Source organism: Xenorhabdus beddingii (genome assembly GCF_002127545.1).
GTDB classification, from domain to species: domain Bacteria; phylum Pseudomonadota; class Gammaproteobacteria; order Enterobacterales; family Enterobacteriaceae; genus Xenorhabdus; species Xenorhabdus beddingii.
In genome coordinates this window covers 1-115,343 of record NZ_MUBK01000004.1, presented here as the reverse complement: position 1 = coordinate 115,343, position 115,343 = coordinate 1, and the positions used below count along the sequence as shown (strand labels likewise).

Genomic DNA, 115,343 nt, shown 5'->3' with positions numbered 1-115,343 from the left:
ATAAATATTGCCCTTAATTTTACTGCGCCCATATTCTGGCGGATTGTCCGTACTGCACCCCAACATCAAAATCAGGACGAAATAGCCAAAGCCATTGATAAATTAGGTAATATGTTAAATATTGCTGAAACACAGTTACAACAACATAATTTCATTGCTGGTGACTATTTTACTCTCGCAGACATACAGTTTGGTCATATACTTTATCGGTATTTTGATATAAAAATGAGTCGTCCATATCATCCTGAACTTCTCAATTATTATGATAGATTAAAAGAAAGACCCGCATTTAGAGAGCATGTGATGATCTCTTATGAAGAATTGCATGTTAATTAAATATATCACCAATGGATTTCAAGATGCAGCTAACAAAGCTGCATCTTGAAAGACGACGGATATACTTTTGCTTTCAGGTTACGGATTTTCAATGTATAGAGTAAGCCAAATAAATACTCAGTTTACTTATTTGTTTGAGTGATGATTTATTTGGAATTTATAATGATGGATTATGAAATATAAAATTCCACCCGGCTGTCGATGTTTTATTGTTAATTTTATTTTTAGGATATATCCTAAAATAAGGGAATCAACTTCTGGTATCTAATTATTTGATAAATATATCTATTTATCGAGTAAATGTCTTGATTGATAGGATTTAACCCATTGGCCCCTTTAAGTGGATTTTACTTAATACACTGAATTTAAAGTGAATTTATCGTCATGTGATTTTGGGCCTATCATTGATGCTTTTTTATTTATAGTTGAATTCTCAATATTAGAATTGTATATTCCGAAAGCGCTTCCTGATGGAAAGAATACACCAAAATTAAATGACAGAGAATTTCTACTTATGAAAAAAATATTATTAACAGCTTCTGTGGCTGTGGGATTATCTATACTTACTTTTAATGCCAGCGCCAGCAATAGTGGTAAAAATACTATTTCTCTGGGATATGCCCAGAGTAAGGCATCATCAGATAATGGTCTAAAAATCGAACATAATAATATGGAATTAGATACAAAACAGTATGGATTGAATCTGAAATATCGTTATGAATTTAATGAAAAAATGGGGATTATTAGTTCATTAACTTATACTCAATATACCCATGAATATAACTATTTTGGTTCAATTTCAAAGTTTAGATGGCAAAATACATCTCTGATGGCTGGTCCATCCTACCGTTTTAACGATTATATTAGTGCATATGGGCTGATTGGTGGGACTCGTTCTGAAGTGAGCTTTTCCGGGGACGAATATAAAGAAAATAAAAAAGAAACCTCACTATCTTACGGCGCAGGTTTACAATTTAACCCAACGCCAAGTTGGGCTGTTGATGCCTCATATTCATACACGCGTTTCAAAGACGTCAAACTTGGGACTTGGGTGCTGGGTGTAGGTTACCGTTTCTAAACTTCGTTCACTTATTTGTTGTTTTTCTTTATATAGCGTTTCTTTTTTGAGTTAATTTGTCTATTAGTCAACATTTTTGCCCGAACTCTTAGTTTCATAAGGTTCGGGCTTTTTGTTATATGCAGTTTATGCATTAACAATTCTTTATGAATATGGTCTATTCAGAAACTATTCGTGTATGGTTAATGCAGGACATTGTGATTTTGTAAAGATACACAAAGTATAAAAGACCCAGTGTAATAAAAGAGAGAATCGCCCAGATGATGACGTAACCCATTATTTGAACTAAATTTATATCACAAGTTAACCTACCGATAGTTCTCCCGCTATTCCGGTCGATAACCTGTGTTCTGTTAATGATAAAACGGGTCATATAGTAGGGAAATACAAAGGCACCTAGCCCAAATGTAAATAATATAATCAGAAGCCAGACGATAAGATGTAAAATAATCTCAAGTATTCCTAATTCTGATTTTAACTTAAAACTACGAAAATCCATTGAATTCATACAGTTTTCTCGGTATTCAGATGTGTTCTGAAAGCTGATGGCGATAGAAATGATGATTATGCTATCTGTAAGACAGATTTTCGAAATAATCGTTCAACTAAAAGAAAATGAATAATGGTATGGGATAGAAAACATGACATTAGATTTGTATCGATGATAAAAAAGCCAGTTTTATACCCAATGGAACCCAAGATGTAGCGCAGCTAACAAAGCGGCAACTTGAAAGACGAAGGGGATAGTGAACTGGCTTATCTCTGGGCTGTACAATGCTTACATAAAGCGAGTTGCGGATAACCGAATAACAACGCCATGTACATTTGAGAGGAAAGATTTTACAGATTTCATGATGATTTCCTTTGAGGGTTATAAATTGTGATTTACTTCACGAAAATCTAAATTCTGAGGAGGATTTTATGCTCAAAACAAAAAGAGTCAAGATTTTTATTAAATAATTTTTTTAAAATTTAAAAAAAATTTGCAAAATTAATTATCTTTTTGAAATTGAATGGTTTTTTTGTGCCATGGTCTTTATGGAGATTCTGTAGCTTGGCTACTATAACCGCTTTACTGATTTTTTATTCGTCTATACTTTATGTTTAGCTTGTTTTTCGAACAGGATTGAGTCTGGATTCAATACTGTCAGTGGAGAAAATGGATGGAAATCAGTGAAAGTGGTATTGACAAAATTAAAAGTTATGAAGCATTGAGATTGAAAGCGTATCCTGACCCTGCCACTGGAGCAGAGCCGTGGACAATCGGATATGGTCATACAAAGGGGGTAAAACCTGGGCAAGTGATTACAGCACAACAGGCAGAAGCCTTTTTGCGTCAAGATCTTGTTCCCATTTATGGTGCCCTTTATCGATTAGTTAAAGTACCTCTGACACAAGGTCAATTTGATGCTTTATGTTCGTTTATTTTCAATCTGGGAATCGGTAATTTTACCCATTCCACCCTGTTAAAAAAGTTAAATGCAGGAGATTATCAAGGAGCAGCAGGAGAATTTTTGAAATGGGATCGTGCTGATGGGCATGAGCTACCGGGCTTACGTATCAGAAGAGCATCAGAGCAACAAACATTTTTATCATAAGTACATATACAGGATCTTTAGTGATAACTGTTTTCAGGAAAACCTGAGCAGCGATGCGGATTTACTCAGCGGTTACCTGATGAGTCGCATGAACGTATTGAATTTTAGGCTATTAGAGATAAACAATAAAAAACCGTTTAACCCAATATCACTAATAGCCTAACAAAATATATTTTTTACTTTACATCTATTGGATATCAATACCCATGACTGAGAAATTAACTATAAAAAAATTATATCGCTGATGGGCCATATTGTAATACAACACGGTAACCATCAATATCTTCAAAGGTTTTTCCACTCTTATCCCAATAAGGATTATAAGAAGGGACGGGAATAAATCCGGCATTTTGCATTGATTTTATTTGCTCTTGCCACTCAAATTCATCTTCAATATAAAAGACCAATAGATTATCTTTTGTTGGGGCTTTTCCAACATGAGTATTGTGATGATGAGTAAATTCGAGGTGCCAAGAATGATCGGGATGTCCTAGCATAATACCATCAAAACCATCGTGATCTTTGAATTCACCCAACATGATCAAATTTAAGCCTTTATAATACATATCTGCAATTTCGATCAGGTTATCTGTGGGTCTGGCAATTCTGAGTGTCGTCGATTTTTTCATATTTTTTTAATGTCTAGGGTTGAGTTAACAACAGATATTACCTGAATTTTTTTTGGTTTTTTTAGAAAAAAGTGCTGATTAGGTCACCAGCACTCTATTAGGTTTCCTATTTTTTATAGGAACTAAGCTGTTATAGATAATAAAGAAATTTTCATAATAGTGATACACTGAAATTTAGAATATTCCTTACTCTCCGCAGTGCGGAGAGTAAGGAAGTACCCTATGATATTTGAAATATCATGTATGCCAATATAATTAAAAAATATTATTTAATGTCAACATCAATAACTTGATAGAAAGCATTGTTAGTGTCTGCAATCGTCCATACACCAAGAATGACATGATATCCTGACCGCTCTGGAACATCACATTTTAGCGCGACTTTTTGGGTAGGTATTTTCCCACCATCAAAACGCTCGCAGAAGGGTTTTAAATCAAATTGTGCACGAGTAAGCGGCTGATTTGGATTCCAGTCAGGTTTAGTCATGAAAAATTGCCATGAAGCAGTACTATGCCGGGCTGTTAGCGTCCATGTAAACTCATTCATCCCCTTATTGATGTTGACATGATGCCAGCGATCAGCACTTTGTTCGTTGAGTTGCTTGAACTGACCAACACCACCACTTGCAATTTGTCCGTCTGGTGGCCCTCCTTGAGGGAAGCCTTTGGGTCCTTCAACCGATTGTGGCTCATACATGACAGGCCCACAGTTCTTGTTGATATTCTTAGAACATAACAGTGCCCTGCTGGGGGGGGAATCGATATAACCATGACGAGAACCTGATTCAGCAGAACTAAAGAATGGGATTGTACTGAAGGCTGTCAATCCCACTAAAAGTAATGATTTTTTAATGTTCATGATGAAATTCCTATTTTTTCCATACTTGACTGTAAAATAAGTAATTTTACTTATTGTTGTAATATTAATAAGTTTCTATGAGATAAAAATCACTTTAATGAAAAGGCATAGGAAGGTTTATAACAAAGTGAGTCAATGATAAATGCTTAATTTATGATAGGGGTATGCTAGAAATATATTTTTGAGAGATATCAGGTTGTTGGGTGATGGGATGGTGCGGATAGGATTTATCCTATTTTTGTTGCTGGTCTGGAAAAGAAAACCCCTCCCTATATTAGGGAGGGAAAGAGCGAAATAAGAAGCAAATGAGGGTGTACTAAACAAGTAGGAGATTTGGTACACATAAATAAAGTAGACCAAAATAGCAAAATATGCAATAAACCAACCTTAAACAAAGGCTGAAGATGAAGTGCTTTGGGTTAGTTGTCCGGATACACCGTTTACGAACTAAATCAGATGATAAAGTTAAGGTTATTTTAACTGTTTAGGGCTGGATGAATTTTTTGACTTAACAATATTTTACTTTATTGATGTAACAGCCATTTTTTATCATCTAAATTTCACTTATTGCGAGATTGGTGAGTTTTGATTTCATTGTGAAATAATTTCCTCTGTTTAATAACAGAAAAAAGAGGTAGAATAATTTTTTATATTATCTGATTAAATAATAAATGTTTTTAAAAGCATGATGTTCCAAATCGCTGCCTATTATATTTCATCAGTATCCTGTGCGACTAAAGCTAAATTATAACGATTCAGTTGGATTGAAGATAAGGGATTTTATTATGATAAACCGGGATTTTGAGCACTTAAATGTATTGCTTGATAACTTTTTCTCTAGTGATGAAATTTGCAACAGATTTCATCTTATTGAACAAGGTAATATCACTGGCTGGGAGATTTGGCTACAAGTTGAATTCTCTTATATGCTTTCTCAAACTGAACATGAATGGTGGAGAGAGTTTGCATTTAAATACGATAATAGGAAAATAAAGGGTAAAAAATATTTAAGACCTGATTTTTTATTAAGAAAAAAAGGTTGGGCCTTAGATACATATATGATTGTTGAATTTAAGCAACATGCTAACCCAAAATCATGTATAAAAAAATGACTTCTGATTTGAATAAAATTAGCAAAATCAGAAAATCCGAAGTTAACTTAAGGAGTGTTTGGTCGGTCGGTGTGACTAAAGATATAGACGCTATTAAGTTGGATGAGCTTGTGGAAAAATATTTGGGGGATGATATTTACCAGACTAAAAGTAAAAATAAACATATTCAATTAAAGAAAATAGGTGAAACACCTTTCCACTATATTATAATGTAATTGTGCATTTCTAATGTTATATAATATAACCAAGTTTCTTTATCGCTTTGATTGAGTAAACAGGAAATGAATTAACCTTCCCCAGAAACATAACTCGCTATATTTTTGGGGATGTGAACATAGCCAACAAAGCCGTAACTTGAAAGACGACGGGGATATATTGTTACTCAAGGCAGTTTCCTAACTTTTGCCTCTACAACCACGCCGATAATCTGCACATGATTGCCAAGGGGGATCATGTTGTATTGGGCGTTCAGTGGTTTTAAAAATGTATCATACCCCTCAGTGATCAGTTGCCTGAACGTGGGTTCTTTTTCGCCATCAAGTTTTGCGACGACCAGCTTATTGGCTGTGGGCCTGACTTCCGGGTCAACTAAAATAATCATACCTTGCGGTATACTTAATCCATTGGCTGACACCATCGAATCCCCCTTGACTTCCAGCCAAAAAGCACGTTGCGAGCACTCGACAGGGGCTTCATATCGCTTTTCTATACCGCCTGTATCATATTTTGATGTGAGATCTTCACACCAGTGACCTGCATCCACCCATTTGAGTAGTGGATATTGTTTTTGAGGATTTGGATTATCTGAAAACATCGTATGACGACCATCGAGAACCGCGACCAGCTCCCTGGCCTGTTGATCCAGTGACGGGCTGAAATCGGCAATCTGAACGCCCAATTTTTTGGCAAAGTAAACTGCCATCTCCAAATTAAGGGCATTGATGCCATTGAGATAGTGTGAAATTGCACTTTGTGTCTTGCCCTTGTCTTCTGCAAGCGTTTCTTGAGAAATGCCGAGCTGTTTTTTCTTGGCTTCAAATAGTGCTTTTAAGCGTGCGGCATCGGCAAGCTGTTCTGCTGTGAGTTTCTTTTTCATGCACTCATTTTAATACCAATGCTATTAAAATGATAAATACTAAAAGTATTGAAATATTTAGTACTTTAGATATTATTTTGAGCAGACAGGAGGAAACGTATGGAAAAAATTCCGTTATCAGAATATGTAAAGTTAAATGGTCAAGCCAAAGCCGCGCTTTTGGTTGGTGTTCATCAAACTGCGATCAGTAAGGCATTGCGATCTGGTCGTAAAATCTTTTTGATTCGTCAGGAAGATGGAACTTATAAAGCGGAGGAATGCCGCCCATTTCCAAGTCAAAACCCAGTTGCATTACGGGGAAAGAAAATAGCAGAAGTGTAATTAATTCATGTAAATTATAGGTTGAACTTAGTTATTCTACTGATTTTATTAAGATGTTTTTTGTGTATATTACTCAGGAGAGAACATGAATTCTAACATTCGTCATTATTTCAGAGTGATAGGGAGTATTCTTGACATCATGCCCGCAACCGATTATCGCAATACTTTAAATATTGACTCGGCAAGTGGAGATTTAATTGAAAATCAGGTGGTTACTTGTTGCTCAGATTCCTTTCCATCTCCAGAGGCATTAAAAAGCTATGAATCAATTTTACCGGGTTGTGCAGAAAGAATATTCTCTTTTAGAGAAAAAGAGCAGGTTTTTCAACATGAAAAACAGAAAAGAGCATTGGATGGTTTGATAAACAGAGACAAAAGAGGGCAATGGATGGGATTTTCCATCGCGATGTTTATCCTGATTATTGCGACTGTTTTTGCCCTGAAAGGAGAAGTGTTGTTTGCTGGTACGTTAATCACTGTTGATTTAGTTGGGTTGGTCGCCGTTTTTGTCATCGGACGTAGGGCAAACATTAAGTGATTCACAAAATAATATGATGAGTTATTTAACAAGCATGTGATTATTTTTATTGTAGCCTATGTTTGTGGTTCTTATTCACTATCAATAAAGCGGCTTTGATAATTATCGACAAATATAAGAAAAATTGTATGATGGGAGTGCATTTATGTATTTAAGCTAAATTCGTGAGTTATAGAGAGTTAATATGGATATTAAAACATTATGTGATTTATACCAATCGGGGAAAAAACTGAAATATCTTTTTTTCTGGGGTCATAAAACTAATTATAACAACCACATAACTAAATCTTGTTTAAGCCAGTGGTATCCAGTTCAATTTACTGTTGATGATATAAAATACGCGAGTGCAGAACACTATATGATGGCAGGGAAGGCTCGCTTGTTTAATGATCTCGAAGTACTGGAAAAAATTATCAATGCTAAAAATCCAGGTGCTGCAAAAGCATATGGCAGAGAGATACGTGACTTTGACCAATCGGTTTGGGATGAACATCGATTGAAAATCGTGATTGAAGGTAACTTGGCTAAATTTTCTCAGAATAAACCCTTGGCAGAGTTCTTATTAAATACTGGGGAAAAAATATTAGTTGAGGCTAGTCCCGTTGACCGTATCTGGGGGATCGGTCTGGCAGAAGATTTCCCTAAAATTCAGAACCCGTTGATGTGGGATGGTTTGAATTTGTTAGGTTTTGCGTTGATGATTGTACGTGAGAAACTAAAGGCATAAACTAAATGATAGAGTCAGAGCCTGATTGGATAGGTTCTGGCTCCTGTATCTAATTAATAACTATAAACTAATCAACTTTTTCTGTTATAGAAAAATAAATCAATAGTTATTACTCTATGTGTAATGAATATCTTCCATTTTATTTTCTCTTTGGAAAGCAATACCGTCAGGGAATAGATACCTGTTGATCAACACCATCCATTTCCTATTAACACAAAAACGCCCATTTATACGACCAAAGGAACTTGATTTTGTCTAATTCAGTTTTATTTCCGGTGATTGAAAGACCTGAAGCCAAGGTGCAGTTGGTGTTTTTACATCATGCCGGAGGTTCTTGTCTTTCTTATATGGCATTGGCCAACAAATTGTCGGCGTTTATGGAAGTCTACTGTCTCGAACTTGCAGGTAGGGGGACACGTATGTCTGCCCCTTTTCAAACAGAGGCGGAAACTGTACTGGCTGATATCCTGGTTTCGATAAAGCGTTTGAGATTAGGTGAGGATAAACCATTACTGTTATTTGGACACAGTATGGGGGCTGAGCTTGCCTATCAGGTTGCTCAACGGCTTGAATATGAAGCGCCGGAAAAGAAGTTGACCCTGATTATTTCAGCCCGTGGTTTCGTTGATCCCGAAGATCTGAAAAGTAAGCCGCATGAGGAATATTCTGATAATGACGTATTGAACATTCTTGAACAATGTGAAGGAACGCCTGCGAATGTTTTAATTAACGCCGAATTACGTAACTACGTGATTGAAATAATGAGAAATGATCTGATTTTACTGGATGCTTTGTCCCGATTACCGAAAGTAAAGCTAAATGCGCAAATTTACGTGATAGGAGGTGATCAGGATAAGCGAGTGCCTGTTGCTCGATTAGCCGAATGGCGAAAGGAACTGCCTGCACCCGTGAAGCAGCAAATTTTCACGGGTGGACACTTTTATTTGTTCAATAATGATTCAGTGATCCCGTGGCTTGAGAAACAAGCCGGAGCGTTGGTTGGATGAATTTTTGAGTAGGATAACGTCAATGACATTAGCAACGACAAGTAGTCCCGGCCTGTTTTCTGGCAAAAAAATTATTATTGTTCATGGGTATACTGCCTCACCTTCATCAAATTGGTTTCCTTGGTTAAAAGATACCCTGACTGAACAGGGAGCAGAGGTGATCGTACCTGCAATGCCTGAATCATCAGCGCCTGAACCGGAAGTATGGACGAATATGCTGATGGACATCACACCAAGGGCAGACAAAGATACGATTTTTATTGGTCACAGTCTGGGTTGTATCACGGTGTTGCGGCATCTGGAGGCAATAAGCTCTACATCCCTTCATATTGGCGGCTACATATTGGTTTCGGGATATGGCTCTCCTCAAGCCACCTTACCTGAGTTAGATGCTTTTGCTGTCGAACCGTTGGATTATGCTTTCTTGCGTGGGGTGACAGAACATCGTATTTCGATTATTTCATCTAATGATGAAATTGTTCCTCCACACTCTTCCGATGCTTTGGCTCATTCGTTGCAGTCTAAAGTGATTAATGTTGATAATGGCGGACATTTTCTTGATAAGGACGGTTTTACTCGCCTGTTACCTGTTTATCATGCTCTGAAAATGATGGTATCAGAAGAAGTAGACATAAATTATGTTATCTACCCATGAATATGCAAACGATTTGATCTTGTTTGCCTTGATTGTTGACTGTGGGTCTTTCAGTAAAGCGGCAGAGAGCGCAGGCATCACCAGTTCAGTCATTAGTAAGCGGATTGGGCGTTTGGAAAAATACCTCGGTGCCCGGCTGTTATATCGTACTACACGCAGTCTCACCTTAACTGAAAATGGGCGCGGACTGTATCAACATGCCAAGGAAATCAGTACCCGAATTCAAGATGCGTTACATGTCGTCAGTGAAAAAAGTGATGAATTAACGGGAGTGATCCGGATGTCAGTGCCAACTATCTCAGGTGAACTACTCTTGAGTGAGAAAGTCGCTGAGTTCTGTAGCCGACATCCGAAATTAAAGGTGGAAATGCGGTTAGAGAATCATTTTGTTGACTTGGTTAATGAAGGCATTGATTTGGCAATTCGTACTGGCACGATGCCGGATTCCAGTTTGATTGCCAGACCTATCTTGAATTCGCGTTGGGTTATTGTCTGTTCTCCTGCTTATCTGGAAAAACATCCCCAACCACAATCAGCGCAGGATCTTCTTGATCACAATTGCCTGACTTACACCCACCAAGAAAGTGGGACTGCCAACTGGTTGATGAAACACCCTGCCAGCCGTGATATTTATGAATTACAGGTGAATGGAAATTTTTCTTCAAATAATGCCCTGGCAATTCGTAAGGTGGTACTGGGGGGATTTGGCATTGCGATGGTTCCGCGTGTCATGGTGTATGAAGATTTACAGGCCGGAAAATTGGTGGAAATACTGAAAGGGCATAGTGGGAAAGTATTGGGTGTTTATGCTGTTTATCCTTATACCCGAAATTTACCCCTGAAAATCCGAATGTTGATTGAACACATCACAGTCTCTTATAAAAATATTCAGCATTATTTTTAAGGTTTTTCTCTGCTGGGGGGTTAATGACCAGCAGAGATTATGTCATTTTTAGATATAGTCTATTGAAAATTTATACCTAATTAGTGTGATCCCTTCGCGGTTTTTATCTTAAATTATTTTATATCTAACTGATTTTTATTGGTTTAATTTTTTATCTTCCATGTCATCAAGGCATTGATAATGTGTATTAATTCTAATTGTTAAAAAATCACAGCGTAGGAGCTTGGGAAGGGTTGTGATTATAATGGCATTGTTATGAAGATTTAACCTTTCAGCTACATTTCTTCTCTTATAAAAACAGTTACCTGAGGACCCTATGCCCTTATTTTTCAGCATTGCTCCGATTGTCCTGCTGATTTGGATGATGACCAAACGTAAAGGTATTCCATCCTATATTGCTTTACCATTGACCGCGATCCTTGTTTACTTCATACAATTATTCTGGTTAGAAGCCCAGCCTATATTATTACACGCCAATATTATTACGGCCCTGATTTCTGTTTTTACTCCCATTACGATTATCTTAGGCGCAATATTGCTGAATAAATTGATGCAGATCAGTGGCGCTGAAGAGGTTGTGCGCAATTGGCTGGAAAATATCAGTGCTAACCCCGTAGCTCAGTTAATGATTATTGGCTGGGCTTTTGCTTTTATGATTGAGGGAGCCAGCGGTTTTGGCACTCCGGCGGCGATTGCTGCCCCCATATTGGTCGGTTTGGGGTTTAATCCATTGCGGGTTGCCTTGCTGGCCTTGGTGATGAACTCTGTCCCGGTTTCTTTCGGGGCAGTAGGAACGCCGACTTGGTTTGGGTTTGCCAATCTTGGGTTGTCTGAAGAAAATTTATTTGAAATCGGTAAATTGAGCGCGTTAATCCACTTTGTTGCAGGTTTTATCATCCCGTTATTGGCTCTGAGATTTATTGTATCGTGGCAAGAAATTCGCCAAAACCTCCTGTTTATCTTTTTGAGTATCCTAAGTTGTACCCTGCCTTATCTGTTATTGGCTCAGATTAATTATGAATTTCCAGCCCTGATAGGCGGAGCTATTGGGTTGGCTTTGTCGGTATTACTGGCTCGCATGGGTATCGGCATGAAACGCTATGAAAGAAAAAATTCTGGGCAAGCAGTGCCTTTCAGCACAGTCATCAAAGCCATGATACCGACTTTGTTATTGATTGTGATCCTGATTATTACCCGTATTCACCAATTGGGTATTAAGGCGCTGCTGAATAATGCTGAGATCCATTGGCAATTGAATTTAGGATGGCTGGGGGATTTGAGTATCAGTAAGTCTCTTATTATCAGCCTGCAACAGGTATTGGGAACCTCTGCTGCCGCCAGCTATAAGACGTTATATGTCCCGGCGATAATTCCTTTTTTGTTAGTGGTGTTGATCTGTATCCCACTGTTTCGACTGAACCGCCATCAGGTCAAGCAAATGTTCAGTGAAACAGGTTCACGTATTCTTAAGCCATTTATCGCGTTGTTTGGTGCGTTAGTGATGGTCAACATGATGATGTTAGGAGGTGAAAATGCGCCTGTCATCATTATTGGTAAGGCACTGGCTACCATGACGGGGGATAGTTGGTTGCTGTTTTCTTCATTCCTGGGAGCATTGGGTTCATTTTTCTCTGGCTCTAATACGGTTTCTAACCTGACATTCGGCGGGATCCAGCATGCTATCGCCTTGAGCAATGGAATGAATGTCAATTTGATGTTGGCGCTGCAATCTGTGGGTGGTGCTATGGGCAACATGGTTTGTTTAAACAACATCATTGCGGTTTGCTCTATTTTGGGGATCGCTAATGCAGAAGGCCAGATTATGAAGAAAACGATTTTACCCATGCTGGTCTATGGAGGAATTGCGGCTGTCATGGCGGTGATTCTGGCATCTTAAAAAATGTGCGAATAACTTTTCAACCTTAAGGTACATATTATGATTATTTCCGCTTCAACGGACTATCGGGCCGCAGCACAGGCTAAATTACCGCCTTTTCTGTTCCATTATATTGATGGCGGAGCCTATGCAGAGCATACCCTTAAACGTAATACCGCAGATTTATCCGATATTGAATTACGTCAGCGCGTATTGAAAGACATGTCTGAATTAAGTCTGGAAACCTGCTTATTCGGAGAAAAAATGTCAATGCCGGTGGCACTGGGTCCCGTAGGGTTAACGGGAATGTATGCCCGCCGTGGTGAAGTACAGGCGGCGCGTGCTGCGGCAAAAAAAGGCATTCCATTTACCTTATCAACGGTATCAGTATGTCCCATTGAAGAAGTTGCTCCTGCGATTGATCGTCCAATGTGGTTTCAGCTTTATGTTCTGAAAGATCGTGGTTTTATGCGCAATGTGTTGGAAAGGGCGCAGGCTGCGGGCGTCAAGAATTTGGTGTTTACTGTGGATATGCCTGTTCCTGGCGCACGTTATCGTGATGCCCATTCCGGGATGAGTGGCACAAATGCCGCCATGCGACGTGTCTTTCAGGCAATGACCCATCCTCAGTGGGCATGGGATGTAGGGCTATGGGGTAAGCCACATGATCTTGGTAATATCACCGTGTATCGCGGCAAGCCGACGAAATTAGAGGATTACATTGGTTGGTTGGGAAGTAATTTTGATCCGTCAATTTCGTGGAAAGATTTGGAATGGATCCGTGATTTCTGGCAGGGGCCAATGATTATTAAAGGCATTCTCGATCCAGAAGATGCTAAAGACGCCGTGCGTTTTGGTGCAGATGGTATTGTGGTTTCCAACCACGGGGGACGTCAGCTTGACGGTGTTTTGTCAACGTCGCGTGCTTTGCCTGCGATTGCGGATGCAGTCAAAAATGACCTCACAATTCTTGCTGATTCCGGTATCCGAACTGGCTTGGATGTAGTGAGAATGATTGCTCTGGGGGCTGATAGTGTTCTGTTGGGGCGCGCTTTTGCTTATGCGTTGGCAGCGGCAGGTGAAGCCGGTGTTTCCAATTTGTTGGATCTGATTGATAAAGAAATGCGAGTGGCGATGACTTTGACAGGGGCGAAATCAATCTCTGAGATTAATGCAGATTTATTGGTTCCTCATCAAGATTAGATTAATGGCAAATGGCGGCCATTATTGGTCAGCAGAGGTGATCCTGCTGACCGCATAGCGTAACTCAATAAAAAATTATAGGGTGTCGAGTAATATTTCCCCACGGGAAAAAAGTTTCGCTTTACCCGTTAAATAAACGCGATCGCCATCTATCCTGCATAATATCTCACCGCCTCGTTCAGACAATTGACGGGCACGCAGTTCACTTTTATTGATGCGTTTCCCCCAGAAGGGAGCGAGCACACAATGACTGGAACCGGTGACAGGATCTTCATTGACGCCTTTGGCCGGCGCAAAAAAACGTGAAACAAAATCTGTGTGTGACTCACCAAGGGCAGTGATAGCAAGACCAGGTAAAGGAAGAGCTGCAATTTTGTCAAAATCAGGCTGAGCATTAATGATTTGCTCGACGGAGCTCAAAACACAGATATAGCGATCACGCGAAACGAACACTTCGGAAACATTCTGCCCCAGAGCATCTTGCATGATAGGAATGAGGGCTTTTTCTTCATGACAATCGGCGGCAGGGAAATCCAGGGTAAAAACCCCATCTTGATGAAAAACACGCAGCTCACCGGAAAGGCTCTTGAAAGTGAGCGAGTTATCTTGACTGTTGCGATATTTGATGAGCACAAATGCGGTTGCCAATGTTGCATGTCCACATAAATTTACTTCAACTTTAGGTGTAAACCAGCGTAGATGGTTTTCGACCAGAAAAGCCGTTTCTGGCAGGCCAATTTCAGCGGCAATGGAAACCAAAGTTTCATCTGATGGCCACTTATCCAACAAAACAACAGCGGCAGGATTGCCAGAAAACGCAGTTTCCGTGAAAGCATCAACATGGTAAATAGGGTATGAATACATCAGGAACTCACTTATTTTTTATAATGAAAAATCGAATACAGGATGTTGAAAAGACGCTATTTTGTAAAGAGTTATCTAAGTTGATTGCGAAATATACAAAAATTGTAGTATTGACCTTAGGAGACAATGGTTATTAAATAATGCTCTTTGTTATAGTTTCACCAAGGGAAGATATGAAAATCAAAGGATCTTATTGCCTATTTTTTGTTTTGTCAGTGTGTTTTTCTCAGGCTCTGGCATTGGATCTAAGCTACAAAAGCGATATACCCGCTGATAACAAACCTTCAGAAGAGTATCTGAAAAAAAGAAATGAGTTGGAAAGCGGAAATTGGAATACGAAAAAATTAGCTGAGGACAATACCCTGGCCGAGAAACGTGAAGATGAACGTAGGGAGTACAATAATAAATACCAACAAAAAAACAGCCTGGGGCTTGCTTATGACTGGGACAATAAGGCATTTAAACCTTTTGCCTATGACGCTATGAAGCATCTCAATAGATCTCTTAACCGTAAATGTTATCGAGAAACCAGGCAGAAACTAGAAAAAGAGCAAGGGAATGGGTATTCCAATGCCGATATTGCCGATGCCTGTGGTCATTATTAGGCATCAATGAGAACAGGGCTAAATTTGTCCCTGAAAGTACACACAGAAACAATACCGTAGTCTGCAAGGATGCTGGAGAAGAGCGAAAGGATTCGCTCCTTTGCCGTCTCGTTGTATCTTGAAACCGATTGGATTGTATGATGCACTCCGCTTTAAAACTGGCTGATAAGTAGGTTTATCGCTAATGCGATAAATATTAAGCTCGTAATTTTATTTAAAATTATTTGTATTGATGGTTTGTTAGATATCGCATTATTTAAAAAACCGGATAAATAGGCGATGAGAGAAAATAAAATAAAAGCGATAACAATAAATATTAATCCAAGCAAGTAAATGACATGTAGAAGGTCGGAAACCTACTGATGGGTATGAATTAAATTCATGCCATGTTCGATAGTCCTTGCTTATGGAGGTTGTCTTTGTGCCACAACTTATATTCAATGCTCACATGAGGCGCTTCTCGCTCAATATTATAAAATATAGACGGTAAGACAGCTTGGGCGACATAATCGCTGGAAGCTAAGGTGAATTTCCTGTTGCAGCGGCTGGGTTCCATTAATTCTGGTGCATATAGATTATTGAGTTGCTGCATTAATACTGGAAGTTGTTCTTTCAGCCTTTCCCCTTTTGGGGTAAGGATGAATTGATTCGCTTCTCTCACAATAATTTTGTCATGAAAATCTTCACGAAGCTGATTTAATGTTTTACTCATTGCAGACTGTGTAACACCTAACTGTTTTGAGGATTCAGTTAGATTAAGCGTTTGCAGTATTGATACTAAAGCTGGCAGTAATTTGTAATTATTCAAAATGCACTTTCCGTCTGTAAAGCATCTAATGATTTTTGTTACCGCCACGGCATATCCCCGACTCAGAACTGGAGAAGCCGTGACGGCTTAACGATTTTACCTTAACTCCGTTTAAATTCACTGTTGGCATCGCTTATTGGTATCATTGCCACCGTCAGGATTTTACTTCTGTTTCATGCAGGCTGCTCATTAAACGACGGATTGGGATGATTAAAGCCAGCAAGATAACAGAGCAAATGACCAACGACAGTGAAACGTTGGAGAATAGTTGAGGCAGGCTATCCAGCTTATCCGCCCGCACATTACCCCCAATGAGACCCGCAGCCAGATTACCGAGAGCACTGGCACAGAACCATAATCCCATAACTTGCCCACGCATGCGGGAAGGCGCTAATACCGTCATCGTTGCCAGCCCGATTGGGCTGAGGCAAAGTTCCCCAAGAGTGAGAAAGAGAACGCTGAAAACGATCCATAGCGGTGAAACTGTACCACCCGTCACCAACACATTTTGGGCAGCGAACATCATGATGGCAAAGCCACCGGCAGCAAACAGCATACCAATCACAAACTTACCGATACTGTTAGGGTTCATATTGCGTTTTGCCAGTGCAGGCCATAGCCAGCTAAAGAGTGGAGCCAACAGAATAATATACAGTGGATTGATTGACTGGAACCAAACCGCCGGGATCTCATACCCCAGCACCACCCGGTCAGTATAGTCATTGGCAAATAAGTTAAATGATGTCGGTTTTTGCTCGAATGCTGACCAGAATAAAGCGGCTGAAACCAGCAGAATAAAACAGACGAACAAGCGTATTTTCTCATTGCGGTCTAACCCGGCAAACAGGAATAAATAGGCAAAATAGAGAATAACACTGGAAGAAATTACATAGACCAAAACGTTGGCCACTTTAACTGGATTAAATGGAATAACGCCCATAGTCACTAATGCAACAACCATACAGGTTATCATGGCGATTGCGCTGACCCATTTGCCAACATTTTTGCGTTCTATCATTGGACGATCCCAGCTGGAATCTAATCCCGCCTCTTTATCGTAGCTACGCATCAGAGGAACAGTATAAAAGCGAAAAATCAGCAGGGCGACCAACATACCCAATCCACCGACCCCAAAACCCCAGTGCCAGCCATAATTTTTCACCAGCCAGCCAGTGATTAATGCTGCGATCAGGGAACCTAAATTAATCCCCATGTAAAATAGGGAAAATCCACCATCACGACGGGGATCGTTTTTCTTATATAAGGTGCCGACCATGACCGTGACACAGGTCTTGAACAGGCCAGTGCCGAGTGTAATGAGCAGCAATCCAATAAAGAATAGGTGACTCCAAATTGCGGATAAGGCGATTGATAGGTGCCCTAAGGCGATAATAATTGAACCATACCAAACAGCAAGGCGTTGACCCAGCCAGTTGTCGGCAAGCCACCCACCGGGCAGGGATGTCAGGTAAATACTGCCAGCAAAGATCCCGACAATCGCTGATGCCTGTTCACGGGGAATGCCCATACCACCGTCAAAGATAGCGGCAGACATAAACAAAATCAGAAGGGGACGAATACCATAGAACGAAAATCGTTCCCACATTTCTGTCATGAAAAGGGAACTAAGTGGATAAGGATGCCCAAAAAAGGTCCTGTTTTTTCCGTTGTTGATTGAAGATTGCATCTAATAATTCTTCCTAAAAAACCATCTTCATGATGGGGGTGTTTTACAAGCCAAAATGAAAAAGTTGCCTTATAACCATATTGGTCAAAACCATTAACATATCGTTATAAAACTCTTTACTTAATTATTGGTGTATTTTTAACATGTTCTTCGTTCTTTTCATCTGCGAGAAGCACGTTTTCTACTTTATACTCCATTTTTTAGAATGAAAGTCGATGAGAATCTCATTTTCAGAATTTAATAGTGGGTATGTGACGGGAGATATTGACTTAAATATTTTTTTATTCTGTAAAATATTTTCTGTCAAATATGTTATAAAACAAGAGATTAATTTTTAAAATAATACATATCTTGATATTTTGTTACGTTACCATACAAATATGGATTTTAAGTGGGTAGAGATTACATAAAGGCAGTGACGTAAAGGGGATGTGGATACTCAGATATTGGCTGCTATATAGCAGCCAACTATTTGCTAATTATGAATATTATCATTATCACCATACAAAGATGGCATGCCTTTGGGACGGGTTTTGAAACGGCGGTGTAGCCACATGTATTGATCCGGTGCCTGCATAATCTCTTTTTCAATCACCTTATTCATGAATGTCGCGGCTTCCAGTTCATCCTTTAGAGGAAAATTTTCCACAGCGGGTTGAATCATTAATTCATAACCTTTTCCATCCGGTAACCGGCGGGGAGTAAAAGGGATCAATGCTGGTCTGGACAGACGAACGAGAATTGAGGTTCCAGTTGTAGTTGCCGCGTGTTCAACGGCAAACAGTGGGGCAAATACGCTATTACGCGGGCCATAATCATGATCAGGTGCATACCAGACAATCTCACCGTTTTTCAGGCAGCGGATCATACCCTTCACATCTTTTCTATCCAGCATAGATTTATTGGAACGGAGCCGGCCCCATGTTTGCAGCCAATCCATCACCGGATTGTCATTTGGGCGATAAACACCGATCCCCGGATTCAATATCCCAAAGATCCGGGCACCTAATTCCAATGTCAGGAAGTGAACCCCAATAACGATAATCCCTTGGCCTTTGGATTGCACCGTTTGAATATTCTCCCGGCCAGTGACTTTGAACCAGCGCCGGACTCTCCAATCGGGCCAGAACCAGGCCATGCCAGTTTCAAACAAACCCATGCCAACAGATTCAAAATTTTTAACCAGCCATTCGTGTCGTTTCTCTGGTGACATGTCAGGGAAACAGAGCGTCAGGTTGCGTTCAGCCACTTTAGCCCGCTTTTTCAAAAAACGTTGTGATAGCCGACCGAGCCGGGTTCCCATCCAATAAATCGCGGGATAAGGGAGTAAAACCAATAAATACAGTATGCCGATACCTAGCCAGGTCAGCCAGTAACGGGGATGTAATAATGAACGACAAAAAGGAGGTGCTTGTATCATGTGTTTTCAGTGTGTTATTTGAGTAGACCCTAAGCGTAATTTTGGTGCATTGTGACATTTTTTAATGGAATATCGAAATATTGGGGCACTAAATACTTAATTGGGCGATAAATTATTCGATCAGCCGATTCTGCCTGATGGTATTTTACTACGTTATGGCGCGTTATGGTCATCCTTTACAAGGTAGTGGCATGATTATGATATTCCCGTGCATAACATTCAAATGCTTGCTTTACATTGATTGAACACGGGAACATAAATCACTATCCGCTAAAGAGCATTTTCGCTATGATATCCGGCTCTCAATGGGGTAACCATTGAAATTTTCATTCTTTTGTCATCGAAATTCAGGAAAGTACACCATGCCAGTGTTACATAACCGTATTTCTAATAAAGAGCTGAAAGAGCGTATGTTGGCTGAAACTGAACCGCGCACTACCATCTCTTTTTATAAATATTTTACCATTTCCGAACCACAGGCTTTTCGCGATAGCCTGTATCAAAAATTTACTGAGCTCTCTGTCTTTGGGCGGGTTTATATCGCCAAAGAAGGTATCAATGCGCAAATCAGTGTGCCTTCTGGTCATGTTGATGCTTTGAAAGCATTATTGGATGAAACTGACCCTGCTTTACGTAATCTGCGCCTTAATATTGCCCTGGAAGATGACGGTAAGTCCTTTTGGGTATTGCGCATGAAAGTGCGTGAACTCATTGTTGCTGATGGTATTGAAGATCAAACTTTTGATCCAGCAAAAACAGGTGAATATCTCAAAGCGGAACAGGTTAACCAAATGCTGGATGATCCTGACACCGTTTTTGTGGATATGCGCAATCACTACGAATATGAAGTAGGGCACTTCGAAAACGCAATTGAAGTCCCTTCTGATACGTTTCGTGAACAACTGCCAATGGCAGTGGACATGCTGAAAGACAATAAAGATAAAAATATCGTTATGTACTGTACTGGCGGAATTCGTTGCGAAAAAGCGAGTGCATATATGCTGCATAATGGTTTTAACAAAGTCTATCATGTAGAGGGTGGCATTATTGAATATGCCCGTAAAGCGAAAGAACAAGGGTTGCCAGTTCGTTTTATTGGCAAAAACTTTGTCTTTGATGAGCGTATGGGTGAGCGTATTTCTGAGACAATTATTGCTCATTGTCATCAGTGCGGTGCAGCATGTGATAGTCATACCAATTGTAAAAATGACGGCTGTCATCTGTTATTTATCCAGTGCCCATCTTGTGCGGAGCGTTTCGAAGGCTGCTGCAGCGATAACTGTCGCGAAGAGATGAGGTTGCCTGAAGATGAACAGCGAGCTCGTCGTGCCGGGAGAGAAAATGGGGCTAAGATTTTCAATAAATCCCGCTACCGGTTAAATGATGGTTTGAATATTACATCACTGCAATCCATCAAGTGACATAGGCCCGTTGTCTTTCAAGTTGCAGCTTGTCGGTTGCAACTTGAAGTCGATAGGGCATAAATATTCTTTAACTGGTTACCTCATCAATATCGATCAATTAGCGTAAATAATTCAGTATTATTTACGCTAAAGAGGGTTGTTTAAATTCCTTAACAGAAATATTTAAAGATATTGTAAATAAAAAGTAACTCTATTTTGTTGGAAACCCCTATTTTTTCGATAATATGCCTTTTGTGGGAGTAGACGGTGCTATTGCTGATTTTTAATATTTTGGCAATCTTATGGGTACTTGTTTCTAACATCCAATAATAGATGACACGGTTTTCCTGATGGCTAAAAATAGAGTTGTGGGCATTGAAATGAGAAAAATAATGTTGAATATCAAATAATGCCATTTCTTTTAGGCGATCAAGTAATGCCATCAGGTTTTTCTTTGATAGGAAAAAATCATTATTTGTCAATTGGATAGGTGTTTTTCCAAAGGGGTATGGTTTATTGATATAAGTATAAATACGCGCTTCATTGACTAATGAAATTAATAAGTTAAGTTGTTCGCAATATTCAATGTGGTAACCATAATGAGTTAAATTAGCCAAAATGATATCTGGAGAAAAGACAGGCAGGATATTTATAGCGTCGTGAATTGATGCAGCTTCTTTAGGAAAAATATGGGTATTTTCTTTTAGAAATTCAATGATTCCTAAGCGTGTATAATGGCATTCATCAATGATTAAAAGTTTCATTACTTGAACATCCTTGTTCTACTATGGCTATATAAATGATTAGCTTAATAATTAAGCGCTTGGAGGATAAATACAATCATATGATACAGTATTATAAAAAATAGTGAACTAGATGGATAATTTGGATGGTCATTGTTTGTTCGAATACCTACCTTGGACACTCAATACATGAGTGTCCAAATGTTTTGAAAGTATCGAAATTCATCGTTAATGTTTAATGTGGTCAAGCTGACTGTATTCTGATGCTTCTATCTTTTCAATTCCGGCTTGTAAAATGAGGATAAGCTGTTTGGCTACTCCTGTTGTTAACCACAAAGTTTTGTCAACATTGACATTCTCTGAGGCTTGGTCTTGGGAGGATGAATAATGAAGACGTATCATCATGGCGTCATAGGCATCGACAGTGCTGATATCCCAGCCGACAACAGGATGAGTTTGAATTATTTCATTTTTTTTTCCCATAAAACCTCCTAATCATACTACTGCATCATTATTGATATAATTGACTAAGAGCAAAACAACTCATTTAGGGTGAACCAATAGCAGTATAAACCTTTTTGCCAATCTAAGAAGTGAAAAGAGTGGATTTTTTTCATTATCACAGACAGAAATCATTGTAACGTGTTCCTGCTTTTTATCGTTCAGCCAAGTGTGCGGAAATAAAGCATAATTTCCGCACGGTCAGCGGTGAAAAAATTACTCACATAATTTGACATCCCATCCGGCATCTTCCCCGGCAAGGAACGGAATTAACCTTTCATCACCGCACTCAACATATTCAACTACGGGTGTCGGTTTACGTGTCAGTTGTATAAGACCATCATTAATTGGCAAATTGTAGAATGCTGGGCCATTTAAGGAGCAGAAAGATTCAAAATGTTCCATTGCCCCGATTTCTTCAAAAACTGTCGCATAGGCAGCCAGAGCGGTAGGTGCGTTGAAGACACCGGCACAACCACAAGAAGACTCTTTGCGGTGTAGTACATGAGGAGCTGAATCTGTACCCAGAAAGAAGCGATTACAGCCACTGGCCACTGCGGCTCTTAAGGCTTCTTGATGAATATTGCGTTTTAGGACGGGTAAGCAGTAAAGATGGGGACGAATACCGCCAACCAGCATATGGTTGCGGTTGAACATCAAATGCTGTGGCGTCAGTGTGGCACCTAATTTATCGTTACCTGCAAGAACGTATTCTGCGGCTTCTTTGGTTGTAATATGCTCAAAAACCACTTTGAGTTCAGGAAACTGTTTGCGTAATGGTTCCATCACTTGTTCGATGAATCGTGCTTCACGGTCAAAAATATCGATATGGGAGGCCGTAACTTCGCCATGGATCAACAGAGGCATGCCTATTTTTTCCATAGTTTCCAATAATGGATAGATCTTTTTGATATCAGAAACACCGTGGCTGGAATTCGTTGTTGCGTTGGCGGGATAGAGTTTACAGGCAGTGAAAATGCCTTCCTTATGACCTGCTTCAATTTGACTGCCGTCTGTTGAATCGGTCAGGTAACAGGTCATAAGAGGTTCGAAATGGTGATCTGATGGAATAGCGGCGAGGATCCGATCCTTATAGGCTTTGGCACTGGCAACATCTGTCACCGGAGAGGCAAGGTTGGGCATGACGATAGCTCGGCCAAAGAAACGGCTGGTATGGGGGACAATAGTTTTTAGCATATCACCATCGCGGAAATGGACATGCCAGTCGTCAGGGCGGCGGATTTTAATTGTATATGATTCGGTGGTCATGAAACCGGCTCCAGAATATAGGTGGAAAATGGTGGATGCTGATTCAGCACTCCTTAAGCCGGAGGAGGATGATAAAACGAAAATAGCTAAATAGCTATTGTTGAATGATAAAATCCTGTTAATTTTGAATTATTAAGTTTTTAAATTTATTTTAATGAGGGTATTCAGAGGAAATTATCGTATCGAAAAAAGGAAAACGAGAAGTAACAACACGAGGGTGAATTGAAATTGGCTCCTCCAGCTGGACTCGAACCAGCGACATACGGATTAACAGTCCGCCGTTCTACCGACTGAACTATGGAGGAACTCCTTCAAGACGGGGTGAATATTAACGGCACTTTTTACGTTTGTCAAAGCAGAAAATAACAATAACTGTTTGTTTGATGGTAATGTGTACTGGATGTGGTTTTTTTAGACTTCCATCATCTGCTCCGGGAGGAATTCGATCGTGATAACTCATCAGTAGTGCCAGAGGGTAAGAAGGGGAGCAGGGAAAATATTTCGAAAAATGGAAATGTTCAACAGCAGAAAATAGAAGAGTAGAAATAGAAGCGTAAATAGCAAAAAGCCTGATTAGCAAAACTAATCAGGCTCTTCAGAATATCTGGCTCCTCCAGCTGGACTCGAACCAGCGACATACGGATTAACAGTCCGCCGTTCTACCGACTGAACTATGGAGGAACTCCTTCAAGACGGGGCGAATAATAACGGTACTTTTTACGTTTGTCAAAGCAGAAAATAACATTAACTATTTGATTGCTTGTAATGTGTGCTTATTGGCCCCTTTTTGCTCTTTATTGCATTTTTGGGAATGAATGAGGATGTTAAAGTGCCCAAATATTGGGAATAAAGAAAAAGAACTAGTGAGAAGACAGTCAGTTGTAAAATCAACCGTTGGCAGGAAATAACTACAGGAAATAAATAGCAGAAAGCCCGACTAGCAGAGCTAACCGGGCTTTCCTGAATTTGGCTCCTCCAGCTGGACTCGAACCAGCGACATACGGATTAACAGTCCGCCGTTCTACCGACTGAACTATGGAGGAATTACTTCGTTCCTGAGAACGGGGCGAATATTACAGAGAATACCTTGAGGTTGTAAAGTAAAAAAAAGAAAAATAAGCTCAAGTGAATGATATATGCTCTAAATGGTGTTTTTTTGTTGTTTTCTGATGAAATTATAACTGGTTCAGTGTGCTTTAATTGATTTTATCGTGAGTCATGACATGCGGTTTCCCCTAGGAAAAGTTGATTTATTTTACAATTACTATTCAAACATCGAGAGTAAAGAGGAAAAAAGAGTTAATGAGAGGATAGTCAGTTATAAGATCAATCGTTGGCAGGAAAGTCACCGTTAGTAGAGAACGCACAGTTGGCAGGAAATATAGGCAGTAAGAAAAAATAACAAGCGGGAAATAAACAGCAGAAAGCCCGACTAGCAGAGCTAACCGGGCTTTCCTGAATTTGGCTCCTCCAGCTGGACTCGAACCAGCGACATACGGATTAACAGTCCGCCGTTCTACCGACTGAACTATGGAGGAATTTCTTCGTTCCTGAGAACGGGGCGAATATTAGCGATGAACCAGAATAGTGTCAACGCAAAAATTCTTTTTTCTTACCGCTCGCTCATCATGTGAGCGCATTGTGTCATGATTGTACTATTTCATTGAACCTATGCACTTTTATTTACCATATTAGTAGGCCGGGCATAAGGTGATTGATCCGAACAGGCGATGAGAAACACATCATAAAAACAGATACTGTGTTTTTTCTTCATAACGTGTTTGATGTCATCTTTGATTTCATTAGGTACTCGAGGATGAGTGAGTATTTTGTTAATGGCTTTTTTGGAAACCTGTTCGTTGACAAACCATTCGCCGTTATAACATACACGTAAATCGAGTACGTCAATGTCTTCGAAATGATAGACAGGCTTGATATCAAATAATAGAACGGTTGCCATGGCGATAAAAGCCACGGTAAATGCAAAAATTGACCAAGCGCCAAAATAGGGCGCATACCACATGAGCATAGCAAGAAAAGCATAAGCGATAAGCATCGCCAGACATAGGTAGGGGTGATGGTGAATAAAAATGCTGTTGAAGTGCACTTTACCATCACGATGCTCTTTAAGATTGATCCGCTCAAGATCTTGAATCAATATCTGTTTGATGATGTTCATAATGCTAACCCACTTATTTGTAGAAAAGTGTTGTAAAAAGCGAGATCGAATTGAAAATTTTACCATTTTCAAGGTTAGCATGTCCGCAACACACATCTGTATAGCAATTGCTTTAATTTATTTGAAAAATTGTTATTGTCGGCGAGAAATATCAGTATTTTCGCTAAGCTAAAAGTTGAATAAATCAAATAAAGTTATAAGTACACCTTTTTATTATGTTATTCTGTTCTAATATTGAGCGTATGCAGCTTTTTTAAATCGATAATACATAAAAAGGTTGCTATTCGCGTTCGTTAATGCGTTAATGCGTTTGGCCTGATTAACAGACCTACTTTATGTACGACATCTTGAGTTAATGAGTTATGTGTAAGTGCTATCTCCGGTAGCCTTTGTTGACCGTTTCCTTCTTAGTGCCTCCATAAGTAATACTGATACTGGCCAACACATACATGCCCGAGGTGGCGAGTTTTTTTTGATATATAGGAAAGTCAAATGACTGACAAAATGAAAGGTCAAGTGAAGTGGTTCAACGAGTCTAAAGGCTTTGGTTTCATCACTCCAGCTGATGGTAGCAAAGACGTATTCGTACATTTCTCTGCCATTCAAGGTAACGGTTTCAAAACTCTGGCAGAAGGCCAGAACGTAGAATTCACCATTGAAAATGGTGCCAAAGGCCCAGCAGCAGCTAACGTATCTGCTATCTAATTTAGCCTTTATGCCTTATTTAAGCTCGCCAGGTAAAAATGCCGTGGCGGGCTTTTTGTTTTTTATATTTTATGAAATTATTTCTGTAAGTTTCTAGGCTAATTTATTTATATTACAAGAATAACCTTGTGAAAATAATAGCTTGGTTACTATTGGTTAAGATCGGCGCCAATAAAACGACGAATATTTGTAGTGCGTTGTGTTTTAATGAATCAGAGCACGCATAGATTTTTGTAAAACGCTCTCTCGACCAATGTCTTTACTTATTAAGTTTACCTGTTTATACTTCCCCGCAAATTCCACTAGGGAGCCAACAATTGGACAGTCAAAGTTTTAGATTAGATACAAAGTAACCCGGTAAGCTGTTCATCTCATCCCGATTTGCTGCTTACCAGAAATGGTGGCGGTACTACTTTAACTTCATGAGCTGTACCCACCCGAAGAAAAATTATTTGATACTGGGATCTACTGAATTGGATTCTTGATAAAATATTATTTGAAGATATATCGGGGCATACATGATGTGGTCATATATTCATTCCTTATTCCCTCCGGGAACAAACAAGTAATCAAGTCAAATTAACTATTTTGTTACTCTATTTCATGTGCGATAAAGAGATTGTCTCTTTAGGCTTTCTATCGTGCGTTAGTTGAAAAACTAATAATCGAACCAAGCCTGCTTCAATCAATGTACATGATTTTCTATACCCAGTAGATTTTAAGTTACGTATGATCAATCACGCCGATATGATCAATCAATAGCTTGAATAATTAAGGGTTTATTTATCCATTTGATGTAATGGAGAATACTATGTTTTTAACATCTATTGGCATCCATTTGCTATCTGCACTGTGCCTTGGGGCTTTGATTGGAGCTGAACGTCAATGGCGTCAGCGTATGGCAGGATTGAGAACCAATGCTTTGGTGTCAACGGGCGCGGCGGTTTTTATTATTTGTTCAATGACGGCTTCTGCGGATAGCCCCGGACGTATTGCGGCACAAATTGTCTCTGGAATTGGTTTTCTTGGTGCTGGTGTTATTATGCGCCAAGGAATGAGTATTCGTGGTTTAAATACAGCCGCAACATTATGGTGTTCGGCAGGCATTGGGGTATTGTGTGGACTGGGGCAATATTGGTCAGCCTGCATAGCAACTGCCATTATTCTTTGCGCGAATATTTTATTGAGAGAAGCCGCACAGCGAATCAATACTCAGCCTTCTCAGCAAGCGTTGGATTTAGAACAACGTTATAAGATCCATATTATTTGCGCCATAGATGATGAAATTTTGGTCAGGACTTTGATTTTACAGGCCCTGAATGGATTAGCGGTTAGATTGCAGTCATTGAGCAGCGCAGATGCAATTCAGTCCGGCAGACTTGAAGTTTGTGCGGAAATATTAGCGACTCCGGCAGAGCAAAAAGAAATTGAGTCGATTGTGTGTCGAGTCAGCCTGGAAAAAAGTGTCACTGCAGTGAATTGGAGAATTGCTGCTGAGTTGCCCGCTTAGAATAATTTTTCATGACCAATTCAATATTGTTATATGGAGATTATTTTTGCAGAAAGGGCTAACGGCTAACGAACACACTGACTCAAAACAAAATTATTCTCCAACATTATTTAGATATAGAGGGCAGGGAAGATACCTCTATACTCTATTGGAATTGGCTAGGCAGTGTTGACTAAAATGGTATCAGAAACCTAATGGGGCAAGCGATTTTTAGGTATGAGAGCGGAAATTCAGGCATCAATTTTCTCCGCAGCTACAGAAAAATTGATGAGTTACTGTTTGGTTTTGTCGACTGCAATGTGTTAATTTTTGTACATAATTTGTATGAAAATCATCAATTATCCTGTAAATATGCCGTTGAAGAAATGCTATCAGTTTGCTCCCATATAAGGATAAAAGAGAAAATTATTCCTCTCACTGAAGAAAGTTGCAACAATCTAATAGAACGGGTTAGTGACTATAACGAACAAGGTTTCAGGGTGTTAATCTTAGCGGAACGGGAGTTAAGTACTGGTGAAGTGAAACAGTGGCTTTCTGTTGTTGAGAGAAAAAAAATGACACCGCAGGGTTTATTAACATTTTTCAATCCATCCAAAGAGAGTACTGCAATGGCTATTGTGGTATTAAGAAAAAATAGCATTTAGGTTAAGATGCTTACCGGAGATAATCCTGCCATTATGGCTAAAGTTTGTCACAATGTGGATTTAGATTCTGGAAATATTCTTATCGGCCCTGATATTAAACCAATGAGAGATAAAAACCTTTCAAAAGAAGTGGAATTGGGAACAATCTTTTGTCGTTAACCCCCTGCAAAAATCACGCATTTAAAATCATTACAAAATAATGTTCATAGGATTGTTTTGCCGGGTGATGGAATAAATGATGCACTGGCATTAGAGGATACTGACGTCGGAATTTTAGTTGATACAGGCATGAGTATCACAAAAGAATCAGCAGATATCATTCTGTTTAAGAAAAATCTGATGGTATTAGAAGAAAACTCATTAAGGAAAGGTAAACGTTTGGGAATATCATTAGGTATTAAAATATGATGATTAGTTCAAATGTCAGAAACGTATTTTTTATATTGATTGCCAGTGCATTTATTCCATTTTTACCAGTGTTAGCCATTCATTTTCTTGTACAAAACCTAATGTACGATATTTAACGGCATCTTTGTCGTAGAACAAAACGGATAAAGATTTTCTAATAAAGACGCCATAAATGGATGCACAGAACATTGGGAACTTTATGTTCTGAGGCTGATCTACATCTTCCATTCCTCTCGACATCACTGTATACGTGGTGATTTAGTCTGTATTTGCAGCGAATAGTGTGAAATTTCAAGCCTTGTTTCAATCTGAATGAATTGTGGGAAAGTATCGTCACCGGTCTTGATTGTACATATATTGCGCGCACGAAAAATTCTTTTCATACAAGATTACAAGGTATGATGCGTTACCTGTTTTATTAATGACACTAATAATGGGACTAGGTATTTACAGTTCATTTTTTCCTTTTGCTACCCTAATGGGGTTACCGTTATTGCCATGAAAATATTCTTTATGGCTAATTGGATCACGAATACATGACAGTGTCATTGCTCAAATGATTGAGTGATTTCACATTCATCGATTTGGTGGATGGTTGCAAATAATTCTCATTAATTACTATCTTATTCTGTGTGGATTAAAGAAAAACCCACATAAAAAGTGCGTATTAAAAAGCCTCATCATAACGAATTTTTTGCAGATATTTAGAATAGGTATTGATGTTATTCTTTAAATATGAACCTCCTATCACAATATAAATGAACTTAATGAAGTAATAGAGTTATTTTTACCTGTTATTTTTTTTATTTGAAACGCCAATTTAAATGACTTATTGTGGTTTTAATTTAAAATTAAATGGGTTAAATTTCTTTTTAATATTTGCTTTTATATCTGCATTAATTTCTTTTTATTCAAAATACCCATTATTCTTTTAATTGGGTTTTATGCCAAAATAAATTATTGCTAAATTTGCATTTGGGAATGATTTTGTATCTAAATTTTTTGTTATTTAAGTAAATTAATTTTTAGTCAATAGGCCACCTTGCTTTTGAATTGGGTTATCAGTTTGTCCGTTTTGGCATGGGAACAAAATCATTTGTTATTCTTATCATTTGTGAGCCATAAGGGAAATAAATTGATTAATTTTACTTATATTATGTGTGTATAAGCTAGCCAATGAGAAGAAATAATCACCAGAGGGCATTTAGTTAAATTTATGTCACAGGCAGGCTATTTTGGGGCTTTTTTAGATTAGATAAATTTATTAGTGAGCGTGACTGGAAAAAGCCTTGGTAGCTCTTGAGAGACGTGCATTTTGTTGAATTAGCAAAGCATTGCTGGTTGTGTTTACGGAGAGGGAAGGATAGAGATGTTTTTTTATTTCAATATCATACTGTATTTTATCTTATTTTTGTGATCTGTGTGATATTTGACTTCAAAGTAGGGGAAATGCCCCCTTTCTTCTGTTTGAAAATGATACGATCGTAAACTAAAAATGATCAGACTGGTAGCTTTTTAATAACTAGTATTCACATAAAATTAATAAATTTGGCATAAGTATGATCTAAATCAAGTTATAGTGGAAGATGAGTACCTACCTGCATTATCAAGAGGCAAATTTTATTAAGATATTGGTAATTTTACTCAAGGAAAGATTTTTTATCGTTATTTTGAATTTATAAGTTTAATAGATCGCACAAAACAAAAAACAATCCCTAATATTTTTATTTAAATAATTTAACTTATTAATTGTAGACTATTTCTCGTTTTTTGTTGCTTGAATAGTTAATGAGCTAGAATCATAATAAAAAGAGGTAGTTTTGTGATCTGGATCACATAGTATTTAAAATGACATATATTGTCCGTTGTATAAGTTGATGATTCAGGAGTAAAGTTAATTAGCATTAAGAATATTCTTAATCAATTGTGGCAAGTGCATTACCCAGATGACGCAATAATACTTTCACAACCCATTACCGAAATATTTTAGAAATTGGGCGATCCCAAGAGTAATACAAAGGACAGTTACTGCTCTGGCTAAAGATGTATATTTCAGTTATGTCGGAGATTATTGAATCTCATGCTACTGGTAATTTTGTCGTGAGTGATTCTTTGATCACTTAATTTAATTTTTTCATGTAATCGGACGGGATATATAGAAATGAGTACGGTTGAATTGCTCAAACATATTTATGACATAAATTTATCGTATTTGCTTTTAGCACAACGGCTAATTAACCATGAGAAAGCATCTGCGATGTTCCGTTTAGGTATTAGTGAATCGATGGCTGATACGTTGGCCGAGCTGACATTGCCTCAGTTAGTAAAATTAGCTGAAACAAACCAACTGATTTGCCATTTTCGGTTTGAAGACCACGAAACCGTACAGCAGTTAACGAAGGAATCGCGGGTGGACGATCTGCAACAAATTCATACAGGTATCTTGCTGTCTACTCATCTTTTTCAGCAGTTATCCGCTCAGGATGACACTTCAATCAAGAAAAGAGCGTAAAGATGGTTGAAAAAAGTATTGTTCAGGAAGCGAAAGATATTCAGCTGGCAATGGAACTCATCACTTTAGGCGCGCGGTTACAGATGCTTGAAAGTGAAACGCAACTAAGCAGAGGCCGGTTGATCAGGTTGTATAAGGAGTTGCGGGGAAGCCCTCCGCCTAAAGGGATGCTCCCCTTTTCGACGGATTGGTTTATGACTTGGGAACAGAATATTCATTCGTCAATGTTCTACAATGCTTACCGTTTTCTGTTGAAAAGTAGGCATTGCGGGGGGGTCGAGGCGGTTGTAAAAGCCTATCGGCTATACCTTGAGCAATGTCCTCCAAGTAGTGAGAGTGGGCCGGTTTTGGCATTAACCAGAGCCTGGACACTGGTTCGTTTTGTTGACAGTGGTATGTTGCAGCCAACAGAATGTCGTTGCTGTGGTGGAACTTTCATCACACATGCCCATCAACCGGTAAATAGCTTTGTTTGCAGTCTTTGCCAGCCACCTTCACGGGCAGTAAAAAAACGTAAACTTTCCCCTCAACCTGCCGATACTAATTCACAACTGCTGGATGGATTTGCTCAGCAAGCTATGTGAATTTAAATGAGAAAGTAAAACTCAGGTTACAAGTTTTGATATAAAACTTGTAACCTGCTTTCACATCCTTCTTCATTTATCTGTTCGCCCTGTGCAAATCCCATCTGCTCACCAACTTAGCTAAAGGATATCGCGTGTTAGTACTTTTAGGATATATCGTGGTTTTTGGTGCGGTAATTGGTGGCTATCTGCTTGTCGGTGGTCACATGGGCGCACTTTATCAGCCAGCGGAATTTTTGATTATTGCAGGTGCGGGGATCGGCGCTTTTATCGTGGGCAATAATGGCAAGGCGATAAAGGCAACACTGCGTGTCTTACCAAAAGTATTGCGCAGATCAAAATACAACAAGGCAATGTACATGGATCTGATGGCATTGCAATTCCGCTTGTTGTCCAAATCTCGCCAGCACGGGTTTCTTGCTTTGGAACGGGATATTGAAAACCCACAACAAAGCGACATTTTTACACAGTATCCTCGTTTGTTGAAAGATCGGTATTTGATGGATTTCATTACTGATTACATGCGCTTAATCATCAGCGGTAACATGAATTCCCATGAAATCGAAGCCTTGATGGATGAAGAAATCGAGACTTACGAACAAGAGAGTGAAATTCCAGCCACCAGTTTGGCGATGGTCGGGGATTCCCTGCCTGCATTCGGGATTGTTGCTGCCGTCATGGGGGTTGTTCACGCCCTGGGATCTGCAGATCGCCCGGCAGGAGAATTGGGTGCCCTGATCGCGCATGCCATGGTGGGAACATTCCTTGGTATTTTATTGGCTTACGGTTTCGTTTCTCCGCTGGCGACATTACTTCGTCAACGCAGCAGTGAGCAGGTCAAAATGTTGCAATGCATCAAGGTGACACTGCTTTCCAGTTTGAATGGTTATGCACCACAAATTGCGGTTGAATTCGGTCGCAAAACGTTATTCCTCACCGATCGCCCTTCATTTACAGAACTTGAAGAGCACGTTCGTCGGGTTAAAGCCCCAGTACAGCAAGAAGTTGAAGAATAATTATGAGTGCGAATAATGTTTCTGTCGTCAGAATAAAAAAGCGTAAAAAACATAAAAAACATGATTCGAGCCATTCTGGAGGGTCATGGAAAATTGCGTATGCCGATTTCATGACTGCAATGATGGCATTCTTTTTGGTTATGTGGCTGATATCGATCGCCAGCCCACAGGAATTGACCAGTATTGCAGAATATTTCCGTACCCCCTTACAAGTTGCAATCAACAAGGGTGAACGAAGCAGTGATAGCTCTAATCCAATCCCAGGGGGAGGGGATGATGTTTTCCAGCAGGAGGGTGAAGTTTTCCGTCAATCCAAACTGGTTGAAACCAATGAGGAAAATCGCCGCCTGAATCGGTTGCACCAGCAACTTGATCAACTGATTATCACCGATCCTCGTCTTAAAGAACTGCGCCCGCATTTATTGATTGACATGATGGATGAGGGATTACGCATTCAGATTATCGATCGGGAAAACCGTCCGATGTTCATGGTTGGCAGTGCAAAGGTTGAGAATTATATGAGTGATATCTTGCGGGCAATTGCGCCGATCTTGAATGATATTCCCAACAAAGTCAGCCTTTCTGGTCATACCGATAATTTGCAGTATGTCAATGGTCAGCGAGGTTACAGTAACTGGGAACTTTCTGCTGATCGTGCCAATGCGTCAAGGCGGGAATTGCTGATGGGTGGTTTGGATGAAGTCAAAATCCTGCGGGTGGTAGGTATGGCATCCACGGTGAGCATGCAAAAGGGAATTGATCCGAATGCACCGGTTAACCGTCGTATCAGTATCATTGTACTGAATAAAGATACAGAAAAAAGAATTGAGCAGGAAAACAGTGGCGGTAACGCCATGACAGCCAACGATAGTATGGATATGCAAGAAGTCATCAGAATGGATTCGAATGAGGGAACGCCTGTTCAGCAGCCCACCGAACAATCCCATGTGATCATAAAACATGAAATCACAATATCGGAACAGCCATCGGCTGAACCGCCCAGTGATACTAAGATGGCAGAGTAAACGACGATGGATATTACCGCGTTTTATCAGACTTTCTTTGATGAAGCAGATGAATTATTGGCCGATATGGAACAGCATTTACTGCTGCTCAACGCCGATGAACCCGATCATGAACAGTTGAATGCCATATTTCGGAGCGCCCACTCGATTAAGGGAGGCGCTGCGACTTTTGGCTTTACCAAACTGCAACAAACCACGCATGTTTTGGAGAATCTGCTCGACAGTGCCAGACGTGATGAAATACGCCTGACCATTGATATTATCAACCTGTTTTTAGAAGCGAAAGACATTATGCAGCAACAATTGGATGCCTATAAAAGTTCTCAGGAGCCGGATGAAGATACATTCAATTATATTTGCGAGACATTGCGTCAGCTTGCATTAGAACTACAGGAAGAGCGGCAGGAAGAGGAACTTTTTGCAACAGCTTCTGCAAGTCAGGCTGAACCCGTTATAGAAGAAGTGGTAAACGAAGTCGGGGAAAAACAGACAACAGCAGAAGTTCAGGTAAAAGAGAGTCAGGTAGAAAAGTCCCCTTCTGCGGCAGATAAATCTAACCATGGGGGGATCCGTGTTCATTTATCTGGACTGAAAGAGCGCGAAGTCAGTTTAATGAAGGATGAATTGGGGCATCTTGGTGATATTTATGATGTCGAACAAACTTCAAATAGTCTTGAAGCGTCATTGATCACCTCTGCGACAGAAGATGATATTACAGCCGTACTCTGTTTTGTGATCGAGCCCGAGCAAATAACTTTTTTACCCACGAATGAAATAGAGCCAGAAGATTCAGAGACTGGGAAAGAACAAAATGCTGCAATAAAGCCGGAAGTAGCAGAAAATACGGTAGAAAACACCACGGAAAAAAATACAACGGCAGAGACTACCGCAGCAGCAAATGCGATAACGACCCCTAATCCACCGCCGACCCATGCCCCGAAAAAAACAGATGTACGTGAAGTTGGGCGGCCAGCACCACGCCCGGCAGCGGGTTCACCACGTCAACGCGCAGAATCCTCCAGTATTCGTGTTGCAGTTGAAAAGGTTGATCAACTCATCAACTTAGTGGGTGAATTGGTCATTACCCAATCGATGCTGGCACAGCACTGTAATGGTTTGGAACCGACAAAACACAGCGAATTGCTGAGTTGTATGGCTCAATTGCAGCGAAATTCCCGCGATTTGCAAGAATCCGTTATGTCTATCCGCATGATGCCGATGGAATACGTTTTCAGCCGTTATCCACGTTTAGTGCGCGACTTGGCCGGAAAACTCAATAAAAAAGTGGAACTGACGCTGATCGGGAGTTCAACCGAATTGGATAAGAGCCTGATTGAGCGGATTATCGATCCTCTTACCCACTTGGTACGCAACAGTCTTGACCACGGCATAGAAAGTCCGGAAAAACGCCTCGCAGCCGGAAAATCGGAAACAGGCAATTTGACCTTAGCGGCTGAACATCAGGGTGGAAACATCTGTATTGAAGTCATTGATGACGGCGCGGGCCTAAACCGTGAGAAGATCTTGGCAAAAGCACAATCTCAAGGGTTGAATGTCAGTGAAAACATGAGCAATGAAGAAGTGGCCATGCTGATTTTTGCTCCAGGGTTCTCTACTGCGGAAGTCGTCACGGATGTTTCTGGCCGTGGTGTCGGCATGGATGTCGTGAAACGCAATATTCAAGATATGGGCGGACAAATTCAGATCAACTTCCAGGAAGGGAAGGGAACCGTCATTCGTATTTTGTTGCCACTGACATTGGCAATATTGGATGGCATGTCGGTCAGAGTTAATGAAGAAGTTTTCATTCTGCCATTGAGCGCAGTGGTCAGCTCATTGCAACCACAAGAAGAAGATATTTACCCATTGGCGGGGGATGAAAAGTTGTTGCAAGTACGCGGTGAATATTTACCGTTACTTGAACTGTACCGCATATTCGATATCCCGAATGGGGAAACCGATCCAACGAAAGGCATTGCTGTCATAGTGCAGAGCGCCGGGCGCCGTTATGCACTATTGGTGGATAAACTGGTGGGGCAGCATCAGGTTGTGGTTAAAAATATTGAAAGCAATTACCGCAAAGTGCCGGGAATTTCGGCGGCTACCATCATGGGGGATGGTAGCGTGGCACTCATCATTGATATTCCTGCTTTGCAGAGACTCAACCATGAACAACTGGCTGAACGCAAAGTAGAACTGGTGAATAACAAATAACACAGTAAAAGGTAACATCATGTCAGCCATAGAAGAATTCAATAAATTATCGGGGGAAACGACCGGAAGGGAATATCTGGTTTTCACCTTGGGTGACGAAGAATATGGAATTGAAATACTGAAAGTACAGGAAATCCGTGGTTATGACCATGTCACCCGTATTGCAAATACTCCTGCCTTTATCAAAGGGATCACCAACCTGCGTGGAGTGATTGTTCCTATCATCGACCTGAGGATCAAATTTTCACAGGAAGATGTGACTTATAACGATAATACCGTTGTTATTGTCCTGAATTTACTTAACCGTGTCGTCGGGATTGTCGTTGATGGCGTGTCTGACGTGCTATCTCTGAAAGAAGACCAAATCTGCCCTGCACCCGAATTTGCGGTTACATTATCAACAGAGTATCTGACCGGACTTGGCTCGCTTGATGAACGAATGTTGATTCTGGTTGATATCGAAAAACTTCTCAACAGCGAAGAAATGGCATTGGTGGATTCAGTCGCTAAAGGTTGATGTTTTGAGTCTGATGTCTTAGGTCTATGTTTTAGGACTAATGTTTTAGGGCTAATGTTTTAGAACTAATGCTTTAGGGCTGTTGCAATAAAAAACAGCAGCCCTTTTGTTCTAGATCAAAAAAATGCCGTAAAAAATCAATTTTTAGAATTACGCATAAAGTTCCCTTTAAGTGTGCCGATAACACTGGCATAGAAATTTATTACAAAAGGGAAGTTATGTTTAACCGAATGAAGATAGTGACGGGACTTATCTCAGTCATCATATTATTTGGTGTTCTGCAACTTATCTCCGGGGGATTGTTCTTCAAAGGGTTGAAGAATGATATAGAAGCCTTTGAATTAATAGATAAAATGCGAGAACAGCAAATCTATCTGGATGAAAGCTGGGTTAACCTGCTGCAGGCCCGTAATAACCTGAACCGTGTTGCCGTCATCTATGTGATGAAAAATCGCGGTGTTGAAGGTAGCTATAAAGTTGATGATGCTTTATCAGAAGCCAGGGCCAATATTGCCCGTGCTGAGCGACTCTTCGAAAAATATGAACAGACTGAAAAATTGTCTTTTTATGATCAAGAACATCTGCAACGCTTGAAACAGACCCATAATGATTACCTTAATGCGCTTAAAGAGTTAGATAACATGCTAGCGCATAGCAAGTTTGAAGAATTTTTTCTCCATAAAACAACGGATTATCAGGATGCGTTTAATGTGGAATTTAACTTTTATCTATCCCAGAGCGCAAAATTCTATGATCAGGTATCACAGGAAGCTGACAAAGCTTACGACAATATCATTGTTTCATTGATCTTTGTGATGGTTCTGCTGGCTGTGGTTATGGTGATAAGCTGGATTGGGTTGCGCAAGGCATTGATCGATCCGCTGCACAAACTGCTGGATAGTATCAAAGCGTTTTCAAAAGGTGATTTGACCCAGGCTATCAGTGTGTCTGGCACGAATGAAATGGGGATGCTGGCAGTTGGTCTGCGACATATGCAGGAAGAACTGATCCAAACCGTCAAGAGCGTCCATCAAAGTACCGAAACCATTTATACCGGGACCAGCGAAATAGCTGCAGGTAACAACGATCTTTCTGCCCGCACCGAACAACAGGTCGCTTCTCTGGAAGAAACCGCTGCCAGCATGGAACAGTTGACTGCAACGGTAAAACAGAATGCTGATAACGCTCGTCAGGCCAGCAATCTGGCTGACAATGCCTCCGATATCGCTCGTCAGGGCGGCAAAGTCGTGGCGAATGTCGTACAAACCATGCACGAAATTTCAGACAGCTCCCGCAAAATCTCTGATATCACCGGTGTGATTGATGCCATTGCTTTCCAGACCAATATTCTTGCCCTTAACGCTGCGGTGGAAGCTGCCCGTGCCGGTGAGCATGGACGTGGTTTTGCCGTGGTTGCCGGGGAAGTTCGCAATCTGGCCCAGCGCAGTGCGGAAGCAGCCAAAGAGATCAAAGCACTGATTGAAGATTCGGTAAACCGTACTGACACCGGTTCCGTGCTGGTGGAAAGTGCCGGCGAAACCATGAACAAAATTGTCGATTCTGTTACCCGCGTGACTGACATTATGGGGGAAATCGCATCGGCTTCTGATGAACAAAGCAGAGGGATCACGCAAGTGGGTGTTGCCATTTCCGAAATGGATCGAGTGACACAGCAGAACGCGTCATTGGTTGAACAGTCTGCTGCCGCTGCTGCGGCATTGGAAGAGCAGGCCATGATATTGACCAAAGCCGTTGCGTTGTTCCAGCTACCGGAGCAGGCAGAAAGGATGCCGCCTGAAAAAAGAAAACATGAAGTTTCATTGACGAGTAAATCGTCAACTCCTCCAGCTAATAAAACGAATTCTCCCGCACTGAAGAAAGGCAGTAATGTGGAAGACCCATCTAATTGGGAAACATTCTAAAAAAATAATAGCGATAACCACGGCTGCATTATGCAGCCGTTAAACGAGGTGATTACATGTTAGGCAGGCTTCGCATATCAACCAGTTTGTATCTGTTATTGATGATGTTTTGTGTTATGCAAATTATTTCAAGTGGTTTGTCTCTGGGAATAATTCATACGGACCAGTCATATATCGAAAGAATTGATTTGGGAACTCAACGGAGAGATACCCTGGGCTTGAGTTGGGCAGCAATGTTGCAAACGCGTAACACTCTGAACAAAATCGCAATTGCTCATAAAGTGGGCCAGCCACAAACACAGATAGAGGCAATGGAGGCGTTACTTAAAAGCTCACTGAATGAAGCCGACAGGAGTTTTGCTAAATTCAGCTCATTACCCCGGATAGAGCAAACGGACACGAGTGCAACGTTATTGGCTTCAGTTGAACATGCTTATCAAGAATATATCAACGCCTTGAAAGAGCTGAAAACGTATCTCTATGAAGACAATTTTCAGGCTTTTCTTGATCAACCTACAGAAGATTACCAGCGTAAGATGGAAATCGCCTATAAAAATTATATGCAGTACCTCGGTGCAAACATTAATTCAGCGGTTTCTGATGGCGAGTTTTACTACAAAGTCTCCATAGCCATGTTCTTTGGCGCTATCCTGATGGTGTTTGTGGTTTCGGCAGCGGCGCATTGGTGGCTACGGCGCAACCTGCTCAGACCATTTTCGAACATGAGGGCTTGTTTCCAGGATGTGGCAGAAGGGCGTTTGGATAAAGAAGTTGCTGTCACGACTCAGGATGAAATAGGCGATATCTTCAGAAAACTGCGTGACATGCAGAAATCATTAATCAAATCTATTGCATCTGTGCGTGAAAATACCAACCAAATGTATTCGGGTATTCAGGAAATCACTCAGGGCAATACAGATTTATCATCACGTACAGAACAACAGGCCGCCTCATTGGAAGAAACGGCTGCCAGCATGGAAGAACTGACCGTCACCGTCAAGCAGAACGCTGAAAATGCGCGTCAGGCGAGTGAACTGGCGGTATCAGCCTCCCAGACCGCGTCGAAAGGTGGAAAATTGACCACGAGTGTTGTGGCAACCATGGATGAAATTGCCAACAGTTCGAAAAAAATCAGTGCCATTATCAGTGTCATTGATGGCATTGCCTTCCAAACCAATATTCTGGCATTGAATGCCGCTGTTGAGGCTGCGCGGGCGGGTGAACAGGGACGTGGATTCTCTGTCGTTGCCGGTGAAGTCCGTGACTTGGCACAACGAAGTGCTGAGGCAGCGAAAGAGATCAAGACCTTAATTGATGAATCTGTTCATCGCGTTAACCAAGGGTCGGAACTGGTGAATAATGCGGGGCTGACTATGGATGAGTTGGTTAAGGCTGTCAATCAGGTTACTGATTTAATGGCTGAAATTGCTGCGGCCTCCGATGAGCAAAGCCGTGGTATTCATCAGGTTGCCCAAGCCGTTAGTCAGATGGATCAAGTCACACAACAAAATGCAGCATTGGTGGAACAATCTGCGGCAGCCGCGGCAGCTCTTGAAGATAAAGCAGACATATTGGTCAAAACCGTTGCCCAATTTGAACTGCCCAGGAGCTTGGAAAATGAATATGATCATCAGGCCCCTTCTGCATCAAACGAGACCGATGAGTATGTTGTAAATCAAATACGCTGAGGTCAGATGAAAGCCAATTTAATAGCTTCAGAGACTGATGCTACTGCACCGCTGAACTTTATGTTTCAGCGGCATGCTTTGTCGGATGCGCAATTTGAGCGTATCTGCCAGTTTATCTATCAACGGGCTGGCATTGTACTGGCAAAAAATAAACGTGAGATGGTTTACAACCGCTTAGTCAGGCGGCTTCGTGTATTGGGACTCAATCATTTTGGTGAATACCTGTCGATTCTGGAACAGGATAGCCACAGCCATGAATGGGAACTCTTCATCAATGCATTAACGACCAATCTCACGGCATTTTTCAGGGAAGTCCACCATTTTCCCATTCTGGCGACACATGCCAGCAAGAAAAATGGAGGGACATACCGCGTTTGGAGTGCAGCCGCTTCAACGGGGGAGGAGCCATATTCTATTGCTATGACCTTGTGCGATGCACTGGGGCATCGGTCAAATCGGATAAAAATCATTGGCAGCGATATTGATACCAGTGTGCTGGAAAAAGCCCGGCAGGGTGTTTATCGCTTGGAAGAATTACAGTATCTGAGTGAGAGCCAAAAGAAAAAATACTTTTTCAAAGGTGTTGGTCTCTTTGAAGGCTATGCCAGAGTGCGCCCTTTACTGGCTGAAATGGTGAGTTTTCAGCACTTGAACCTGTTGGATTCCGAGTGGGCACTCGAAGGTAAGTTCGATGCAATATTCTGCCGTAATGTCATGATTTATTTTGACAAAAAGACACAAGAAAGGATCTTGCGCCGTTTTGTCACTTTCTTAAAACCGGATGGTTTGCTCTTCGCAGGGCATTCCGAAAATGTCACTCAAATCAGCCGAGAGTTCTACTTGCAAGGACAAACCGTTTATGGTGTCAGTCGGGCAAGGAGGGGTCATGAATAAAATAACTGTTCTTTGTGTGGATGATTCGGCGCTGATGCGTCAAATCATGCGGGAAATTATCAATAGCCACCCTGATATGGAAGTGGTGGATTGCGCTCCGGATCCCTTTGTTGCCCGTGATTTAATCAAAAAACACAATCCTCAGGTATTAACATTGGATGTTGAGATGCCTCGCATGGATGGCATTGATTTTCTTGAAAAATTAATGCGATTGCGTCCTATGCCTGTCGTGATGGTGTCTTCCCTGACAGCAAAAGGTTCGGAAATTACCTTGAAGGCTCTGGAACTGGGGGCGGTGGACTTTGTCACCAAGCCACAACTGGGCATCCGTGAAGGCATGTTGGCCTATAGTGAGATGATTGCCGAGAAAATCCGTGCTGCGGCACAGGCAAACGTCAGTACGATGACATCAGAACCGGTGAATGAAGCGCCGTTGCATTTCAAGCCCTTATTGTCCAGTGAAAAATTGATCGCAGTTGGGGCTTCGACGGGGGGAACTGAGGCAATCAAAAACTTGTTGCAATTCCTGCCCGTGACCAGCCCGGCGTTGTTGATCACACAACACATGCCCCCGGGCTTCACACGTTCATTTGCGGAAAGGCTCAATAAACTGAGTCTGATCAATGTCAAAGAAGCAGAAGATGGTGAACGGGTTCTGCCGGGACATGCGTACATCGCACCGGGAGATTGCCATATGGAACTCTGCCGCAGTGGAGCCAATTACCAAATCATGGTAACCCATGCCCCACCGGTTAATCGCCATCGTCCTTCTGTCGATGTTTTGTTTCGTTCCGTCGCCAAATATGCCGGGCGCAATGCCGTAGGCGTCATTCTGACAGGTATGGGCAGTGATGGTGCCGCAGGTTTGTTGGCAATGAAACAGGCGGGCGCCTATACCCTTGCCCAGAGTGAAGCAAGCTGTGTGGTATTTGGTATGCCACGGGCTGCAATCCAACTGGGCGCGGTGGATGATGTTATGGACATTCAAAAAATCAGTAAAGCCATGCTGGCCAAAATCAGCGTAGGGCAATCGATTCGTATTTAGTCGTTGTTATTTGATATTCATTTTTGCAGCACTGTGCTGTGTTGTTGGGTAAGTAAGATTCGAAGGAGTTTGTATGGCAAGTAAGGATTTAAAGTTTCTGGTGGTCGATGATTTTTCAACTATGCGTCGAATTGTGCGTAATCTACTGAAAGAATTGGGCTTCAACAATGTTGATGAAGCGCAGGATGGGGCGGAGGCATTGACTAAACTTCGTACTTCCGAATTTGATTTCGTTATTTCTGACTGGAACATGCCAAATATTGATGGCCTCGAATTGCTAAAAACAATTCGCAGTGAGGAAAAACTAGCTGCCTTACCTGTCTTGATGGTGACGGCAGAGGCGAAAAAAGAAAACATTATTGCAGCAGCACAGGCCGGCGCCAGCGGTTATGTCGTAAAACCGTTTACTGCGGCTATTTTGGAAGAGAAACTCAATAAAATATTTGAAAAATTGGGGCTCTAAGGAGACAAAATGAGTGTAAATCCAGTCATGCCGAGAGATGAGGCGATCCCGACCAGCGAGATAATCAGTCGTATTGGGCAGTTAACAAGGATGCTGCGCGATAGTCTACGTGAACTGGGATTGGATCAAACTATCGCTCAGGCGGCTGAGGCGATCCCAGACGCGAGGGAACGGCTGAATTACGTTGTCCAAATGACGGCACAAGCGGCTGAAAGGGTGCTGAACTGCGTTGAAGTCGCACAGCCCCGTCAGAACGAATTGGAGGCATCTGCAAAAGATTTGTCCCAACGTTGGGATGAGTGGTTTGCAAACCCAAAGAATTTAGATCTGATCGACGCTCGCACATTAGTCACGGACACCAGAAGTTATCTGAATCTCGTGCCTGATTATGCCTCATTTACTAATGCTCAATTGCTTGAGATCATGATGGCGCAAGACTTTCAAGATCTGACGGGGCAAGTCATCAAGCGGATGATGGAAGTCATTCAGGAGCTGGAAAAACAATTGGTTATGGTGTTAATGGAGAATATGCCCTCTGACCAGATGGCTAAAGCGAAAAAAGAGAACGATAGTCTTCTTAACGGCCCTCAAGTTAACCAAAATGGCACTGGTGTTATTGCCAATCAAGAACAGGTTGATGATTTGTTGGATAGTTTAGGTTTTTGATAACGAGTGATAGTGATTTAACGAATAGAATCTTCAATAGAAATAACCTCTTTTGATCGCGTTTGGGTGAGCCTGATGGCTTGCCCAAACGTTCGTCCTAACTGATTGGCGATATTCTCACTGCCCTTGATCTTCGATATATCAGAATGAAACTGAGTTCACAGTGTTGTTCTATTTATCTAGTGTATAAATAGACACTAATCCGGATCATACCAAGGAAAACATTGTGAAATCGATTGATAAGATCATTAACCTGAAAGACTCATTTGTGTCTTACCGTAAAGAATTTGAAGAAGATCAGGAAAACGACAAAAATGCCGTTGTCTTTCTGCATGGTACAAATAGTGGCGGCAACAGTAGTTTTGGGGAAATAAAAAAAGCATTTATCGGTGAGCGAACGGTGATCATTCCAGATTATGCCGGTTGTGGTCATTCAGGATTACCGCCGGAAATGTTGACTATTGAGCACCTTGCGGAACAAATTGCGGCAGTGATAGCAGAGAGTAGCAAGACGCCTGCCGATTTGGTGGGGGTCTCTTTGGGGGCTGTCGTGGCTGCGGTAGTCGCGGCGAGGTATCCACACTTAGTCAATAAATTGATATTGGCCGCACCGTGGGCAACCAATGACGATCCTCGCCATCAACTGATATTTAATACTTGGTTGCATCTGGCGTTAAATGATAAGGCATCAGCAATGGCTTTTGGTTTATCACATGCCTTGAGTCCAGCGTTTATGTCTTCGCTAGGGCATGAAACCATCCAGCGAATCTGTTCTCACCCGGCAGATAAAGAGATAGAAAGACGCATTGCATTGGGATTAACCATAAATATAAAAAACTATCTTAATCAAATAGATAAAGACACGCTAATTATTGGATTAAGCAAAGATACGTTAATTCCACCTTATTTGGTACGTGAAGTTTATCAACATGTGAAAAACAGTACATATAAAGAAATTGATAGTGGCCATGCCGTACACATTGAACAGCCAACAGAATGGATTGGCTTAATAAAAGATTTCATTTCTTCACCATCACGGTGTGCTAATCAGGTGGATCTTGGAATGGGAAGCTAACCACGTTTCCTACCGGTAAATATTTATAAATCGTTGATAACGACACATTGTAAATAATCGACAATTGCTTCCGGCTATGCCCTTTAGTCAGCAATCTGGCAGCTTGTTGTCGATCTTGCTCAGTCAATACCACTGGTCGCCCTCCAATTCGCCCCTGTTCCCGTGCCGCTGCCAGACCTGCATTAGTTCTTTCCACAATTAATTCGCGTTCCATTTCTGCCAATGCACTCATCACATGAAAAAAGAACCGCCCCATGGCCGTGCTGGTATCGATGCTATCCGTCAGGCTTTGAAAATGAATGCCGCGTTCATGCAGTTCTGAAATGAGCGTCACCAGATTTTTCACACTTCGCCCCAGTCGATCTAACTTCCAAACTACTAGCGTATCACCGGATTTAAGATGTTTTAAGGCGCGTTTTAACCCCGGACGATTGGCGGTTTTCCCACTGATTTTATCTTCAAAAATCAACTCACAATTGATATTGACCAACGCATTTCTTTGCAAATCACTATTTTGGTCATTTGTTGATACTCTGATGTAACCCACTCTTGTCACTGGGAATCCTTTAGTTACTTTGAAAATTATTTACTGAGTAAAATAATACCCCCTTATTCGATATAAAAAACCTTTAATTTGCTCAATGACGCGATAAAAATTCAATTATGGCGGGATGTATCAGAATCAGTGATATAAGAGGGGGTATTATCAACAAAACTGATAAAGAGTAATCAAAACGAGTGACTCAACTCACAGTATCAATCTTTTCTTACTCACAATACTCAATTATTCCTCGCTTATTTTTCCAAAATGCTCTTTATTTAATTGAAACAATTTTGTTGCTAACTTGTTATTTTAATTACCGAGGGTGTATATGGAACTGATTACACAATGGTTAGGTACAATAAACGGGGTAGTATGGGGCATCCCCATGCTAATTGGGCTTCTGGGTATTGGTATCTTCATGCAAATTCGCCTGTCCTTTTTACCGATCCGTAAATTGGGCACGGGGTTCAAATTACTCTTCCAAAAAAATGAACAACGGGGTGAAGGCCAAATCTCACCTTTTAATGCCTTAATGACTGCGCTATCAGCGACAATCGGGACAGGAAATATCGCGGGTGTAGCAACCGCCATTGTGATGGGCGGGCCGGGTGCACTGTTCTGGATGTGGATGACCGCATTGGTGGGTATGGCGACGAAATATTCAGAAGCAGTACTGGCCGTTCGTTTCCGTGAAACCGATAAGAATGGTAATTACGTTGGCGGCCCGATGTATTACATCAAAAATGGTTTGGGCAAAAAATGGGTTTGGCTGGGAACTCTCTTTGCCTTCTTTGGCAGTATTGCAGGTTTTGGCATTGGCAATACAGTGCAAGCCAACTCCGTTGCTGATGTACTGCAAAGTAACTTTGGCATTGAAAAAACAATCACCGCCGGAATTCTGGTCGTTTTGGTCGGTGCAGTGCTGATTGGCGGCATCAAACGCATTTCTGATGTCGCAGGTAAATTAGTGCCGGTTATGACAGTGGGTTACTTTGGTGCGGGGGTTGTTGTTCTGGCACTCAATGTTACCGCGATCCCCGATGCGTTTGCTTTAATCATCAAATCCGCATTCACTCCCGTTGCGGCACAGGGCGGATTTGCGGGTGCCGCCGTTTGGGCGGCGATCCGTTTTGGTATTGCCCGTGGGGTATTCTCCAACGAAGCGGGAATGGGCAGTGCACCTATCGCCCACGCAGCGGCAAAAACCCAAAACCCGATTCGTCAGGGCTTGATTGCCATGCTGGGCACCTTTATTGACACAATCATCGTTTGTTCCGTGACGGGTTTGACCATTGTTATCACTGGTGGCTGGCTGACAGGGCAAACTGGGGCAACATTGACCGCCGCTTCCTTCTCATCCGTGATCCCGGGAGGTAACTACATCGTTGCCGTCGCCCTGGCTATTTTTGCCTTTACAACCATTTTGGGTTGGAGCTTTTACGGTGAGAAATGCATCCAATATTTATTGGGACCAAAGGCCGTAATCCCTTTCCGTATTGTTTGGATTATCGCGTTGCCGATTGGTGCTACCCAGTCGTTGACGTTTGTCTGGTTGCTGGCGGATACCCTCAATGCCATGATGGCGATCCCCAATTTGATAGCGGTTGCTATGCTCAGTCCGGTGGTCTACCGTTTGACGAAAGACCATATCCGTGACGTTAATGCCGATAGTATTGAGATTAAACCCGTGATGAAGGGGGACTAATGTTGGCAGAGTAACAGGCAGAGGATTGTTTTATTAACGAGAGATTTTTACTTAAACAGGATATTGGAAAGACACCAATGAGCTATAAATAACACCCACCCCTCCCACCCATGCCGGAGCCACCTAACCTCCGGCGTTTTTCAGGGCTGTTATCATAATGCCCCAAATACCCCCGCAAAATTTGCAGTGTTCCAGCCATTGAATTTCTGGGCTTTTGTCATGCTTAACCCAATTTTATCTGTCCCTTGCCAAAGGCAAATTTTCTGCATGTCATTTTTCTGCATAGTCATAAGTAGTCAGTAATAACGAATGTTCACCAAGGAAAGCTGTGGCTGAAGATAGCGATCTCGAAAAAACCGAAGAACCCACGCCCCATAAACGGGAAAAAGCCCGTAAAGAGGGACAAATTGCGCGTTCCAAAGAACTCACGTCCATCCTGATGTTAGCGGGAGGGGTAAGTCTGCTCTGGATGAGCGGACAATCAGTTACCCATGAACTTTCCCTCATGGTGTTTGAAGGATTCAATTTCGACCATAATATGGTCAGCAATGACAAACAGATGGTGCAACAGGTCGGTCGATTACTGAAACAGGCGGTTTGGGCATTACTGCCGGTGTTTGTCGGATTGGTTTTGATTGCACTCGGCGCACCCACCTTAATGGGGGGGCTGATATTCAGCTCAAAATCCATCAAATTTGACTTGACGAAGCTGAACCCCATTTCCGGCTTGAAGAAAATTTTCTCCATGAATGCGTTGGCGGAACTGTTCAAAGCCATTTTGAAGGCGTCATTAGTGGGAAGCGGTACGGCACTGTTTATCTGGTTAAACTGGCCTACCATGCTCAATCTGACAGCCCAGCATCCGCTGATGGCGTTGAGTGACGCCATGATGATGCTGATTTTTGCCAGCTTTATTGTCTTATTTATGTTGATACCGATGGTGGCATTTGACGTGCTTTATCAAATTCGCAGCCACCTGAAAAAATTGAGAATGACCCGTCAGGAGATCAAGGATGAATTTAAGGAACAAGAAGGAGATCCACAAGTAAAGGCAAAAATCCGTCAACAACAGCGAGCGGCTGCGCGTAAGCGCATGATGGCGGATGTGCCAAAAGCGGATGTTATTGTCACCAACCCAACCCATTACGCGGTTGCCTTGCAATATGACAGTAAAAAAATGGCTGCCCCCAAAGTATTGGCGAAAGGGGCGGGTCTCATTGCATTGCGCATTAAAGAGATCGGGGCGGAAAATCGCATTCCGTTACTGGAAGCTCCACCTTTGGCAAGGGCGTTGTTTCGCCATGCTGAAGTGGGAGGCTTTATTCCGGCCGCGCTCTATGCTGCTGTCGCAGAAGTGCTTGCCTGGGTTTACCAATTGAAACGTTGGAAACAGGAAGGTGGCCTGAAACCGAAAAAACCTGAAAATCTGCCAGTGCCGCCAGCACTGGATTTTGCTGGAGAAAATAATCGTCATGGCTAATCTGGCCTCATTACTAAATTTATCGGGAAAACGGCTGCCGGGGAATATAAAAGGCTCCGAGTGGCAAATGCTTGCGGGGCCTGTTCTCATCCTCATGATCTTGTCAATGATGGTGCTGCCGTTGCCAGCATTTTTGCTCGATCTGCTATTTACGTTCAATATTGCACTTTCCATCATGGTGTTGCTGGTGGCGATGTTCACCCGCCGGACTCTGGATTTTGCCGCATTCCCGACTATCCTGCTGTTCTCAACTTTATTGCGTTTGTCACTTAACGTTGCGTCCACGCGAATTATCCTGATGGAAGGGCATACCGGTTCAGCGGCCGCAGGGCAAGTCGTGGAAGCCTTTGGTCACTTTCTGGTCGGTGGTAATTTTGCGATCGGTATCGTGGTTTTCGTTATCTTGATCCTGATTAACTTTATGGTCATTACCAAAGGTGCGGGGCGTATCGCCGAAGTCGGGGCGCGCTTTGTGCTGGATGGTATGCCCGGTAAACAAATGGCGATTGATGCTGATTTGAATGCCGGATTGATTGGCGAAGATGAAGCCAAAAAGCGCCGTGCCGAGGTGACACAGGAAGCGGATTTTTACGGCTCAATGGACGGTGCGAGTAAATTCGTGCGCGGCGATGCGATTGCCGGCTTGATGATACTGGTGATCAATATCATCGGTGGTTTGATTGTGGGGGTTGCTCAACACGGTTTGACTTTGGGGAATGCGGCGGAAGCCTATACCTTGTTGACTATCGGTGACGGGTTGGTTGCTCAGTTGCCTGCATTAATCATCTCCACGGCGTCGGGTGTCATCGTCACTCGTGTAGCGACGGATGAAGATGTGGGTCAACAAATGGTGACCCAGCTTTTCAACAATCCAAAAGTCATGATGTTGAGTGCCGGTGTACTCGGCCTGCTTGGTTTAGTGCCGGGAATGCCTAATTTCGTCTTTTTGTTATTTACGGCAGCGTTGGCAGGCTTGGGTTATTTCCTGTTACGTAAGGACAAAAATCCGTTTGTAGCCCAACATGAAGAAATGAAAGCGGTGGAAGAACAGCAACAAACCGCAGAGGCATCATGGTCTGATGTGCAATTGGAAGATCCGCTGGGCATGGAAGTCGGCTATCGTTTGATCCCGATGGTGGACTTTCGTCAAAATGGTGAATTGCTTGGCCGAATCAGTGGCATTCGCAAAAAATTCGCGCAAGAGGTGGGATATCTGCCACCGGTAGTCCATATTCGTGACAACCTTGAATTGGCACCCGCCAGTTACCGTATCATGATGAAAGGGGTAGAAATTGGTCGTGGGGAAGCGCATCCGGGGCGCTGGCTGGCGATTAATCCGGGGGGAGCCGTGGGTGAGCTGCAAGGTGACATGACGACAGATCCCGCCTTTGGGCTGGCCGCTGTCTGGATTGATGACAGCCTAAGAGAGCAGGCACAGGTGCAGGGCTATACCGTTGTGGCGGCCAGCACCGTTGTTGCGACCCACCTTAACCATTTGCTATCCCAGCACTCCAGTGAACTATTTGGCAGACAGGAAGCGCAGCAATTGTTTGAGCGTGTCAGTCAAGAAATGCCAAAACTGACGGAAGATTTCATTCCTGATGTCGTGAGCCTGACTACGTTGCACAAAGTCCTGCAAAACTTGCTGGCGGAACAAGTGCCGATCCGCGACATGCGCACCATTATTGAAACACTGGCAGAACATGCTCCGGTACAGAAAGATCCTTATGAACTGACGGCCATGATTCGAATTGCACTTGGCAGGGCGATTGCTCAACAATGGTTCCCTGGGGCAGATGAAATCAAAGTCATTGGTTTGGATGCCGGATTGGAAAGGTTGCTGCTGCAAGCACTGCAAAATGGTGGCGGATTGGAACCTGGTTTGGCGGAAAGTTTGGAACGTCAGGCGGCAGAGGCGTTGGAGCGTCAGGAAATGTTGGGAGCGCCGCCAGTACTATTGGTTAACCATGCACTGCGTCCGCTGCTGTCTCGTTTCCTGCGACGTGTACTACCCCGCTTGGTTGTTTTGTCTAACCTTGAAATCACTGATAATCGTCAGATCAGAATGACGGCGACCCTTGGTGGTGCCCGGTAAACTCTACTTACGTCATGGCAAACCTTATCATGCTGGTAAGGTTTGCCAGTGATGACTTCACATTTCCCTCTTTGTACCACAAAATCTCTTTTTATTAATTCATTTTCATTTATTTTTCAGATGGATATTACATATTATTGTCACTCATTATGGACATGGATTGAACAATTATTTGCCTGAAAGCAAGTAGTATGAGATAAGAATTTACAAAGCAAGTAAAATTGGGAGAATGAAAAATGAATATTCCTAAAAAGATACATTATTTTTGGGCAGGGAATAACATATCTCAAGATGGCATTAGAAATATTATTAATGTTAAAGTTGAAAACCCCGGCTTTGAAATTCATTTATGGGGAGTTAAAAAACAGTTGTTTTTTAATACCATGACTTCTCTGGATATAGAGATTAACCCATTATCGGAAACAAAATCTCCATTGAAAACAGGATTTTTCTTTCATGATTCTGAAGATATTGAAAAAGCCTTTCTTTCCTTAAAGCAAAGCCCATACTTAAAAAGACAAAATGAATATGAAAAAATCATTTGGCGTCTGAATGCAATATATCATCGACAAATAAACGGGTTCTATCATAATTACGCATCAGCGAGTGATATCATGCGCTTAGTGATCCTTTATACCCAAGGAGGCATTTATCTTGATGTCGATGTAGAGCTTGCCTATGCAGTTCCAAAATTTTCACTGAATAGTTTACCTCATAAGACAGACAACCTATTGAAAAGGAAAGCAATATTGGGAAATATTGAGGTGACCCAAGGGATTGCTTTTGGTGATACCACCGGTTCTGGATGGACAGAGAATAAGTTTGGCAATGCCATCATTGCTGCACCGCCTCAATCAAGAGAAATAGCAATCCTTTTAATGATAATAGATAAAAGGATACAGGTGATGCATGATGAGAAAGAAAAATCAGAATGTGAAGATAATGGATGGGTGAAATGGCGGGCAGAGCCAAGACTTCGCATGGGAGGCACAATGTGGGCGACAGGACCCAGACTCTATTGTGGTTGGTTTAAGATGAACCAAGAAAAGGGTTGTCCCAGTGATGCGAAAAGACCCCGTGTAGATAATCAACCCAATAGTAATATCCCAAGTAGTGAGCTCCTCCCGCCTGAAAATATGAGGATAGGAAGAAGAGGAGAGGTCATTTTTAACTCAGTTGATGGCAGGGCACAGTGGAATAAAGTGCGACAAAAAAAACGAGATCACCGTGATTATGCTGCCGAAAGCCCTTTTGATTTAAAATCCAGCTATAACAATTTGCTGCGTAAGTAGGTTTTTATCACTTGCAGCTCAACATGCTATTGTAGGAGGTTTCCTATGAATGAGAATTATTTCGAATTTAATCAACTTTCTTGCAGGCGTAGTCTGCATGGGCTGACGGAATGTAATCCAAAAGTTCCTTGCGGATGTGGCATGTGTGCAGGCATTTCTTTATATATTTTGACAAATTTATATGAATGCGAATCAGAAAATTTGTCACCCGAAAAGGCATTTGAGTTAACGGAAATGTATACCAAAATGCTTAAAATGACGAGAAATCCTTTTACGTTAGAGCCGACGGAAATGGGTAAATTTAGTCATCTGGAACAATCTATTAGAATTCTTCAAATGAGATATCAGACATACCAAAAATATCCCTTTGGTGATTTTATCTATTCTCTTGGTCATTCAGGATTTGCTTTAATTGAAGTTTATGCCTGTGATTCAATAAATAATTTGCCATCTAACAGTTTATTTTTAAAGAATGCTAATGAGAGGCAGGATGCAATAAATAATAACAGATATATTGCCTCTAATCATATGGGGTTTATTGTTTGGAAAGATAATCATTTATTTATTTTTGACCCTAATGTTGGTGGAAAATTGATCCGGTTTAGTAACAAAGACATTACTATTACTCCATATCTTATTGAGGGTAACATTAATCTTATGTGTGTAGAGTCGAGAAATCCTCAAAGAGTTAGGCTGGTAACTATATTTAAGCCGAATTTTGATGTTAGGCATAAAAATAAAGACATATTAAATAATGCGTTGAAAGATATTCATTCTTTCAGATAATTTATAAGTACCTTTTCTTCATAGTGACTCACTGAAATGTAATTTAATTTCATAGTAATTATGATGCATTTATTATATTAATATATAATTATTTATTACTGGGTTTTTTAAAACCACCTTTGATTAATGTTCCCGTATTATCATGTATTGATTTTACTGCTCTCATGTTCGGACACCATTTAGAGTCATAATTTTTTTGTATGCCAGACATAGTGCCGTTTAATTTTTCATCATTAGCACTGGGATTAAAAAATTCAACTTCATAGTAAGGCCAGCCATTATAATCGCATTTGGGTTTTCCGGTATAACCTTCTACCCACGATACGTTATTATTTTTGAGAGAATCCACACTATCACTAACAGTCCATTTTCCAATAATATCTTTTCTTCCTGTGGTTTCATTTGTTACAGTTCCTGTAACTTCATTATTAAACTTATCAACTCTAAAGGAGTAAATTTCCCCTAACTCACCGGGAATGATAAGTTGACTACATGTCGTTCCGTTGGGAGAACCATCAGCTCCTTGATAGCAATTTTTATGCCGTGGTTTTGAGTCCGCTCTAAAACTGGAAAATAAGACCCGATATACTCGCTTTCCGTTAGATAAATTTTCTCTCGGTTGGATACCTATATATCCATCCCCTCCGTTACCAGTAAATGAAAACTGGTTGGAAAAAAAGAATTGATCGTGTGGAGCGCTTTCATTTATTTTAATTCTGAATGTTAGGTTGTTTATTTTTTTATTGTTGTTGTTAATTTTCCAGAACATATTGATAGTGTCTGCAAAGGTGCTTGTGGAAAATAATATTATAGCTGATAGCAAATAAGTTTTTGCTATGTTTTTTTTGCTGTGTTTCATAAATAACCTCGTTTAATATGATAAATTTTATTATTATAAATAAGCATTAAAAATATCAAATCATCTACTCACTTCTTGCATAATCAGGAACAGGGCCGGATATCACATTTCTAATTATCAACAACTATTAGTTATCAACAACCATTCAGGATAATATTTGAGCAAAGTGGGATGCCGCCCTGTAGTAATAAAGTGTCCTACAATTTTGACATGTCATTTATAAACATAATTATAGCAGTGATGTGAAAATAGATTGTAAGTCAATCAAACAATACGTAAATAAATTTATATTTTTGTTTGTTATTTGTTTTTATGGAAGGAAAATACAAGCACACAGAAACAGACCCCTTACTAGCGATAACTCAAGAGGTCTGTAGATGTTACTGCTTAAAGCAGTATGATAAAAATCGCAGTATGATAAAAATCAGACGCTAATCTTGTGACCTGACAGCGCTGAATTATGACGGGCTTGTCCATCCGCACCATAAAAAGAAGGGCTGTGGTGACTTTTCAGAAAAGCAATGGCTTGGCTATTCAACTCAATATGCTGATCCAGCAAAAATCCATTATGTGTATTTAAATCACGGATACGTTCAGCCGTCTGGCTAATTTGTTCCCATAACATCGCCAGTCTTTCATGGTCAGCATAAGGCGCGTTTATTCTCAGCGTTTCGCTTAATTGCTGGCGCTTACGTTCCGCATGATCAAGCGCTGAAAGCAAAAATGTCTTTTGCTCGGTCACCCGATGTAAATGATTTGCCTCAATAAAGCCTTCGCTTAATATGCGCTGTTCTTCTGCCATAGTTTGTGAAAGCGAATTTAAGTGCGCACTTTGCTGTTCAAGTAAGAGTTGAAGTTCTTCCATTTATGGCTCTTTATGAATTTGATGGTTTATTTATCATATTCCATATTTTCAAGGGCTTCTCTGAATAGGGCATCAGCAATCTTACCGCTGTCCATCGTCAGTGTTCCCCGTGCAATGGCTTCTTTCAATTGTTGGACTTTCTGGATATTAATATCCTGGCTGCTTGGCTGGACGAGTTTTTTTTGCGCTTCGCTCAGTTTGACTTGCGTATCGGCGCTTTTTTCTGCGACAGCCACAGTTCTGCGAGTGCTCTGGGCACCTTCATTGGCATTTCGTTGCTGTAAAGCAGCCATAGCCAGTAGAGGTTGAGTGCGTTCAATACTCATAATCGTAATCCTTTAATCAGGCATTATTTATTTGTCTTAGGTAGCAGGCGATATACCGCTGGCATGCCTGTAAATCATGGTCTGTTGGTTATATCGGCTGGAAGAAATAAAACTTTAGCCATTTATAACATCATTTTTACACTGCCATTCTCTTGGGCTTCACCAGTAATAACCTGTCCAGAGCCTAAGCGGACACGGATATTATCAAAACTTGCGGCATTGTTAATCGCTTTTCCTTCGTAACGCACCTGAAAATGGTGTCCATCTACGGTGACGACCACATTTTGTCCAGCTTTAATCGCCCATGGACGCCGAATCATATTGCGTGTGATGAATTGTCCGGCAGATATGTTGCGAATAGCAATACCATTTTGTATGGACTTTCTGTTATGGATTATGTCGTTTGGCAGTTTATCTAAGGACCCCGTTTTTATTTGAAAATCTTTTTCCGTCAGTGCGGCATTGCGGTTAATGGCTCTCTTAGCAACCCAATATGAACCCATGACGTTGACGTAGACCTGAATAAAACGGCGCTGCTGACCACAAGTCACCGGAACGGAAAGGCTTCCCCGATTTTTGTTGCCTGGTGGGGGCTGTATCTCAGGAAATTCACAAGTCGGCCAATGTTGCTTCGGCGTTTTGATGTCCACAGAGACTTTATGACCTGATGTGTGATGAATCTGCCTGAAATAATCACTTATCGATTGCGGTAGGTTGTTCCCCCAAGCCAAAAAAGAGCAAAAAAATAAATTAAGGAAAATGGCAAGGGAGCCGATAAATTTTAATGCAGGCATGTCATCACCTTAACCCCATTAGCGAACCATGTTTTCAAAAAATATTCAGTACCTGTTGGATGTTACAGTACCTGTTGGATATCAATAGTGTAACGCGATTGATTATTCGTTAATGGGATAAATAGCAATCCAATTTGTTTCTATTCTTCGAATCACCTTTTTCTTCTGAGTTTATTCTGTTAGTTGCTTAGCGCTTATCCCCGGCTTGGTTTTCACATGCGGAGCCTTAAACAGCACCGCAACAGACGTGATGAAAAGGGGCATGAGCGCTTGATGCGTTATTGGGGTTCGCCCCGACAGAACAGCCCTGAGGGAGGAATATGCTCGATAAATTAGATGCCGCCTTTCAATTTCGACAAGAAGCGCTGGCACTCCGCAACCAGCGGCAGGAAATTTTGTCTGCCAACATCGCCAATGCGGATACCCCTGGCTATCAGGCGCGTGATATCGATTTTGCTGCTCAACTGAAAAAGGTCATGGCACAGGGTCGTGTAACGGGAAGTGGAATTGGGCTAACTCTGACTTCCGAGCGACATATTCCCGTTCAGCCTCAAAAACGTCTGGAGATGGATCTGCTGTATCGGGTGCCATACCAGACGGCCATGGATGGAAATACCGTTGACATGGATATGGAACGGAGCAATTTCGCGGATAACAGTCTGAAATATCAGGCGGAACTTACGATGACGAATGCGCAGCTCAAAAGCATGATGTCAGTTCTACAGTCACAAGGATAATGGGAATGTCTCTACTCAGTATTTTTGATATTGCCAGCTCTGCGTTGTCCGCTCAGTCCCAGCGACTGAACGTCAGCGCCAGTAATATGGCGAATGCCGATAGCATTGTCGGGCCGGATGGTGAACCCTATCGTGCCAAGCAGGTGGTATTCCGCGTTGCGGCACCGGCAGGGCAGGAAATAGGCGGTGTTCGTGTCAGTGAAGTGGTGGATGATCCCAGCCCTTTCCGTCTCGAATATCAGCCGGGTAACCCGTTGGCCGATGAAAAAGGTTATGTCCGTATGCCGAATGTGGATGTGGTCGGGGAAATGGTCAATACCATCTCCGCTTCCCGCAGCTATCAGGCGAACGTTGAAGTGCTTAATACCACTAAGTCCATTATGTTGAAAACGCTGACTTTAGGCCAGTAACAGGAATTCCATTATGGCAGTAACCACGTCAATCAATGAATCGTTGGATAATACCACGGTAGGTGAGCTGGCTTCTGTGGCCAAAACAAAGCCACAAAGCAGCGGCGATATCAAAGATAACTTTCTGAATATATTGGTGACACAGCTCAAGCACCAAGATCCCACCAATCCAATGCAAAACAATGAGCTAACCTCTCAGATTGCACAGATCAGTACCGTTGAGGGCATAGAAAAACTCAATAAAACACTGGGAACCATTGTCGGACAGATGGACAACAATCAGGCAATGCAAACAACATTGCTGATTAATCGGGGTGTTATGGTGCCCGGCGATAGAATTTTAGTCGGCTCCAGTGAAGAAGAAGGCATCAGCACAACGCCATTGGGCCTTGAGCTGACCCGACCTGCCGATAACGTAAAACTCACCATCAAAGATAAGAATGGGGCGGTAGTTCGGGAGTTGGACATCGGTAAATTGAATGCGGGTGTCCATAGTTTTGAATGGAATGGCAAAGACGCAGATGGCAAGGAAGTGGTAAACGGTGCGTATAGTTTCACGGTTTCTGCAAGCTATCAAGATCAAGCGTTAGTGGCACTTCCGCTGAATTATGCCGTAGTTAATGGCGTCACGCGGAGTGAGGATGGCACTAAATTAGATTTAGGGCTGGCGGGTACGGTAACCATGGATAAAGTTCGTCAGATTCTTTAATTAAACGGAGGACATATGTCTTTTTCACAAGCGGTCAGTGGCTTGAATGCCGCAGCGGGTAATTTGGACGTTATTGGTAATAACATCGCAAACTCGGCGACATTCGGCTTTAAATCCAGTTCTGCTGCTTTTGCGGACGTTTTCAGCGGCTCAAATGTAGGATTGGGTGTTAAGGTTTCTGGCATGGTTCAGAACTTTAAGGATGGTTCAACCACCACGACTAACCGTCAACTGGATATGGCAGTGACACAGGGCGGTTTTTTCCGCATGCAGGATTCCAACGGTAATATTTCCTATTCCCGTAACGGCCAGTTCGAAATGGATTCAGGCCGTAATCTGATCAATAAGCAGGGCATGAAACTGACCGGCTATCCGGCGGTAGAAGGGGCGAATGGGCCGGAGATTCAAAAAGGCGCGGCACCCGGTCCGATTTCAATTCCAACCAATATGCTGGGGGCGAAAGCAACCACTAAAGTGACGATGACGGCTAACCTGAATTCGATGAACCCAAAGATCGATACCGTTGCCAATCCATTTGATCCAGCGAAAAAAGATAGCCTTAACTACAGCTCCGGTATCTCTGTGTACGATAGCTTGGGCAATGAACATAATATCAATGTGTTTTTTGTTAAAACAGAAAACAACAAGTGGGAAATTCATGCTCAGGATACTTCAGTAGCGGGTTCTGCTCCTCAAAAATTGGGTGATGTAGCCTTTGATGGTAACGGCCGCATTGTCGGTAATGAAAACGCATTTGATTTTGCTATGCCATCTTTGAATGGTTCTATCGCTGGGCCAATCAATATTGACTTTAACAGCAGCAGACAGCAGAGCATCCAGCAAGACTCGATTTCCAACCAGCAGCAAAACGGTTATGCGGCAGGTCATTTTACTAACTATCGTGTTGATAACGATGGAAAAATTTATGGCCTGTATTCAAACCAACAGACTCAGGTTCTGGGTCAGGTTGTGCTGGCGAATTTTTCTAACCCGGAAGGTTTGGCCGCGCAGGGAGACAACGTTTGGGTAGAGACGGGTTCATCCGGTAGTCCAATCGTGGGTACAGCCGGTTCAGGCAACTTCGGTAAGCTGATCAGCGGTGCGCTGGAAGCCTCTAACGTAGACATGAGCCAGGAACTGGTCAATATGATCGTCGCCCAGCGTAACTATCAATCCAACGCCCAGACCATCAAGACGCAGGATCAAATTCTGCAAACTCTGGTCAGTATGCGTTAATAATCTCAGGCGGATAGCTTTATGGATCACGTTATATATACCGCTATGGGAGCTGCGCGCCAGACACTGGAGCATCAGGCTGTCACAGCCAACAATCTGGCCAACGCTTCAACACCGGGCTTCAAGGCCCAGCTTGCTGCCCTGCGCGCCGTACCGATTGAAGGTGAAACCCTGCCGACCCGCACACTGACCGTGGCTTCCACTCCCGGCATGGATAGCCGCCAGGGACCCATGAATTACACCTCCCGCCCGTTGGATGTGGCGGTCGGACAAGGCGGCTACTTGGCTGTCCAGCTTGAAGATGGGACAGAAGCCTATACCCGCAACGGCAACATCCAGATTTCACCCGAAGGGCAACTGATGGTGCAGGGGCGTATGTTGATGGGTGAAAACGGGCCGATTGATGTTCCGCCACAGGCCGAACTGACTATTGCTGCTGATGGTGCCATCTCTGCCTTGATTGCCAGCGATCCACCCACCTTGTTGGGACAGATTGGCAAACTGAAAATCGTCAAACCGGAAGCCGGACAAGTGGTGCGGGGCGATGATGGTTTGTTCCACTTGACGCCACAGGCGCAGGAGCAGCAAGGCAATGAACTGGCAGCCAGTACGGAAGTGAAAATCATGCCGGGGGTACTGGAAGGCAGTAATGTCAATCCAGTGGAAAGTATGGTGAACATGATCGCCAACGCGCGTCGCTTTGAGATGCAGATGAAAGTCATTCACAGTTCCGATGAAAATGCACAGCGGGCTAATCAAATTCTCGCTATGAGCTAATCGGGAGGGATAAATTCATGATCCGATCTTTATGGATTGCCAAGACTGGGCTGGATGCCCAGCAAACCAATATGGATGTGATTGCCAACAACCTGGCAAACGTCAGCACCAATGGTTTTAAACGCCAACGGGCGGTATTTGAAGATTTACTCTATCAAACTGAACGTCAGCCGGGCGCGATGTCGTCTGAACAGACGAACTTACCATCGGGGTTGCAGATTGGTACGGGGGTACGCCCGGTCGCCACTGAGCGTCTGCACAGTCAGGGCAATCTGGCGCAGACCAACAACAGCAAAGATGTGGCCATCAAGGGACAGGGCCTTTTCCAGATCCAGATGCCGGATGGCACAACCGGCTATACCCGTGATGGTTCATTTCAGGTGGATCAAAATGGTCAGTTAGTGACAGCCGGTGGTTTTCAGGTCGTCCCTGCCATCATCATTCCGGACAATGCCACCAAAATCAGTATCGCCCGTGACGGGATCATCAGTGTGAACGTGCAGGGGCAAAACGCACCTCAACAGGTTGGGCAATTGACGCTGACCACGTTCATCAACGAGAGCGGTTTGGAAAGCGTGGGTGAGAACCTGTATCTGGAAACCAACAGTTCAGGTGTGCCAGTGGAAAACGCACCGGGCATCAATGGCGCTGGGTTGCTCTACCAAGGCTATGTTGAAACCTCGAATGTCAATGTCGCGGAAGAGCTGGTCAATATGATTCAGGTTCAGCGTGCTTACGAAATCAACAGCAAAGCGGTATCAACGTCTGATCAGATGCTGCAAAAACTGACCCAGTTATAATCTCATCGTTAATCGTGGAGGGACATCTTCCTCCACGATTTCTGCGATAAACTTATTCTGCGATAAACTTAAGAGCATAGAAGATGGATACAATGCCCGTTGCCAAGAACCCTTCCGGAAGCCATGCTAACAACCCAGTCGCTTATGATCCCACGGGTTTACGGAAAAATCAGGGAAATAAGTGGCGTATCGGCCTCTCTGTGGCGGCATTAACCCTGTCAGCGCTGACACTGGGGGGATGTGCCTATATGCCGCACAAACCGCTGGTGAAAGGGCAAACGACCGCAAAACCCGCCGAATCACCCGCTCCAGCACCAACAGGTTCTATTTTTCAGGTCGTCCAGCCCGTCTATTACGGTTATCAACCGCTGTTTGAAGACCGTCGTCCCCGCAATATTGGTGATACGTTGACCATCATCCTGCAAGAAAATGTCAGTGCGAGCAAAAACTCCTCAGCCAATGCCAGTCGCAATGGCAAAACCGGTTTTGCTGCGGCGTTGACTCCGCGTTTCTTGCAGGGATTAATCGGCAGTGACAAAACCGATTTGGGCATGGAAGGCAATAACGAGTTTGGCGGTAAGGGTGGAGCGAATGCCAACAATACATTCAAGGGTACGATTACTGTGACGGTGAATCAATTGCTGGCAAACGGCAACCTGCATGTGGTGGGGGAAAAACAGATCGCCATCAATCAGGGAACGGAATTCATTCGTTTCTCTGGTGTCGTGAACCCGCGCACTATCACGGGCAACAATACAGTAAGCTCCAATCAGGTTGCTGATGCCCGCATTGAATATGTGGGGGATGGTTATATTAACGAAGCCCAGAATATGGGGTGGTTGCAACGTTTCTTTATGAATATCTCACCGTTTTAAAAGAGGAGGGTCAGGATGAAAAAATTAGTCGCCAGCCTTTTTACCTTTTCGCTGGTATGGTTCAGTTCGCTCGCGCCAACCAGCGCTTTTGCAGAACGCATTCGTGATCTGACGACCCTTGAAGGTGTGAGGGATAACGCGCTGATTGGTTATGGTTTGGTGGTCGGATTGGATGGAACGGGTGACCAGACCATGCAGACGCCTTTCACCACGCAAAGCCTGAGCAATATGTTGTCGCAGTTGGGTATTACTGTGCCACCCGGTACCAATATGCAGCTTAAAAATGTGGCTGCCGTGATGGTGACAGCCAAGCTGCCACCTTTTGCGCGTTCAGGGCAAAATATTGACATTGTGGTGTCCTCGTTAGGTAATGCCAAGAGCTTACGTGGGGGGACATTGCTGATGACGCCCCTGAAAGGGGTGGATAATCAGGTCTACGCATTGGCTCAGGGAAATATTCTGGTGGGGGGCGCGGGGGCGAGTGCCGGGGGTAACAGCATTAAAATCAATCAACTGGCCGGAGGACGTATCTCTAACGGTGCAGTGATTGAGCGGGAATTACCCACGCAATTCGGCCAGAAAGGCACGCTGAACCTGCAATTGAATGATGATGATTTCAGTTTGGCCCAACAGATTAGCGACGCGATCAACCGCCTGAAAGGAACCGGGACGGCCACACCGTTGGATTCCCGTACCATTCAGTTACGTCTGCCAATAGAAAACAGCGAGCAGGTTAAGTTTCTGTCTCAAGTGCAGAACTTAAATATTCGTGTTGATGCGGGCGATGCCAAAGTGATTTTCAACTCCCGTACCGGGTCGGTGGTGATGAACCGCAATGTCACATTGGATAGCTGTGCGATTGCTCACGGTAGCCTGTCTGTCACCGTTGAGCGTCAAACGGTGGTCAATCAGCCTGACACACCATTGGCGGGAGGAAGTACTGTCGTGACCCGCAATACGGGGATTGGCATTCAGGAGCAAGGTGGCGCATTGCAGAAGGTCAATGCCAGTGCGAATCTGACTCAAGTGATACGTGCGTTGAATGCCTTGGGGGCATCACCAACGGATTTAATGTCGATTTTGCAGGCGATGGAGAGCGCAGGCTGTCTGCGTGCGAAATTGGAGATTATCTGATGAATGATTTTCTGACGACGCCCAATGCGGCTTACGATGTGAATTCGCTGCATTCACTAAAAGCGAAACTGGCACAGGAACCACAACAAGGGCTACGGCAAGTAGCCCAACAACTGGAAGGCGTCTTCGTTCAGATGATGCTGAAAAGTATGCGTTCTTCGCTGCCGCAGGATGGCATTCTGAGCAGTGAGCAGACCCGTTTTTACACTTCGATGTACGATCAGCAAATTGCCCAAGACCTTTCCCAAAAGGGACTGGGATTTGCTGACATGATCGTGAAGCAATTTTCCAATGCAAATACTATACCAAATGCAAATACTATACCAAATGCAAATACTATACCAAATGCAAATACTATACCGAATGAAAATAATAGGCCGAGTGAATTGGCGGGAACTATGCCGATGCCACTGGATAATGAAATCCTGCACACATTACCGAAACAGGCTCTGGAACCGTTTATGCGCCGGGCTATGCCTGATCCTTCATCTTCGGCTTTCACCCGTGGTTCAGGGCAGTCAAAATCATTGCCCATGAACAGTGCCAGTTTTGTTTCCATGCTTTCCCTGCCGGCACAATTGGCAAGCCAGCAAAGCGGTATCCCTCATTTATTGATTATTGCTCAGGCCGCCCTGGAATCCGGTTGGGGACAACGGGAAATTCTGACCGCAGAAGGCAAGCCGAGTCATAACCTGTTTGGTATCAAGGCCGGGAAACACTGGAAAGGGCCGGTCACCCATATCACGACGACGGAATACATTGAGGGTGAACCGAGAAAAATGCAGGACAGCTTCCGGGTATATGGCTCTTATGTGGAAGCGATAACGGATTATGCCAAATTGCTGACGGAAAATCCCCGCTATACCAAAGTCGTGCAGTCCACGACGGCTGAACAAGGCGCGTACTCCTTGCAGGATGCGGGATATGCCACCGATCCCGGTTATGCCAAAAAATTAGTGACCCTGATCCAGCAGTTAAAGAATACCGGCCATCAAATGGCAAAAGCCTATGTCTCTGATTTCGACAACCTGTTTTAAACGCCGGGTCACAAAATCAAGCGCATTTCTGCTCAAGGAACAGAGAGACATGCCGATAACTGTAACAGTGAATGACCTCCCATCGATGGAGGATTAAAGAAAACGTAAAAGGATCTACATATGTCCAATAGTCTTCTGAATACTGCCATGAGTGGTATTAACGCCGCGCAGGTGGCAATGGATGTTGTGGCTAATAACGTCACTAACTCTACAAAAACGGATTATCACCGACAGACTACCGTGATGACATCAAATAATGGCACCCAATCGCCAGTGGGTTTTATTGGCAACGGTGTGGTTGTCGGTACCATCAACCGTGAATACAGTGAATTCATCACTCAACAAAAGAATGCCGCACAAACTAAACATTCTGCACTGAATGTTTATAGCCAAGAGATCGGCAAAATCGATAAGTCATTGGCAGAAACAAATACCAATCTGTCCAACTTCATCTCAGATTTTTTCGACAGGCTGGGAGTGCTTGAGAGCAATGCGGAAGACAGCGCGGCCAGAACCACGGTATTGGGCACCGCAGAGGGTCTGGTTAACCGATTCAAAAAAGCCGATGAAACTCTGCGTCAGATAGACAGAGGCGTCAATGCCCGCATTGGACAAAATATTCAGGATATCAACAAATACGCAGAAGAAATTGCCAGTCTGAACAATGAAATTACGCGGATGCGCGGTATGGGTAATGGCGAACCCCTGGCGTTGCTGGATAAGCGTGATGAAGCGGTTAATCAATTAAATCAGTTGGTCGAAGTGAACGTCGTTCAGCAGGATGGCAGCACTTATAACGTCTCATTTGGTGGCGGCCTGACGCTGGTATCGGGCAATAAAGCCTATCAAGTGGAAGCAATCCCTTCCAGCGCTGACAGTAGCCGTATCACACTGGGTTATAACAATGGCACAGTCGGTACCAGAGAAATCGACGAACGCTTTATTTCTCAGGGGGCATTGGGTGGTGCATTGCAAGTGCGCAGGGAAGCGGTGGATTCAACCCGCAATGAGCTGAACCAACTGGCACTGGTGATGGCGGATCAATTCAATCAGGTGCAGCGTGGCGGTATTGATCTGAACGGCGACAAGGGCGCTGATTTCTTTACCTTCAACCAACCTGAGGTTATTTCCAGCAGCAACAATAAAGGTACGGCTAAAATTGAAGTGGGATATGCGGATACCACTCAAGTGAAAGCCAGTGACTATACCCTCAAATTTGAAAGTGGGAATTGGGCAGTCCAGCGCGTTTCTGACAAGGCCATGATCCCGGTGAAAAAAGAGGGTGATACGCTGGCGTTTGATGGTCTGAAAGTCAACATCAATGCGGCTGAGGCAAAAGAGCACGACAGCTATACGTTGAAAACAGTCAGCAACGTTGTGGCGACTCTGGAAGTGAATCTGAAAGATTCTTCCCAACTGGCGACCGGCACTGTCAAAGGTGCCGGCCCAAGTGATAACCGTAATATGGAGAAATTCCTTAAATTACAGGATGAGCGTTTGGTTGAGGGTAAATCATCCTTTGCCAGTGCTTACGCCTCGTTGGTCAGCCGTGTGGGGAGTAATACGCATAAAATCCAGACAAGTGCCGAAACGCAGGGAGAGATTGTTAAGCAACTGAAATCAACGCATCAATCGATTTCGGGTGTCAATCTGGATGATGAATACATCGAATTGCAACGTTTTCAACAGTATTATCTGGCAAATGCCCGTGTGATCCAGACTGCGACAACAATGTTTGATGCGATTCTGGCTATTCGCTAATCACCACTTGGTTGAAAATAAAAAGGAAATGAGATTGTGCGAGTCAGTACGAATCAATTATACACTCAAAGCATTAATGGGATTTATGATGCCCAATCGACAAAGATGAAATTGAGTGAGCAACTCTCCAGCGAGCGTCGAGTGATTAATCCCTCTGATGATCCTCTGGCGGCTTCGCAGAGCATTATGATTTCCCAATCTGAGTCGAAAAACCAGCAGTTTGCCACTGCCCGCACCTTTGCCAAAAACGCCATGTCAACCCAGTTGAGCATTATTGCCGATGCCGTGAAAGTGACGAGCTCTGTTTCTGAAACGTTGGTGGCTGCGGCATCTGCGCAGAGCGATAAGGATCGGGAATCTTATGCACAGCAATTGAACGGCCTTAAAGAACAATTGCTGAACTTGGGTAACAAAACCGATGGCAATGGACGTTATATTTTTGCTGGCTATAAAACGGATACACCTCCTTTTGTGAAAGATGACAGTGGAAAAGTCAGTTACGTCGGTGGTGATGAAAAAATTACCCAGAAAGTGGATGATAACCGCTCAATGATTATCGCCCATACCGGGCGACAGGTATTTTTATCTCATCCCAGCAATCCAATCAAAGACAGTGAACCCGATATTTTTGCTACCCTTGATATGGCGATCTCAGCGTTAAAAACGCCGTATAGCACGGCGAGTGAGGAAGAAAAGAACGCCGCGATGGCATTGATAGATAAAGCTAACCGTAGTGCCCGCAACAGCCAGAACAACTTTTCTTCGGCAGAAACCGTATTGGGCTTGCAACTTAAGGAACTGGATAGTCTGGATGATCTGGGCCGTGACCGCAGTGCCGCGAATCAAGTACAGAAAGGAGAATTAGTCGGGGTTGACTGGCTCTCCACTATCTCCAAATACTTTCAGCAAGAGGTTACACTACAGGCTTCTTACAAGGCGTTTACTGACTTAAAAGGGATGTCTCTGTTTGAGATGCGTCGCTGATTAAGACGGGTATAACGCTGTAATTTTAAGCCCTTGGCTTCTTTCTCCCACGTTACAAGAAAAGAAGCCAAGGGCTTATTGACTCCTTTCATCTTCTCGCTTTGTACTTATTGGCAATAATTCAGTTCTATTTCTTCCAGCCTTATTTGGAAAAATCCTATTTTCTTAAAATCTCATTTCTTAAAATCGCAAAGTGCAATTGTTAAACAATATTTGTATTAATAATACTCTGAAAAGAAAGGCTGACAAATAACAAATGCAGAGAATAAAAATTTTGAAATTTAAGATTTCGTGAATGGTTTTATCTTTATTCATCATTCCGGTGAATGATATTGGAAATTTGTCGTACTAAACACAGTCAGAATTATTTTTTCGCCTATAGTTTCACTGGGGAAAGAGGGTTGGCTATATAAGAAGCAAAATCGTCCTTATCCCTGATTAATTCCAATTTTTCTATTTATTATATTATTTTATCTTGTGATCAAGATCTGATCTTGAGTAGGAAAGAGGAATGTTATATTAATTTTTTTGATATAAACACATTGGATGTGTCTGATGATTTTTGTTTAGGGATAAATCTTGCCTTACTATAGATGATTAGAATAAATGAATATGAAAATTATAAACCTACTCTTTTGTATTGGATTTATCTTGTTCAGCACGATATTGATTGGATGTTTTTCGACAATCGATCATGACTGGATGATTGGGGAGAAAGGTATTAATACGGTTTGTGATGTGGTCAATAATTTTGTCGTTAATGACGACAGAACATTAACCGCCCCTTTGTGTTTGGTTTTTTTGTTACCTTTTATGGTTTTTTTTGTGATGAAGGGAATGAAAGGATTTTCGGAAAATAAATTACAATCGATAGCCTATCTATTGACGGTTATGTTTTCCATGGGTTATTGGTATTGGATGTTTTTCGGTCGGTTTATGGCCTGTCCACTTCCTACACATTGATTTTATGCATCTATTATTGATCTTGTTACTGCAATTTATCTTGTTGCGGCGATTTGTCACATCTGTCACGCATTAATTTTTTATGTATTCAAACGAGGGTTATTGGAAGATCAAGGTGTTGATCCTTATCTCCCAATAATCCGATACAGGAAAGAGACTTAATAATGTTATCTTTCTGTTGGTGCTTCCTCCCGTGTAGACATTCCATAATCTCGGATAATCGCAGCGACTTTCAGACGATAATCTGCAAACACGCCATTGCGTCCCAGCACTTGAGCCTCCTGGTGTTGGTAAGTATTTCGCCATTGCTTTATGGATTCTTCATCACGCCAATAGGAGAGTGAAAGATATTTATTGTTATGGTTGAGGCTTTGAAAACGTTCTACCGAAATAAATCCTGGAATGGTGTCCAATAATGGTCTGATTGCAGCGGCGCTATCAAAATAGCGTTCACTTTGATTTTTTGCGAGTTCGACTTCAAATATGACGGCTAGCATTATCGTCCCCTTGTAGGATAAGAAACCCTAGGTTATCGTTCTGGAACGGCTATCACTTCGATGATCATCAAAATATGAATGAATTCGACCTTGAGGAAAGAGTTTCTGCCATTGCGGCGGTACTGGCTGATCGCACCCGCGCCCGTATGCTGTTTCTGATGATGGATGGGCGTGCCTATACAGCGACTGAATTAAGTGCCGCTACCGATGTTGCTCCGTCAACAACCAGTGCACATTTAAATCGTCTGGTAGCAAAAACTTTAATCAGTTGCATTAAACAGGGACGGCATCGTTATTTTAAAATCTACAGCGCAGAAGTGGCTCAATTGCTGGAAAATATGATGTGTTTTGCCAATGCGGGGCATCAGGATGCCATCAAAATCTCCACACCTAAACCTCTGCGTTTTTTCCGTACCTGTTATGACCATATGGCAGGGGAAATCGCGGTAAAAATTCATGACAGTTTGCTGGCGAATCATTGGATAACGGAGAGTTATGAGTTAACGCCAATGGGCAAAGAACTCCTGCTTTCTCTTGGCGTATGTTGTGATGAAAAACCCCATTCCCGGCGAAAATTTGCCTGCTCCTGCCTTGATTGGAGCGAACGGCATTTTCATCTTGGTGGTTTTTTAGGCGCCTCGTTGCTTGATGCTTTTTTAAAGAAAAAATGGGCAATCAGGCGGTTAGACAGTCGGGAACTGGTATTAACCGAATCAGGAAAGCGCGGGGTTAAGCAGCAGTTTGGTGTGGAAATTAAAATAGGGAACATCCTCTGAATGAATGATGGGTTTTTATTTTGCTATCTCCATTGGGGAATATGGTAATCAATTCATCAATAGTTTTATGACTCATTTGTACCATTGTATAAGCATACTTTCCTAATGGGGATTGGTTTAAATCATTATCTTGTTGGACATTAGAACGATTTAGATAAAGAGCCTTGCCTGAATGGTTCCATTCTGCCATTTTAAGTTTCCACTTATCATCATAATTTTTTGCCGGACAGACAATATTAGCCCAAGGATCACAAATCCAAGATCCATCTGGGAATTGATTTGGCCTGTATGTCTCCCCAATTTTGGGCTTGGGATTGGTATAGCTCGGAGGGCAAATCAGTGAAAAAGCATGGTTATAGGGCCTGAGAGTAACAATTAATTGTAGCGTTAATAGTGATTTCAGAGCAGATAAATTAATGTCTGTCGGATAAAATAACTGACAAAGTGTTTGGTTATGTTCATTTTTTAAATACTGCAAGGCAAAAATAGCCAAGAGCATGCAGTTACCAACTAAAAATGAATTTTGTTTTGATATCAATTTATGATAGATTCTATTGCTGGGCACCCTTGTGGTTAATAACTCGCCACGTAATTCTTCGAAGGCGGTATATCTACGATCCAATCCCTCATCGGTGTAAAATGATTTTTTTTCTTCTGGTAAAATACTTACATCATAATATTTTATATTATGCGATTTTCCTTTAAATATATTTTGTGCTCTTTGTGCAGCATTACGTAAAATCTCTTCAATTGACATATTAAAATCCTCAATTACGTTATGATATATACCCGTTATTTTTAAATTTTAAAATTCACTTCTTTCTTTTTACAATATTGTGCATCTTCCAGATGAAGGCTCATCATGTATTACCGTGCTACCATCTGGATATATCGTAATAATACCCGTCGTCATTTTTACTCCCCTTTGGGTTGCAGTATAAGCATATTTTCCCAATGGAGACCCATTCATATGGGGATCATTTTTAAGACTAAAATGAGCGGCATGAATTATTTTCCCTTGCATATTCCATTCTGACATTCTGGCTTTCCATCTTTTATCATAATCCATAGCAGGGCAAATAATGTTTGCCCATGGATCACATATCCATGCGTTTTGTGGGAATACATTAGGTTCAGATATCATGCCAAGATAGGGTTTTGTGTCAGCATTACTGGGAGGGCTGACCATAACAAAAGCATGACTATAGGGGGCTTGAAGACAAATAATTTGTAAATTTAACAAAGAGCGGAATCGGGTATAATTTACATTTGGGTTATAAAATAAAGCACGGAGTGAATTTTTATGTTTTTTCTTCAAATAATATAAAGCGAAAATAGATAATAAGATACAATTCCCAACCAAAAAGTAATTTTTGTTTCTATGTAAATAATGATATATTTCCCTGCTGGATAATTGTTTTTCGAATAATCTTTCGTGTAATCTGTCAAAAATAAGGTCTCTGCACGCCATACCTTCTTCAGTATAAAACGCCTTCTTTCTTTCTGGTAATATATTAGGGTCATAATAACTGATATTATGCGATTTCCCTTTGAATGTCGATTGAGCGGCTTGCAGGGTATCATGCAGAATGTCTTCAATTGTATTTGCCATATTGATATCCTCAAATAAACTTATTAATTTTATTTAACGATGTGGATAGGGTGTCACTATAGAAAATGTTTAAGTGGGTTGACAACTAAAATTAACAGTAAACTATGTAAATTAATACGCTCTTTTTTTACATTAAACAAGTCATATTTATTTTTTTATTAACTTATTGATTTGTAATTTTTTAATTGAGTTTTTTGCGGTCATGGTCATATGGGCCTGTCATTGAAAATGAATCAGTCATTAAGGATGAGTCAGGCTTGTTAATGTCAGATTAGATGGAGAGAAATACGGGTTTATTATTGAGTGAGGTGACCGCTTAAACAGCCACCTTTAATGAAGTGGATATTCTATCAATTTTCTTAAGTTTCCATGACTACTTTTAACCGTCGTAAAAACCAAGAATAGTTATTTTAGCTTCGCCTCCCTTACGTTTATCCAGGGAAGAGATATATCCTGTCAGTTTCACTGTTGTGGAATGGCTAGCCATGTACGGATAAAATATGTTATGCGCACCGTCCAGATCAGCCCAAGTAGATGGTTTTTCTGGGATGCTTGAGCCATAAGGTTTTCTTATTTCTCCATTGACATACAAGGTTGTCGATACGCCAGTATGTCTTCCTTCCATACTTTTAATAATCACATGTACAGCAAAGTAATGACGATTGTCGGGAAGCACAATGCCACCATGACCGTGACCGTCGTCGAACTCAGAAATGCTGAATGTTTCAGCATGCCAAGTATATTCCTCTCTCGGGGTCTTTAGTTCTCTCTCTGAGAGTAGAATAATGTCTTCAGTTCTTTCTAAACTCTTTTTTTCTGACATGATTTAACTCCTGTTTTTATACAATGGATTTTGTGGCTAAAATTAATTCTCATTAATTCATGCTGAACAATCAATGATATTTTTTGGTTGTCAATAAAATATTAAAGATGATGGTTGTAGTGGCTTTCTTTTTTATATAAATACTTTTTCATAATGGTGACACGTTGAAATTATTGAAGATCCCTGACTTCCTGCACTACAGGGAGTCAGGAAGTGTCCCACCATGTTGAAATATCATAGATAAAAAATATAAAACACATGAGTCGATCATCAACTATTTAAAGTTAATCCGGCATAAAAAAAGACATAGCAAGATAATTAACAAAGAATATTCTGGGAGGTAATGAACCGTCTATCCGATGGAGATTGGATAAAATATAGCGAATTTTGAAAGTAGGTCAATGAGGGCAATAACATGATTCGATTTGAGGATAAGGTTGTCATTATTACGGGTGCAGGAAGTGGTATTGGGGAGGCAACAGCAAAACGCTTTTCACAAGAGGGAGCCATTGTTGTATTGGCTGGCCGGGATACAGATAAACTTAATCGGGTATTCAGCGAATTGCCATCAAACAAGGCACGGGTGATCCAGACCGATGTTGCAGATCGGGAATCGGTCAAGAACATGGTGGATGAAACGGTCAGGGTCTTTGGCAGGATAGATGTTCTGGTGAATAATGCCGGTTTGTATGCCGTGGGTGATTTATTGAGTCTTTCACAAGAAGAAGGTGAAGCCGTACTGGCGACAAATCTTAATGGCGTACTCAATGGTAGCTATTTTGCGCTGCCATATTTGCTGAAAAGCAAGGGATGTATTGTCAATAATGCCTCTGTGTCAGGATTGGGAGGGGATTGGGGTGGTGCGCACTATTGTGCAGCAAAAGGTGCTGTGGTTAATTTAACCCGTGCCATGGCACTGGATTATGGCGCACAGGGTATTCGCGTCAATAGTGTCTGCCCAAGTTTAGTTTTGACGCCGATGACCGCTCGTTTTGATGATGAAACCCTACAACATTTCAATAGCCGGATCCCGCTGAAAAGAGCCGGCAAACCTTCCGAAGTCGCGGCTGCCATTGCTTTTCTGGCGAGTGAAGATGCCAGTTTCATTAATGGTGTGAACTTGCCAATCGATGGCGGGACAACCGCATCCAATGGTCAACCCAATTTTAATTGACGGCATTGTCTCTGGGATAACGCACTGAAAAAGAGCTCCACAAATTGTGGAGCTCTTTGATTTTTCCCGGTTAACGGTGACTGTTTGAGCGACCCGATACGGTTGAGTGGTTTTGGCTGACAGCCTTAGCCAATTCACAGAGTGTGGGGTGTGTGAACAATGTGACCAATGGAAGTTTCATGTTTTGCTCACGCATACGCGCCAGCAATTGGATTGCTAGCAGAGAATGTCCCCCCAGCGCGAAGAAATTATCATGGCGACCCACCGGTTCCTGTCCCAGCAATTTTTGCCATATCTGGGCCAAGGCTATTTCCACATCACCAATGGGAGCTTCATAGCCGGAAGTAACAAGCGTTGTTTGCCCAGAGGCAGGTAATTTCTGATGATCGGGCTTGCCATTGAAAACGGGCATCAACGTATCCGGGGTTTCGGGTTGTTGTGGCGTAATCATCGTGGCAATGCTCATGACCGGCCGTTGAGGCTCGTCTTCCAATGCTTTTGTCAGCTCAGCTAACGCGGTGGTCAGAGCGCTGATCAGATGCGCGGGATCGATGCCCGATACCGTTTGGATCGTCAACAAGAAACCCTTACCCAAATCATCCACGGCCAAATAGAGAGGGTAGTTAGTTCTTTCTTTTCCGGCTACCAGACGTATGCCTTCCCATAGGGTATCGGTGACATCCGATGGGCTGTGGCGATAGTTAAGCAGTGAATTGAAAAGCGGCAGAGGAGGCACGATGCCGCTACAGCGTTGAGCCAGCGCCAGAGAAGCCTGCTCGTGCTCAAGTAATTGGGTCAGGCGGCGGTAAGTTGCTTGCACCGTTGCCTGTACGCTGTTTCCTGCAAGCCGAACCCGCACCGGCAGGGTATTGATGAACAGTCCCAGGATCTGCTCAATGTCACTTCCCCCCTGCATACGTCCCAGTAAAACGGTTCCGAAGACGACATCATCCTGCCCGGTTAATTTTGCCAGAACTTGCGCCCATGCGACATGGAACAGTACGCCGGGGCTGACCCCTTGGTGGCGTGCCTGTTTACGGATAGCTCTGGCAAGTGCGGCATTCAGTGGCTTGATGATTTCGGTGACCTGTCTATCTCCACTGTAGACGTCGAGTATTCCGAAAGGCGCGGTCGGTGTATCTACATCGGCGAGTATCCCACGGAAATAGGCTTCGTGGTCTGACATTGGCACCCGCAGTAATTGGGCGATAAAGTGACGGTAAGGCAATGCGGGGGATAAGTGTTCACTGCGATGGTGCAGAAGTTCGTTGATTTCAGCGATGATAATGTCCAGCGACAGATGGTCATTCAGTATATGGTGGCAGCAGAAAGCCAGCAGCCATTCACCTCGCTGTGGATCATAAGCGATATCGGCGGAGAATAGCGGAGCCTGACGGATATCAAGACGGTGCCGGCGTGGATCGGTATGCGCCAGCAACTGAGACGGAACATCCTTATCGCTATCACTGTTTGGCACAAAATCATCCGGCACAAACATGTTGATGCGCAGGATAGCCTGACGCCAGACAACTTGTACGGGCTGCGTTAAACCCTCCCAGCAGATGGCTGTGCGCAGGATATCGTGACGGTTAATGAGTTGTTGCAAGGCGGCCAGAAAATCATCAAGGCGCTCGCGGGTGTCGAAAGCAAACAAGGTATGTAACAGATAAACGTCTCCCTGGGTTTGCACCAGATGGTGGAACAACATCCCCGCCTGTAAAGGAGCTAGCGGGTAGATATCCTGAATATTGGCCATGCCATCGGGAAGTGTGGCGGCGATAGCCTCAATTTCGTGTTGCGTCAGGGATACCAGCGGCAACATATCAGGCGTGATGGCGGAGCAGCCATCGGGGATGAGATTGGGGGGAACAGGGGATGTGGCGGTATTATCTTCGGCGACCCGCATTAATTTTGCCATCTCAGCCAGCACGGGGGTGGAAAATACCGTGCGAATATCAAGGTGCCAACCCTGATTGCGCAGTCGTTCAATCAGGCTGATGACCATCAGTGAATGACCACCCAGCTCAAAGAAGTGATCATAACGCCCCACCTTTTCCAGTGTTAATAATGTTTGCCAAACCCCAGCCAGCGCTCTTTCTCGGTCACCGAGCGGAATTTCATAAGCACGGGTCACAATGGATGCCTGATCCGGCATGGGCAGCGCCTGACGGTTGAGCTTACCATTCGGTGCCAGTGGGAACGCATCCAATGTCACAAATGCGCTGGGCAGCATATACTCAGCAAGGTGCTGCGCGAGTTGCCGACGCAAGTCTGCGGGTGCGGGTTTGGTATTGGGTTCGGCAATCAGGTAGGCAACAAGACGTTTGTCGCCCACTTTATCTTCGCGGGCAAGGACGATCGCTTCACGCACGCCGTGGCATTGCATCAGTCGGGTTTCAATTTCCCCCGGTTCAATACGGAAGCCGCGTAGCTTGATCTGAAAATCATTGCGGCCAAGATACTCAATATTGCCGTCAGGCCGCCAACGCGCCAAATCGCCGGTCTTATACAGGCGGGCATTAGGGTGTTTGCTGAAGGGATCGACAACAAACCGCTCTGCGGTCAATTCCGGTTGATTCGAATAACCACGGGCAATGCCCATACCACCAATATAGATTTCGCCGCTTACGCCGATAGGCACCGGCTGACCGAGTTTATCCAAAATATAGATACACGTATTGGCGATCGGGCGCCCAATGGGAATGTTATGGGTGATGGCGGGAATAGGTTTGTTCTCTCTCATCATTTCCTTATCTATCACCATCATCGTGGCGGTGACGGTCACTTCGGTGGGACCATAGCCGTTGATCCAGCAGCAGGCATGGGTTTCCGGGCACGACAGCCAGTCCATTAAATAGCGCTGTTCCACCTTATCACCCCCAACAATCACGGTGCGCAGAGTGGGGCTGAAACCCATGTGTCCTGCCATCATCTCTTGTACCCAGTGGTGCCAGAAAGCGGTCGGTATATTGATGATAGTCACGGCCTGTTCGCGCAAGAAATCGATAAAAGTGTTGTTCGGTATCTTGATATGGGGTGGACGCAGAACCAGTGTGGCACCCGATGCCAGCGTCGGGAAAATATCTGATACCGAAATATCAAATGCGATGGTGACAAATTGCAGAACTCGATCACCCAACTGAGGTTCACTGACCTGACCATGGGCATGGATCAGACTGACAACATTACGATGCTCCAGCATGACGCCTTTGGGATGTCCGGTTGAGCCGGAAGTATAGATGATATAGGCCAAATGGTGGGGTTGTAGCCCGATTTGCTGGCTGTCCGGATTATGTGCCGGCTGTTTTTTCATCTGATTTTGCTGAGTTTCATCGTCCAACAACCAGAGGGGTATGCCTTGTATGGCTAAGCGTGCCTGCAGGTGTTTCTGGGTCAGCAGTAGTGCAGGTTTGCCATCTGATAACTGATAACCCAGCCGTTCGGTGGGGTATTCGGGATCGAGCGGAATATAAGCGGCACCGGCTTTTAAGATCCCAAACAGGCCGATGATCATGTCCAAACCCCGTTCAACATAAATGGCCACCCGATCTTCCGGGCGTATACCCAGTGCTATCAGGCTGTGTGCCAGTTGATTGGCGCGATAATTCAGCTCGTGATAACTCAGGGATTGCTCCCCGAAGACCAGCGCAATGGTGTCTGGCGTGCGTTGTACTTGCGCCTCGAACAGTTGATGGATGAACAGTGGATGGATCAGCGCATCCGGCGGGAAGTGGGTCTTCGTGTTTTGCGCCGTGTTGAACTCCACCAACAATTGCTGTTGTTCCGCAGCGGATAATATCGGCAGACGGGCAATGACCTGCGTATCGTCGGTGACCATCGCCGTCAGCACATGGGTGAGATAACCCACCATGCGTTCAACCGTCGTCCGGTCGAATAGACTTGATGCATATTCCAGATAACCACTGAGGCTGTCTTGGGTTTCGAACAGTGATAGCGTCAGGTCAAAGTACGCGCTGTGGTGTGGTGGCTCCATCAACGAGACCGATAAACCGGGCAATTCGAGGGGCGGTATAGCGGTGTTCTGTGTCGAGGTGTTCTGTGTAAACGTATTCTGTGTAAACGTATTCTGTGTAAATGTATTGTTGAGGGCCAGCATAACCTGAAAGAGGGGGTTATAGCTCAGGCTGCGTTCAGGCTGGAGGATTTCCACCAATTGCTCAAAAGGCAGGTCTGGATGAGCATAAACGGCCAGCGCCTGTTCACGGACATGCGCGAGCAGATCGGCCACCGAGTAGCTCTGCTCCAGTTCGATGCGTAAAGGTAGGGTATTAACAAAAAAGCCGATCAATCCCTCAAGTTCACTCTGTGAACGGTTGGCAATGGGGGAGCCAATGACAATATCGTCCTGTCCGCTCAAACGGGCAAGCACGATGCTCCAGGCTGCAAGCAGAGTCATAAACAACGTGGTGTCGTGACGCTGGCCGAGTGCTTTGAGAGCAGCCAAAAAATCCGCATTCAGATGAATGGGGACCTGATCGCCGGTGTAACTTTGTTCGGCTGGGCGTGGGTGATCAAGGGGGAGAGCCAGCAGTGCCGGTGCGTTTTGTAGCTGCTTTTGCCAGAAATTCCGTTGTGCGGTGAGCACTTCACCTTGTAGCCATTGCTGTTGCCAGACGGCATAGTCTGCGTACTGGATGGGGAGATGAGGTAACGGTTCGTCATGTTTTCCCAGTGCGGTGCGGTAGAGAGCACCCAGTTCGCGGAGCAATATCCCCACCGACCAGCCATCGGTGATGATGTGATGCTGGATAAGGATCAGCACATGTTCCTCATCAGCCAGTTGCAGCAATTGGCCCCGAACCATCGGCTCATGAGCAAAATTAAATGGGGTTTGTATTTCGCGTTCTGTCAGTTCGTTAATACGGGTCAGACGAGAGGTTTCGTCTAATCCGCGCAGATCCTGATAGGTCAGGGGAAAGCCCGTATCTGCGCTGTCAATATGTTGGTAAGGCTGCTCATCAACGAGGACAAAACGAGTGCGCAAACTTTCATGCCGGCTGACGAGACCATCAAGTGCCGCCGTCAACGCCGCCTGATCGAGAGGTCCGCAAAGATGCAGGATGATCGGGATATGATAGGCCAGATTGACTTCGGTATTGAGGCGGGTGAGAAACCACAAACGTTGTTGGGAGAAAGAAAGTGGCAGTGGCTGGCGGCGATCGGCCGCAGGGATCACGATTTGGGTGGTCACCGGTGTGTCGATCAGCAAGGTCGCTAAGTCGGCCAGAACCGGGTGAGAAAAAAGTTGTTGCAAATGTAAATCCCGCGCCAGTTTCTGGCGTATTCGGGCGGCAAGCTGGAGGGTGAGCAGGGAATGACCACCGAGTTCAAAGAAATGATCATGACGACCCACGTGTTCCAGTTTCAGCAGTTCTTGCCAAATCCCGGCCAGCGCCGTTTCCATGTCTCCGATGGGCGCTTCATAATGTCGGGTCACGAGCGCCGTCTGATCCGGCATGGGCAGGGCCTGACGGTGGAGCTTGCCATTGGGGGTCAATGGAAAGGCATCCAGTGTCACAAAGGCGCTGGGCAGCATATAGTCGGCCAGATATTGGGCCAGTTGCCGGCGCAGTTCTGCGGGCACCAGTGTCGCATTGGGTTCAGCGAGGAGATAGGCAATCAGCCGCTTTTCGCCGGAGGTCTCTTTCTGGGCAACCACCACCGCTTCGCGCACACCGTGGCATTGCGCCAGCCGGGATTCAATCTCGCCCAGTTCGATACGAAAGCCGCGTATCTTGACCTGAAAATCGTTACGGCCAAGGTACTCAATATTTCCGTCAGGCAGCCAGCGAGCCAGATCGCCGCTTTTGTACAGGCGGGCATCCGGTTCTGAAGAAAACGGATCAGGGAGGAAGTGTTCTGCGGTTAACTCTGGCAGGTTCAGATAACCACGGGCGACACCGATCCCGCCAATGTAAAGCTCACCTGTCACACCGATGGGAACCGGTTCTCCGTGGCTATCGAGAAGATAAATCCGGATATTGGTGATGGGTTTCCCGATCGGCACCCGTCCGATATCACGATCCGGTACGCATTGCCGGGCGGTGACATGGATTGCGGCTTCAGTCGGGCCATATAAGTTATGTAATTGACAGTGGGCAAAATGGGGCAGACATTTTTGCTGCAAGACATAAGGAAACGCTTCACCACTGCAAAAAATGTGACGCAGGGAAGGGCAGCGTCCGGCAGGGATTGCATGGATAAATTGTTGCAGCATGGCAGGCACAAAATGGATGAGCGTAATCCCGCGTCTTTCTATCTCAGACAGTAAATAGTGCGGGTCTTTATGGTCATCGGGGCGAGCCAGAATTAATTGGGCACCAAACATCAGGGGCGGGAATAGCTCCCAAACGGAAACATCAAAACTGAACGGGGTTTTCTGCAAGACACGATCCTGCGGGGTTATCTGATAAGTCTTCTGTGCCCAGAGTAAGCAATTCACGACACTGCGATGCTCATTCATCACCCCTTTAGGCAAGCCCGTCGAACCCGAGGTATACATCACATAAGCCAGATGGCGTGGAGTCAGGCCCAGCGTCCGGGGATCGGGGTTGCTGGCGGGCATATCCGCCATCAGGGATGCCAGATTGTTGAGATCCACAACGGGTACGGTGCCGGCCAGCCGACTGAGCAAGGCTGTTTGGCTAAGTAACGTTATTTGGCTAAGTAAAACAACCGGTGCCGCATCCTCAACGATATAGGCCAGTCGTTCGGCAGGATAGCCGGGATCGAGCGGAACATAGGCACCGCCGGCCTTAAGGATAGCGAGCAATCCCACCACCATGTCAGGGCTGCGTTCAGCGCAAATCGCCACCCGATCATCCGGGCGAACCCCTAAGGCAATCAGATGATGCGCCAGACGATTGGCCCGCTGGTTCAGTTCAGCATAACTCAACGATTGCGCTTCAAAGACGACGGCAACCGCATCGGGATCGTGCTGCACTTGCTTTTCAAACTGTGAGTGAATAAAGGCGTGTTGCGGGAAATCGGCAACAGTATTTTGAGCAGGTACAGGATGTTGGGAGGAGTGAGCCGTGTTGAAATCCACCAGCACCAGTTGACGCTCCCTGACAGGCAAAATCGAAATAGCCAAAATGGGCTGGTGGGGGGAGGTTTCCAGCGCTTCAACCAGCCCTGTCAGGGCCGTGGTCATATAGTCAATCAAACGGATCGGTTCGATGTCCGGTACGGTTTGGGCAACCAAGCTAAAGCCATTTCCCCAATCATCGACAAACAAACCAATGGGATAATGACTTCTCTCTTCTTGCATCAGCAGACGGATACCTTCCCATTTAGCAAAAGTGGCATCCGATTGACTGTGACGATAGTTGAGTAGCGTGTTGAAGAGCGGCAAAGGAGGGATCACGCTGCTGCAATGCTGGGCCTGCGTCAGGGTGGCCTGTTCGTGCTCCAGCAATTTCATCAGGCTGAGGTTGGCCTCTTGAACAGTGGCCTGTGCGCTATGACCCGTATTATCCGCGTTACCCGCCAGCCTGATCCGCATGGGTAAGGTGTTAATCAGCAGCCCCATCACTTGATCAATGCCGGTACTGCCCTGCATACGACCCAGCAATACCGTACCGAAAACCACATCATCACGGCCACTGGTTTTTGCCAGCACCAGCGCCAAAGCGACATGAAACAAGATACTGGGGCTGACCCCCTGACGCCGGGCTTGTGTGCGGATGGCGTTGGACAGTGCGGCATCCAGTGGCTGTTTGCTCTCGGCTATCTGCCGATCCCCACGGTGACTCTCCAGTATTCCGAAAGCCGCCGTTGGTGCATCGACATCAGAGAGCATGTTACGGAAATAGGCTTCGTGAACTGAATCCGGCACATGTCGGGATTGGGCGATAAAGTCACGGTAAGGCAATACAGGGGGTAATTTTTCGGGATAACGCTTGTTTTCAGGATAACACTTGTTTTCAGAATAATGATTGCCAAGATCCCCGCTTTTGGTATGGCTACGCAATAATATCCCGATTTCATCAATGATACGTTCCAGTGTGACATGATCACAGACTAAATGATGGATGCACAAAGCCAGTAACCACTCATCCTGATGCGGATCATAGGCTATGTCGGCAGAGAAGAGCGGTGCCTGACTGACATCCAGACGGTACTGATGGGGATCGGTGTGTGCCAGTAATTGAGTCAGGATATCCTGTTCGCCATCCGGTAAAAACGTATTCACATTCAACAATGCCTGCCGCCAGACGACTTGTACCGGCTGCGCCAATCCCTGCCAGTAGATTGAAGTGTGCAGAATATCGTGCCGGTTAATGACCTGCTGTAAAGTTGCCAGAAAGGTCTCGAGCCGTTCGCGGCTATCGAAAGCCAGTAAATTGCGTAACAGGTAAGTATCTTCCTGTTTCTGCAACAGATAATGGAACAACATGCCTTCCTGTAGTGGCGCGAGCGGGTAGATATCCTGAATATTGGCCGCACCTCCCGGGATTGTGGCAGCAATGGCATCAATCTCGTGCTGCGACAGGGAAATCAGGGTCAGCATGTCGGGGGTAATGGCCGTACAACCGTCAGGGATCAGATTGGGCGGCACAGTGAACACCGCCGTACTTTCCTGCTCCGTATTAACCCGAGTGGGATCATGTTTAACCGAATTCTTTTTACCTGAATTCTTTTTAAATGATAGTATCGCGGCTGCCATCTCATTCAGTACGGGTTTGGTGAATACTCTCCGAATGTCAAGAACCCATCCCAGCGCGCGCAGTTGTTCGATCAGGCTAACGGCGATCAGCGAGTGCCCGCCAAGCTCGAAAAAGTGGTCGTAACGGCTGACATATTTCACGCCAAGCAACGTTTGCCAAATTTGGCTCAGGAGGGTTTCTATTTCGCCGATGGGCGCCTGATAGCTGCGCGTGACGATGGCAGAATGATCGGGTTTGGGGAGAGCCTGACGGTCGAGTTTGCCGTTGGGTGTCAGGGGGAAAGCGTCGAGTGTCACAAAGGCACTGGGTATCATGTATTCTGCAAGATGTTGTGCTAGCTGTTGCCGCAGTGCCATTGGCTCCGGTTCAACCTCCGCTTCAGGTAATACCGACTCAGGTAATAAGTAGGCGACCAGATGTTTTGGTGCTGTCCGGTTTTCATCGGACCCATTTTCATCGGACAGGCTTTCGCCCAGCACCACCACCGCTTCACGCACGCCGTGGCATTGTCGCAGTTTCGCCTCAATTTCCCCCAGCTCAATGCGAAAACCGCGCAGTTTGACTTGAAAATCATTGCGGCCAAGATATTCAATCTCGCCATCGGGTCGCCAACGCCCCAGATCGCCGGTTTTATACATTCGTGAGTGGGGTGCAGAGGAGAACGGATTGGAGATAAAACGTTCGGCAGTGAGTTCAGGACGATTCAGGTAGCCACGGGCAAGGCCGACACCCGCGATATAAATTTCTCCCACAACCTCCGGCGGAACCGGTTGACCGTAAATATCAAGAATATAGATCTGAGTATTGGCGATGGGATGACCAATCGGCGGTGCCTGATCATAATCACCCTGACTCTCACATGAGTAGCAAGTGGCACAAACGGTGGCTTCCGTCGGGCCATACGCATTGATCATCTGCCGTCCTTGCGCCCAGCGGTTAACCAGCGTAGGGGGACAGGCTTCCCCTCCCACGAGTAAGGTTTGTAGTGTTGCCGGAAGGGCATCCAGAGTTGCCAGCACGGTGGGAGACAAGAGGGCGTGAGTAATGGCATGAGTTTCTAAATAGTCGGACAGCACGCTTCCCGGCAGAAGATTGTCCCGTTTGGCAAGGTAAAGGCTGGCTCCCGCCAAGAGTGCCATATAACATTCCCAAATACAGGCATCAAAACTGTTTGAGGCAAACTGCAAGATCCGGCTGTCTGGGGTGATGGCTAATGTGTCTTGCTGAGTGGTAATCAAATTACACAAACCGCGATGTTCGATCATGACGCCTTTGGGTTGACCGGTGGAGCCAGAGGTATAAATAACATAAGCCAGATGGCGGGAGGTCAGCCCCAGAGCCTGAATCGATGGGTTTTCTTCCGACCTTTCACCCAAAACAGAATATTCGGGCGTATCAAGCAGAACGGTTGGCAGATTACTGCTCCACGTTTCTGCCATTTTTGCCTGAATAACCGTAGTCTGAGTTATCAGCGCCACAGGGGTTGAATCATTGAGCATATAACTCAACCGCTCGGCCGGATAAGTGGGATCGAGTGGCACAAAAGCGCCTCCGGCCTTGAGGATGCCCAACAAACCGACCACCATTTCCAGACTGCGTTCAATACAAATCGCCACGCGATCGTCAGGACGCACGCCGAGAGCCATTAAATGGTGAGCCAGACGATTGGCGCGTTTGTTCAGTTCACCGTAGCTCAACGATTGCCCTTCAAACACCACCGCAATTGCATCCGGTGTGCGTTGCACTTGTGCCTCGAACAGTTGATGGATCAACGCATCCTGCGGAAATCCGGCTTGGGTGGCGTTGAAATCCACCAAGACCTGCTGGCGTTCAATGTCGGGCAGGATAGGCAGATTGACGATTTTTGTCTTCGTCAGGGAGGGGGTTTCCAGCGAGGTGAGTGCGGCCTCAAACAAGACGGCAAGCCGGGACTGGAGCGTCATAACCTCCGTGGTACTCAGGTAATCAGGAGAAAACATAAACTCAATGAAAACCGGGGCGTGGGTATCTTTAGGACGGCTGGTATCGGTGTATTGCTTGATTTTGATAGAAAGAGGATAGGGGGAACTCGCATGCAGGTCGAAAAGTTTGACGCGGGTGTCTTTTCCTTCCATGTGCAGATGAGCTTTAAAGGGTTCGAAAGACAAAACGACATCAAATAATCGGTTATTCCCGACCTTTTGCCGGGTGTGCATTTGTCGGTTGAGTTCTGCGCCGGAAAAACTTTGGTGCTCATTGCAAAGGCGTATTTCGGTTGCGGCTTTGCGCATGACATCACAAAACGTATCTTCTGGAGAAAGGGTGATGCCAATGGGGATCACGGAGACGAACATACCCATCGTATTTTTTTGTTGTGTATTCCTGCGGTTGCGCAGGGGAGTACCGATAACAATTTCATCGACATCTGCGGTTCGTGCGAAATAGCAGGCTAAAATGGCATAGATGAAATGCTGGGAGGAAAATCCCTGTTCGCCAACCGCTTCTTCGATACGTTTAAACAGTGTCTGGTTAACCGGCCAAATAACAGACTGAGAAGCAACAGATTCAGTGTGCTTATGGCCTGTAGTGCCATGGATCGTGTTATTGACATTGACGGGCTGGAGCAAGGGAGGAGGCAGGTTTTCATAACGTTTCAGCCAAAATTGCCTATCGTGTGAATACTGCTCAGAAGCAAGGTAATCGAGGTTATCCGCAATAAAATCCAGATAAGCGTGAGCGGAGTTGTTCAGTGCTTCGCCTTTCATCAGACGATTATAGGCATCAATCACCTTGTCCATAAGCATAAACAGGCCAGTGCCATCCATAATCAAATGATGACAACAAAATTGCCAGTACCGACAAGTCTTGCTGACGCGCAATAACTTGGCATGCCACAGTGCCCCATCCAAGTGAAATGGCCGCATAAATTCAGCATCCATGTACTGTTTTACTCTGGTTTCCGCATCTGAATACGATGAAAAATCATGGATATCCAAGGCAATAGGGAGAGAATGCACAATCTTTTGGGCGGGTAAAGCATGGATATTGATCAGTTGCAAACGTAGAGTGTCATGACAATGAACAACGGCTTCAAAGGCACGGGTAAATACTTCTTCATTCAACTCTCCTTCGATGCAGATAAAAAGGCCGGTATTGTAGTTGGAAGAATGGGGGTGAATCGCCTGATCAAACCAGATGGTTTGTTGAGGTGAACTCAGGGGGTATACATGAGAGACGGAAGAATCGTTATTATCAATGGCTAGGGAAGTTTCTGATGAGTGGTTATGACTGTGTGACATACTCATTTCCTTTTTAATAGTTTGGTTTTGATTTGATCCATCTATTTGAAAATAAGGAAGCTATGACCTCTTGTTCATCTGCTCTTTAGCAAAAAATAAACGCGCTGTGGATTAATGATTAAGATTTTTATGCTAAAAAAACAGATGATAGCGAGTTAGGCTGGTTAAATTAACTGAGTTAATGGGTGATGTCGATGTTTTTTGTTGGTGGGAGGTTGGTTGTCAATCTGGGCACTGTAACGGTAATCGTGTTCATAATTATGACTATAAGTCACGTGATGGATGACCCTCTCATCGTCGTACTCATTGCCATTATCTCAGTAATGTCAAGTTCAGAACATCAAGAAAAATACCGTCAGGTGAAAAATAAGAAATGTGAAATTCAGGGGTTCAAATCAGGGCGAGATTCCGTAAAGAACGATTTTAAATGGGCTGACACCCATGGAAGCCTATATCGGTCGCAAGTTGCACTTATTGCGTTAATCCAGCATTCCGCTTCTGTCGCATTAAGTAGCGATGTTCGGATAACATATTGTTTTTTTTATTGAATGATTCACTGATGCTCCTTATCCGAAAAGCCTTTAAACGTCTGCATTATCCCGCTGATGATACGCCCCGCTCTGGAGCGTGTTATTTTACTTCACCCTCTTCCAGGCGCTTCCCAGATAGAAATATCGCCCTAATCCGTGTCTCCAAAAACTGCATACGATATGGCTGCAACTTATTTCTGGGGAAATCAATGTCCTTTCACCATGACCATGAATGAAAACATTCACTGGCTTGTACCAGTCAAATCACCATCACAACACCATTTCATTAATAATCACCGCCAAACGATCGAACATTTCGCCGAATAGCCGTTCAGTAAATGGCACCAGCATGGGGAACAACAGCGAAAGGGTGAAAATTCCCACCGTCAGGGTTAGCGGAAAGCCAACCACAAATACGGATAATTGGGGCGTCATGCGGTTTAACATTCCCAAAGAAAAATTCAGGATCAGCAGTAGCGTAATCATTGGCATTGCCAGCATCATGCCATTGACGAAGATCAGGCTGGCACTTTGTGCCAACAATAAAAAACCTTTCGGATTCAATTGGGTTGATTGAATGGGAATGGAATAAAATGTATCCACCAGAATGGACAGTAACCATAAATGCCCGTCGAAAGCCAGGAATAGCAGCATCATCAGCATGTTCAGGATACGGGCTAAAATCGGCATATTCGGGCCGCCGGTAGGATCAAAGAAGGTAGCGAATGAAAGCCCCATTTGCAAGCCGAGCACTTCACCGGCATGGCGTACCACCGCAAAAGCGATTTGTATGGTCAATCCCAGAGCCATACCGATCAATATTTGTTGGATCAAGACCCAAATACCGGGAACGGAGAAGATAGGAATTTGGGCAGAAGGGATAATCGGCACTAATAAGGCCGTGATGACTAACGCCAAACCTATTCTGACTTTTATCGGCATCTGCTTTTCACTGAAAATCGGCGCTATGCTGAACAACGCCAAGAGACGCGCCAGTGGCCAGAAAAAATCACTGACAAGGCGGGAGAGTGTTTCGCTATCAAACGGGATCATCATTAACCGATAATCGCCGGAATACTGCTGAACAGGGTGCGCATGTAATCCAGCAGCAAATTAAGCATCCACGGCCCGGCGGCGACGATAGTCACGACAACGGCCAAAATTTTCGGAATAAACGATAACGTCATTTCGTTTATCTGAGTTGCCGCTTGCAATAAGCTGATGATCAAACCACAAATCAAGGCAGCTAAAAGGAGTGGAGCGGCCAATGCCAATGCCACTTTCATGGCTTCAACACCAAGGGCCATTACCGATTCTGGGGTCATAATTTTCTCAAACCGCTTTTTTTAATCTTTTTCCAATAAGCACCCACGCTAGACATAAAAACTTTGCGCCAGCGAGCCAAGCAACAATTGCCAGCCATCCACCAAGACAAATAACATCAGTTTGAACGGCAGTGATATGGTGGCGGGTGGAACCATCATCATCCCCAAGGCCATCAGGACACTGGCCACAACCAGATCGATGATCAGGAACGGAATGAAGAGGGTAAAACCAATCTGAAATGCGGTTTTTAATTCGCTGGTAATAAACGCGGGGACGAGTACGCGCATTGGAACAGAATCCGCCGTTTCAAATGCCTCTTGGTTTGCCAGACGGGCAAACAGTGCCAGATCGTTTTCCCGGGTCTGGCGCAGCATGAATTGGCGCAGGGGCTTGGCGCCGCTGTCCAGTGCGGCTTCCAGTGTGATTTTATCCTCACTGTAAGGCAGGTAAGCATCTTGGTACACCTTGTCAAATACCGGTGCCATGATGAAAAAAGTCATGAACAGAGCCAGGCCCAACATCACTTGGTTAGGGGGCGCGGACGGTGTTCCCAGCGCATTACGCAGCAAACCCAGTACAATGATGATGCGGGTAAAACTGGTCATCATCAGCAGGGCGGCAGGAATGAATCCCAGTGCGGTGATGAAAATCAGGGTTTGGACCGGCAATGACCAACTTTGTCCGCCATTGGCTAACGGTTGGCTGATGATGCCGGGTAATGCGGCCACGGCGTTCATGGGGAACAGTGGCAGCAAGAGTGCCATAAATAGGGTTGCCCAATGCCTCGAACTGAGATATCCCGAACTTAACCGTTTCAAACTTAAAGAAAGGACATTAAGCGATGAGACACATTGTTTGCCAGTCGTAAAGAATTTGCCGGTCATAAAGAAAACGCTATTTTTCATCATCGTCCTTGTCGTTTTTGCTGTTTTTCTGGAGCGTATTTTTCAACATCTGGCCGAATGTCAATGACTTGAATGTGGCATCCTGTTCCGCGTTATCAGGGGGGGCAGGCATCTGATGCAGCATATTGATTTGCTGGGATGTGACACCCAGTACCAGCCAATTGTTTTCGATTTCTACGACAACGACCCGTTCTTTCGGCCCAAGGGAACAACTCGCTTTCACATTTAACCGTCGATGATTTTTGTTTTTGCCGGGAGCAAGACCCAAACGACGGATGAGCCAGGTGATGAAAAAAATCAGCAATAAAATGCCACCCAACGCGCTGCTGACCTGCATCAGTGTCTGATCGGCGGGGAGAGGTTTTGTATTTGCTATAATCGTACTTTCGATAACGGTACTGCCTGTCGTGCTGACGGGTACGGCATCAGATGCCGTACCCCGCTGAAGAGAAGCATGAAAGGAAGGCTGGTTCGCCATCATGGTTAACGACTCAAACGACGCATGCGCTCAGAAGGTGTGATGATATCCGTGATACGGATACCGTATTTATCAGAGACAACCACCACTTCTCCCTGTGCGATCAAATAGCCGTTGATCAAGATATCCAGCGGTTCGCCTGCCAGCCCGTCAAGGGGAACCACTGAACCTTGTGACAGTTTCAGTAGCTGTTTGATGGTCATTTTGGTCCGTCCCAGCTCAACAGAAAGTTTAACCGGAATATCCATGATCAGGTCAATGTCGGAGAGCTGGGCGAGCGCATCATGGGGTTCCAGATTCTCAAATATTGACGCGCCGCCGTCAGAGGTTTGCTGTGCGGCCTGTTGTTCCAGCGCTTCTGCCCACATATCGTCAGTCGATCTGTTCTCTGCGGGTTGTTTAGCATCACTCATTGGGCTTCTCCTCATCCAGAGCAGTTAAAACAGGGTTAATCAGGTGTTCAACACGCAGGGCATATTGCCCGTTTAGTGTTCCATATTGACTGGTGAGCACCGGCACACCATCAACGTGAACGATTAGGCGTTCAGGTTTTTCAATCGGCAAAACATCGCCGCTTTTCAGTTCGAGGATCCTTGACAGTCGCAGGGGAATATCAACAAAATTCGCCACCAGCTCTAATTCTGAATGCTGAACTTGTTTCACCAGACTTTCACGCCACAATCCCTCTTCCTGACGAACATTCTCCACGGGGGGATTCGTCAGGCGTTCACGCAAGGGTTCGATCATGGCGAAGGGAATGCAGATGTTGAATTCTCCCGTCAATGCCCCGATCTCAACCTGAAACGGGGTAGTAACCACGATGTCGTTCGGTGAGGTGGTAATGTTGGTGAATTTTATCTGTGTTTCGGAACGAACGTATTCCACTTCAAGTTTAAAGATAGAATCCCATGCGTCACGATAGGCATCCAGCGCCAGTTTCAGCATGCGGTTGATGATCCGCTGCTCGGTATTGGTAAATTCACGGCCTTCCACTTTGGTTGGAAAACGGCCATCACCCCCAAACAGGTTATCAACGGCGATGTAAACCAAGCTAGGCTCGAAAGCGAAGAGCGCGGTTCCCCTCAATGGCTTTAGATGAACCAGATTGAGGTTGGTGGGTACGGACAGGTTGCGGGCAAATTCGTGATAAGGCTGCACTTTGATGGCGCCGACCGTAATATCCGGACTACGGCGCAGCATGTTAAACAACCCCATCCTGAATTGGCGGGCAAAACGTTCATTGATGATTTCCAGCGACTGCAAACGTTCGCGGACAACACGGCGTTGGGTGTTGGGATCGTAAGGTCGAACCTCATTTTCTCCAGACGCAGTTTGTTCTACGTCATCAGCAGAGGCACTGTCACCATTGAGCAGAGCATCGATCTCTGCCTGTGAAAGAATATTGTCACTCATTGTGATTATCGCAGAATAAACGTGGTAAACAACACATCGGTGATTTCCTGATCAGGCTCACCGGGTATGAGTGTTGGGTTTAATGTCTGTTTGATTTCTGCCACCAAGTGCATCTTGCCGTCATCTTTTACCAGTTCGGTGGCATTTTGACGCGATAACAACAGCAACATGCGGCTACGAATTTCCGGCAGATAATCATGGAGTCGCTGACGGGTTTTTTCGTCAGGCAGGCGCAATGTTACGCCAACATACAAAACACGATCGAAATGATTTTCATTGTCGATCAAATTGACGGTAAAAGGCTCCAGCGTCATAAATACGGGGGTATTGATGACGTTGGTTTTTTCTGGGCGGTTATTGGTTGACTGGCTCATTGTCCACCAGCTATACCCTCCAATGGCGGCACCAAGAACAGCAATCAGTATTAACAGTATCATCCAAATTGGATTTTTGCGTTTATGCTCGTAGCTATAATCAGACATGGACAGATAAATTCCTGTTTTCCGTTGCGGATAAGTCCCCCGCGCATTCCGTGGCGGATCTCCTTATCCATCAAAATCGATATCAATTATCCCGCGTCTTTGTTCCGGCAATGGCAGGAAAAGACGGGGAAAAAACCATTAACTCACACGTTTGTTATCGGCCCTGTTTTGTTTTAGTACAGTGCATGATGAAATTAGGTGGATAATCAGGCAAATGTATCAACCCCTCCACGCGTTGAAGCGAGTTGTTGAGGTGTCAGGCTGATGGTCGTGTGCGAGGCGGTGATGCCGGTTGCGGCCACCAAGCCATGACTCTGGCTGTCAGCATGGGAATTGGAATGACCATTATTTTGGCTACGGTTCTGGTTATTAGCCTGATTACTGGCATGATGTTCCTGCTGCCAGTTTCCTTGGGCATCACTGCCTACACTGCTCTGAGCCAATTGGATACCACTTTCAGCCAGTGAATGGCGCAGCCCCGGCAAAGCCGCTTCCAGAGCCGCACGGACATTTTGATGGGCAGAAACAAAGTGCAATTGAGCCTGATTGTCTTCAACACTCATGCGGATATGCAGCGCGCCCAGTTCCTGTGGATGCAAGCGAAGTTCAGCCTGTTGCAGCCCATTGCGGTTAAAGAACAGCACATGCTGATTGAGCTGTTGCTGCCACTCCTCGCTACCTAGATGGGCATTCAATAAAGGTGCCGTTGTGCCAGTTAGCTGAAATTGGCCGGTTGCCGGCTGTCCGCCTGAGAGCAGGGGAGAAGCTGCCGGTACGGTCGGTGAGTCGATAAAAGCCGTTTCTGCCGTAACGGTTGTCAGCTCAGGCGCAGCCTGAAGCAGATTAAGCGCTTTGTTATTGTTCAGGGCCAGATCCTTTGGGAAAACGCTGCCATACTCGGCTTTATTGTTGGCGGCCAGTTTTACTTGACCGGCGAGCGAAGCCAATCCAGGAACGTAGGCCGGGTTCTCTGTTTTATGACGAGTCTCTGTCTTATTATTCAGCGCCATATCCTGAACAGCAGAAAGTGGGATGTCTTTGTCTGGTGCCCCTTTTTGGGATGATTCAGTGAGATCTGTCGCTGCCAATCGGATATCTTTGGCATTTTTACCCAGTAACGCCTGAACAGCGTTGTTTTCATCACCCGACCATTTATTTTCAGATAAGGCATTTTCCGGTAAAGAATTCTCCGGTAAAGCATTCTCCATCAAACCCTCTGCATTTTCCTGAAAGACTGCAGAATGTGCAGGAGGATTGACCAGATCCGCGATCTGGATCGGAATAACCGCACTTAACGCTTCGGCTGACAAAAGATCTTCTTCTTTCAATACCGCAAATTCGGCACGGCTTTCCTGTAAGGACGTGTCCGTCTGCAACGCATCCCTGCTCACCGTCTTATCTGACGCCATCTGCAAGGGTGACCGTTCGCCTTGCGCGGTTTTGTCAGCCACAGATTTTCCTTCTTTCAGGTTATTCTGACTATGTTTATCCGCCTGAGTCGTGGGTTTGCGCATTGAGGCGGTTTCTGCATTGAGCAGTTGCCCAAATTGAGAAGAGGGGTTACCGTTCACGGAGCCATTCAGGGTGGACTGATTTTTCCCCGAGCTTTTATCCGTGAATTTCAAATCAGTAGGCAAAAGAGTGAGATTCATTGTTTCATTCTCCGTTGTGCACCACGTTGTGCGTACTCATCCATTTGTTTTTGCTCCATGCGATTCTGGTGTAACTTCAAATTATGCTCTGCCCGCTGTTGCAGAGTGTCGAAGGCGTTCAGACGCTGCTGTTTTTCCTGCCATTGTGATATGGCCTGCTCAAGTCGTTTCTTCCACTGATTGAGCTGTAATCTGTGCTGTTCAATGGCCATTTCCAGCGTTTTCATAAATTGCTGGTAATTCTGCCAGGTTGAGCAGGACATGCCGCTGCTGAGAGTGTCGTTCAAACGGGTACGATATTCATCCTGATAATTCATTAACGCTGTGAGTTGTTGCTCCATTTGTTGGTGACCTTGCCGAATCTGTGCAAGTTGTGAGGCCGCTTTTTCAGCCGCATCTTGGGCAAGTTCACGCAAAGTCACGAGAGGGGAGTGTTGTTGCATGTATTTCCTCGTTTTAGTCACCAAACAGACCTAAGCGTTACTGAAACATTACGTTACTGAATTGCATTAATAGCTAAGTTATATCGGCAGCGTACCGACAAACGTTATACCCGTTGGCAAAATATTCTTCTGCGACACCCCGATAGGCAAAATGTTATGTCGGCAATAATTGTTTATGTTGGCAATAGCTGTTGAAACTGGGTACAGGCCACATCGTACTCACTGCGTTCATCAATACTTTGTTGCAGGAACTGAGCCATGTGGGGATAAAGCTCAATGGCTTTGTCCAGTAAGGGATCACTGCCCGCCGCATAGGCACCCACGTTGATCAAATCCCGGTTGCGCTGGTAGCTGGAAAGCAACTGTTTGAAAAGTTGCACTCGTCGATAATGGGTATTGTCAATCAGTGCGGTCATGGCACGGCTGATGGAAGCCTCGATATCAATGGCAGGATAGTGTCCCGATTCTGCCAGTGAGCGCGACAGCACGATATGGCCATCGAGAATGGCGCGAGCCGCATCCGCAATCGGGTCTTGTTGGTCATCACCTTCTGTCAGTACGGTATAAAATGCGGTAATTGAACCGCCATCACTGACACCATTGCCGGCTCTTTCCACCAGCGCGGGTAATTTGGCAAACACAGAAGGCGGATATCCCTTGGTTGCCGGAGGCTCGCCGATAGCCAGTGCAATTTCACGCTGCGCCATGCTGTAACGGGTCAGGGAGTCCATAATCAGGAGAACATGTTTACCGCGATCACGAAAATCTTCGGCGATGCGGGTCGCATAAGAGGCGCCCTGCATTCGCAGTAGGGGTGACACATCGGCGGGAGCGGCAACCACCACTGAGCGGGACAGCCCCTCCACCCCCAAAATATTTTCAATAAAATCTTTGACTTCCCGGCCACGTTCGCCAATCAAACCCACGACAATGACATCAGCTTGGGTATACCGTGCCATCATGCCGAGCAGCACACTCTTACCAACCCCTGAACCGGCAAAAAGTCCCATGCGTTGCCCACGGCCGACGGTCAGCAGGGCGTTAATGGCCCGAACGCCTACATCCAGCACATTGCTGATCGGGGTTCGTTGTAGGGGATTGAAGGGGGTCGTTGTCAGGGAGGCCCGATAGCCGGTATCGGGGGTTGGCAAGCCATCAAGGGGGCGACCGGCACCATCCAGAACCCGGCCAAGTAATTCCGGACCCAGAGGCAGGCGGCGTCCGCCACCGAGATCTTCACCATAAGAGCGGGCATAGACGCGGGCGCCCGGTACAATGCCTTCCAGCTCTTCCAGTGGCATCAATAATAATTTGTCACCGTTGAAGCCGACCACTTCACTTTCGACTTCTTCAATGATGTTGCCATTCTGACGCTCGATCAGGCAGGTGGCACCGAGGGGCATGTGTAAGCCAGTGGCTTCCAGCACCAAACCCGTCGCCCGGGTCAGGCGCCCGTAACGGCGTACTTTCGGGGTTTTTTCCAGACGCTTTTCCAATGAATCCAATGTTGCCAGCCAGCGTCCCAGTCTTGCCGTCATCACAATTCTCCCGGTGCTGCCAGACGGCACATTTCGTGCCAGCGGGTGGCTAAACTGGCGTCCATATCCCCCTCATCTGCACTGACTTTACAACCGCCCGGATGCAGTTTGTTATCTGCAATTAAGCGCCAGCCATGCAGGGCCAAAATTTCCCCCAGTTGTTGCTCAACCAGAGGAACGTCTTGTGGATGAACACGTAATTGCGGTTTTCCGCTGAACATAGGTTCTTGCTGGATAAATTCACGGATCTGATTCAGAAGGGCAGTACCGTCACAAACCGCCGGTTGCCCCAAAATATGATGAGCAGCCGTCAGTGAAAGTTGCATCAAGCGTGAAGCAATCACCGTATCCAGCCCATCAAGGGAATGGCTGAAATCCGTCAGCAATGCTTTCCATTGGTCGATAACCCCTTGCTGTTGTTGTCTGGATTCCTGCAAGCCTTGCTCCAGTCCGGCCTGCCGGCCTTCCTGGATACCTTGTTCATAACCTTGAGCCTGACCTTCTGCAAAACCCTGCGCCAAACCTGCCTGACGCGCCTGCTCTTTCAGCTCGTCCAGCATTCTTGCCTGTTCCAGTCGCCGATCCTGTTCGCTGGGATCTTGTTCGCTGGATTGTTGTACTGCCTCTATCGGTTCCAGTTTCGCCCGCAGGGTTTCCCACAGATTCAATTCTCCTGGCTGCCACGGCTGCCAGCTCCCATTATTCGGCTTATCAGACATAAGTATCGTCACCCCCATTCAGGAGCATTTCGCCGCTTTCTGCCAACCGACGAACCACCAGCAGGATGGATTTCTGTTCTGCCTCCACTTGAGACATACGAACCGGGCCACGGTTTGCCAAATCATCACGCATGATTTCAGCCGCCCGTTGCGACATATTGTTGAGGAAGTGATCGCGCAATGCCTGATCGCAACCTTTCAATGCCACCAGCAGGGAATCGGTCGGAACCTCCTGCAACAGGCGCTGGATACTGCGATCGTCCACGCCGATAAGGTTTTCGAACAGGAACATTTCATCAATGATTTTTTGTGCCAGCTCATTATCGTAGGTACGAACGGCATCAATGACGCCTTCTTCCTGTTGACTTTTCATCAGGTTGATGATTTCTGCCGCAGTACGCACCCCACCCATCTTGCTGCGTTTCAGGTTCTGACCGTCCAGCAGGTTATTCAATACTTCTGTCAACTCCGCCAGTGCGGACGGCTGTACACCCCCAAAGGTGGCGATGCGCAGCATCACGTCATTGCGCAGGCGATCATCAAACAGGGCCAGGATATCGGCTGCCTGACCACGGTTTAGGTGAACCAGGATCGTGGCGATGATTTGCGGATGTTCGTCGCGGATCACATCGGCCGCCATCTGCGGCTCCATAAAGTTGAGCGTTTCGATGCCGGTGGTGGTATCGCGGGACTCAAGGATATCCTCAAGCAGACTGGACGCCCGCTCTTCACCCAAGGCTTTGATCAGCACACTGCGCAGATAATCGTTGGCGTTAATGCTGAGGGCCGTATACTGCCCCGCATCTTCTTCAAACTCCGCCAGGACTTCAACCAGTTGTTGATTGGAAACTTGTCGCATTCCCGCCATCACAATACTCAGTTGTTGTACTTCCCTGGAATTCAGGTGCTTGAACACCTCGGCCGCCTGATCTTCTCCCAGGGTCATTAACATGACGGCACTTTTTTCTGTTCCGCTCAGGCTCATTGTTCGTTACTCATCCATTGACGGATCACCAGCGCGACGACGCGAGGATCTTTTTCTGCAAGTTCACGGATGCGCTGGCTTTGCAGCTCTGCATTGACCCGCTGGCGAGTCATCTGACGGCGCATTTTTTCATCCATTTCAGCATGGGTTTCGGGTGGCTTTTTCTGTTGGCTTTTCTGCGTTTCCCGTGCGGCTTTTTCCGCCGCCCGTTTTTTGGCGATTTGCGGCACAACCATCTTACGCCACAGCAGCCATGCAACCAGCACCAACAGTAACCAACGGCCAACGTCCAATAGTTTTTCCAGCAGGACAGGATGCTGCCAGAATGGCAGGGTTTCTATCACTTCGGATGTCTCATTGAACTGGGTATTGACCACGTTCAGACTATCGCCCCGGTCAGCAGAGAAGCCCATTGCCTCACGGGTCAGTGCTTCGATCTGTGATAACTGTTCGGCTGTCAGCGCCTTGGCCTCAGGGCCATTCTCTCCCTGAACAGTGGCATAGTTGACGACGACAGCCACTGAAAGACGTTCCACCGCACCCGCTTGCAATTGAATATGGCGAATGGTGCGATCCACCTCATAGTTGGTGGTTTCGTCATGGCGGTTGTTACGATTGTTACTGACCATGCGCTCATAGCTGTTATTTTTGTTATTGCTGTTGCGGTTCTGATCCGGTTTTTCGTCACTGTTGCCTTTGGCGTTCGGCTTTTCAATCGGGGCATTTGGCGCGGCGTTTGGCTGATTCGACAATGCACCCGGTACACCACCCAGCAACGGCCCGCCACTTTGCTCGCTGGCGCTGGTTTGTTTGGAGCGAATGGCCGCCTGATTCGGTGGCTGGTTAGGTTTATACTCTTCCGCCGTTTCTTCACGCTGGGAGAAATCAATCTGTGCCGTGACCTGAGCATGAACATTGCCACGACCTACCACGGGGGCCAGAATCGTCTCAATGCGGTGCTGGAAACGACTTTCCACTTCCTGGGTATACTTCAACTGAGTGGTGTTCAAATCACGACCCGTGGCATCGGCTTGTGTCAACAGGCGTCCTGATTGATCCACAATCGTCACTTTGCCTGCCGGTAAACCGGCAACACTGCTGGAAATCATATGCACGATGGCATTGATTTGCCCTTCATCCAGAACACGACCTTGCAGCAATCCGACGGTAACGGAAGCTGAGGGTGATTTTTGTTCACGAACGAATAGCGAAGGTTTCGGCAGGGCCAAATGGACGCGCGCGCTCTGGACGGGGCCGAGCGATTCAACCGTGCGAGCCAGCTCACCTTCCAGTGCACGCTGGTAATTAACCTGCTCACTGAACTGGCTGATCCCGAATTTCTCTTTATCCAACAGTTCGAAACCGGCCGCTCCCCCTTTGGGTAGCCCTTGTTGTGCCAGTTTCAGGCGTGTCTCATGCACCTTTTCGGTAGGTATCATGAGCGCCGAGCCATTTTCGGCAAAACGGTAAGGGACATTCATTTGGGTTAATTGCGTAACGATTTCGCCGCCATCCTTATCGCTCAAGTTACTGTAAAGCACCCGATAATCGGGACTGCGCAACCAGAGAAACAGGGCGATGACAATAGCGATGGCAGCCGAGCCAGCAACTAATAACGGAACTTTTGGATCAGCTTTTATCCTGCTGATAATCGCGTTGAAACCTTTATTTTGGTTTTCAACGTCAGTTGTTGCTGCACTCATAGACGATCCTTGCCTTGCTGGTCAACATGAATACTAAAAGCGTGGCGTAACAAAACAGACTCCCCATACGCAAGCGAAAAGATTCTTCCTATTATTAATCCCATCATTATTCGCTGTTCACACCTCTTTTAATGGCACAATAAGCCTTGAATTTTGACTTCAATTACCCGCTTTAGTTTGGAAGGGCTATGTTACGGTGGCAGCGTGGAAAACTGTCAACCAGCCCACGGTTAATATGGCACTTAATCACATAATCAATAGGGTGATTTAACGCGAGGTTTTTATGTCAATTCAGGCAATTGAAGGTGTACTGCAACAAATGCAGACTCAGGCATTACAAGCAGCAAACATTGCCAAACCCATGTCAGTGCAGGGCGGTTTTGCCAGCCAACTGACTGCCGCAGTAGAAAAAATAAATCAAAACCGTTTAGGCGCGGAGAAGCAGGCAAAAGATTTTACGCTGGGCGTTCCGGCTGTGGAGCTAAATGATGTGATGGTCAATATGCAAAAAGCGAGTATTTCACTGCAAATGGGCATTCAGGTGAGAAATAAGCTGGTCAGTGCCTATCACGAGATCATGAATATGCAGGTTTAAGCCTATCAAATTAGATAACCACCTTTGGGTGGTTATCTATTCCGTGGCCGCACAATCATTCAAATCGCCATTGACTGAAGAAAACCCTATCTTAGAAATAAGCGCTATCGCAATGGTAGCGATAGCGCTTATCTTATTTTTTAACATCACTCATCCTGTTAGTTAAACATCATGTGTGCTGATAATATCAATACCTTATTCATAATCGAGATACACTGAAATTCCTGAATATTCCTTACTCCCCGCTTCACGGGAAGTAAGGATGTGTCCTGCCATTTTGAAATATCATCTCATTGCTTAAAAAACTCGCCATCATTGTTTGTTGGTTAATTTTTTGTTAAAAAAAGAGGTGATCTATCTTGATTGTTTTCAAATTATAAATAAAATAAAGTGCCAAATTAGATTAACCAAAAAAATGATGGTGACGAGTAGACACCACCTAAATGAAAACAAATGAATGACACCATTAATCAGCGTTATTATTAAATGAGAATCACTGATACCGCTGTTATATTTATTTTTGTTCCGTTGTCGTCAACTCCATTTCATAGTTGCTGACAGGAAACTGCCCATAAGTATCATGTAAGAGTTGTTTACAGCTTTCCTGTTTAATCAGGTCGCTGAGTTCATTCAATCTTTTTTGCAACAATCTCCTCGTTTCTTTTTCATTATTCAAGACAGTTTGCAAAATTTGGGTCAATTGCTGCTGTAATGAAAAGGGGGCATCTGAATTTTCTGATATTAACGTTACCACTTCGACGGCCTTCAGATAAGTGATTTCCATATCAACAAGTGCATCCCATTTTTCATTTCTGGCTAAATCAATCATTTGCTCACTTAAACTAAGGATCTGCTGGTAAGCTGACAAAAGATCCATATCATTTTTCATTAAACAATATCCTGACTGGCGTTGTAATGAGGACCTATTTGCCGCCAAGAATCTGAAATCTCGGTAAGTAAATCAATCACTTCGCTAATAGCCTTCTCATCATTGCGTAAATTGGCATGGAGTAAACGGCGACTCATATAATCATATAAATCAAACAGATTAAGCGCGATTTCGCCGCCTTTCTCGAAATCTAATCCTTCTTTAAGACCATTATCAATGATATTGATCGCCTTTGAAATAGCTAAACCTTTTTCCGGAATATTACCTTGTTGCATCAGAATGATTGAACGACGTAGGGCGCTGAGCGCCCCATTGAACAATATCTGAATCAACTGGTAAGGAGAGGCATTCATAATTTCACTCTCAAGGTCTACTTGAGCGTATAACTGGCTTGCCGAACGTTGATACATAATGTCCTTTAATTATCTTAAAAGCTGAAATAGGGATGTATTTGCGTTATTCAGAGAGTTACTCAGTTTATCCAGTTGGGCAAATTGACGCTTATAGCGTTCCACCTTGGCGTCAGTGTCTTTCTTTGTCTGCTCCACTTGTTTTTCAACGGCTTTCAGACTCTTGTTAAGACCTTCCGTTACTGTGGCGAGAGTCCCTTCGTGACTATCCAATGTTTTCTTCAATAAATTATAAGTCTGGGTCGCGAAACCGGTTTTTTCACCATCGCCCATAAAGAAAGCCTTAACGTTAGCCGGTTTTTCTTTCAGGTTCTTTTCCAGTTTTTCATTATTGATTTCCAGTGTGCCATCCAGTTTCTGCTTAATCCCCAGTTTATTCAGCGTGGCGATATCAGCTACATTCTGGGCGGCAAATAATTGCTGTCTTAATTGATTCTGAATACCCTTTAAGGTTCCGTCACCGAGCAGGGCACCATTATCTTTTGACGCCGCTTCACCTTTCCCGACCGATTTAAATTTGGTCAGTGAATCGAATGTGCTCTGTGATTCATTATAAGCATCCACCCACTTTTTGATTGCCTCTTTCATGGGTTCGATATCACGGGAAACGACCAAAGTTTCTGATTTCAGTGCGTGGGGTGCACTTTCTTCTTTTTCTGAAACCTTTTTCAGATTCAGGATAACGCCTTCCGGTGCATCTTTTATCTCATTGGTCTGACGAACAATCTTGAGGCCATTGACGGTTAATTCCGCATTGGCCGCCTGCACGGATTGTGTCATTTTACCCGTGCCGCCGCCTTTGTCGTCAGACGTAAAGTTCAGCAAATCACCGAGCTTATCATCACCTTCAACCTTAATGGTCATCACGGACTGGGTGCCCGCTTTTTTTGCCGTCAGGACCAGATAGTTTCTATCATCTTCCGCTTTGATAATGCTGGCATTGACGTTGCCTTCTTGTTTATTGATGGCATCACGGATTTCAACTAGAGACGTTTCATCATCTTTCAGTGAAATGCGCATTGGCTTATTTTCATCTGATTTACCCGGTTCACCCGGTTGTGTGATGATAATGGTGCGGGTTTTCCCTCCACCCAATGGCTCACCTTGCGGGGATTTTATATCGGCGACGACCGGGGATTGCAGGGACTGCGCCTTTGCAAGCTGCTGAACTTCAATCACATAATTACCCGGACTGGCTTTGGAATCCGTACTTGGGGTAAATGTTTTATGATCTTCACTGACTTTTGTGGTGTTAAGTTTATCGAATTTTTTCAGTTCTTCAGAAGCACTCTTGAGTTTTTCCAAACTGCCTTTAAGTGAACCAAAACCGGTCAGCTTTGCTTTATAACTGGTTTGCTGTTGTTGTAATGGTTCTAAGCGCTTATTTTCTGTTGCCTGAAGTTTTTCCAGTATAGAACCCATCCCGGATCCGGCCCCTAATGAGGAAATGCTAGCCATGTTGACTCCTTTATAAGTAAAGCATCACTGGACTTGTTATCGGATTCATTTGCGAAAAGTTTACTGAAAAAATGTTTTTTTTGATGGCGGGAATAATTGATAAGAACAGGCGCTGTTTGGCTTATCGGGAAAAAACACGAAAAAAATAAAAAAGTTTTTGCAAGAAATATTAAAGGTTCTTTTTGAAACGCCGATAAAACTGTTGGCGGTGATGCACACCGTGGGCAAATAAGCCCAGACTAATTACATCGACTTGATTTTAAAAGGAACTCTACTATGGCACTTGGCATCAATACTAACTTTTCTTCACTGGTGGCTCAGAACAACATGACCCGTTCTCAGGGCGTTTTGGGTTCTGCTATTGAGCGTCTGTCCTCTGGTTTACGCATTAACAGCGCGAAGGATGACGCTGCGGGTCAAGCGATCGCCAACCGTTTTTCCGCTAACATTAAGGGTCTGAATCAGGCTTCCCGTAACGCCAATGACGGTATCTCCATTGCTCAGACCACCGAAGGTGCTCTGAACGAAATCAATAACAACCTGCAACGCGTTCGTGAACTGGCTGTTCAGTCACAAAATGGCAGCAACTCTAAGAGCGATTTAGCATCTATCCAGAAAGAAATAGACCAGCGTCTGGAAGAAATCGACCGTATCTCTAAAGAAACTCAGTTCAATGGCACCAAGGTGCTGAGCAAAAATGACACAATGAAAATTCAGGTTGGTGCAAACGATGGTGAAATCATCAATGTAGAACTGAAAAAAATTGATAAAGGAACATTGGGTCTGGATAAGTTTAGTGTGGCTCCTGCCCAGAAAAAAGGGGATGAACTTAACGGTACAAAAGTAGATATCCCAGGTGGTGACAAAGGCGTAGATATTGATGCCAAAATTAAAGCTGCCGCAGGTGTAGCAAAATTAACTGGCGCGAAATTACATAAAGTTAATGATGACAAGGGCCCAGTTGAAGGTCAATATGTAATAGAAGCTACAGATGGTACTGGTGCTGGTGCTGTAACTAAACTCTTCAACGCAACAGTGGCTAAAGATGGCACGGTAACGATTGGTAGCGAAACTAAAGAATCTGAACAATCTAAAGATCCTCTGAAAACCCTCGACACGGCTCTGTCACAAGTTGACGATCTGCGCAGTTCTCTGGGTGCAGTTCAAAACCGCCTGGAATCCACGGTTAACAACCTGAACAACACCGTGACCAACCTGAGTGCGGCAAGAAGCCGTATCGAAGACGCTGACTACGCAACGGAAGTGACTAACATGGGCCGTGGCCAGATCCTGCAACAGGCAGGCAACGCGGTACTGGCGCAGGCCAACCAGATCCCACAAGCCGTTCTGTCTCTGCTGCGTTAATTATTATTTTCCGGTTGAGCTGTTATGCAGGGTAACCTGCATAAACAACGTTGATAAAATAAGGATCGGTTCGCCGATCCTTATTTTTTTGGTTATCGTTTTTATCAAGACGGTCAGGGACAGCCTGAAACGGGCAATGCATTCGGGCGGACAACCAAAAATTTGGCAAAAAATTTCGCATAGGTGAAAAAGAAGCGCTTTTACTTCATTGTTCAAACGATTGTACCGGTTAGGGGACTGGATAATGGTATCCAGTCTCTTATCCAAAGGTGTCTGTTGTTGTGAGCGATTTGTATACCGCCGAAGGCGTGATGGACAAAAATAGCCTCTGGAAGCGCTATGTACCCCTGGTTCGCCATGAGGCCTTGAGGCTGCAGGTAAGATTGCCTGCCAGCGTAGAACTCGATGACTTGCTTCAGGCCGGTGGCATAGGCTTGCTGAATGCGGTGGAGCGTTTTGATTCCTTGCAGGGAACGGCGTTTACCACCTATGCGGTGCAGCGCATCAGAGGTGCAATGTTGGATGAGCTGAGGAGCCGTGATTGGGCTCCGCGTAGTGTGCGGCGTAGTGCACGTGAAGTCACGCAGACCATCCGTAAACTTGAGCAGGAGTTAGGCCGTCCAGCCAGTGAGCAGGAAGTTGCTAAAGAATTAAAGATTAATCTGATAGAATATCGGCAAATACTGTTAGACACGAATAACAGTCAACTGTTTTCTTATGACGAATGGCGCGAAATTCATGGCGAAAGTTGTGAGCCAGTGATTGAGGAAGAGCATGAGACAAATCCTCTCCAACAAATACTGGAAGGTGACCTTCGTCAGCGGGTAATTGGCATCATTGAGTCATTGCCTGAACGGGAAAAGATGGTTCTTACGTTGTACTATCAGGAAGAACTCAATCTTAAAGAGATCGGCGCAGTGCTTAATGTGGGGGAATCCCGCGTAAGTCAGCTTCACAGCCAGGCGATAAAAAGGCTGAGGGCGCGTTTGAATCCAGAGAAGTAACTTTTTGCTTATTTGTTTTTTTGTTAAGACTATACACAGGGCTTTATCTCTTATGTCTGTTACAACACAAAAGAAACGGCCTCTTAGCCGTTATATCAAGGACTATAAACATAGTCAGACTCATTGTTTGCACTGCCATAAATCACTTGACCGTATTTCTCTTGTTTTTAACGGTCAGGTCATCAATAAAGAAGCGATTTCTGAGATGACTGAATTGGTTGATGACAGAACCTGGAATGAGTTACAGGGTAAATTTGTCGCGTTGTGCCGCTTTTGTAGTGAAATTTATTGCAATAGCCAGACTGATTATTTCGACATTATGTCATTTAAACAGTATTTGTTTGAACAAACGGAGATGAGCCATAGTACGGTGCGTGAGTATGTGGTTCGTTTAAGGCGTTTGGATGAATTACTGACTTCAAGTAATTATTCGGCTAATGAATTTACGCCAGAAAAAATTCAGGAACAACTCAGCGAAAAATTGTCTCAATCTGCTTTCAGCAATTACAATATTGCGCTGCGTAAATATGAACAGTATCTGAGCTGGCAACAAAACGATCATTGATTAATTACGCCGATATATAACGCGAGTTGGTTAGAACGATTTCAGAGGGGAAGGCGATTATTGCGCTTTCCCCTCTCTATTTCCATGTTATTTCTATTGGTATATATTATTACTGCTATATATTTAACGGATTATATTTTTACAATAAAACGGATGTTAATTAAATCCTGTTAATCAATTCACTTTAACCGATATCATGACTCCATATATTATGAATCAACGTATTATTAATTAACCTACTATTAATTAACCTACTATTAATTAACCTACTATTTAATCAACTGACCATTAACCGATAGTCATCAAACTGGCATTACCGCCTGCCGCTGCGGTATTGACACTTAATGAACGTTCGTGCAGCAAGCGTTCCAATAGCAAATGAGTTTCACCCCGGGCAAAGCCCTGTACGGAGATGATTGGCCCTTTACGCTGTGCAATTACGCTGCAAACATGACGTAATTGATCACAATCGCCGTGATAAATCACCGCTTCCATCTCTGTCTCTTCATTTTGCCAGTCGTTGACCCAATGGATATGCTGACGAACGTCATCCGGTAATTGACGTTGCAATGCCTGATGCAATTCGTCTTTCTCCCAGACGGCCTGACAACCGACAGAAAGTACCGCCGCCAATTGTACCAGCGCATCCTGTTCGTTATCCGCCAGACACAGAACATGACCGCGTGGCAACAGCGTATAGGTATTGCGCTCCCCGGTTGGCCCCGGCAGTAAGCGTATCGTTCCACTTTGCGCCAGTAAACTGTATTCCTGAATCACTTGACCCAAGGCATCGTTATTCTGTGTGGTTGCCCAATCAGCCAGTTTGTAGAGAGGGGCTTGCAAAATGACACGCGCTCTGGCATCAGGTTCGTGCTCTGTATCCTGACGCCCCAGTGTTTGACTGGCTGCATTAACCGGGCGTTGTGACAGCAAGCGATACAAATACAGCGGCCCGCCGGCTTTCGGCCCTGTGCCTGACAAGCCTTCGCCACCAAAGGGTTGTACGCCGACGACCGCACCCACCATATTGCGGTTGACATATAAGTTACCGACTTTCGCTTTTCCGGTGACCTGAGCGATGGTTTCATCAATACGAGTATGAACCCCTAAGGTCAAGCCATAACCGGAGGCATTGATTTGATCCAGCAATTTATCCAACTCATTGCGCTTGAAACGGACAACATGCAGCACCGGGCCGAAAATTTCTTTTTTCAGCTCATCAAAACTTTCCAGCTCGATCAACGTGGGCTTAACGAAAGTCCCTTGTGTCCATTCCTGACAGTCCGTGGCATTTTCATGCGCGGCCTGATAAATCGTCCGGCCTTTAGTGCGCATGGTTTGGATATGGCGCTCGATGCCTGCTTTCGCGTCTGCATCAATCACCGGGCCGATATCTGTTGATAAGCGCTCAGGATTACCCATGCGGCACTCAGCCATTGCCCCTTTCAGCATCGCAATCGTTCTTTCGGCAGCATCTTCCTGCACACACAGGATGCGCAGGGCAGAGCAACGCTGACCCGCACTGTCAAAGGCGGAAGCAATCACATCGGTGACGACCTGTTCGGTCAATGCGGAAGAATCCACGATCATGGCATTCAGGCCACCGGTTTCTGCGATCAACGGTGTTGGACGACCCTGTGCATCGAGACGACCAGCAATATTGCGCTGCAACAGGCTGGCGACTTCGATAGAACCGGTAAACATCACACCGCGTACTCGTTCATCACCGACCAGCAATGCGCCTACGGTTTCCCCTTGTCCGGGCAGTAATTGCAATACATCACGGGGAATGCCCGCTTGATGCAGTATTTTCACGGCGACAGCGGCAATCAACGGCGTTTGTTCTGCAGGTTTTGCCAAGACACTATTACCTGTTGCCAATGCAGCGGCAACTTGACCGGTGAAAATGGCCAGGGGGAAGTTCCACGGGCTGATACAAACCACAGGCCCTAGCGGACGATGGGTATCATTGGCGAAATCCTGACGGACTTGATCAGCATAATAATAGAGAAAATCGACCGCCTCGCGTACTTCGGAAATCGCATTATTGAACGTCTTACCGGCTTCGCGGACTAAAATACCGAGCAAGGATTGCAGGTTATTTTCCATCAATTCGGCTGCCCGCACCAAAATAGCCGCACGCTCTGAAGGGGGAGTGGCAAACCAAATTGCACCGGCATCAGTGGCCATATCCAGTGCATGGCCGACTTCCTGCGCAGTGGTTTCACGAACATAACCCACGATATCTGAAGGTCTGGCCGGATTGTTGACCGGTTTAACCGCAGGCAATGCTTCCGTATGCGGGCAATCACCCCCCAACAGGGGTTCGCCGCTCCACGTTTCCATTGACGAATTCAGTAAGGCACTGGAAAGGGAAGCCAAACGATGTTCATTGGCGAGATCCAGCCCCGAGGAGTTGACCCGGCTTTTACCGTATAAATCGCGTGGCAGGGGGATTTTCGGATGCGGCAGACCGATTTGCCCTTCAACCTGCGCTAATTCCTGTACGCTTTTCACCGGATCAGCGACCAGTTCATCAATCGGCAGAGCCGTATCGGCAATACGATTAACGAATGACGTATTGGCTCCATTTTCCAGCAGCCGGCGCACCAGATAAGCCAACAGTGTTTCATGCGTTCCCACGGGGGCATAAATGCGACATGGGCGATTGAGCTTGCCATCAGCGACTTTGCCGACAACCTGCTCATAAAGGGGTTCGCCCATGCCATGCAGGCATTGGAACTCATATTGCCCCGGATAATAATTTTGCCCGGCCAGATGATAAATGGCAGATAACGTATGGGCGTTGTGGGTAGCAAATTGTGGATAGATTAAATTCGGGACCGAAAGCAGCTTACGGGCACAGGCGAGGTAAGAGACGTCCGTATAAACCTTGCGGGTATAGACCGGATAGCCTTCCAGTCCATCGATTTGGGCGCGTTTGATTTCGCTATCCCAATAAGCCCCTTTCACCAGACGGATCATCAATCGGTGACGACTGCGCTGTGCCAAATCAATAATGCTATCAATGACGAAAGGACAACGTTTCTGATAAGCCTGGATCACAAAACCAATACCGTTCCAACCTTCCAGTTTCGGTTCGAAACACAGTTTTTCCAGCAAATCGAGGGAAATTTCCAGACGATCAGCTTCTTCTGCATCGATATTAATCCCAATATCATACTGGCGAGCCTGTAACGTCAGGGCGAGCAGCCGTGGATAAAGTTCATCCATCACACGCTCATACTGGGCACGACTATAACGTGGATGCAGGGCTGAAAGTTTGATGGAAATTCCCGGCCCTTCATAAATGCCCCGACCGTTGGAGCCTTTGCCAATGGCGTGGATCGCCTGTTGGTAGGAAACCATGTAGGCTTGGGCATCTTCTTCGGTCAGCGCGGCTTCACCGAGCATGTCATAAGAATAACGGAAGCCTCTCTCTTCCAGCTTACGGGCATTGGCAAGGGCTTGGGCAATGGTTTCTCCCGTAACAAATTGTTCGCCCATCAGACGCATCGCCATATCCACGCCTTTGCGTACCAATGGCTCACCACTTTTACTGATAATGCGGTTCAGGGAGTTGGATAACTTGGTTTCATTGTGGGTCGATACCAGCTTACCGGTGAACAACAATCCCCATGTCGCAGCATTGACAAACATGGAGGGGCTTTGGCCTAAATGAGAGTGCCAATTGCCATTGCTGATTTTATCGCGGATCAAGGCATCGCGGGTGGCTTTATCGGGAATGCGCAGCAGGGCTTCGGCAAGGCACATCAGCGCGACGCCTTCCTGTGAAGAAAGTGAAAACTCTTGCAATAATCCCTGCACCAGCCCGGCACGACCAACCCCTTGTTTTTGCTGACGCAGTTTTTCTGCGATGGAATAAGCCAGCTTGTGCGTTGCCTTGGATTGCTCTTCTGATAACTGAGCAAGTTGCAGCAGCATGGGAACTGCCTGTGTTTCGGGGGGGCGGTAGGCAGCAGTAATCGCGGAACGTTTCACCGATTGGGGTAAAATATGCTCGGCAAAATCCAGAAATGGTTGATAAGGCGCCTCAATCTGTGATTCTACTTCGGAAATCTTTTCTTCTTTGTTATCCTGACCCGCTGATATTTCTGGGATCTTTTCCTCATTTTCCAGACGTTCAAGATAATTAAAAATGGCTTGCTTAATTAGCCAGTGTGGTGTGCGTTCAATTTGTTGCGCAGCGGCTTTAATTCGATTGCGCGTTGCTTCATCGAGTTTCACGCCCATAGTGGTACTACCCATTTTCACTCCTTAATAGGTAAGACTAAACCAAGTTGCATAACAATATCTTCCATGTTGCAACTTTGTGCAACTTCGTTAAGAACGGATATTCTAATTTTGTGAAATTCATCTTGTTTTTATTATCCTTCCGGTGAATGTTATGATTGTTATTTAATTATATGATTGATATATATGGTTTTTATTTTATTTTCGTAAGTTTATGGTACAACCTGTTTTTTAATCTAAGGTACAACTTTTAGGGTGATAAATGTGATTTGGCAGGCGTTTTTTATAAAAATTTAGTTAACTTGTTGTTAAAAATGCTTTGGCTAAATTAGGATAGAATGTAATTTTAAAATAATTACCAACCTAAATAATACTTATGAAAACTAATGTCATCTTGGAGATGCAACTTATTACAGCCTGATAACAAGGGTGGGGTATCACTTAAAAGTACACGATAAGTACAAGTGACATTACTTACGCAAATAACCTATTTGCAGACACATGATTTATAAAAACACTATGGAGAAGAACCTGCATGACAGTAAATTCACCCATGCTCATTACTTTCATTATCTACATTGCTGGGATGTTGCTGATAGGCTTCATGGCTTATCGTTCCACCAAGAATTTTGATGACTACATATTGGGTGGTCGGAGATTAGGTAGTGTGGTAACCGCATTATCTGCCGGCGCTTCTGATATGAGTGGCTGGTTATTGATGGGATTGCCGGGGGCTATTTTTTTCTCTGGTATTTCAGAAGGTTGGATCGCATTAGGTCTACTGCTGGGCGCATACCTGAATTGGCGCTGGATTGCGGGTAGATTACGTGTACATACCGAAGTCAGTAATAACGCACTGACGCTACCCGATTATTTTACTCATCGCTTTGAAGATAAAAGCAAAATCCTGCGTATTATTTCCGCATTGGTCATCTTGGTTTTCTTTACCATTTACTGCGCATCGGGTGTTGTCGCTGGTGGCTTATTGTTTGAAAACACGTTTGGCATCAGCTATGAAAAAGCGATTTGGTTGGGCGCATTGGCTACCATTGCCTATACCTTCCTCGGCGGTTTTCTTGCTGTTAGCTGGACGGATACGGTGCAGGCAACTTTGATGATTTTCGCTTTGATCCTGGTACCTGTGCTTATCTTGTTCAACGTTGGAGGCGTCGATACCGCCATCAATATTATTGAGGCAAAAAGTCCAGCCTATTTAGATATGTTTAAAAATCTGAATATTATTGCCATTGTTTCTCTGTTGGGTTGGGGGTTAGGTTATTTTGGTCAACCCCACATTCTGGCTCGTTTTATGGCGGCAGATTCTCACCAGACTATTCATAAAGCCCGCCGCATTAGTATGACGTGGATGTTACTGTGCCTTGCGGGTACGGTGGCGGTGGGTTTCTTTGGCATTGCCTATTTTGAAATACATCCGGCGCAGGCAGAGCCAGTATTGCAAAACCGTGAGCGTATTTTTATTGAACTGGGGAGACTCTTATTTAATCCATGGCTTACTGGAATATTACTGTCTGCGGTGCTGGCTGCGGTTATGAGTACGTTGAGCTGCCAGTTGCTGGTGTGTTCTAGTGCGTTGACTGAAGATTTCTATAAGGCATTTATACGCCCCAAAGCCAGCCAGAAAGAACTGGTATGGGTTGGTCGTATGATGGTCTTACTGGTCGCAATCATTGCCATTGTCATCGCAACTAACCCAAACAATAAGGTATTGGCATTGGTCAGTAATGCCTGGGCAGGATTTGGTGCGGCATTCGGCCCTGTGGTTCTGATTTCAGTACTCTGGAAACGTATGACCCGTAACGGTGCATTGGCGGGTATGCTGGTGGGGGCGATCACCGTACTGGTTTGGATGGAATTCCACTGGTTCTCCCTGTATGAAATCATACCGGGCTTTATTTTTGCGACGATCACGATTGTCGTGGTCAGTTTATTAGGAAAAGCACCAAGTCAGGCGATACAACAACGTTTTGTTGAAGCCGAAGCGCATTATAAGACTAAATAAACCCGCAGTGATGAGAAGCCTCTGATTTATTCAGGGGCTTTTTAAATTTATATATCCCGAAGTTTGAAATCCATTGACACCTCGCTTGATCCTTAATGCTTCACATTCTGGCTGGTGCTGGTACGCCAGCCGCTTTTTCTATTTGTTGATAGTGAATTTGTAAGATACGTCGCTAGTAGATCCAATGTTGAGCGCCAACTGAATCAGCGTTTTATTGAATCAATTACTCCATTGGTAAAACAGGCCGTTGAAAAGTCTGTTAGCGCAATGGTAGTTTCTGGCCTTTCAAATAAACATATTCCAATTGATGGTGCCCAGGAAGAAACAGAACCTCAAGAGAACCTGAAAGAACCCGATGAGATAGTCGATCCAGATAACCCAAATATTGTTACTACTAAAAACGAATTGGCTCTATATGAAAAAGCCAAATCAATAGTCGGGGATTCTGTTGATTTGCAGTACAAAGATACGGAATCTTACTTTGGTGTTCTGTATCAAGGAAAATCAAATAGATGGATAATACGGTACTTTGACAAGAAGAATAAGCCTTACATTCAAATACCTATTGAACTCACTGACATATTAGCCAATGAAGTTAATCGAGCGGGATTATCTGCCAATAACTCAAGAATTTTCATCGAAGCTCCAGAAGATATACTGAGGATAACGGGCATTATCCTTGATGCTTTTGAGTTCGTTAAAAATGACGATAACTTTAGGAAAAAAGCACAATAATCTTACCAGCCACCACTCGGTGGCTTTTTCCTTATATTCATCACGCAACCCCTCAAAAAATGCCTAATTGGTCACATTTTTAACTATTAATAAAAACAAGTTCATTTTAAAAATAAGTGGATATGGATTTTATAAGCATTTTTTATCCACAAATACAAGTATGGTTGTTTTTTTGTAAAGTCATGCTTGCATAACGACTCGATATTGATTTTGGTATTGCAGTGATATCACGTTATCGGCAAGTAAAAGGGGGGATACTGTATTCTGTATTGATTGAATATACCCCAGTAATTGCGAAGAGTTTATTAATCAATGCAGTACCATCCAAGCTAAACCCGCCCACTAAAATCCGTGATGAGACACTTATCACCGATGTCCAAAATTACCCGAATGACTATCAATGGGAAAAAGCAAAACGTCTGGGGGTCACGCAGTCCGCTAGCCGCAGTCCATGTATGAATATAGAGCTGCAACCTACAATCGATGTCAGAGTGGTTTTTGTCTTGCAAACGAGACGGGATGCGTTCATATAGTTGTATTATGCATCAAGTCGAGGGCTTCTTTCTGGGCATCTGTCAGATTAATTTCCGTGGGCGCGATCCTGACCGGATCTGATACGAATAAAAAATCAAGTATCTTCAATGACTATGGATATAAGGCTTATTCCGATTTGAGTTTTTTTATTTAAGTGTGTTTATTGCATATTCATCTCGTAACAACGGTAACTTATTCGAGGCATAATCATGAATGGTGACAATGATCGTAAGTTAAATACTATATTCGGTGAAGGAGTTGGTAACGCTATCGTTACCATGAATTCCGATCAAACAACAGCTTCTACCCCACAATCTCTCTTATCAGAAACCCATTCACACCAAAATTTATGGTACACCAGTCCTGCCCTGGATTGGGAATCTGAAGCTCTCCCTATTGGGAATGCTCGATTGGGTGCAATGTTGTTCAGCGATCCACTGAATGAACGCATCCAATTTAATGAGCAAAGTTTATGGGGAGGGATAAATAACTACGACAATGCTCTGTATGGTAAAGGTGATGAGGAACACGATAGAAGCGTAACCGGATTTGGTAGCTATAGAGCATTTGGTGATATTTACCTCAATTTTAACTCACATGCGGTTATAACTGGTGATGCAGATCAAGGAACCAGTCGTTCAACTGAAGGCGTTGAACAGAGTGTGGATGGAAAAAATACGACTAAATGGTGTATTAAAGACCCAGGCAGTTTCGTTTACTGGCAAGCGAAATTGAAAAAACCTACAGTGATAATTGATTATTCTCTTACAAGTGCAAATGACAAACCACAACGCGACCCCCGGAAATGGATTTTGGAAGCATCAAACGATGGTTCAGTCTGGAGCGTTCTGGATAATCGTCACTTCAACTCATCTTTCGAAAAACGTTTTCAGACCAAATCTTTTAGTTTCACAAATAGTGTTGCTTATCTTTTTTACCGTTTACGCTTCGAAATTATGGCAACTACCCGCTATTTTCAGGTCGCAGAGATTGCACTTGGAGGCGTAGATCTGAAAGCTCTTGTTCCACTTTATCTATCTTCACCAAGCAGTCAGGCTGCCGGTAGTGTTACTGAGGGAGAAGGAATAATTAAAACATCAGATCAATCCCTTAATACAAAATGGTGCATAAAACATCCAGGTACCCTAGTTGTATGGCAGGCGAAGCTACCCTATCAGGCAAAAATAACGACATATAGCCTGACAAGTGCTAATGATATGCCAGAGCGTGACCCACAAAAATGGACATTATATGGATCAAATGATGAACTAATCTGGACTTCCTTGGATATACGTAATCTCGAGTCTCCCTTCGAAAAGCGCTTTCTCACAAAAACCTTTACGTTCCAAAACACTATTGCTTTCAGATACTACAAGATTGAATTCATGCCTATTACAGGCGTTAGCCATTTCCAGGTGGCCGAAATAACCTTAAGTGGCGGAGATTTCTCCTCAAGCTCCTGTACGGCAATTTCTGAATATAAGCGTACACTTGATCTTCACTCGGGGATACACACCACTACTTTTGGTATTGATAATGACCAGATAGTACGAGAGGCCTTTGCCAGCATGCCTGACGATATAATGGCTTTCCGCTACACGGCAAATGAGACAGGAAAATTTTCAGGGAAATTGACGCTACTATCAAGCCAGGGAGCGACGACTTCTGTAGATGCCAACCGTGGTCTTCTTACTTTTAATGGCATAATGGATAACAACCTGAAATATGCATGTGGTATAAAAGTTATTGTGCCAGATGGCCAGTTATCTGTTGTACACAAAACGCTTGTATTTAATCAGTGCAGCAGTCTCCTGATAATTGTCGATGCACGAACGAACTACCAAATGAATTATGTGGCCGACTGGCGTGGCCCCGATCCAGAGCCAGCAATTATGGCCGCATTATCGGCTGCCTCGGCAAAAACTTTTGACTCACTGCGTGCCACTCATATAACAGATTTTAGTGCTATGATTTCAACTGCATCAGTCAACTGGGGAGATACGGATGTAGATATAGCACTCCTGCCTACAAATCTACGGTTAAAACGATATGCAAATGGCGCTGAAGATCCTTCTCTCGAACAAACCATGTTCGATTTTGGTCGTTATTTATCCATTAGCTCATCACGTATGAATGGCTTACCCGCCAATCTGCAAGGCTTATGGAATAAAGACAACCAACCAGAGTGGGGCTGTGACTATCATACCAATATTAACGTACAAATGAATTATTGGGGAGTTGAGAGCACTCACCTTCCAGATTGCCATCAACCCCTACTCAATTTTATCGGACAAGTCGCCGGACCTAGCCGTGTTGCCTCTAAGAATGCTTTGGGTAACAAACGAGGATGGACGGCTCGAACGAGTCAAAGTATTTTCGGTGGTAATACCTGGAAATGGAATACAGTAGCAAGTGCCTGGTATGTCCAACATATCTATGAGCATTTTGCTTTTACACAGGACACCGAATATCTACGCAACACTGCTTACCCACAGCTCAAAGAAATATGTCAGTTCTGGGAAGATCAATTGAAAATGCGGCCTGATGGAACATTAGTTTCACCAAATGGGTGGTCCCCAGAACACGGCCCTCGTGAAGATGGTGTTATGTATGATCAGCAGGTCATTTGGGATTTGTTTCAAAATTATTTAGATGCAGCAGCGGTACTTGGTATTGATCTGGAATATCAAAAAACGGTGGCCAACCTTCAATCAAAGCTGGCGCCAAATAAAATCGGTGCATGGGGTCAACTGCAAGAATGGCAAACCGATCGTGACAGGCCAAGTGATGTTCATCGGCACACATCACATTTGTTTGCCGTTTATCCCGGCAAGCAAATAACGCCATCCGGCACACCAGAATTCGCAGCCGCCGCACTTGTGTCACTTAAGGCTCGTTGCGGGGAACCACCAGGTAGCAATATCGAATTTACCGCAGGTACAGTGACTGGCGATAGCCGCCGTTCATGGACCTGGCCATGGCGCTGTGCACTCTTTGCTCGACTGGGTGACGCAAAGCGGGCACTGGTGATGTTACGGGGTTTGCTGACTTACAACACTCTTCCAAACCTGTTCTGTACTCATCCACCATTTCAGATTGATGGAAATTTTGGTATTACAGGGGCGGTTACAGAAATGTTGTTACAAAGTCATGAAGGAAAGATAGTACTGCTTCCTGCCTGCCCGGATGCATGGAAATTAACAGGAAAATTCACGGGCCTGAGAGCAAGAGGAGGGTACAGAGTCAATTGTGAATGGAAAAATGGTTTCGTGACATCATTTAATATTGTGGCCGATAAAGCATCATCAAAAAAAACCGTTCTTGTTTGTGTTAACGGCGAATGCAAGACTATAACATTAACCTGATTGAAACTGAGTGAGCCTATGGTTTTTAATAATATTTCACGACATTCACAGTAATTTTTCGCAAAGGAAAGTGTGCTGTGATTAAAAAAATAGACGAATTAATAGAATTAGGCTAGTTTAAGTGCGCCATAAATAGCTCTTAAATTGAACATTTCTCTCGTCTTCTTATCGCTTTTGCTGTGGGCAGTTTATCACGAGTGATACAGGGTTCTATTTGATGACTCCACCAAAACAGGGTGCAGATAGAGATCTCAAAGTGGGCACTCGTTTGTTCAAAAGTCAACGTATGCTTGTCCTTATGTGCCAGTATTTTCTTTCAGAAATCTAAACTGTAACTCATCGACTACTCTGCCTTGTCATTGGAATTCAGGCATTATGCCATAATATTTTGATTCTGCTATATGCAGCAGGAACGGAGTGGCAGCATGGGTTATCGATATTCCTTTAGCCACCCAAGGGAATGGGCAAAGAAATATTGCCTTTAGTTTCAGAGTGGTACTAATTGTTCAGTATTATTCGCTTGTTATTGGGGTCGGATGGGTTTATTGGTTAATGCAAAATTACATTTCTGTGGGGGTAATAATTATGTCCAGATTGCATAGAAATTGTTATGACGTGCTAAGAAGAGAAAATAACCTTATTTCTCAATGTATACGTTCGAATGGGTGCATATCACTAGAAATATGTCATCCAAGAGCGTTTGTTATAGAAAAAATTGATACTCGTTTTCCTTTTATTCGTGGATCAGCTGAAATATTACTTATCCAGCTGGGTTTTAAATATTATAACCCTTCTGCGTGTGAATTGCTCCCTCACTCCTTTGACCTAGATATAATGAGCTATGAGCAAAATATAATTACTCCTTTATCCAGCGATAATTTTAATGGTCTAAACTTCGCTTTCCTCGTACGAAACATACAAAATGGTGCCCGTCCATTAATCTCTCAGCCCTCCCATTCTTGGAATCCTGTTTTCTCTAACGAACACGAACAATTATTACAAGATGCATTGGATATTACACGCAATCGATAATTCTCATTTATAGTGTGAAAATCAACACTCACTTACATTGATGCCTAACATATTCCTGCAACCCCAGTATCATTTGCTCTGAGGTTGCAGACAGGTCTATGTCAGAATGTCGTTGGTTGAGCCACCGCACGAACCCAGCACATAATTCCCTTTTGCAAATCAGTGCGGCCTTCGTTTAACCAACGCATATCAATTTGATGATTTCCCGTTTGCGCGTTCGTGGTTACCAGATAATCATAAAGCCGACCCAGTTCTTCCCCTAGCGCCTTAACTTTATTCATACAATCAATTTCGTCTTGGGTTAATTCACGATAGCCGTTGATTTTACGGTGTTGGTTTTCCATTGTTTCACCTATAGAAATTAGAGCCTGCTGACATAGAAATACCGCCCTGAGAGAGGTCGCCACCCAGCGATAGTTCTCAGGCTCTATTTCTATAAGCTCTCAGTTGGATTTTGCGCATGTCAGTGCGCAGATAAAAAGAAGCCCCGCAAAGGCGAGGCTCGGAATTCAAATTAAGCTGTAGGCTTTTTCGAATGTTTCGTCGGGGTAACACGGTCTGATAACCGTTCTTGTGGTAGTTGGACAACAACTTCATCAATGCTCGAATACCATACTCAGGGGATTCAAACCGACAGAACCGCTTCTCAATCTTTGGGTCATGCCTTAACTGACCCTGCCACTTATTCTTCGGGTTGTGATCAATATTGCCGGGGTTGTTATTACGAATGCCTCTGCTCATTCTTTACCTCCCAAACGCTTATTGATGGCGCGGATAGCAAATCCCCGTATCTTCTCAACACCAATAAAACCAATAGCGCCTCTACCCATCGGTTCTTCCGTTCTACACCATCGTAAATCAGGCGTCCGTAACAAATGGCGATCGCCAAAGCGGAGCCGGATATCTGCGGCCACGAGTTTCTCAGGCCGTTCAATAAGTCGGCCCACAAATCAGGATTTTCTTTCATCTTCATAATCCACCCCATCTGAACAATGGGCGTCCGTGGGGTGAGCTAGGGTCGCTCCTGTGAGTTGAGTTAATAGAGTGCCGCTATGGGAATCCCCATATCTAATGAAGCTCAAATAGTTAGGATTCAGTTGTTCGGAATAACCAAATATGTGAAACTCGCATCAAATAACCATCGGTAAATATTATAAGGATTTAATATGTCACAATTAGAAAAATTACCACTCGGAGAAAAAACACCTCTAATATTCATCTTTGGTGGGATATTTTTACTCGCAGTATCAATTTTAAAGTGGATGACATCTGATATTGAAGTGGACTGGCTATATAACTCAGTTGAAAGTTTACTAGCCATTTATCTTGTCACTCTTGGGTTCAGATTACGTAAAAAGTACCGAAGTAATAACGAGTAAGTTTAGACTAACCGGAATTACCGGATATTTGAGCTTGTAGCGATGGTTTGCAGGTTGGAATTAAAATCCATCGAACTCATCGCACCATTCGAATTCATCTTGCATAGGGATGATGAGGTTAGTTTAGATGTGTCACGTGCTGGCTGGAAGCTCAGGGCGTCGAAGTTTCAAACGGGACAAACCATCTGAAACTGAGATACAAGGGGAAGCACAGCGTCATGCCAAGGCATCCCAGCCAT

Annotated in this window: 102 protein-coding genes, 4 tRNA genes and 2 pseudogenes (1 of these 108 running past the window's edge); 62 read left to right on the top strand and 46 right to left on the bottom strand. The window is 44.2% G+C overall.

The window, feature by feature from the left end; all coding sequences use genetic code 11:
- On the top strand, positions 1–336 hold the 3' portion of the coding sequence (locus tag Xbed_RS04055) for a glutathione S-transferase family protein (protein ID WP_086111661.1). The gene continues 306 nt to the left of window position 1, outside the view; only the last 336 of its 642 coding nucleotides appear in the window; its start codon lies beyond the left edge, outside the window; it ends in the stop codon at positions 334–336.
- 370 nt (positions 337–706) lie between these two features.
- Positions 707–1,414, top strand: coding sequence for an Ail/Lom family outer membrane beta-barrel protein (locus tag Xbed_RS04050; protein ID WP_339373822.1), 708 nt, complete (start codon positions 707–709; stop codon positions 1,412–1,414).
- A 157-nt stretch (positions 1,415–1,571) separates the two neighbouring features.
- On the opposite strand, the gene Xbed_RS20650 is transcribed toward Xbed_RS04050, so the two are convergent.
- Positions 1,572–1,913 carry a DUF6693 family protein gene (locus Xbed_RS20650; protein ID WP_422641374.1) on the bottom strand — a complete coding sequence of 114 codons (342 nt, stop codon included), beginning with the start codon at positions 1,911–1,913 and terminating at the stop codon, positions 1,572–1,574.
- Between the two features lie 664 nt (positions 1,914–2,577).
- Here Xbed_RS20650 and Xbed_RS04040 point away from each other — a divergent pair.
- A complete protein-coding gene (locus Xbed_RS04040; protein WP_086111659.1) occupies positions 2,578–3,012 on the top strand; it encodes a lysozyme in 435 nt (144 codons plus the stop codon).
- A gap of 233 nt (positions 3,013–3,245) precedes the next feature.
- Here the strand turns inward: Xbed_RS04040 and Xbed_RS04035 are convergent, their stop codons facing one another.
- Both Xbed_RS04035 and Xbed_RS04030 read right to left on the bottom strand, forming a co-directional pair.
- Positions 3,246–3,641: a VOC family protein gene (locus tag Xbed_RS04035; protein ID WP_086111658.1), complete on the bottom strand. Its 396-nt coding sequence runs from the start codon at positions 3,639–3,641 to the stop codon at positions 3,246–3,248.
- A gap of 265 nt (positions 3,642–3,906) precedes the next feature.
- Positions 3,907–4,500: a lytic polysaccharide monooxygenase gene (locus tag Xbed_RS04030; protein WP_086111657.1), complete on the bottom strand. Its 594-nt coding sequence runs from the start codon at positions 4,498–4,500 to the stop codon at positions 3,907–3,909.
- Positions 4,501–5,285: 785 nt separating this feature from the next.
- On the opposite strand from Xbed_RS04030, the gene Xbed_RS20115 reads away from it, so the two are divergent.
- Entirely contained in the window at positions 5,286–5,612 is a 327-nt protein-coding gene (locus Xbed_RS20115; RefSeq protein WP_244182401.1) for a hypothetical protein, read from the top strand.
- Positions 5,609–5,827 (top strand): hypothetical protein, encoded by a 219-nt coding sequence (locus Xbed_RS20110; protein WP_244182400.1) that lies wholly within the window; start codon positions 5,609–5,611, stop codon positions 5,825–5,827. Before Xbed_RS20115 ends, Xbed_RS20110 begins: the two co-directional genes overlap by 4 nt.
- A 167-nt stretch (positions 5,828–5,994) precedes the next feature.
- On the opposite strand, the gene Xbed_RS04020 is transcribed toward Xbed_RS20110, so the two are convergent.
- Positions 5,995–6,708, bottom strand: coding sequence for a LexA family protein (locus tag Xbed_RS04020; RefSeq protein ID WP_086111656.1), 714 nt, complete (start codon positions 6,706–6,708; stop codon positions 5,995–5,997).
- 99 nt (positions 6,709–6,807) lie between these two features.
- Here Xbed_RS04020 and Xbed_RS04015 point away from each other — a divergent pair, with 99 nt between their 5' ends.
- The 8 genes from Xbed_RS04015 (at position 6,808) to lldD (ending at position 13,939) form a co-directional block, all read left to right on the top strand.
- Complete coding sequence (locus Xbed_RS04015) at positions 6,808–7,029, top strand: Cro/CI family transcriptional regulator (RefSeq protein WP_086111655.1); 222 nt, start codon at positions 6,808–6,810, stop codon at positions 7,027–7,029.
- An 85-nt stretch (positions 7,030–7,114) separates the two neighbouring features.
- The gene (locus Xbed_RS04010) at positions 7,115–7,567 is read left to right on the top strand and encodes a DUF2335 domain-containing protein (RefSeq protein WP_086111654.1); all 453 of its coding nucleotides are present in this window, start codon (positions 7,115–7,117) and stop codon (positions 7,565–7,567) included.
- Between the two features lie 184 nt (positions 7,568–7,751).
- Positions 7,752–8,294, top strand: coding sequence for an NADAR family protein (locus tag Xbed_RS04005; RefSeq protein WP_086111653.1), 543 nt, complete (start codon positions 7,752–7,754; stop codon positions 8,292–8,294).
- 251 nt (positions 8,295–8,545) lie between these two features.
- Entirely contained in the window at positions 8,546–9,301 is a 756-nt protein-coding gene (locus tag Xbed_RS04000; protein ID WP_086111652.1) for a thioesterase II family protein, read from the top strand.
- A 22-nt stretch (positions 9,302–9,323) separates the two neighbouring features.
- Positions 9,324–9,956: an RBBP9/YdeN family alpha/beta hydrolase gene (locus Xbed_RS03995; protein ID WP_086111651.1), complete on the top strand. Its 633-nt coding sequence runs from the start codon at positions 9,324–9,326 to the stop codon at positions 9,954–9,956.
- Complete coding sequence (locus Xbed_RS03990) at positions 9,940–10,860, top strand: LysR family transcriptional regulator (protein WP_086111650.1); 921 nt, start codon at positions 9,940–9,942, stop codon at positions 10,858–10,860. Before Xbed_RS03995 ends, Xbed_RS03990 begins: the two co-directional genes overlap by 17 nt.
- A gap of 316 nt (positions 10,861–11,176) precedes the next feature.
- Positions 11,177–12,757: an L-lactate permease gene (locus Xbed_RS03985; protein ID WP_086111649.1), complete on the top strand. Its 1,581-nt coding sequence runs from the start codon at positions 11,177–11,179 to the stop codon at positions 12,755–12,757.
- A gap of 39 nt (positions 12,758–12,796) precedes the next feature.
- Positions 12,797–13,939, top strand: a complete 1,143-nt coding sequence (lldD, locus tag Xbed_RS03980) for an FMN-dependent L-lactate dehydrogenase LldD (protein WP_086111648.1) — start codon at positions 12,797–12,799, stop codon at positions 13,937–13,939.
- A gap of 75 nt (positions 13,940–14,014) precedes the next feature.
- Here lldD and Xbed_RS03975 read toward each other — a convergent pair whose 3' ends face one another.
- Complete coding sequence (locus Xbed_RS03975) at positions 14,015–14,803, bottom strand: PhzF family phenazine biosynthesis protein (protein ID WP_086111647.1); 789 nt, start codon at positions 14,801–14,803, stop codon at positions 14,015–14,017.
- Positions 14,804–14,976: 173 nt separating this feature from the next.
- Here Xbed_RS03975 and Xbed_RS03970 point away from each other — a divergent pair, with 173 nt between their 5' ends.
- Positions 14,977–15,408, top strand: coding sequence for a hypothetical protein (locus Xbed_RS03970; protein WP_086111735.1), 432 nt, complete (start codon positions 14,977–14,979; stop codon positions 15,406–15,408).
- A gap of 379 nt (positions 15,409–15,787) precedes the next feature.
- Here Xbed_RS03970 and Xbed_RS03965 read toward each other — a convergent pair whose 3' ends face one another.
- The 3 genes from Xbed_RS03965 to Xbed_RS03955 form a co-directional block, all read right to left on the bottom strand.
- On the bottom strand, positions 15,788–16,264 hold the full coding sequence (locus Xbed_RS03965) for a LysR family transcriptional regulator (RefSeq protein WP_208612190.1): 477 nt from the start codon (positions 16,262–16,264) through the stop codon (positions 15,788–15,790).
- Positions 16,265–16,370: 106 nt separating this feature from the next.
- On the bottom strand, positions 16,371–17,903 hold the full coding sequence (locus Xbed_RS03960) for a peptide MFS transporter (RefSeq protein ID WP_086111646.1): 1,533 nt from the start codon (positions 17,901–17,903) through the stop codon (positions 16,371–16,373).
- Positions 17,904–18,378: 475 nt separating this feature from the next.
- Complete coding sequence (locus Xbed_RS03955) at positions 18,379–19,323, bottom strand: Kdo(2)-lipid IV(A) acyltransferase (RefSeq protein WP_086111645.1); 945 nt, start codon at positions 19,321–19,323, stop codon at positions 18,379–18,381.
- A gap of 362 nt (positions 19,324–19,685) precedes the next feature.
- Here Xbed_RS03955 and trhO point away from each other — a divergent pair, with 362 nt between their 5' ends.
- Positions 19,686–20,744, top strand: a complete 1,059-nt coding sequence (trhO, locus tag Xbed_RS03950) for an oxygen-dependent tRNA uridine(34) hydroxylase TrhO (RefSeq protein WP_086111644.1) — start codon at positions 19,686–19,688, stop codon at positions 20,742–20,744.
- A 152-nt stretch (positions 20,745–20,896) separates the two neighbouring features.
- Here trhO and Xbed_RS03945 read toward each other — a convergent pair whose 3' ends face one another.
- From Xbed_RS03945 to Xbed_RS03910, 8 genes are all read right to left on the bottom strand, one after another.
- Complete coding sequence (locus tag Xbed_RS03945) at positions 20,897–21,490, bottom strand: LuxR C-terminal-related transcriptional regulator (protein ID WP_086111643.1); 594 nt, start codon at positions 21,488–21,490, stop codon at positions 20,897–20,899.
- Between the two features lie 207 nt (positions 21,491–21,697).
- A complete protein-coding gene (gene bssS / locus Xbed_RS03940; protein WP_086111642.1) occupies positions 21,698–21,952 on the bottom strand; it encodes a biofilm formation regulator BssS in 255 nt (84 codons plus the stop codon).
- A 234-nt stretch (positions 21,953–22,186) separates the two neighbouring features.
- Positions 22,187–23,239: a dihydroorotase gene (gene pyrC / locus Xbed_RS03935; protein ID WP_086111641.1), complete on the bottom strand. Its 1,053-nt coding sequence runs from the start codon at positions 23,237–23,239 to the stop codon at positions 22,187–22,189.
- Between the two features lie 229 nt (positions 23,240–23,468).
- Positions 23,469–23,544 (bottom strand) — tRNA-Asn (locus Xbed_RS03930).
- A 300-nt stretch (positions 23,545–23,844) separates the two neighbouring features.
- Positions 23,845–23,920 (bottom strand) — tRNA-Asn (locus Xbed_RS03925).
- Between the two features lie 286 nt (positions 23,921–24,206).
- Positions 24,207–24,282 (bottom strand) — tRNA-Asn (locus tag Xbed_RS03920).
- Positions 24,283–24,701: 419 nt separating this feature from the next.
- Positions 24,702–24,777: transfer RNA gene (locus Xbed_RS03915), tRNA-Asn, on the bottom strand.
- Positions 24,778–24,908: 131 nt separating this feature from the next.
- Positions 24,909–25,418: a YlaC family protein gene (locus tag Xbed_RS03910; protein WP_086111640.1), complete on the bottom strand. Its 510-nt coding sequence runs from the start codon at positions 25,416–25,418 to the stop codon at positions 24,909–24,911.
- 492 nt (positions 25,419–25,910) lie between these two features.
- Between Xbed_RS03910 and cspE the strand changes: the two genes are divergently transcribed.
- From cspE to Xbed_RS03820, 18 genes are all read left to right on the top strand, one after another.
- Entirely contained in the window at positions 25,911–26,123 is a 213-nt protein-coding gene (gene cspE, locus Xbed_RS03905) for a transcription antiterminator/RNA stability regulator CspE (protein WP_086111639.1), read from the top strand.
- 799 nt (positions 26,124–26,922) lie between these two features.
- Positions 26,923–27,633: an MgtC family protein gene (locus tag Xbed_RS03900; RefSeq protein ID WP_086111638.1), complete on the top strand. Its 711-nt coding sequence runs from the start codon at positions 26,923–26,925 to the stop codon at positions 27,631–27,633.
- 194 nt (positions 27,634–27,827) lie between these two features.
- On the top strand, positions 27,828–28,277 hold the full coding sequence (locus Xbed_RS03895) for a hypothetical protein (protein WP_086111637.1): 450 nt from the start codon (positions 27,828–27,830) through the stop codon (positions 28,275–28,277).
- Between the two features lie 6 nt (positions 28,278–28,283).
- Positions 28,284–28,436 (top strand): magnesium ABC transporter ATPase, encoded by a 153-nt coding sequence (locus Xbed_RS03890; protein WP_086111636.1) that lies wholly within the window; start codon positions 28,284–28,286, stop codon positions 28,434–28,436.
- Positions 28,437–28,493: 57 nt separating this feature from the next.
- Positions 28,494–28,685: a hypothetical protein gene (locus Xbed_RS03885; RefSeq protein WP_086111635.1), complete on the top strand. Its 192-nt coding sequence runs from the start codon at positions 28,494–28,496 to the stop codon at positions 28,683–28,685.
- A 2,161-nt stretch (positions 28,686–30,846) separates the two neighbouring features.
- Positions 30,847–31,197, top strand: coding sequence for a flagellar transcriptional regulator FlhD (gene flhD / locus Xbed_RS03880; protein WP_010847229.1), 351 nt, complete (start codon positions 30,847–30,849; stop codon positions 31,195–31,197).
- A 2-nt stretch (positions 31,198–31,199) separates the two neighbouring features.
- Positions 31,200–31,781 (top strand): flagellar transcriptional regulator FlhC, encoded by a 582-nt coding sequence (flhC, locus tag Xbed_RS03875; RefSeq protein WP_086111634.1) that lies wholly within the window; start codon positions 31,200–31,202, stop codon positions 31,779–31,781.
- Between the two features lie 134 nt (positions 31,782–31,915).
- Complete coding sequence (gene motA, locus Xbed_RS03870; RefSeq protein WP_086111633.1) at positions 31,916–32,797, top strand: flagellar motor stator protein MotA; 882 nt, start codon at positions 31,916–31,918, stop codon at positions 32,795–32,797.
- A 2-nt stretch (positions 32,798–32,799) separates the two neighbouring features.
- Positions 32,800–33,822, top strand: a complete 1,023-nt coding sequence (gene motB / locus Xbed_RS03865) for a flagellar motor protein MotB (RefSeq protein ID WP_086111632.1) — start codon at positions 32,800–32,802, stop codon at positions 33,820–33,822.
- A 6-nt stretch (positions 33,823–33,828) separates the two neighbouring features.
- Positions 33,829–36,036 carry a chemotaxis protein CheA gene (cheA, locus tag Xbed_RS03860; protein ID WP_086111631.1) on the top strand — a complete coding sequence of 736 codons (2,208 nt, stop codon included), beginning with the start codon at positions 33,829–33,831 and terminating at the stop codon, positions 36,034–36,036.
- 19 nt (positions 36,037–36,055) lie between these two features.
- On the top strand, positions 36,056–36,553 hold the full coding sequence (gene cheW, locus Xbed_RS03855; RefSeq protein ID WP_086111630.1) for a chemotaxis protein CheW: 498 nt from the start codon (positions 36,056–36,058) through the stop codon (positions 36,551–36,553).
- 218 nt (positions 36,554–36,771) lie between these two features.
- The gene (locus tag Xbed_RS03850) at positions 36,772–38,475 is read left to right on the top strand and encodes a methyl-accepting chemotaxis protein (RefSeq protein ID WP_086111629.1); all 1,704 of its coding nucleotides are present in this window, start codon (positions 36,772–36,774) and stop codon (positions 38,473–38,475) included.
- A gap of 56 nt (positions 38,476–38,531) precedes the next feature.
- Positions 38,532–40,163, top strand: coding sequence for a methyl-accepting chemotaxis protein (locus Xbed_RS03845; protein WP_086111628.1), 1,632 nt, complete (start codon positions 38,532–38,534; stop codon positions 40,161–40,163).
- 6 nt (positions 40,164–40,169) lie between these two features.
- Positions 40,170–41,057 (top strand): protein-glutamate O-methyltransferase CheR, encoded by an 888-nt coding sequence (cheR, locus tag Xbed_RS03840; RefSeq protein WP_086111627.1) that lies wholly within the window; start codon positions 40,170–40,172, stop codon positions 41,055–41,057.
- Positions 41,050–42,102: a protein-glutamate methylesterase/protein-glutamine glutaminase gene (locus Xbed_RS03835; RefSeq protein WP_086111626.1), complete on the top strand. Its 1,053-nt coding sequence runs from the start codon at positions 41,050–41,052 to the stop codon at positions 42,100–42,102. The genes cheR and Xbed_RS03835 overlap by 8 nt, the downstream gene beginning before the upstream one ends.
- A 73-nt stretch (positions 42,103–42,175) precedes the next feature.
- Entirely contained in the window at positions 42,176–42,565 is a 390-nt protein-coding gene (cheY, locus tag Xbed_RS03830; RefSeq protein ID WP_086111625.1) for a chemotaxis response regulator CheY, read from the top strand.
- Between the two features lie 9 nt (positions 42,566–42,574).
- A complete protein-coding gene (gene cheZ, locus Xbed_RS03825) occupies positions 42,575–43,231 on the top strand; it encodes a protein phosphatase CheZ (RefSeq protein WP_086111624.1) in 657 nt (218 codons plus the stop codon).
- A gap of 226 nt (positions 43,232–43,457) precedes the next feature.
- On the top strand, positions 43,458–44,306 hold the full coding sequence (locus tag Xbed_RS03820; RefSeq protein ID WP_167371862.1) for an alpha/beta fold hydrolase: 849 nt from the start codon (positions 43,458–43,460) through the stop codon (positions 44,304–44,306).
- Here Xbed_RS03820 and Xbed_RS03815 read toward each other — a convergent pair.
- Positions 44,275–44,862, bottom strand: coding sequence for a recombinase family protein (locus tag Xbed_RS03815; RefSeq protein WP_086111622.1), 588 nt, complete (start codon positions 44,860–44,862; stop codon positions 44,275–44,277). The genes Xbed_RS03820 and Xbed_RS03815 overlap by 32 nt on opposite strands.
- Before the next feature lie 316 nt (positions 44,863–45,178).
- Here Xbed_RS03815 and Xbed_RS03810 point away from each other — a divergent pair, with 316 nt between their 5' ends.
- The 5 genes from Xbed_RS03810 (at position 45,179) to Xbed_RS03790 (ending at position 52,208) form a co-directional block, all read left to right on the top strand.
- Positions 45,179–46,555 carry an alanine/glycine:cation symporter family protein gene (locus tag Xbed_RS03810; RefSeq protein ID WP_086111621.1) on the top strand — a complete coding sequence of 459 codons (1,377 nt, stop codon included), beginning with the start codon at positions 45,179–45,181 and terminating at the stop codon, positions 46,553–46,555.
- A 328-nt stretch (positions 46,556–46,883) separates the two neighbouring features.
- On the top strand, positions 46,884–48,035 hold the full coding sequence (gene flhB / locus Xbed_RS03805; protein WP_086111620.1) for a flagellar biosynthesis protein FlhB: 1,152 nt from the start codon (positions 46,884–46,886) through the stop codon (positions 48,033–48,035).
- Complete coding sequence (gene flhA / locus Xbed_RS03800) at positions 48,028–50,130, top strand: flagellar biosynthesis protein FlhA (RefSeq protein ID WP_086111619.1); 2,103 nt, start codon at positions 48,028–48,030, stop codon at positions 50,128–50,130. Before flhB ends, flhA begins: the two co-directional genes overlap by 8 nt.
- 236 nt (positions 50,131–50,366) lie before the next feature.
- Positions 50,367–51,422: a glycosyltransferase gene (locus tag Xbed_RS03795; protein ID WP_086111618.1), complete on the top strand. Its 1,056-nt coding sequence runs from the start codon at positions 50,367–50,369 to the stop codon at positions 51,420–51,422.
- 45 nt (positions 51,423–51,467) lie between these two features.
- Complete coding sequence (locus tag Xbed_RS03790) at positions 51,468–52,208, top strand: hypothetical protein (protein ID WP_086111617.1); 741 nt, start codon at positions 51,468–51,470, stop codon at positions 52,206–52,208.
- A gap of 88 nt (positions 52,209–52,296) precedes the next feature.
- Here Xbed_RS03790 and Xbed_RS03785 read toward each other — a convergent pair whose 3' ends face one another.
- From Xbed_RS03785 to flgA, 4 genes are all read right to left on the bottom strand, one after another.
- Positions 52,297–53,067, bottom strand: a complete 771-nt coding sequence (locus Xbed_RS03785) for a hypothetical protein (protein WP_086111616.1) — start codon at positions 53,065–53,067, stop codon at positions 52,297–52,299.
- Between the two features lie 424 nt (positions 53,068–53,491).
- Positions 53,492–53,932 carry a flagella synthesis protein FlgN gene (locus Xbed_RS03780; RefSeq protein ID WP_086111615.1) on the bottom strand — a complete coding sequence of 147 codons (441 nt, stop codon included), beginning with the start codon at positions 53,930–53,932 and terminating at the stop codon, positions 53,492–53,494.
- Positions 53,933–53,958: 26 nt separating this feature from the next.
- Complete coding sequence (gene flgM / locus Xbed_RS03775; RefSeq protein ID WP_086111614.1) at positions 53,959–54,258, bottom strand: flagellar biosynthesis anti-sigma factor FlgM; 300 nt, start codon at positions 54,256–54,258, stop codon at positions 53,959–53,961.
- Positions 54,259–54,380: 122 nt separating this feature from the next.
- Positions 54,381–55,052 (bottom strand): flagellar basal body P-ring formation chaperone FlgA, encoded by a 672-nt coding sequence (gene flgA / locus Xbed_RS03770; RefSeq protein ID WP_086111613.1) that lies wholly within the window; start codon positions 55,050–55,052, stop codon positions 54,381–54,383.
- A 320-nt stretch (positions 55,053–55,372) separates the two neighbouring features.
- Here flgA and flgB point away from each other — a divergent pair, with 320 nt between their 5' ends.
- From flgB to Xbed_RS03710, 12 genes are all read left to right on the top strand, one after another.
- Positions 55,373–55,789 carry a flagellar basal body rod protein FlgB gene (gene flgB / locus Xbed_RS03765; RefSeq protein WP_086111612.1) on the top strand — a complete coding sequence of 139 codons (417 nt, stop codon included), beginning with the start codon at positions 55,373–55,375 and terminating at the stop codon, positions 55,787–55,789.
- A gap of 5 nt (positions 55,790–55,794) precedes the next feature.
- A complete protein-coding gene (flgC, locus tag Xbed_RS03760) occupies positions 55,795–56,199 on the top strand; it encodes a flagellar basal body rod protein FlgC (protein ID WP_086111611.1) in 405 nt (134 codons plus the stop codon).
- Between the two features lie 13 nt (positions 56,200–56,212).
- Positions 56,213–56,908 (top strand): flagellar hook assembly protein FlgD, encoded by a 696-nt coding sequence (gene flgD, locus Xbed_RS03755; protein WP_086111610.1) that lies wholly within the window; start codon positions 56,213–56,215, stop codon positions 56,906–56,908.
- A 15-nt stretch (positions 56,909–56,923) separates the two neighbouring features.
- Positions 56,924–58,144 carry a flagellar hook protein FlgE gene (gene flgE, locus Xbed_RS03750; RefSeq protein ID WP_086111609.1) on the top strand — a complete coding sequence of 407 codons (1,221 nt, stop codon included), beginning with the start codon at positions 56,924–56,926 and terminating at the stop codon, positions 58,142–58,144.
- A gap of 21 nt (positions 58,145–58,165) precedes the next feature.
- Positions 58,166–58,921: a flagellar basal body rod protein FlgF gene (locus tag Xbed_RS03745; protein ID WP_086111608.1), complete on the top strand. Its 756-nt coding sequence runs from the start codon at positions 58,166–58,168 to the stop codon at positions 58,919–58,921.
- 17 nt (positions 58,922–58,938) lie between these two features.
- The gene (gene flgG / locus Xbed_RS03740; protein WP_086111607.1) at positions 58,939–59,721 is read left to right on the top strand and encodes a flagellar basal-body rod protein FlgG; all 783 of its coding nucleotides are present in this window, start codon (positions 58,939–58,941) and stop codon (positions 59,719–59,721) included.
- Between the two features lie 83 nt (positions 59,722–59,804).
- On the top strand, positions 59,805–60,596 hold the full coding sequence (locus Xbed_RS03735) for a flagellar basal body L-ring protein FlgH (protein WP_086111606.1): 792 nt from the start codon (positions 59,805–59,807) through the stop codon (positions 60,594–60,596).
- 15 nt (positions 60,597–60,611) lie between these two features.
- A complete protein-coding gene (locus Xbed_RS03730) occupies positions 60,612–61,730 on the top strand; it encodes a flagellar basal body P-ring protein FlgI (RefSeq protein ID WP_086111605.1) in 1,119 nt (372 codons plus the stop codon).
- The gene (flgJ, locus tag Xbed_RS03725) at positions 61,730–62,767 is read left to right on the top strand and encodes a flagellar assembly peptidoglycan hydrolase FlgJ (protein WP_086111604.1); all 1,038 of its coding nucleotides are present in this window, start codon (positions 61,730–61,732) and stop codon (positions 62,765–62,767) included. Before Xbed_RS03730 ends, flgJ begins: the two co-directional genes overlap by 1 nt.
- Positions 62,768–62,887: 120 nt before the next feature.
- Entirely contained in the window at positions 62,888–64,528 is a 1,641-nt protein-coding gene (flgK, locus tag Xbed_RS03720; RefSeq protein ID WP_086111603.1) for a flagellar hook-associated protein FlgK, read from the top strand.
- Between the two features lie 36 nt (positions 64,529–64,564).
- Positions 64,565–65,512 carry a flagellar hook-associated protein FlgL gene (gene flgL / locus Xbed_RS03715; RefSeq protein ID WP_086111602.1) on the top strand — a complete coding sequence of 316 codons (948 nt, stop codon included), beginning with the start codon at positions 64,565–64,567 and terminating at the stop codon, positions 65,510–65,512.
- 606 nt (positions 65,513–66,118) lie between these two features.
- Positions 66,119–66,475 carry a DUF2645 family protein gene (locus tag Xbed_RS03710; RefSeq protein WP_139837449.1) on the top strand — a complete coding sequence of 119 codons (357 nt, stop codon included), beginning with the start codon at positions 66,119–66,121 and terminating at the stop codon, positions 66,473–66,475.
- A gap of 167 nt (positions 66,476–66,642) precedes the next feature.
- Here the strand turns inward: Xbed_RS03710 and Xbed_RS03705 are convergent, their stop codons facing one another.
- The gene (locus tag Xbed_RS03705; RefSeq protein WP_086111601.1) at positions 66,643–66,972 is read right to left on the bottom strand and encodes an antibiotic biosynthesis monooxygenase family protein; all 330 of its coding nucleotides are present in this window, start codon (positions 66,970–66,972) and stop codon (positions 66,643–66,645) included.
- Between the two features lie 74 nt (positions 66,973–67,046).
- On the opposite strand from Xbed_RS03705, the gene Xbed_RS03700 reads away from it, so the two are divergent.
- Positions 67,047–67,748 carry an ArsR/SmtB family transcription factor gene (locus Xbed_RS03700; RefSeq protein ID WP_086111600.1) on the top strand — a complete coding sequence of 234 codons (702 nt, stop codon included), beginning with the start codon at positions 67,047–67,049 and terminating at the stop codon, positions 67,746–67,748.
- Here Xbed_RS03700 and Xbed_RS03695 read toward each other — a convergent pair.
- From Xbed_RS03695 to Xbed_RS03685, 3 genes are all read right to left on the bottom strand, one after another.
- Positions 67,726–68,505: a hypothetical protein gene (locus Xbed_RS03695; protein WP_086111599.1), complete on the bottom strand. Its 780-nt coding sequence runs from the start codon at positions 68,503–68,505 to the stop codon at positions 67,726–67,728. The genes Xbed_RS03700 and Xbed_RS03695 overlap by 23 nt on opposite strands.
- Before the next feature lie 69 nt (positions 68,506–68,574).
- Complete coding sequence (locus Xbed_RS03690) at positions 68,575–69,360, bottom strand: hypothetical protein (RefSeq protein WP_086111598.1); 786 nt, start codon at positions 69,358–69,360, stop codon at positions 68,575–68,577.
- Positions 69,361–69,739: 379 nt separating this feature from the next.
- Positions 69,740–70,183 (bottom strand): hypothetical protein, encoded by a 444-nt coding sequence (locus Xbed_RS03685; RefSeq protein ID WP_086111597.1) that lies wholly within the window; start codon positions 70,181–70,183, stop codon positions 69,740–69,742.
- Between the two features lie 415 nt (positions 70,184–70,598).
- Here Xbed_RS03685 and budC point away from each other — a divergent pair, with 415 nt between their 5' ends.
- Complete coding sequence (budC, locus tag Xbed_RS03680; RefSeq protein WP_208612189.1) at positions 70,599–71,357, top strand: meso-2,3-butanediol dehydrogenase; 759 nt, start codon at positions 70,599–70,601, stop codon at positions 71,355–71,357.
- Between the two features lie 70 nt (positions 71,358–71,427).
- On the opposite strand, the gene Xbed_RS03675 is transcribed toward budC, so the two are convergent.
- The 14 genes from Xbed_RS03675 to fliF form a co-directional block, all read right to left on the bottom strand.
- Positions 71,428–83,325, bottom strand: a complete 11,898-nt coding sequence (locus tag Xbed_RS03675; RefSeq protein ID WP_086111596.1) for a non-ribosomal peptide synthetase — start codon at positions 83,323–83,325, stop codon at positions 71,428–71,430.
- A gap of 800 nt (positions 83,326–84,125) precedes the next feature.
- Positions 84,126–84,908, bottom strand: coding sequence for a flagellar biosynthetic protein FliR (gene fliR, locus Xbed_RS03665; protein WP_086111731.1), 783 nt, complete (start codon positions 84,906–84,908; stop codon positions 84,126–84,128).
- Between the two features lie 2 nt (positions 84,909–84,910).
- A complete protein-coding gene (gene fliQ / locus Xbed_RS03660) occupies positions 84,911–85,180 on the bottom strand; it encodes a flagellar biosynthesis protein FliQ (protein ID WP_086111594.1) in 270 nt (89 codons plus the stop codon).
- Positions 85,181–85,228: 48 nt separating this feature from the next.
- A complete protein-coding gene (fliP, locus tag Xbed_RS03655; RefSeq protein WP_086111593.1) occupies positions 85,229–85,945 on the bottom strand; it encodes a flagellar type III secretion system pore protein FliP in 717 nt (238 codons plus the stop codon).
- Positions 85,946–86,075: 130 nt separating this feature from the next.
- Positions 86,076–86,567, bottom strand: a complete 492-nt coding sequence (gene fliO, locus Xbed_RS03650; RefSeq protein WP_086111592.1) for a flagellar biosynthetic protein FliO — start codon at positions 86,565–86,567, stop codon at positions 86,076–86,078.
- A 2-nt stretch (positions 86,568–86,569) separates the two neighbouring features.
- Positions 86,570–86,977: a flagellar motor switch protein FliN gene (gene fliN / locus Xbed_RS03645; RefSeq protein ID WP_086111591.1), complete on the bottom strand. Its 408-nt coding sequence runs from the start codon at positions 86,975–86,977 to the stop codon at positions 86,570–86,572.
- The gene (gene fliM, locus Xbed_RS03640; protein WP_086111590.1) at positions 86,970–87,977 is read right to left on the bottom strand and encodes a flagellar motor switch protein FliM; all 1,008 of its coding nucleotides are present in this window, start codon (positions 87,975–87,977) and stop codon (positions 86,970–86,972) included. Before fliM ends, fliN begins: the two co-directional genes overlap by 8 nt.
- Positions 87,978–87,982: 5 nt before the next feature.
- A complete protein-coding gene (gene fliL, locus Xbed_RS03635) occupies positions 87,983–88,459 on the bottom strand; it encodes a flagellar basal body-associated protein FliL (RefSeq protein ID WP_086111589.1) in 477 nt (158 codons plus the stop codon).
- A 206-nt stretch (positions 88,460–88,665) separates the two neighbouring features.
- Positions 88,666–90,111 (bottom strand): flagellar hook-length control protein FliK, encoded by a 1,446-nt coding sequence (locus tag Xbed_RS03630; RefSeq protein ID WP_086111588.1) that lies wholly within the window; start codon positions 90,109–90,111, stop codon positions 88,666–88,668.
- The gene (gene fliJ / locus Xbed_RS03625) at positions 90,108–90,554 is read right to left on the bottom strand and encodes a flagellar export protein FliJ (RefSeq protein ID WP_086111587.1); all 447 of its coding nucleotides are present in this window, start codon (positions 90,552–90,554) and stop codon (positions 90,108–90,110) included. Before fliJ ends, Xbed_RS03630 begins: the two co-directional genes overlap by 4 nt.
- A gap of 173 nt (positions 90,555–90,727) precedes the next feature.
- Positions 90,728–92,092, bottom strand: a complete 1,365-nt coding sequence (fliI, locus tag Xbed_RS03620; RefSeq protein WP_086111586.1) for a flagellar protein export ATPase FliI — start codon at positions 92,090–92,092, stop codon at positions 90,728–90,730.
- Positions 92,092–92,811 (bottom strand): flagellar assembly protein FliH, encoded by a 720-nt coding sequence (gene fliH / locus Xbed_RS03615; RefSeq protein WP_086111585.1) that lies wholly within the window; start codon positions 92,809–92,811, stop codon positions 92,092–92,094. Before fliH ends, fliI begins: the two co-directional genes overlap by 1 nt.
- Positions 92,804–93,796, bottom strand: a complete 993-nt coding sequence (gene fliG / locus Xbed_RS03610) for a flagellar motor switch protein FliG (protein WP_086111584.1) — start codon at positions 93,794–93,796, stop codon at positions 92,804–92,806. The genes fliH and fliG overlap by 8 nt, the downstream gene beginning before the upstream one ends.
- Positions 93,793–95,499, bottom strand: a complete 1,707-nt coding sequence (gene fliF, locus Xbed_RS03605) for a flagellar basal-body MS-ring/collar protein FliF (protein WP_086111583.1) — start codon at positions 95,497–95,499, stop codon at positions 93,793–93,795. The genes fliG and fliF overlap by 4 nt, the downstream gene beginning before the upstream one ends.
- 283 nt (positions 95,500–95,782) lie before the next feature.
- On the opposite strand from fliF, the gene fliE reads away from it, so the two are divergent.
- Positions 95,783–96,094, top strand: coding sequence for a flagellar hook-basal body complex protein FliE (gene fliE, locus Xbed_RS03600; RefSeq protein ID WP_086111582.1), 312 nt, complete (start codon positions 95,783–95,785; stop codon positions 96,092–96,094).
- A 514-nt stretch (positions 96,095–96,608) separates the two neighbouring features.
- On the opposite strand, the gene fliT is transcribed toward fliE, so the two are convergent.
- Genes fliT through fliD form a run of 3 tightly spaced genes read right to left on the bottom strand, consistent with a single transcriptional unit; the run spans position 96,609 to position 98,851 of the window.
- The gene (gene fliT / locus Xbed_RS03595; protein ID WP_086111581.1) at positions 96,609–96,983 is read right to left on the bottom strand and encodes a flagella biosynthesis regulatory protein FliT; all 375 of its coding nucleotides are present in this window, start codon (positions 96,981–96,983) and stop codon (positions 96,609–96,611) included.
- Positions 96,983–97,393 carry a flagellar export chaperone FliS gene (fliS, locus tag Xbed_RS03590; RefSeq protein ID WP_086111580.1) on the bottom strand — a complete coding sequence of 137 codons (411 nt, stop codon included), beginning with the start codon at positions 97,391–97,393 and terminating at the stop codon, positions 96,983–96,985. Before fliS ends, fliT begins: the two co-directional genes overlap by 1 nt.
- Positions 97,394–97,405: 12 nt before the next feature.
- Entirely contained in the window at positions 97,406–98,851 is a 1,446-nt protein-coding gene (gene fliD, locus Xbed_RS03585) for a flagellar filament capping protein FliD (protein ID WP_086111579.1), read from the bottom strand.
- A gap of 276 nt (positions 98,852–99,127) precedes the next feature.
- Here fliD and Xbed_RS03580 point away from each other — a divergent pair, with 276 nt between their 5' ends.
- The 3 genes from Xbed_RS03580 (at position 99,128) to fliZ (ending at position 101,785) form a co-directional block, all read left to right on the top strand.
- Positions 99,128–100,216 carry a FliC/FljB family flagellin gene (locus tag Xbed_RS03580; protein ID WP_086111578.1) on the top strand — a complete coding sequence of 363 codons (1,089 nt, stop codon included), beginning with the start codon at positions 99,128–99,130 and terminating at the stop codon, positions 100,214–100,216.
- Between the two features lie 281 nt (positions 100,217–100,497).
- Entirely contained in the window at positions 100,498–101,220 is a 723-nt protein-coding gene (locus tag Xbed_RS03575) for an RNA polymerase sigma factor FliA (RefSeq protein ID WP_086111730.1), read from the top strand.
- Positions 101,221–101,272: 52 nt separating this feature from the next.
- Complete coding sequence (gene fliZ, locus Xbed_RS03570) at positions 101,273–101,785, top strand: flagella biosynthesis regulatory protein FliZ (RefSeq protein WP_086111577.1); 513 nt, start codon at positions 101,273–101,275, stop codon at positions 101,783–101,785.
- A 288-nt stretch (positions 101,786–102,073) separates the two neighbouring features.
- On the opposite strand, the gene putA is transcribed toward fliZ, so the two are convergent.
- Positions 102,074–106,054, bottom strand: coding sequence for a trifunctional transcriptional regulator/proline dehydrogenase/L-glutamate gamma-semialdehyde dehydrogenase (putA, locus tag Xbed_RS03565; protein WP_086111576.1), 3,981 nt, complete (start codon positions 106,052–106,054; stop codon positions 102,074–102,076).
- A gap of 520 nt (positions 106,055–106,574) precedes the next feature.
- Between putA and putP the strand changes: the two genes are divergently transcribed.
- From putP to Xbed_RS03535, 4 genes are all read left to right on the top strand, one after another.
- The gene (gene putP / locus Xbed_RS03560) at positions 106,575–108,059 is read left to right on the top strand and encodes a sodium/proline symporter PutP (RefSeq protein WP_086111575.1); all 1,485 of its coding nucleotides are present in this window, start codon (positions 106,575–106,577) and stop codon (positions 108,057–108,059) included.
- A gap of 114 nt (positions 108,060–108,173) precedes the next feature.
- Entirely contained in the window at positions 108,174–108,794 is a 621-nt protein-coding gene (locus Xbed_RS03555) for a hypothetical protein (protein ID WP_086111574.1), read from the top strand.
- A gap of 743 nt (positions 108,795–109,537) precedes the next feature.
- Positions 109,538–112,693 carry a glycosyl hydrolase family 95 catalytic domain-containing protein gene (locus Xbed_RS03545; RefSeq protein ID WP_244182399.1) on the top strand — a complete coding sequence of 1,052 codons (3,156 nt, stop codon included), beginning with the start codon at positions 109,538–109,540 and terminating at the stop codon, positions 112,691–112,693.
- A 417-nt stretch (positions 112,694–113,110) separates the two neighbouring features.
- Positions 113,111–113,725: a hypothetical protein gene (locus Xbed_RS03535; protein ID WP_086111572.1), complete on the top strand. Its 615-nt coding sequence runs from the start codon at positions 113,111–113,113 to the stop codon at positions 113,723–113,725.
- A 101-nt stretch (positions 113,726–113,826) separates the two neighbouring features.
- On the opposite strand, the gene Xbed_RS03530 is transcribed toward Xbed_RS03535, so the two are convergent.
- The 3 genes and pseudogenes from Xbed_RS03530 to Xbed_RS03520 all read right to left on the bottom strand — a co-directional run bounded on the left by Xbed_RS03530 (position 113,827) and on the right by Xbed_RS03520 (position 114,698).
- Positions 113,827–114,069 (bottom strand): Acb2/Tad1 domain-containing protein, encoded by a 243-nt coding sequence (locus Xbed_RS03530; RefSeq protein ID WP_086111571.1) that lies wholly within the window; start codon positions 114,067–114,069, stop codon positions 113,827–113,829.
- Positions 114,070–114,145: 76 nt separating this feature from the next.
- A complete protein-coding gene (locus Xbed_RS20105) occupies positions 114,146–114,466 on the bottom strand; it encodes a hypothetical protein (protein WP_244182398.1) in 321 nt (106 codons plus the stop codon).
- Positions 114,463–114,698, bottom strand: a pseudogene (locus Xbed_RS03520) (phage holin family protein). The gene Xbed_RS20105 and the pseudogene Xbed_RS03520 overlap by 4 nt, the downstream one beginning before the upstream one ends.
- Positions 114,699–114,891: 193 nt before the next feature.
- Here Xbed_RS03520 and Xbed_RS03515 point away from each other — a divergent pair.
- Both Xbed_RS03515 and Xbed_RS03510 read left to right on the top strand, forming a co-directional pair.
- Positions 114,892–115,104 (top strand): hypothetical protein, encoded by a 213-nt coding sequence (locus Xbed_RS03515; RefSeq protein WP_086111570.1) that lies wholly within the window; start codon positions 114,892–114,894, stop codon positions 115,102–115,104.
- A gap of 143 nt (positions 115,105–115,247) precedes the next feature.
- Positions 115,248–115,343, top strand: a pseudogene (locus Xbed_RS03510) (mRNA interferase); the annotation flags it as partial.

Bases quoted from the DNA above. Each gene is read 5' to 3' on its own strand.
- Xbed_RS20650 (WP_422641374.1), bottom strand. From the start codon at position 1,913: ATGGATTTTCGTAGTTTTAAGTTAAAATCAGAATTAGGAATACTTGAG.
- Xbed_RS04040 (WP_086111659.1), top strand. From the start codon at position 2,578: ATGGAAATCAGTGAAAGTGGTATTGACAAAATTAAAAGTTATGAAGCA.
- Xbed_RS04035 (WP_086111658.1), bottom strand. From the start codon at position 3,641: ATGAAAAAATCGACGACACTCAGAATTGCCAGACCCACAGATAACCTG.
- Xbed_RS04030 (WP_086111657.1), bottom strand. From the start codon at position 4,500: ATGAACATTAAAAAATCATTACTTTTAGTGGGATTGACAGCCTTCAGT.
- Xbed_RS20115 (WP_244182401.1), top strand. From the start codon at position 5,286: ATGATAAACCGGGATTTTGAGCACTTAAATGTATTGCTTGATAACTTT.
- Xbed_RS20110 (WP_244182400.1), top strand. From the start codon at position 5,609: ATGACTTCTGATTTGAATAAAATTAGCAAAATCAGAAAATCCGAAGTT.
- Xbed_RS04020 (WP_086111656.1), bottom strand. From the start codon at position 6,708: ATGAAAAAGAAACTCACAGCAGAACAGCTTGCCGATGCCGCACGCTTA.
- Xbed_RS04015 (WP_086111655.1), top strand. From the start codon at position 6,808: ATGGAAAAAATTCCGTTATCAGAATATGTAAAGTTAAATGGTCAAGCC.
- Xbed_RS04010 (WP_086111654.1), top strand. From the start codon at position 7,115: ATGAATTCTAACATTCGTCATTATTTCAGAGTGATAGGGAGTATTCTT.
- Xbed_RS04005 (WP_086111653.1), top strand. From the start codon at position 7,752: ATGGATATTAAAACATTATGTGATTTATACCAATCGGGGAAAAAACTG.
- Xbed_RS03995 (WP_086111651.1), top strand. From the start codon at position 9,324: ATGACATTAGCAACGACAAGTAGTCCCGGCCTGTTTTCTGGCAAAAAA.
- Xbed_RS03990 (WP_086111650.1), top strand. From the start codon at position 9,940: ATGTTATCTACCCATGAATATGCAAACGATTTGATCTTGTTTGCCTTG.
- Xbed_RS03985 (WP_086111649.1), top strand. From the start codon at position 11,177: ATGCCCTTATTTTTCAGCATTGCTCCGATTGTCCTGCTGATTTGGATG.
- lldD (WP_086111648.1), top strand. From the start codon at position 12,797: ATGATTATTTCCGCTTCAACGGACTATCGGGCCGCAGCACAGGCTAAA.
- Xbed_RS03975 (WP_086111647.1), bottom strand. From the start codon at position 14,803: ATGTATTCATACCCTATTTACCATGTTGATGCTTTCACGGAAACTGCG.
- Xbed_RS03970 (WP_086111735.1), top strand. From the start codon at position 14,977: ATGAAAATCAAAGGATCTTATTGCCTATTTTTTGTTTTGTCAGTGTGT.
- Xbed_RS03960 (WP_086111646.1), bottom strand. From the start codon at position 17,903: ATGCAATCTTCAATCAACAACGGAAAAAACAGGACCTTTTTTGGGCAT.
- Xbed_RS03955 (WP_086111645.1), bottom strand. From the start codon at position 19,323: ATGATACAAGCACCTCCTTTTTGTCGTTCATTATTACATCCCCGTTAC.
- trhO (WP_086111644.1), top strand. From the start codon at position 19,686: ATGCCAGTGTTACATAACCGTATTTCTAATAAAGAGCTGAAAGAGCGT.
- Xbed_RS03945 (WP_086111643.1), bottom strand. From the start codon at position 21,490: ATGAAACTTTTAATCATTGATGAATGCCATTATACACGCTTAGGAATC.
- bssS (WP_086111642.1), bottom strand. From the start codon at position 21,952: ATGGGAAAAAAAAATGAAATAATTCAAACTCATCCTGTTGTCGGCTGG.
- pyrC (WP_086111641.1), bottom strand. From the start codon at position 23,239: ATGACCACCGAATCATATACAATTAAAATCCGCCGCCCTGACGACTGG.
- Xbed_RS03910 (WP_086111640.1), bottom strand. From the start codon at position 25,418: ATGAACATCATCAAACAGATATTGATTCAAGATCTTGAGCGGATCAAT.
- cspE (WP_086111639.1), top strand. From the start codon at position 25,911: ATGACTGACAAAATGAAAGGTCAAGTGAAGTGGTTCAACGAGTCTAAA.
- Xbed_RS03900 (WP_086111638.1), top strand. From the start codon at position 26,923: ATGGAGAATACTATGTTTTTAACATCTATTGGCATCCATTTGCTATCT.
- Xbed_RS03895 (WP_086111637.1), top strand. From the start codon at position 27,828: ATGGGGCAAGCGATTTTTAGGTATGAGAGCGGAAATTCAGGCATCAAT.
- Xbed_RS03890 (WP_086111636.1), top strand. From the start codon at position 28,284: ATGCTTACCGGAGATAATCCTGCCATTATGGCTAAAGTTTGTCACAAT.
- flhD (WP_010847229.1), top strand. From the start codon at position 30,847: ATGAGTACGGTTGAATTGCTCAAACATATTTATGACATAAATTTATCG.
- flhC (WP_086111634.1), top strand. From the start codon at position 31,200: ATGGTTGAAAAAAGTATTGTTCAGGAAGCGAAAGATATTCAGCTGGCA.
- motB (WP_086111632.1), top strand. From the start codon at position 32,800: ATGAGTGCGAATAATGTTTCTGTCGTCAGAATAAAAAAGCGTAAAAAA.
- cheA (WP_086111631.1), top strand. From the start codon at position 33,829: ATGGATATTACCGCGTTTTATCAGACTTTCTTTGATGAAGCAGATGAA.
- cheW (WP_086111630.1), top strand. From the start codon at position 36,056: ATGTCAGCCATAGAAGAATTCAATAAATTATCGGGGGAAACGACCGGA.
- Xbed_RS03850 (WP_086111629.1), top strand. From the start codon at position 36,772: ATGTTTAACCGAATGAAGATAGTGACGGGACTTATCTCAGTCATCATA.
- Xbed_RS03845 (WP_086111628.1), top strand. From the start codon at position 38,532: ATGTTAGGCAGGCTTCGCATATCAACCAGTTTGTATCTGTTATTGATG.
- cheR (WP_086111627.1), top strand. From the start codon at position 40,170: ATGAAAGCCAATTTAATAGCTTCAGAGACTGATGCTACTGCACCGCTG.
- Xbed_RS03835 (WP_086111626.1), top strand. From the start codon at position 41,050: ATGAATAAAATAACTGTTCTTTGTGTGGATGATTCGGCGCTGATGCGT.
- cheY (WP_086111625.1), top strand. From the start codon at position 42,176: ATGGCAAGTAAGGATTTAAAGTTTCTGGTGGTCGATGATTTTTCAACT.
- cheZ (WP_086111624.1), top strand. From the start codon at position 42,575: ATGAGTGTAAATCCAGTCATGCCGAGAGATGAGGCGATCCCGACCAGC.
- Xbed_RS03810 (WP_086111621.1), top strand. From the start codon at position 45,179: ATGGAACTGATTACACAATGGTTAGGTACAATAAACGGGGTAGTATGG.
- flhA (WP_086111619.1), top strand. From the start codon at position 48,028: ATGGCTAATCTGGCCTCATTACTAAATTTATCGGGAAAACGGCTGCCG.
- Xbed_RS03795 (WP_086111618.1), top strand. From the start codon at position 50,367: ATGAATATTCCTAAAAAGATACATTATTTTTGGGCAGGGAATAACATA.
- Xbed_RS03790 (WP_086111617.1), top strand. From the start codon at position 51,468: ATGAATGAGAATTATTTCGAATTTAATCAACTTTCTTGCAGGCGTAGT.
- Xbed_RS03785 (WP_086111616.1), bottom strand. From the start codon at position 53,067: ATGAAACACAGCAAAAAAAACATAGCAAAAACTTATTTGCTATCAGCT.
- Xbed_RS03780 (WP_086111615.1), bottom strand. From the start codon at position 53,932: ATGGAAGAACTTCAACTCTTACTTGAACAGCAAAGTGCGCACTTAAAT.
- flgM (WP_086111614.1), bottom strand. From the start codon at position 54,258: ATGAGTATTGAACGCACTCAACCTCTACTGGCTATGGCTGCTTTACAG.
- flgA (WP_086111613.1), bottom strand. From the start codon at position 55,052: ATGCCTGCATTAAAATTTATCGGCTCCCTTGCCATTTTCCTTAATTTA.
- flgB (WP_086111612.1), top strand. From the start codon at position 55,373: ATGCTCGATAAATTAGATGCCGCCTTTCAATTTCGACAAGAAGCGCTG.
- flgC (WP_086111611.1), top strand. From the start codon at position 55,795: ATGTCTCTACTCAGTATTTTTGATATTGCCAGCTCTGCGTTGTCCGCT.
- flgD (WP_086111610.1), top strand. From the start codon at position 56,213: ATGGCAGTAACCACGTCAATCAATGAATCGTTGGATAATACCACGGTA.
- flgE (WP_086111609.1), top strand. From the start codon at position 56,924: ATGTCTTTTTCACAAGCGGTCAGTGGCTTGAATGCCGCAGCGGGTAAT.
- Xbed_RS03745 (WP_086111608.1), top strand. From the start codon at position 58,166: ATGGATCACGTTATATATACCGCTATGGGAGCTGCGCGCCAGACACTG.
- flgG (WP_086111607.1), top strand. From the start codon at position 58,939: ATGATCCGATCTTTATGGATTGCCAAGACTGGGCTGGATGCCCAGCAA.
- Xbed_RS03735 (WP_086111606.1), top strand. From the start codon at position 59,805: ATGGATACAATGCCCGTTGCCAAGAACCCTTCCGGAAGCCATGCTAAC.
- Xbed_RS03730 (WP_086111605.1), top strand. From the start codon at position 60,612: ATGAAAAAATTAGTCGCCAGCCTTTTTACCTTTTCGCTGGTATGGTTC.
- flgJ (WP_086111604.1), top strand. From the start codon at position 61,730: ATGAATGATTTTCTGACGACGCCCAATGCGGCTTACGATGTGAATTCG.
- flgK (WP_086111603.1), top strand. From the start codon at position 62,888: ATGTCCAATAGTCTTCTGAATACTGCCATGAGTGGTATTAACGCCGCG.
- Xbed_RS03710 (WP_139837449.1), top strand. From the start codon at position 66,119: ATGAATATGAAAATTATAAACCTACTCTTTTGTATTGGATTTATCTTG.
- Xbed_RS03705 (WP_086111601.1), bottom strand. From the start codon at position 66,972: ATGCTAGCCGTCATATTTGAAGTCGAACTCGCAAAAAATCAAAGTGAA.
- Xbed_RS03700 (WP_086111600.1), top strand. From the start codon at position 67,047: ATGAATGAATTCGACCTTGAGGAAAGAGTTTCTGCCATTGCGGCGGTA.
- Xbed_RS03695 (WP_086111599.1), bottom strand. From the start codon at position 68,505: ATGTCAATTGAAGAGATTTTACGTAATGCTGCACAAAGAGCACAAAAT.
- Xbed_RS03690 (WP_086111598.1), bottom strand. From the start codon at position 69,360: ATGGCAAATACAATTGAAGACATTCTGCATGATACCCTGCAAGCCGCT.
- Xbed_RS03685 (WP_086111597.1), bottom strand. From the start codon at position 70,183: ATGTCAGAAAAAAAGAGTTTAGAAAGAACTGAAGACATTATTCTACTC.
- budC (WP_208612189.1), top strand. From the start codon at position 70,599: ATGATTCGATTTGAGGATAAGGTTGTCATTATTACGGGTGCAGGAAGT.
- Xbed_RS03675 (WP_086111596.1), bottom strand. From the start codon at position 83,325: ATGTCACACAGTCATAACCACTCATCAGAAACTTCCCTAGCCATTGAT.
- fliR (WP_086111731.1), bottom strand. From the start codon at position 84,908: ATGATCCCGTTTGATAGCGAAACACTCTCCCGCCTTGTCAGTGATTTT.
- fliQ (WP_086111594.1), bottom strand. From the start codon at position 85,180: ATGACCCCAGAATCGGTAATGGCCCTTGGTGTTGAAGCCATGAAAGTG.
- fliP (WP_086111593.1), bottom strand. From the start codon at position 85,945: ATGGCACTCTTGCTGCCACTGTTCCCCATGAACGCCGTGGCCGCATTA.
- fliO (WP_086111592.1), bottom strand. From the start codon at position 86,567: ATGATGGCGAACCAGCCTTCCTTTCATGCTTCTCTTCAGCGGGGTACG.
- fliN (WP_086111591.1), bottom strand. From the start codon at position 86,977: ATGAGTGATGCTAAACAACCCGCAGAGAACAGATCGACTGACGATATG.
- fliM (WP_086111590.1), bottom strand. From the start codon at position 87,977: ATGAGTGACAATATTCTTTCACAGGCAGAGATCGATGCTCTGCTCAAT.
- fliL (WP_086111589.1), bottom strand. From the start codon at position 88,459: ATGTCTGATTATAGCTACGAGCATAAACGCAAAAATCCAATTTGGATG.
- Xbed_RS03630 (WP_086111588.1), bottom strand. From the start codon at position 90,111: ATGAATCTCACTCTTTTGCCTACTGATTTGAAATTCACGGATAAAAGC.
- fliJ (WP_086111587.1), bottom strand. From the start codon at position 90,554: ATGCAACAACACTCCCCTCTCGTGACTTTGCGTGAACTTGCCCAAGAT.
- fliI (WP_086111586.1), bottom strand. From the start codon at position 92,092: ATGACGGCAAGACTGGGACGCTGGCTGGCAACATTGGATTCATTGGAA.
- fliH (WP_086111585.1), bottom strand. From the start codon at position 92,811: ATGTCTGATAAGCCGAATAATGGGAGCTGGCAGCCGTGGCAGCCAGGA.
- fliG (WP_086111584.1), bottom strand. From the start codon at position 93,796: ATGAGCCTGAGCGGAACAGAAAAAAGTGCCGTCATGTTAATGACCCTG.
- fliF (WP_086111583.1), bottom strand. From the start codon at position 95,499: ATGAGTGCAGCAACAACTGACGTTGAAAACCAAAATAAAGGTTTCAAC.
- fliE (WP_086111582.1), top strand. From the start codon at position 95,783: ATGTCAATTCAGGCAATTGAAGGTGTACTGCAACAAATGCAGACTCAG.
- fliT (WP_086111581.1), bottom strand. From the start codon at position 96,983: ATGAAAAATGATATGGATCTTTTGTCAGCTTACCAGCAGATCCTTAGT.
- fliS (WP_086111580.1), bottom strand. From the start codon at position 97,393: ATGTATCAACGTTCGGCAAGCCAGTTATACGCTCAAGTAGACCTTGAG.
- fliD (WP_086111579.1), bottom strand. From the start codon at position 98,851: ATGGCTAGCATTTCCTCATTAGGGGCCGGATCCGGGATGGGTTCTATA.
- Xbed_RS03580 (WP_086111578.1), top strand. From the start codon at position 99,128: ATGGCACTTGGCATCAATACTAACTTTTCTTCACTGGTGGCTCAGAAC.
- fliZ (WP_086111577.1), top strand. From the start codon at position 101,273: ATGTCTGTTACAACACAAAAGAAACGGCCTCTTAGCCGTTATATCAAG.
- putA (WP_086111576.1), bottom strand. From the start codon at position 106,054: ATGGGTAGTACCACTATGGGCGTGAAACTCGATGAAGCAACGCGCAAT.
- putP (WP_086111575.1), top strand. From the start codon at position 106,575: ATGACAGTAAATTCACCCATGCTCATTACTTTCATTATCTACATTGCT.
- Xbed_RS03545 (WP_244182399.1), top strand. From the start codon at position 109,538: ATGAATGGTGACAATGATCGTAAGTTAAATACTATATTCGGTGAAGGA.
- Xbed_RS03530 (WP_086111571.1), bottom strand. From the start codon at position 114,069: ATGGAAAACCAACACCGTAAAATCAACGGCTATCGTGAATTAACCCAA.
- Xbed_RS20105 (WP_244182398.1), bottom strand. From the start codon at position 114,466: ATGAGCAGAGGCATTCGTAATAACAACCCCGGCAATATTGATCACAAC.
- Xbed_RS03515 (WP_086111570.1), top strand. From the start codon at position 114,892: ATGTCACAATTAGAAAAATTACCACTCGGAGAAAAAACACCTCTAATA.